Here is a 115343-nt window from a genome sequence, read left to right on the forward strand (position 1 = left end):
GCGAGCGTCCGGTGGCCGAGCTGGTAGCCGGCCGTGGTCAGCACCTCCGCGCCGGCCCGTGCGTAGGCCGTGTGGGCGGCCTCCACCTGGGCGGGCCGCTCGGCGAGCACCCGGCCCGTCCAGAGGCCGCCGGACAGGTCGCAGCCCTGGGCGGCGAGCTGGTTGCTCAGCCCGCCGTCCAGGAGCACGGCCCTGCGGGCCAGGGCCCCGGCGAGTGGGCCGGATGCGCGCGGCATCGTTTCTCCTCCCGCCTCAGCCGAGCTGGGAGAGCACCCGGGCGGAGATCAGCTCCAGGTGGTCCAGGTCGTCGAGGTCGAGCAGCTGGAGGTAGATCCGGGAGGAACCGATGGCGGCGTAGGTCCCGATCTTCTCCACGACCTCGTCGGGGGTGCCGGCGAGGCCGTTGGCCTTGAGCTCCTCCATTTCCCGGCCGATGGCGGCGGCCCGGCGGGCGACCTCGGCGTCATCCTTGCCGACGCAGACCACGAGGGCGTTGGAGTAGACGAGGTCGTCCGCCGTGCGTCCTGCCTCGACGGCGGCCTCCCGGACCCGCGCGAACTGCTTCTGAGTGTCGGTGACGGAGGCGAACGGCATGTTGAACTCGTCCGCGTAGCGTGCGGCGAGCCGCGGGGTGCGGCGCGCGCCGTGGCCGCCGATGAGGACGGGGACCTTGGCCTGGGCGGGCTTGGGCAGCGCCGGGGAGTCCTCCAGCTGGTAGTGGGTGCCCCGGTGGTCGAAGGTGGCGCCGACCTCGGTGGCCCACAGCCCGGTGACCACGGCCAGCTGCTCTTCCAGACGGGCCATGCGGTCCGCCGGGAAGGGGATGCCGTAGGCCTTGTGCTCCTCCTCGAACCAGCCTGCGCCCAGGCCCAGTTCGACGCGGCCGCCGGACATCTGGTCGACCTGGGCCACCTGGATGGCGAGCACACCGGGCAGCCGGAAGGTCCCGGCCGTCATCAGGGTGCCCAGCCGGATCCTGCTGGTCTCGCGAGCCAGGCCCGCGAGGGTGATCCACGCGTCGGTGGGTCCGGGCAGGCCGTCGGCCGAACCCATCTTCAGGTAGTGGTCGGAGCGGAAGAACGCATCGAAGCCCAGGTCCTCGGTGGCCTTGGCGACGGCCAGGAGGGTGTCGTAGCTCGCGCCCTGCTGGGGCTCGGTGAAAACGCGGAGATCCATGTCCCCATCCTGCCCCGCCCTCCCCGGCAGGGTGAATCCCGGTGCGCCGTACGGGCAGCCCCGGGCCCCGCCGGTGACCGGCCCGGCAGGTGATCGTTGGCCCGGACGGAGCCGGACCGCCCGGCCCGCGCACCGGCGGCCCCCAGCTGATGCGTCCACCGCCCCCTTCCGGTCCTTGGAAGGGCCCGGGCCGAGGAGGCCGCCATGTCCCACGAGCCCACGCCGGAGACCGGCCCCCAGAACGCTGGGGCCGGAGGGGCCGAGGCCGGGCAGGCCGGAAGGGCCGGAGGAGCCGGACCGGCTGGCGGGGCCGGACCGGCCGGACAGGCCCCAGGGGCCGGACAGGCCCCAGGGGCCGGACAGGTCAGGCAGGCCGGGGAAGGCGGGCAGGCCAGGCAGGCCGCGAAAGCCGGACAGGTCGCGGAAGCCGGGCAGGCCGGGGAAGCCGGGCACGGAGACGCCCCCCGGGGGCCCGATCCGGCCAACGCAGCCCAGGGCGGCGCGCCGAAGGGCCTGCTCCAGCAGATGGAGGAGCTGATGGCGGCCCTGAACGCCGATCTGTCGCAGCTCGACCCCCACCTCCAGACCTCCTTGGACCGCACGCCCGTCCCGCCCGGCGCCGCCGACTACGGGCCGTCGTCGCCGACGGGCATCCGCCCGCCGGAAACCGAACGGCCGGCCCACCGCCCGTTCTGATCCCGGCGCGCCAAGCGCCCCGGGCAGGGCGCCTGGACCCCGGATCCGCACGAGCCCGGACACGGGGCCCCGAACGCCGCCCGGGCCACACCCCCGCGGCGCCCCCACGCGTGAACGCGACGCCGACCCGGGCGATGCGCTTCAGGCGACCTCCGGGCGCACGCGATGCCGACCTGCCGACCTGGTCACCACCCCGAGGGGCCCCGAGCATGCACCCGCCGGACCGCGCAAACCCCCCGGACGCGCCGCGATGCCGGCCCAGGCAAGATTGCGAAGCGACCCGGGCGCGGGAGCTGGTGCCGCACCACGCAACGCCCCGGCCACCCACGGGCGACACCCCGAGGCGCCCCCACGCGTGCACCCGACGCCTGCTCGGACGACATCCACGGGCGAGCCCCGGGCCCGCGCGACGCCAGCAGGCAACTCGCGCACACGAGCCCGACGCCGGCCCGGGCAAGACCCCCGGGCGACACCCCGAAGCGACCCCGACGCGTGCACCCGACGCCGGGCCGGGCACGGCCCCTGCGCGCGCCCCGCGTGTGAACGCGGGGCCGGACCAAGCGAGACCCGGGGCGGCCCCTCGGCGCGCACGCGGTGGCGGCTCAGGCGACGCCCGAGGCGGATCCTCGCTCGCGGACCGTCATGCGGCGCAGGATCGCCCGGACCCGGTCGCTCGTCTCATCAGCCGCGTCTATCGACTCGATGCACTGCCAGTACAACGTCTCCTCATCCGTCCCGCAGGCCACCCCGACCAGGGCTATGCCCACTTCACCCAGGAGCGCCTGGAGCCCGAGCAGCGCCTGCCTGACATCGGAGACCGCCGTCAACTGGGCCGCCCGCGGCGGACGGTCGGGCGCGCTGCCCTCTCCGCGCAGGGCCGCCCGGTCGAGCACCCCGCAGCCTCTGCCTCCCGCTTCGCCCAGCCCCCGTGCCTCCGCTCTCATTTCGGGCGGTCCGGTGACCGCCAGGTAGCTTCCCACGCCCTGCGCGAGCGCCTGGGCCTGCCAGGCCTCGCCCACGATGTCCCACTCAGCCCCGCTCTGCGCCAGCGCGTGCCGGCCGACCGCGATGAGCCGTACCGCATCCATATGCCGTCCCCCGTCCGCACGACATTCCGTCTACTCTCCACTACCCAGCGTGAGGGCAACCGCCCACTAAAGCCAGGGGTATTCGGAAAATGTGGACACAATCGTGATTGTGGACGAGTCCATCACTCCGAAGAGTGACGATGTGGCGTCTCGGCACCCGCCACCGGGAAGCGGAGTTCGTTCCTCTCGATCTTCGCGGCGAGCGCATCCAGCACATCAACCCCCAGAACCTCACAGAACTGCAGCAGATACGCGAGCACATCGGCCACCTCATCCGCCACCCGGTGCGCGGTGTCCGGCTTCTCCATGACCTTCGCCGACTGCTCCGGGGTCAGCCACTGGAAGATCTCGACCAGTTCGGCCGCCTCCACGCTCAGCGCGACAGCCAGGTTCTTGGGCGTGTGGTACGGCTCCCAGCCGCGCGCCGCCGCGAAGTCGGCCAACCTGCGCTGCAGCCTCTCCAGCCGTTCACCGGAGCCCTGCTCACGGCCGTCCGGCGCGGGGGTCTCGTCCGTCTCGTTCATGGGGTCAGGTCTACCACCGTGACACCGGGGAGGCGGCGGGCGGCGGCCCCGGTCTCCTCCCCCACGGCCGCGACCAGCCGGACGTGGCCGCGCCCGCAGGACAGCAGCGCCAGGCGCAGCAGTTCTTCGATCTGGCGCCGGTCCAGCCCGCGGTCGAAGCCGTCGGCCAGCACCGTCAGGGCCTGGCGCGCGGCGAGCAGCTCGCCGGCGGGGTCCATGGCGAGGACGCCCGGTCCCGTGAGCAGTACCAGCGCCAATGCGAGGAAGCGCAGTTCACCGGCGCCGAGCCGGGCCAGCTCGGTCGGGCGCCGACCGGGCCCCCGCTCCAGCACTCCGGTGACGGGGCCGCCCACGGGAGCCCGTACGTCCAGCCCTGCGACGGGGCCCGCGCAACCGGTGCGGGCCGCCCCGGCCAGCAGCGCGTGCCGGGTGCCGCACTCGTGGCGCGTCCGGCGCAGCACGTCGGCCAGGTTGGCGCAGTCACCGAGCAGCCTGCCCTCCCCCGGCGGCACGGGGGCGCGCATCCGCTCGGACCGCGGGTCGCAGGGGAACACCGAGCGCAGGGCCACCACGACCTGCTCGGCGGCGGCCAGGACCCGTCGCTGCCCTGCGGTGGCGCCGGCCACCCGCAGCGGCAGCAGGGCCGTGCCGAGCCGGTCGTCGGGGAGCGGGGCCCGCGTGACGCCGACGGCGCCGCCGGTCAGCCAGGCGGCCTGCACGGAGGGGCGGCCCGGATCGCGCAGGGCGGTGGTGAGCAGGACCTGCCCGTCCTGCGAGAGCCGTTCGCCGACGATGCGCAGCGTGGGCTCGGCCTGGACGGCGAGGTCCAGCCGGACCGGACCGGCGGGGCCGTCGACCGTGCAGCCGATGCGGAATCCGCGCCGCCGCTCGGCGTCGGGCACGGCCTGGTCCGGGACGCGGGCGGCCGGATCGGCGAAGACCTCTTCCAGGGTGGCTCCGGAGCCCAGCGCGGCGAGTGCTTCGTAGGCCGCCAGGGCCTGGGACTTGCCGCTGCCGCTGGGTCCGGCGAAGAGGGTGACGGGCCCGAGGGGGAAGGTCGTCGCCCGGTGCGACCCGAAGGCGGAGAGCCGTAAGCCGGTCACCACGGGTCGCGGCTCGACACGGCCGGCCTGAGCGGGCACGACGGGCAGGGCGGGTGCGACGGCTGCGGCGGGCAGGGCGGGTGCGACGGCTGCGGCGGGCAGGGCGGGTGCGACGGCTGCGGCGGGCGCGGGAGCAGGCCCGTCCCCGTCCCCGTCCCCGCCCCCGTCCCCGTCCCCACCCCCGTCCAGGGTGACGCCGGCGGCGCCGGCGGTCACGGGGGCGTCCGGGCGGGTGCGGGGCGCGTCAAGGCGGGTGCGGCTGGCGTCCGTGCGGGTGCGGGTGGCTTCCATGCGCCGGACGGTACGGGCCGCCTGACCCCCTGGAAGCCCGGCGAACCGTTCCGCCGCCGCGACCTTCCTACGATCGGGGGACGGCCACGGCAGCGATCCCCTCGACCTCGGTCCCGACGGGTGCCAGCAGGAAGACGTTGCGGTCGACCCTGTGCATCCCGCTGCCGAGCCCGAAGACCACGCCACTGCTGAAGTCCAGGATGCGTTTGGCCACTTCGCTGTCCGCCCCGGTGAGGTCGAGCAACACCGGGATCTGCGCGATCAGGTACTCCGCCACCTCCCGTGCGTCGGCGAAGATCTGGACCCGGAGCACCACGAAGCGCCGCTGCTCCGCCGCCGACGCCTCGGGCGCCGTGGGGATCGTGCGGTGGTCCACCCGGGAGGGCCATTCGTTGCGACTGCGCAGCGGGACGACCTGCGCGAGCCCCTCCCACTGTTCGTCGGTGACGTCGTACCTGCTCACCGGGCCACTCCGGCCGTGCGCTTCATGTGCATCCGCCCATCCTCTCGCGTTTCACCCGTTCAGCCCAACAACGACACGGACAGACGGTGCGCGCCCGCGTCACCTCCAGGGCAGGCCGCTCACCTCGCCGGCCATCCCGGCCACGTGACCCTGGCGGGGAACGGGGAACGGGGAGCGGGAATAGGGAGCGGGGAATAGGGGCGCGCCGGGTTCGGTTGGCGCCCATCATGAAGGCCATCACCTACAGCACTTACGGAACTGTCCCCGATCTCAGCCTCGTTGAGGTGCCGGAGCCCAAGGTCGGGCCCGGCGAGGTGCTCGTCCGCGTCAAGGCCGCCGGCGTCAATCCGGTCGACTGGAAACTGGCCGCCGGATACCTCGATCCGATCCTCGAAGTCCGCTACCCGGTCATACCCGGCTGGGACGTCGCCGGCGTCGTCGAGGCGGTCGGGCCCGACACCTTCGACCACGCCGTCGGCGACGAGGTGTACGGCTACGTCCGCAAGGAGTGGGTCGAGCTCGGCACGTACGCCGAACTGGTCAGCGCCCCCGTCCGCACCCTCGCCCGCAAGCCCCGCGAGCTGACCTTCGAGCAGGCCGCCGGGATCCCGCTGGCCGGCCTGACCGCCTACCAGTCGCTCACCCGCGTCGGCCTGCGGTCCGGGGAGAGCGTCGTCATCCACTCCGCGGCCGGCGGCACCGGCTCCTTCGGCGTGCAGATCGCGGTCGCGCTCGGCCTGCGGGTCATCGGCACGGCCGGCGCCCACAACCACGACTACCTGCGCTCGCTCGGCGCCGAACCGGTCCTGTACGGGGAGGGGATGGCCGAGCGCATCCGCGAGCTGGCACCCGAAGGCGTCGACGCGGCCCTCGACTTCCACGGCGACGGCGTCGTCGAGATCCTCCAGTCGCTCGTCAGGCAGCGCGACCGCGTGGTCTCCATCGCCGACTACGAGGCCGCGGCCAAGGGCGCGCACCAGCTGTGGGTCCGCCCCGACAGTGCCGACCTGGCCTTTCTGACGGAGCTGGCCGACACGGGCAGGCTCACGGTCAACGTCGAGCACGCGCTGCCGCTGCGGGACGCGGCCAAGGCGTGGGAGCTGAGCGCCTCGGGCCGTACCCGAGGCAAGATCGTCCTGACGGTCTGAGTTCACCGCGTACGGAAGTGCCGCCGGGGCACCGGGCTCGGGGGGCGCTGCCCGAGCCCGTACGAAGGTGCCGCCGGAGCACCGGGCTCGGGGGGGCGCCGCCCGAGCACCCGGCCCCGGCGGCGCCCCCGCGGCCTCACGAGGTGATCGGCGGCCCCGCGGGGGCCAGTGACGGCCCGACCGCTCGCAGCGCGCCGGGCGTCCGCCCCTCCCCCCAGCCGATCTCGCGCCGGTAGCTGCCGAGCAGGCCGCGCCCCACCAGCCCGGCCTCGTCCCGCACGGCCGGGTCCTCGGGCAGCGGGCGGGTCAGCGGGGACACGAACAGCGCGTCCGCCGGGCAGTTGGCCTCGCACAGGAAACAGGTCTGGCAGTCTTCCTGCCGGACCAGCAGCGGGATCCCCCCGGGTCCCCGCTCGAACACGTCCGTCGGGCACACCTCGACGCACTTGTCGCAGGCGATGCACCGATCCGCCGACACCAGTTCGATCACGCCGCCACCTCCGTCGGGGCCGGCCCCGACGGCCTGCCGGGAACGGTCCACACCCGGTCCAGGCCGCCCACCGTGATCCGGTGGTGCAGGGCCGGGTCCTGCTCCGGGTGGTCCAGGCGCCTGGCCATTCCCCGGGACTCCGGCCGGGCCAGCGCGGCCGCGTACATCCACCGCGCGTGCGCCGTCATCGCCGCGGCCTGCCGGCTCCGCACCAGATCGGCGCCCTCCCCGTACAGGGAACCGCGCAGTTCGGCCCAGGCGGAGTCCAGGACGTGCAGGGCCTCGTCGAGCACTTCTCCGCGCCGCAGGTAGTTCTTGTCGTACGGAAGGACCTGCGATTGTACGAGCGCCACCGCCTCCCGGTGGCCGCCGGACCCGCCGGCGGCACCGGTGGGCCGCAGCCCGGCGCCGCCGGTCGGGGTGAGGGCCCGGTGCCGGGTCCGGCCGGAGCCCGGCGCGAGTGCGTGCAGGGCCGCGCCCCGGCCCGCCCAGCTGCCCGAGGAGATCGCCCACGCGGCGTTGTGGCTGCCGCCTCCGGTGAAGCCCCCGCAGATCTCCTCGCGGGTGGACGCGTCCCCGGCGGCGTACAGACCGGGCACCTTGGTGGCGCAGTCGTCGCCCGTGATCCGGATGCCTCCGGTCCCGCGGACCGTGCCCTCGGCCAGCAGGGTGACGGAGAAACCGGTCGGTGAAGGGGTCGATGCCGAAGCGGTCGAAGGTCAGGAAGAAGTTGGGCTGCGCCAGGCGCATCGCGGCCCGGGCCTGCTCGTCGGCGCGGTCCAGACGTGCGTACACCCGGGCGCCGGTGAGCAGTTCGCGGGCGATCACCGAGCGGCCGCCCTGGCTGGCCGCCCCCTCGAGGACCTCGCCGTCCTCCCCGTAGAAGGTGGCGAAGGAGTAGAAGGCGGTCTTGGTGACGGAAGTGCCCTCGGGGGCGATCCCGTAGGCGTTGGAGAATTCCATGCCCGACAGGTCCGCCCCGGCCTCGGCTGCGAAGAGGGCGCCGTCGCCGGTGTTGGTGTTGGTGCCGAGCGCCCCGCTGAGGAAGGCGCAGCCTCCGGTGGCCAGCACCACGGCCCCGGCCCGGACCCGGTAGGGCTCGCGGGCCTGGCGGCGGTAGCCGGCTGCCCCGGCGACGGCGCCGTCCGCGTCGGTGAGCAGCTCGGTGACCGGGCTGTGGTCGAGGACGCGGACCCCGGCCCGGCGGATGCGGATGCGCATCCGCCGCATGTACTCCGGGCCTTGCAGGCCGCCGCGCACCTGCCGGCCGTCGGGTCCGGTGGGGAAGGGGTAGCGGCCCTGTGTGGCCAGCTCGTCCATCCGCTCGTACGTCTCGTCGAGGACGCGTGCCATCCAGCGGCGGTCGGCCAGGTAGCCGCCGAGGCCCTCGCGGCTCGCCATGGCGGCCTCGCGGGCGGCGGGTTCGGGCGGCACGTACCAGACGCCGGTGCCGCCGGCGGCCGTGGCGCCGCTCGTACCGCAGTAGCCCTTGTCGGCGAGGACGACCCGGGCCCCGGCCTCGGCGGCCTTCAGCGCGGCCCAGGTGGCCGCCGGTCCGCCCCCGACGACGAGGACGTCGGCGAGGTGATCGGCGCGGTGATCGGCGCGGTGGCCGGCGCGGTGGCCGGCGAGGTGGCCGCTCACGCGCTGTCCCCGGCGCCGGCGTAGCGGTTGGCCGGCCGGGGCAGGCCGTAGTTCTCCCGGAGGGTGCGGCCGGTGTACTCCGTGCGGAAGAGTCCGCGGCGCTGGAGGATCGGCACGACGTGGTCGACGAAGGCGGTCAGTCCGGTGGGCAGGACCGGCGCCATGATGTTGAAGCCGTCGGCGGCGCCCCGGGTGAACCACTCCTCCAGCTGGTCGGCGATCTGCTCGGGGGTGCCGGCGACGACGCGGTGGCCTCGGCCGGCTCCGAGACGGGCGATCAGCTGGCGCAGGGTGAGGCCGTCGCGGCGGGCGAGGTCGGCGACGAGGGTGAAGCGGCTCTTGTTGCCGTTGATGTCGTGTTCCTGCGGCAGGTCGGGCAGCGGACCGTCCAGCGGGAGGCCGGTCAGGTCGGTGCCGAGCATCCCGGAGAGCTGGGCGAGGCCGTATTCCGGCACCTGGAGGTCGGTGAGCTGCTGTTCCAGCGCCTTGGCCTCGGCTTCGGTGGAGCCGATGACGGGGGCGATGCCGGGCAGCACGAGCAGGTCGTCCTCGGCGCGGCCGTAGGTGCCCAGGCGGGACTTGAGGTCCTTGTAGAAGGCCTGGCCGTCGGCCAGGGTCTGCTGGGCGGTGAAGACGGCCTCGGCGTACTGGGCGGCGAACTCCTTGCCGTCCTCGGAGGAGCCGGCCTGCACCAGGAGCGGGTGGCCCTGGGGTGAGCGGGGCACGTTGAGCGGGCCGGCGACGCCGAAGTACTCGCCGCGGTGGGCGGCGGGGTGGAGCTTGTCGGTGTCGGCGTAGATGCCGCGCTCCTTGTCGAGGACGATCGCGTCGTCCTCCCAGCTGTCCCAGAGCTTGGTGGCGACGTCGAGGAACTCGCGGGCCCGGTCGTAGCGCAGGCCGTGCTCCAGGTGCTCGTCCCGGTTGAAGTTGCGGGCCTCGTCGACGGTGCCGGAGGTGACGATGTTCCAGCCGGCCCGGCCGCCGCTGATGTGGTCCAGGGAGGCGAACTTGCGGGCGGTGTGGAAGGGCTCGTTGAAGGTGGTGGAGACGGTGGCGATGAGGCCGATGTGCTCGGTGACGGCGGCGATGGCGGAGAGGAGGGTGAGCGGCTCGAAACCGCCGAGGGCGTTGTAGCGGGCCTTCCCCCAGAGGGCGAGGCCGTCGGCGAAGAAGATCGAGTCGAGCCGCCCGCGCTCGGCGGTACGGGCCAGTTCCTGGAAGTACCGCAGGTCGGTGACGCGTTCGGGACTGCTGTCCGGGTGCCGCCAGGCGGCGTCGTGGTGCCCGGCGTTCATGAGGAAGGCGTTGAGGTGGAGGGTCCGGGGTGCGGTCATGTCTGTGTTCCTTGTGTCCGGATACGGAGCGGGGCGCTTCGTGGGAGATGGGTCACGCCATGTCGGGGACGGGCACGGGACCGGGACCGGACTGGGGATCGAGCCCGGGACCGGGCCGGGTCCAGGTGCGGGCCGAGGGACGACGCGGCAGGGGTCGGGGCTGTGGGCCCGGGCTGTGGGGCCGGGCTGTGGGGCCGAAATCGGGGCCCGGGACCGGGGCGGGTCCAGGTGCGGGCAGAGGGCCGACACGGCATGGGGTCGGGGCCGTGGGCCCGGGATCGGGGCCCGGGGCCCGTCGGGCTCCGGGGGACTGCCGACCTCGCCGGAGGCGTCAGGTGGGGACGCGCCAGACGCTGAGGCGGCGTTCGATCGTGACGAGCAGCTGGTTGAAGGCCACCCCGATGGCCGAGATGGTGACGATGCCCGCGTACATCTGCGGGATCGCGAAGTTGAACTGCGAGGCGTTGATCAGATAGCCGAGGCCCGCCTTCGCGCCGATCATCTCGGCGGCCACGAGGACGAGGATGGAGACGGCCCCCGCGAGGCGGATGCCGGTGAAGATCGCCGGCACCGAGGCCGGGAGGATCACCTTCTGGAACAGCCTCGGTGTGGACAGGTCCATCGAGCGGGCCAGCCTGATCAGGGTGGGATCGGCGTTCCCGACCGCACTGATGGTGTTCAGCAGGATCGGCCACACGCAGGCGTAGACCACGATCGAGACCTTCGAAGTCTCCCCGATGCCGAGCAGCAGCACGAACACCGGCAGCAGGGCGAGCGCCGCCGTGTTGCGGAACACCTCAAGCAGCGGCCCGAGCAACACCGCGACCGGCCGGTACCAGCCGATGAGGAGGCCGAGCGGAACAGCGACCACGACGGCGATCCCGAAGCCGCCGAAGGAGCGGACGAGGCTGGCCCAGGTGTGGGTGCCGAGCTGGCCGTTGCCCAGCAGGTCCCACCAGGCGACGCCGACCTCGCTGACCGGCGGCAGGAAGGTGGAGTCGACCAGGCCCAGCCGGGGCGCCGTCTCCCACACGACGAGCAGGGCCAGGACGGCCGCGGACCGCAGGGCGGCAGAGCGCAGCCAACGCGCCAGTGCCCTCGCGGGCCGCCGCCGGCCCGGGTGCGCGGCCGGACGCACGGTCCCGCCGGCACCGGAAGGCACCACGGCCGCGTCGGCCGCGGCGGTCGCGTCCGTCGCGGCGGCCGCGTCCGTCGCGGCGGCCGCCTCGGCCGCCTCGGATCGGGCCCCGGCTCCGGCTCCGGCCCGGGCCCCCGTGGCTCCCGTCCCGTCCGAGGACGCCGGGGTGGCGCCGCCGGCCACGGCCGGGTCCGCCCCCGGAGCGGCCGCGGGCTCCCGCACCGGGGCGACGGCCCCGCGCCCGGAGCCGCGTACCTCCTCCTTCGGTGCGACCAGGGCGTTCGCGGCGACGGCGACGGCGAGGGGTGTGCTGTTCGTGGTCATACGGTGGCCTCCTCCTTCTCCAGTTGCTGGGCGCGGGCCACCTCGTCGTGGAGCAGGGTCCAGATCTCGTGGCGGTAGCGGGCGAATTCCGGGCTGGAGCGCAGCTCCTCGCCCTGGAGGCCGGCGCCGCGGTCCCCGAAGGTGACGGGGACGACCTCCTTGACGCGCCCGGGGCGGGAGGTCATGACGGCCACCTTCTGCCCGAGGTAGACGGCCTCCTCGATGCCGTGCGTGATGAAGACGACGGTCTTGCCGGTGCGCTGCCAGATGCCGCGCAGCTCGTCCTGGAGGGACTCGCGGGTCTGCGCGTCGAGCGCCGCGAACGGCTCGTCCATCAGCAGCACATCGGGGTCGTACGCCAGCGAGCGGGCGATGGCGACGCGCTGGCGCATCCCGCCGGACAGTTCGTGCGGGTGCCGGTCCTCGAAGCCGGTCAGGCCGACGAGCTCCAGGAACTCCCGCGCCCGCGTGGCCCGTTGGCGTCTGGGCACCCCCGTCGCCTCCAGCCCGAACTCGACGTTCCCGAGCGCGGTGCGCCATGGCAGCAGCGCGTACTGCTGGAAGACGATGCCCCGGTCCAGGCCCGGGCTGGTGACGGGCTCGCCGTCGAGCAGGATCCGTCCGGACGTGGGCCTGGAGAGCCCGCCGAGCAGGTCCAGGAGCGTGGACTTGCCGCAGCCGCTGGGGCCGACGACCACCACGAACTCCCCCGCCCCGATCTCCAGGTCGATGCCGTCGAGCGCGGTGAACTCCTGCGTGCCCCGGCCCTTGTGCTTCGTCCGGAAGGTCTTGGTCACCGCCTCGAACACGATCTTCGCCATGCCGGTCAGCCCTTCCCGTATCCGTTGAACTCGTTGGTGTAGAGGTCGGCCGGCTTGAACCGCCCCGCCTTGATCTCGCCGCGCTCGCCGAGCCAGTCGATCCAGAGCTGGAAGGACGAGTCGGGTATCCGGCCGCCCGTCTCCGCGATCCCGTAGGAGCGCCAGTACTGGAGCGCGGCGGCGTCCTCGTTGCGCCCGCGCTTCTTGACGATCTCCGTCATGCGGGCGACGGCCTCCTCGCGCGGCGTGGTCCGGGCCCACTCGATGGCCTTGGCCACGCCCGTCACGAAGGTCCTGACCGTGTCCGGGTTCTGCTTGATGAACCGCTCGGTCATGATGTAGCTGCCGGCGCTGAACGGACCGAGCAGGTCGACGTCGGTGAACAGCGGGCGGATGCCGCCGTTCGCCAGGGCCTTGTCGCGCAGGATCCCGCTCAGCACGCCGACCTCTATCTGCTTGGCCCGCAGGGCCTGTTCGGTGTTGACGGGCGGCACGACCAGCGCCTCGACCTTGCCCGCGTCCGCCTTGGACAGGCCGTTGCGGCTCAGGTAGAGGTCGAGCAGGGCCTGGTAGTGGGCGCCCAGGGTGTTCATGCCGACCTTCTTGCCGATCAGGTCCCGGGCGGAGCGGATCGGGCTGTCCTCCAGGACGAAGTAGGCGCCGTAGGAGTACTGGTCGGAGCCGTAGGAGGAGATGACGGCCTTGATCGGGGCGTTGCCGGCGGCGAGCTTGATGACCGCCCCGTTGAAGGCGCTGCCGAAGTGGGTCTGGCCGGTGGCGGCGGACTGGATGTCCTGCGGGCCGCTGATGGTGTTGCCGACCCATTCGAGCGTGACGTCCTCGAAATAGCCGAGGTCAAGGGCGAGTTCGGGGATGGTGACCGCCCCGACCGCGCCCTGGTACTTCAGGGTCTTGATCTGGGCGCCGGAGCCGGAACCGCCGGCGGTGGCCGTGCCGCAGCTCACCGCGGCCGCCGAGATGCCGAGCAGGGTCAGGAACTGGCGCCGGGAGGTGGAGGTCGAGGTGAAGGCTGCGGGCATGGCGGGTCCTTGTCGGTGCGGGGTGCGGGGTGGGTCGGTCGCTACGGGGTGGCGGTGAGCGCGATGGGGTTCGCGGGGCTGTCCGCGGTGCGCAGAAGTGCTCCGGCGAACTCGTCGACGGCCTGGAAGAGGTCCAGTTCCGTCTCGGGACGCAGGCGGTCGGGGCCGGCGCCGCGCTCGACGGAGGAGTCCAGGACGAACCGGCCGGCGGTGACGTGCCGGGCGCCGAGGGCGGAGAGCACCGGGCGCAGCGCGTAGTCGATGGTCAGGACGTGGGCCAGGCTGCCGCCGGTGACCAGGGGCAGCACCGTCTTGCCGACGAGGCCGTCCTGCGGGAGCAGGTCGAGGAAGGCTTTGAGCAGGCCGGTGTACGAGGCCTTGTAGACCGGTGTCGCGATGACGACGCCGTCGGCTGCGGCGACGGCCTCCAGCGCCCGGCGGATCTCCGGTTCGCCGCGCCGGGCGGAGAGCAGGTCGGCCGCGGGCAGGTCGCGGACGGCGAGGTGGGCGGTGTCGAAGCCGCTGTGGGAGAGGCGGCGCAGCACGTGGTCGGCCACGACCGCGGTGCGGGAGTGGACGGAGGGGCTGCCGGTGATGGCGAGCAGTTGGGGCACGGGGGCTCCTTGGGTGTCGTACGGGAGCTGGAGGTCGGGCGCAGTCGTCAGGCGCAGTCGTTCAGGCGCGGTCGTTCAGGCGCGGTCGTTCAGGCGGTGCCGGAGGCGGTGGAGGCGGTGCCGGCAGTGGAGGCGCCGGAGGCGATGCCGAAGGCGGGGTCCGGGACGGCCTCCGGGCTGATCAGGCGCGACGGCTCACCGTCGGGGCCGACCGGGACGTCGCCGTCGACGGTGACGCGGCGCAGGGTGCGCTCGTGGTCGTCGGAGTCGTCGACGCCGTAGTGCTGGGTGGCGCGGTTGTCCCAGATCGCGACGTCACCGGACTGCCACTGCCAGCGGACGGTGTTCTCGGGGCTCTCGATGTGGGACTGGAAGAGGTCCTGCAGCACGCGGGAGTCCCGGCCGGTGAGACCGCTGATGCGCTGGACGAAGTTGCCGAGCAGCAGGGTGCGTTCACCGGTCTCGGGGTGGACGCGGACCACCGGGTGCTCGGTGAGGAAGGTGGTGGAGGTGAAGACCTCGCGGTACTGGGCGAGGGCCTCGGGCAGGGCGTCGGGCCGCAGGGCGGCGTAGTCGTACTCGTTGGAGTGGACGGCGCGCAGGCTGTCGGCGAGGGCGCGGAGCGGAGCGGGGAGGTTGCCGTAGGCGGTGGCGGTGTTGGCCCACAGGGTGTTGCCGCCGTACGGGGGGACGGTCACCGCGCGGAGGATGGAGAAGGCGGGGTAGGCGGGGACGAAGGTGACGTCCGTGTGCCACTGGTTGGCGCGGGCTCCGTGGTGGGAGTCGATGCCGAGGGCGTAGCGGCCGTCCGCGGAGGGCACGGTGGGGTGGGCGACGGGGGCGCCGAGCAGCTGGGCGAAAGCCTCGTGCCCGGCCTCGTCGAGGTGGTCCTGACCGCGGAAGAAGACGACCTTGTGGGCGAGCAGCGCGGCCCGGATCTCCGCGACGGCGTCGGCGGACAGGTCCCCGCCGAGGCGTACGCCGCCGATCTCGGCGCCGATGCGGCCGCCGATCTTGTGGACGGTGACGGCGGTGACGGCGGTGGCGGTGGTGGTGACGGTTTCGGTGGTGGTCTCGGGGTGGGTGGCGGTGGCCATGAGGGCTCCCTGATCGAGGCCGCGGGTATTTATTTCCGCAGCGGAAGAAATGGCGGTACGGGTGGGCGCGGCACGGAGGGCGTACGGGTGCACGAGCGGCCGGAGGTGATGTCGCGGAGGGCGCGTTCAGAGCGGGCGGGCCGCGGGACGGCGGGGCCGGAAGGCCGGCGGCGCCGTGGAGCAGCCGGCGCTCAGGCTCGGCGCGGGGCCGGACAGCGGCCCGGACACCCGGCCGGCGCGGTACACGGGCCGGTGGTGTGGAGCCGCGGGGCGAGGAGTGCGTTCGCGGACATGGCTCGGAGCCTGTCAGCGCTCCCGGCGCCGGTCAACCCCCGCCGGCACGGGCCGGGTGAGCAGTGCCGCGAACCGTCCGGATCACGAAAGCTGCAGGTGGCGGCCGGTTCCCGCCCCGGCGGAAGCCCGGCCGGGGCGGCCGGAAACCGTGGCCGGATTTCACGCCCCCGCAACGCGACCGCCACGCCCCCTACGCGCACCCCCTCCCCTCGCGCAAACGGCGACGGGCCCCGGCACCCCACGCTCCGGCGCGGCGGAAACGCGGCCGCCAGGCAAATCGGTCCCCGCCGGGCCGACAGCTACCGCAGCCAAGGCCGCCCCCGCCGGGCCCCCGCACGGCACACGCCGCAGCCACGCCCGGCCGCGCCCTGCCAAGCCGCCCGCGCGGCACACCCCGCAGCTGAACCCGTCCTCACCACGACCACGGCCCGGGCCGACAGCCACCGCAGCCAAGGCCGCCCCCGCACGGCCCGCCCCGGCCACGCCCGGCCCTACCCCGCCTAGCCGCCGGCACGGCGCGTCGGCACAGCCGAGCCCGTCCCCGACCCCGCCAGCCCCCAAGGGCCCCGCCCCAGCCCCCGATCCGCGAAGCCCCCGCGAGGAAACCCGCCGGAACCCGCCCGCACCCGGCACGACCCGCCAGCCCAAGGCCCCACCCCGCCGAGCCCCAGCCCCAGGCCCCACCCCGCCGAGCCCCCCGCAGGGGACCCGGCATGATCGGGGGACACCTTTCACCCCCCGAGGAGCCCCCGTGACACGCATGGCCGGTGACAGCCGGGCCGCCGCCAATGCCGCCACCGTGCTGCGGACGGTGCTGGAGCACGGTCCCGTCGCGCGCAGCGCGATCGCCCGGCTCTGCGGCCTGAGCCCCGCCGCCGTGTCCCGGCAGACCACCGGCCTGCTCCGCTCCGGCCTGCTGCGCGAACTGCCCGGCCCCGCCGACGGGGTGGGCCGGCCGCGGATCCCGCTGGACCTGCACACCGGGCCCGTCGGCGGCCCGGTCGCCGCCGGCCTGCACATCGGCGTGCCCGCCTCGACCTTCAGCCTCGTCGATCTGCGGGGCCGCATCCTCGCCCGGCGGTCCTTCCCGCACCAGGGCCGGCCCCCCGCCGGCCTCTCCGCCGAGATCACCGCCGAACTCGGCCGTTTCCTGGCCGCGTTCGACACCGGTCGCCCGGTCCTCGGGGTCGGCGCCGCCCTCGGCGGCTGGGTCGACCCCGACACGGGAACCGTCGTGCGCCACCCCGCGCTCCGCTGGCAGCGCAAGCCGCTCGGCGCCGAACTCGCCACCGCCCTCGGCCTGCCCGTACGCGTCGACAACCACGCCCGCGCCGTCGCGCGGGCCGAGATCCTCTTCGGCAGGCCGGAGGCCCGCCGAAGCCTGGTGCACCTGTTCATCGGCAACGTCGTCGACGCCGCCTTCGGCATCGAGGGGACCGTGCACCAGGGCCCCGGCTCGGCCGCGGGCGACGTCGCCCACCTGCCGGTGCCCCGGTCGCCGACGCCCTGCCCGTGCGGCCGTACCGGCTGCCTCCAGGCCACGGCCTCCGATGCCGCGCTCGGCGCGGAGGCGGTGCGCCGGGGCATCGTCCCGGACCCGTCCGTCAACCTGCTGGTGGACGCGGCCGCCACCGGCGATCCGCGCGCCGACCGGCTGCTGCGCGAGCGCGCCCGCGCCGTGGGCCGTGCGGCGGCGCTTCTGTTGGATGTCTTCAATCCCGCGGTCATGGTCGTCACCGAGCTGGCGAGCGTGCTGCACGAGGGATACCTGGAGGAGATCCGCGGCGCCGCGGCGGCGTTCTCGCACGTCTGCGACGACCCCGGCCGGATCGTCGGCCCGCACGCCGGGCCGGCCGTGCTCCCGGAGGCGGCGGCAACGGTGCTGCTCAGCCGGGTGTTCCGGGACCCCTTCGGCATCGCGTGAGAGTGCGAGATCACACCCGTCGGTATGGTGCCACCTGAGCGCCCTCCCCTACATTCGAGCCATGACGGTCCTGCCTGACGACGGGCTCTCCCTGGCCGCCGAGTTCCCTGACGCGACGCATGAGCAGTGGCAGCGCCTTGTAGAGGGCGTACTGCGCAAGTCGGGCAAGGAAGCCTCCGGCGAGGCCGCTGAAGACGCGTTGTCCACCCCACTCGAGGACGGGCTCACCACCCGCCCGCTGTACACCGCGCCGCCCGACGGGACGGCTCCCGACACCGGTTTCCCCGGCTTCGCCCCCTTCGTACGGGGCGGCAGGCCGCAGGGCACCACCGCGAACGGCTGGGACGTGCGCCAGCGCCTCGCCGGGACCGATCCGGCCCGCGTGAACGAGGCCGCCCTCGCCGATCTGGAGAACGGGGTCACCTCCCTCTGGCTGACCGTGGGCCCCGCCGGCATCCCGCTCGACGCCCTCCCCCGGGCGCTCGACGGGGTCTACCTGGACCTCGCTCCCGTCTCCCTGGACGCCGGCGCCGCATACGAGGGCGCCGCGCGCGCCCTGCTGGACCTGTACGCGCAGCGCGGCGTCTCCCCCGGGGACGTGCGGGCTGCGCTCGGCGCCGACCCGCTGGGCCACGAGGCCCGGACGGGCGAAGCCCTGGACCAGGCCGCCGCCGTATCCCTGGCCCGCCGGGCCGCCGGGGAGTACCCCGGCGTCCGCGCCCTGACCGTGGACGCCTTGCCCTACCACGAGGCCGGCGGCAGCGCCGCCGAGGAGCTGGGCCTGTCCCTGGCCACCGGCGTGGCCTACCTGCGGGCCCTGACGGGGGCCGGGCTGAGCACCGAAGCCGCCCTCGGGCAGCTGGAGTTCCGCTACGCCGCCACCGCCGACCAGTTCCTCACCATCGCCAAGCTGCGCGCCGCGCGCCGCCTGTGGGCCCGCGTCGCCGAAGCCTCGCGGGCCCCGGAGGCGGGCGCCCAGCTCCAGCACGCCGTGACCTCGCCGGTGATGATGACCCGGCGCGACCCCTGGGTGAACATGCTGCGCACCACCGTGGCCTGCATGGCCGCGGGCGTGGGCGGGGCGGACGCGGTCACCGTGCTCCCCTTCGACCACGAGCTGGGCCTGCCGGACGCCTTCGCGCGCCGCATCGCCCGCAACACCTCCACCGTCCTGCTGGAGGAGTCACACCTGGCCCGGGTCATCGACCCGGCCGGCGGTTCGTACTACGTCGAGCGGCTCACCGACGAACTGGCCCACGCCGCCTGGGAGTTCTTCCGGACCGTGGAGAGGGCCGGCGGCCAGGCCGCCGCCCTGCGCTCCGGCTTCGTCGCCGAGCGGCTGGCCGCCACCTGGGCCGCCCGCTCGAAGAAGCTGGCCACGCGGCGCGAGCCGATCACGGGGGTCAGCGAGTTCCCGCTGCTGTCGGAGAAGCCGGTCGTACGCGAGAGCGCACCGCCGGCGCCCACCGGCGGGCTGCCCCGCGTCCGGCGCGACGAGGCGTACGAGGCGCTGCGCGCCCGCAGCGACGCGCACCTGGAGGCGACCGGCGCCCGCCCGAGGATCTTCCTCGCGGCCCTGGGCCCGGCCGCCGCGCACACCGCGCGGGCCACCTTCGCCTCGAACCTCTTCCAGGCGGGCGGCATCACACCGGTGCACGACCCGGTGTCGGTCGACCCGGCGACGGCCGCGCAGGCGTACGCCGCGAGCGGCGCCGACGGCATGGCCGTGCTGTGCTCCAGCGACGCGCTGTACGCGGAGCAGGCCGAAGCGGTGGCCGCGGCGCTGCGCGAGGCGGGCGCCACGACCGTGTTCCTCGCCGGCAAGCCGGGTACCGCCGGGGCTTCCGTGGACGAGTACGTCTTCGCCGGCTGCGACGCCGTCGCCGTACTGTCCTCCGTACTCGACCGGATGGGAGTGCCGTCATGAGCATCCCCGATTTCTCCGAGCTGGAGCTCGGCCCCACCGCCTCCGCCGGGGTGTCCGAGGACCAGTGGCGCGCCTCGGTGAAGGAGTCCACCGGCACCGCGGCCGCCGATCTGCTGTGGGAGACGCCGGAGGGCATCGCAGTCAAGCCGCTGTACACGGGCCGCGACGTGGAGGGCCTGGACTTCCTCCACACCTACCCGGGCGTGGCTCCGTACCTGCGCGGCCCGTATCCGACGATGTACGTCAACCAGCCCTGGACGATCCGGCAGTACGCCGGCTTCTCCACGGCCGAGGAGTCGAACGCCTTCTACCGGCGCAACCTGGCCTCCGGCCAGAAGGGCCTGTCGGTGGCCTTCGACCTGCCGACGCACCGCGGCTACGACAGCGACCACCCGCGCGTGACCGGCGACGTCGGCATGGCGGGCGTGGCGATCGACTCGATCTACGACATGCGGCAGCTGTTCGACGGGATCCCGCTCGACAAGATGTCGGTGTCGATGACGATGAACGGGGCGGTGCTGCCCGTCCTCGCCTTGTACATCGTGGCGGCGGAGGAGCAGGGCGTCTCCCCCGAGCAGCTGGCCGGGACCATCCAGAACGACATCCTCAAGGAGTTCATGGTCCGCAACACCTACATCTATCCGCCGAAGCCTTCGATGCGGATCATCTCGGACATCTTCTCCTTCACCTCGCAGAAGATGCCGCGGTACAACTCGATCTCCATCTCCGGCTACCACATCCAGGAGGCCGGTGCGACGGCGGACCTGGAGCTGGCCTACACCCTCGCCGACGGCGTGGAGTACCTGCGCGCCGGGCAGGCCGTCGGGCTGAACGTGGACGCGTTCGCGCCGCGCCTGTCGTTCTTCTGGGCGATCGGCATGAACTTCTTCATGGAGGTCGCGAAGCTGCGCGCGGCCCGTCTGCTGTGGGCGCGCCTGGTCAGGCAGTTCGACCCGCAGAACGCCAAGTCGCTTTCGCTGCGCACCCATTCGCAGACTTCCGGCTGGTCCCTGACCGCTCAGGACGTCTTCAACAACGTGACGCGCACCTGCATCGAGGCGATGGCGGCGACCCAGGGCCACACCCAGTCACTGCACACCAACGCCCTCGACGAGGCGCTCGCCCTGCCGACGGACTTCTCGGCGCGCATCGCCCGCAACACGCAGCTGCTGCTCCAGCAGGAGTCGGGGACCTGCCGGTCGATCGACCCGTGGGGCGGCAGTGCGTACGTGGAGAAACTGACCTACGACCTGGCGCGGCGGGCCTGGCAGCACATCGAGGAGGTCGAGGCGGCCGGCGGCATGGCCCAGGCCATCGACGCGGGCATCCCCAAGCTGCGCGTGGAGGAGGCCGCGGCCCGTACGCAGGCGCGGATCGACTCGGGCCGGCAGCCCGTGATCGGCGTCAACAAGTACCGCGTGGCCACGGACGAGCAGATCGACGTGCTGAAGGTCGACAACTCCTCGGTGCGCTCCCAGCAGATCGCCAAGCTGCGGCGGCTGCGGGAGGAGCGCGACGAGGCGGTCACCCAGGACACGCTGCGGGCGCTGACGAACGCGGCGGACCGCGGGGACGGCAACCTGCTGGCCCTGGCGGTGGACGCGGCGCGCGCCAAGGCCACCGTGGGCGAGATCTCGGACGCGCTGGAGAAGGTCTACGGCCGGCACGCGAGCCAGATCCGTACGATCTCGGGTGTGTACCGCACCGAAGCAGGCGAGTCCCCGTCCGTGGAGCGCACCCGCGCCCTGGTCGACCGGTTCGAGGAAGCGGAAGGCCGCCGTCCGCGCATCCTGGTCGCCAAGATGGGCCAGGACGGGCACGACCGCGGCCAGAAGGTGATCGCGACCGCCTTCGCCGACCTGGGCTTCGACGTGGACGTCGGCCCGCTGTTCCAGACCCCGGCGGAGGTGGCCCGTCAGGCCGTCGAGGCGGACGTCCACGTGGTGGGCGTCTCGTCGCTGGCGGCAGGCCACCTGACCCTCGTACCGGCGCTGCGCGAGCAGCTGGCGGAGGAGGGCCGTGAGGACATCATGATCGTGGTGGGCGGGGTCATCCCGCCCGCGGACGTCCCCACGCTCCTGGAGATGGGTGCGACGGCGGTGTTCCCGCCCGGCACGGTCATCCCGGACGCCGCCCACGACCTGGTGACGCGGCTGGCCGCGGACCTGGGCCACGAGCTGTAGGCGGCTGCCGGTGCCGAAGATCGACATCGAGGTCTACGCGAAGGGGGTGCTCGACGGGAAGCGCGCGCACATCGCGCGCGCGATCACGCTCGTCGAGTCCACCCTGCCCGCTCACCGGGCCCTTGCGCAGGCGTTGTTGACGGAGCTCCTCCCGCATGCGGGAAAGGCGCGCCGGATCGGCATCAGCGGGGTGCCGGGGGTGGGCAAGTCCACCTTCATCGACGCGTTCGGCACGATGCTGACGGGGCTGGGCCACAGGGTCGCGGTCCTCGCCGTCGACCCGTCGTCGAAGCGCACGGGCGGCTCCATCCTCGGCGACAAGACGCGGATGGAGCGCCTCGCCGTGGACCCCGCGGCGTTCGTGCGGCCCTCGCCCTCGGCGGGGACGCTGGGCGGCGTCGCGAAGGCCACCCGGGAGTCGATGATCGTGATGGAGGCGGCGGGCTACGACGTGGTCCTCGTCGAAACGGTCGGTGTGGGCCAGTCGGAAACGACGGTCGCCGGGATGGTCGACTCCTTCCTCCTGCTCTCGCTGGCCCGGACGGGCGATCAGCTCCAGGGCATCAAGAAGGGCGTCCTGGAGCTGGCCGACGTCCTGGCGGTGAACAAGGCGGACGGCCCGCACGAACGGGACGCGAAGGCCGCGGCCCGCGAACTGTCGGGCGCGCTACGCCTGATGCACCCGGCGGACGCGGCCTGGACCCCGCCCGTCCTGACGTGCAGCGCACGCGAATCCTCCGGCTTGGAGGAGGTCTGGAACCGCCTCGAACAGCACCGCGCCCTGCTGGAGGCGGGGGGCCGGCTGGCGGCGAAGCGGGCGGCCCAGCAGGTGGAGTGGACGTGGTCGATGGTCCGCGACGAACTCCTGGAACGCCTCCGCGCCAGCCCCGCGGTCCGCGCCCTGACCCCGGCCCTCGAAACGGCGGTCCGCGCAGGCACCACCACGGCCACGGCGGCCGCAGACCAAATCCTGTCAGCCTTCACGACCCCCTGAAGCAACCCCCACTGGGCCCCCTCCACCCCCGCCGACACCGCAGGCACGGGGCACGATCCAGCCCCGCCGCCCATCCAGCCCCGCCGGCGCTTGAGCCGCGGGCCCCCATCCAGCCTCGCCGGCGTTTGAGGCGCGGGCCCCCATCCAGCCCCGCCGCCAATCCAGCCCCGCCGGCGTTTGAGGCGCGGGGTCCGGGGCGGAGCCCCGAAAGCCCCGGCGCAGCCGGACCCCACCTCCCGCCAGGGCTCAGGCGTCGACCAGCACCGACCCACCAGCCCCCAGCACATCCCGCAGGACCCGCACCCGCTCCCCCGCCTCACCGGACGCCAGCAGTGCGGACAGCACGGCGATCCGCGCCTGCCCGGCCCGCAACGTCCCCGTCGGCACGGCGCCGGCCGCCACCAGGTCCACCGCACCCCCGTGCGTGTAGATCTCGGTGACGGGCCCCGCCATCACCCGTGTGGTCAGCGCGACCAGCACGCCGCGGTCCACAGCGGCCCGGACCGCGTCCACGATCTCCGGAGTCGCGTTGCCGGCGCCCGTCCCGACCAGGACGATGCCCCGCGCGCCGGCCTCGACGGCGGCGTTCAGCAGCACCGGATCCCCGTCGGCGTGGTGCACCACGACGTCCACGCGCGGCGGGAGTTCCGGCATCGCGGGCAGCGGCAGCGGCGCGGGGCGTTGCGGCGTGCGCAGGACGGTGACCTTGCCGAAGCCGATCTTCCCGAGCAGTTCTTTGGAGGGGTCGGCGAACGCGTCGAGCGCCACCGCCTGGGTCTTCACCGTTCCCCGGGCGGCGTGCACCCGGCCCGCGAAGGCGACCAGCACGCCCAGCCCACGCGTCGTGGCGGCGGTCAGCAGGGCGTCGTAGAGGTTCCCCGGGCCGTCACCGTCTGCGGTGCCCATCGGCCGCTGCGAGCCGGTGAACACCACGGAACGCGGGTCGTGGTGGTGCAGGTCGACGAGGAACGCCGACTCCTCCAGGGTGTCCGTGCCGTGCGTGACGACGATGCCGTCCACGCCCGGGTCGGCGAGCACCTCGTGCACGGTGCGCAGCAGCGTGAGCTGGTGGTCGGTGGTGAGCCGCGGGCTGTTCACGCTGAACAGGTCCACCAGCTCGACGGTCATCCCCTCGGGCAGCGGCGCGGTGGCCATGACCTCGCTGCCGTCGGCGTCCGCCGCGAAGCCGGAGCCCTGCCAGCGGCTGGCTATCGTCCCGCCGGTGCTGATGACGACGATCCGTCCCATGCCCTGGCCGCCTTTCTCGTACGTATGTGCTGGAAGGAGCAATGATAGTGAGATCTACGCGCAATGCGATTGCCCCTTCCCCCCCTCCCGCAACACTGACTGCGCGATAATTGCGCCATGGATGCGATCGACCGGGATATCTTGCGCGAGCTCCAGGCGGACGGCCGCCTCAGCAACCAGGAGCTCGCCCAGCGCGTGGGACTGACCCCCTCCCCCTGCATGCGCCGCGTGCGCCAGCTGGAACAGGACGGAGTGATCCAGGGCTACCGCGCGGTGATCTCCCCCGAGGCGGTCGGCCGCGGCTTCGAGGTCCTCGTCTCGGTGGAGGTCCGCCGCGACCGCGAGGCGGTCGAAGCCTTCGAGGCGGCCCTCCAGGACATCCCGGACGTCATCGAGGCCTACCGCCTCTTCGGCAGCCCGGGCTGCCTCCTGCGCATCGCGGTGGCGGACCTCCGCGCGTACGAACGCCTCTGGATCGAAAAACTCACGGCCCTCTCGGGAGTCACCGAGGTCAACTCCCAGATCATCATGAAACGCATCAAGGAACCGACGGGCCTCCCAGTAGACCGCTGACCCCACCCCGCGCCCGTCCCCAGCCGGCCCCCTCGCGGGCATGCCGATCTTCCGCCGGGAAGGTGGCCGAGTCGGACAGCTATAGCCGAGAAGTGTCCTGCCCCTCACACTGCGGCCCGGTGTACACCGCCCACACCGTCTTGCCGGGGCCGCCGCAGGGCCGCGGGAACCAACCCCAGCCATCGGCGAGACACTCCACCAGCAGCAGGCCACGCCCTCCGGTGCAGTCGATTCCCGGGGGTTCGGGGGCGGCCACCGGGAACAGCTCGCCGCGGGTGTCGGTCACCTCGATGCGTACGGCCGCGCCGTGGGTGGTGAGCCGTACGTGAAAGTCCCGGCCGGGTACGCGTCCGTGGTGGATGGCGTTCGCGCTCATTTCGGCCACGAGGAGCGTGAGCGTGTCGTGTGCGTCCGTGCCGTACGGGATGCCCCACGCATCGAGCCGCTCCCCGCACAGCCGCCGGGCGAGGCGCGCGCCTCGCGGCGTGGAGCTGAGCCGCATCTCGAAGTGGTGCGTGTGCTCGCCGGGTTGGGTGGCGGGGTCGCCGGGTTGGGTGGTGTCGGCGATGCCTGCGAGGTGACTGGTCATGGCTCCACAGTGACGTCCGGTGGCGTAGCGTGACCAGGCGTGACGCGCAGTCGCGTGCTGCTTGTACGCGGCGGTCCGCGCGGTGTACGTGCGTGGGAGAGGCGAGGCCGATGCAGAACGACGACGGGGCCGTGGCCGGGGCCGAGCGGGAGCCGGAGCGGGCGGGCCAACGCCCGGAGGACGAGCCGAACGCCGGCGTGGTGACCGCGTTCGGCCGCCAGCTGAAGCTGTTACGGCTACGGGCCGGGCTCGACCGGACGGAGTTCGGGAAGCTGGTGGGGTACGCGGCGCAGTCGGTGGCGTCGTTCGAGCAGGGGCGCCGGATTCCGCCTCCGCGATTCATCGATGGGGCGGACGAGGTGCTGGACGCCGGGGGCGTGTTGAAGGCACTGAAGGACGAAGTGGCGCGGGCGCAGTACCCGGCGTTCTTCCGGGATGCGGCGCGGCTGGAGTCAGAGGCTCTGGAGCTGTTCCTGTACGCGGTGCAGGCTGTCCCGGGACTTCTCCAGACCGAGGAGTACACGCGCGCGCTCCTGGCGATGCGGCGCCCCTTGCTGGACACAGACACCATCGAGCAACGAGTGACAGCACGCATCGCCCGCCAGGACATCTTCAACAGGTGGCCCGCGCCGCTGATCAGCTTCGTCATCGAGGAGGCGGTTCTCCGGCGGCCGTTCGGCGGCAGGGCGGTCATGCGTGGGGTGCTCGAACGGATCCTGTTGATCGGCCAGAAGCGCAACGTCGAGATCCAGGCGATGCCAACCGACCGTGAGGACAATGCAGGAGTGGACGGACCCTTCACTCTGATCACACACAAGGGCGGAGACCAGGTCGCATACCTGGAGGTTCAGGGGCGCAGCATCCTGCTCAGCGACCGCGACGACGTGCGCTCTGTCGCGGCGCGCTATGGAATCATCCGATCGCAGGCTCTCACCCCGCGAGAGACCACTGAATTCATCGAGAAGTTGCTGGGAGAGCTATGAAAACCGCACGGACTTCGACGACTGCATCGGAACTCACCTGGCGAAAGAGCACGTACAGCGGGGCGGAGGGCGGCGAGTGCCTGGAGGTCACCACGACACCCGGAGCCATGTACGTCCGGGACTCCAAGCAGTTCGGCGGACCCGTGCTGGCTGTTGGGCCTGAGGCCTGGACCGGGTTCGTCCGGCTGGCGGCCGGGCCGCGGACCTACTGAGCCGCAGCGGATCCCGTTCTGCCCGGACGGGACCCATCGCGCAGACACGGACTCGTGTGAAGCGGCAGGCGCTGCCACTCGGCGGCCAACTGTCCTGGACCCAGGCGAGGTTCGTGCACCCCGCCGTCGTGGGAGCGACGGCGGGGTGCACACGGCTCACGGTCCTGCCGACGAGCGGGCCGCGAGCGGACGAGCAGGCTCAGCCTCGCGTCCCCCCGGTAACGGGCCGCGTGCCCGCTCCCGGCGGGAAGGCCGTCGTCTGTCGGTCACTTGGCCAGGAAGGTGAGGAGGGCCTGGGTGACTTCCTGGGCGTGGGTCCACAGCAGGCCGTGGGGGGCGCCGTCGATGACGACGTAGTCGGCCTGCGGGAGTGCCTGGTGGAAGCGTTCTCCGGTGGCCTCGATGGGCAGGATGCGGTCGGCGGTGCCGTGCAGGATGAGTGCCGGGACGTCGATCTTGGGCAGGTCGGCACGGAAGTCGGTGGACCAGGTGGCCACGCAGGCCAGGGAGGCGTACGAGGAGGCGCCGGCGGCGACGTTCCAGCTGTTGCGGACGGCTTCCTCGCTGATGCGGGTGCCGAGGTTCTCATCGAGGTTGTAGAAGTTCTCGTAGAAGTCGGTGAAGTAGGCGTAGCGGTCGGCGGTGACGGCCTCTTCGATGTCCTTGAAGATGGCGCCGTCGACGCCGCCCGGGTTGTCGTCGGTCTTGAGGAGGAAGGGTTCGAGGGAGGCGAGGAAGGCTGCCTTGGCTATCCGGGCGGAGCCGTAGGTGCCCAGGTAGCGGCCGACCTCGCCGGTACCCATGGAGAAGCCGACCAGGACGACGTCGCTGAGGTCGAGGGTCTCCAGGACCGTGTTCAGGTCGGCGGCGAAAGTGTCGTAGTCGTAGCCGGTGGTGGGCTGACTGGAGCGGCCGAAACCGCGCCGGTCGTACGTGATCACGCGGTAGCCGGTCGTCAGCAGGGCGGCGGACTGCTTCTCCCAGGAGTGGCCGTCGAGCGGGTAGCCGTGGATCAGCACGACCGGCTGCCCGCTGCCGTGGTCCTCGTAGTACAGCTCGATGCTGGTCGAGTTCTCCTGGCCTACGGTGATGAACGCCATGGTGGTTACTGCCTTTCTGTTTGAAACGCGTCTGGTGGTGAAGTGCCCGGGTGGGCATGGCTGTGGGACGTGGGATGACGCGACAGGGCGGCGCTGTCGGTCAGCGGACCGTGCGGGCCGCCTGCTCCACGATGCGGGCGACGGCCTCGGGGCGGGACACGGATACCGCGTGCGACGCGTCGACGACCGTGGTGCGAGCCCCGGCACGGGCCGACATGTAGCGCTGGGCGGCCACGGGGATGTTGAGGTCCTCGGTAGTGACCAGCGACCACGAGGGGATCGTCTTCCAGGCTGCCTTCGTCGACTTCTCCTCCAGCGCGGCGGCGGCGATCGGACGCTGTCCTGCTGCCATCAGCCTGGCCTTGTCCGCCGGCACGTCCGCAGCGAACTGGGCGCGGAACCTTTCCGGCTTGATGTACACGTCTGCGCCCTGACCGCCGTCGGGCAGCGTGTAGTTGACGGGTTCGACCGCCTGGCCGAGGGTGCTGCCGGGGAACTTGTTCGTCAGTCCGAGCGAGCTCTCGCCCGTGTCGGGCAGGAACGCGGCGATGTAGACCAGCGCCTTCACCTTGCCCTCCAGGCCCGCGGCGGCCTGGCTGATGACGGTACCGCCGTAGGAGTGACCGACCAGGACCACAGGCCCGTCGATGTGGTCGACGACGCTGCGCAGGTAAGCGGCATCAGTCGCCGGACCGCGCAGCGGGTTGGCGGCGGACACCACGGGATAGCCCGCCCGCTGCAGCCGAGTGACGACACCGTCCCAGCTCGCGGCGTCGGCGAACGCCCCGTGTTCCAGCACGATCGTCGGACGTATCGGTTGGTGGGGCGCCGCACCGGCTACGCCGGGCAGAGCGACGGCGGCCACGGACAGCCCTACGGCCGCAGTGACGCCGAGAAGGGCGGATCTGCGGCTCGGGCGGGCCAGGCGGGTGATGCGCATGCGTGAATGTCCTTTTCCTTGGTTGTCGGCCCGCACCGGACCGTGCCGGCGAAGCGGGCCGGTGCGTTCGGGGACGAAGCACCGGGTTTCTTTGGGGATGACCGAGTTGTTGTGCGCGCCGTGTGTGCCAGGTGGTCGGCGCGGATCGGATGGGTGCTGGGCGACAGGCGACAGGCGACAGGCGACAGGCGACAGCGGCCCGGAGAGCGGATGCCGGGCTGCCGCCCGGCCTGGCCCTGGAGCATCGCCCGACCCCCCAACTGCCGGGCAGAACGTCTTTCGTCCTGTCCTACGACGGGGAGGCAGGGCCGGTTCACCCCGGGGACGGGCTGTTCGTCCGCGGGCAGCGAACGTGGCTGCGTAGGGCACGGTGGTCCGCTGCGCGCCGACCTCAGCCGGTGGAGTCCAGGACTTCGTAGACATGCCTGAGGTAGCTGTGGGTGCGCTCCGAGCCGAGAATTCCGTCGCCCAGCCGGTTCATCGTGTACGAGAACGTGACGCGCCGGTCGAGGTCCATCATGACGATCGAACCGCCCCGGCCGACCCAGAAGCAGACCCGGCCGGTGGGCATGTGCGGCATCGTCCTCGCATCGGCGAGCGCGAAGCCGATGCCCCAGCGCACGGGAACGCCCAGGAACAGGTCGATCCCGTCGGCCTGTACGTCGAGGACCTTGTCCACCGTGTCCGCGGAGAGGAGCCGGAGGCCGTTCACCTCGCCGCGACGGGAGATCACGGAGAGGGCACGGGCCATGCCTCGTGCGTTGCCGTGTCCGTTGACGGCTCCGAGTTCGGCGCGGCGCCACTGCGGGGTGTCGACGTGCTCGTCCCGGGCGGGGCTTCCCAGCAACGTCTTGGTGAAAATCCCCTCGGGATCGAGACCGGCGGGCATTGTGGGGAGCTGCGAGGGGGCCACCAGCTCGGCGATACGCGGCCAGTCGGCCTGCCGTGCACCGATCTGGACGTCGGCTCGCGACGGCTTGGCGATCTCGGTGTCGACGAACTCGGTCAGGGTACGGCCACTGACCCGCCGGACAAGCTCTCCCACCAGCTGTCCCTGAGTCTGCACGTGGTAGCCCGAGGCACTGCCCGGATCCCACCAGGGCGCCTGCGCGGCCAGCCGGGCGCTCGCGGTCGGCCAGTCGTACAGATCGTCGATGGTGAAGGGCTGTTGCCAGCCGGAGAGCCCTGAGGTGTGTGACAGGACATGCCGCACCTCGATGTCCTGCTTGCCCTGAGCAGCGAATTCGGGCCAGTAGTGCGCGACCGGGCGGTGCAGATCCAGTGCCCCCCGGTCGACGAGGAGGAGGGCCGCCAGACTGCTGAGGGTCTTGGTGGTCGACCACAGGCTGACCAACGTGTCCTGGTGCCACGGAACGGTCCGCGCTTCGTCGGCATGCCCGCCCCACAGATCGACTTCCATGACTCCGTCGACATCGACGGCGATCGACGCCCCCAACTCCTCGCCGGACTCCAGGTGCGCTGCCAGCGCCGTTCGGACCGCTTCGAACCGGGCGGTGCTCGTTCCTTCGACGCTGACCATGTCTCTTCCCCACTCCTGACGACGACCGTTCGACCGCTCAACGGAATGAACCTCACGCCGGTTCACGCTTTGCCGCAGGTAGGGGGCTTCCCGTACGGATGCCTCTCCGGGGGCAGGAGGTCACCCGGAGAGATCGTGCACAGGCGCTCCGGTCTGCCCGTCCCCGCGGCAACGGGCCGCCTGCGAAATCATGCCGCCGGGGTGCGTCCTGCTAATGTCCTGTCCGGTATGCGGGAAGCGGACGACGGGGTCCTCGCCGCTCCGACCACTGCTCCGGCCTCCACCTGGTCCGCGGGTCATGGTCATGTGCGTGCCCCCGGTGGTGGCGCCGTCGAGCGGGATTCTGGGTGGGTACGGTGACAGCTGTGGGGCAGGGCCTCGACTTCGGACTGCTGGGTCCGCTGGTGGTACGGCGGGCGGGCACGGTACTCGATCCGGGTCGGCGCAGGCAGCGGCTGCTGCTGATCCGCCTGCTGCTCGCCGACGGCCGGGCGGTCGCTCCGCAGACGCTGTGCGAGGAACTGTGGCCGCAGCAGCCGGGAGGCGCACCGGGCGCAGCGATGGGCTCCCTGCACGCCCACATCAGCAAGGTACGTGCGGTCCTGGAACCTCGGCACCTGCGCCGACAGGGCACCTTCGACGTACTGGTCACCGAACCCCTGGGCTACGCCCTGCGTGTGCCGCCCGAGAGCCGTGACACCGTGCGTTTCGAGCGGGCCGTTGCCCAGGCACACCGGTTCATGGACCAGGGCCGGCCCGACCGCGTCGTGGAAGAGGCCCGAAGGGGCCTGGAGATGTGGCGCGGCACCGCGTTCGCCGACGCCGCGCACCACCTGTTCGCCACCCACGAGACGGCACGCCTGGAAGAACTGCGGCAGACCACCCGCGAGATCCGCGCCACTGCCCTGCTCCTGCAAGGACGGATCACCGAAGCTCTGGACGCGGCACAGGAGCTGACCACAGAGCATCCCCTGCGGGAAACCGGCTGGGCGTTGCTGCTGCGCGCCCTGTACCTCGGCGGCCGGCACCCTGAAGCGCTTCAGCGCTACACCGACCTGCGCCGGCACCTCGCCGACGAACTCGGCCTCGAACCCGGTCCATCCCTACGCGCCCTGCACCACGGCATCCTTCACCACGACCTGCCGCCCCTTCGCTCAGCCGATGAGTTGCACAGGTACGGCGCGGCATCCGTCCCCGGCGGGGATGCCGGGCACGGCAGCGATCCGGTCGGGTCGCCCATGTCCGGGGCGCCGGGCGGGGGCGGGGCAACCGCGCCCGTCGGCCCGGCCGCCTACGAACCGGCCGCCTGCGAACCGGCCGACGCGGCCGAGCGGTCCGATGCGAGTTGCGACGGGGCCGCGGCCGGAGAGAGAACCACGGCGTCCCTGGCACGTCCGGCACAACTGCCGCGCAGCCTGCCGGTGTTCGCGGGGCGGGCGGCCGAGGGGGCGTGGCTGTCGGCCGTGAGCGGTGCACCGGGCCGGCCCGGACCGACCGCGGCCCCTGTCGTCGTCATCAGCGGCGCTCCCGGTGTCGGCAAGACCACCTTCGCCGTCCACCACGCCCACCGCATCGCCGCCTCCTTCCCCGACGGACAGCTTTTCGTCAACCTGTGCGGATTCCATCCCCACGCACCCGCCGTCGAACCCGGCAACGCCCTGCAGGGCTTCCTCACCGCCCTCGGTGTTCCCGCCCAGCGCATCCCCGAAGACACCCCCGGCCGCAGCACACTCTTCCGCAGCCTCCTCGCCGACCGGCGGATCCTCCTCGTCCTGGACAACGCCCGCGACGAGCAGCAAGTGCGCCCCCTGCTCCCGGCGGGAGCGGGCTGCCTCACCCTGATCACCAGCCGCAACCAACTCCCCGGCCTGATCACGACGGACGGCGCCAAACCCCTCACCCTCCCACTGCCCTCGGAAGCCGAGGCCCACCAAGCCCTCGAACGACGCCTGGGAACCGAACGACTGGTCGCCGAGCCCACCGCCACAGCCGACATCATCCGCCTGTGCGGACGACTTCCCCTGGCCATGGCCGTGGTCGCCGCCCGCGCCGAACTCGATCCGGCCTTCCCCCTCCACGCCATCGCCGACGAGCTGCGACACACCCACGGCGGCCTCGACGCATTCACCGGCTTCGACACCACCACCGACGTACGCGCCGTCTTCTCCTGGTCCTACCAGTCCCTGGACGAGACCGCCGCCCGCCTCTTCCGCCTCCTGGCCCTGCACCCCGGCCCCCACATCACCGCCCCCGCCGCGGCCGGCCTCGCCGGCCTTCCCCTCCCCCGAACCCGCCGCGCCCTCGCCGGCCTGGTCGGTTCCTGCCTCGTGGAACAGCCAGTGCCCGGCCGCTACAGCCTGCACGACCTCCTGCGCGGCTACGGCACCGAGCTCGCCCACACCCACGACACCCCCGAGGAACGCCGCCACGCCACCCTCCGGGTCCTGGACCACTACATGTTCACCGCCTACGAGGCCAACCAGCTTCTGAAACACGACACAACGCCCGAGCTCGACCTCGGTGCACCCGACCCGGGCGCCACCCCGGAGAACCTCACCACCATCAAGCAGGCCACCCGATGGCTCACCGCCGAACACCCTGTGCTGACCGGCCTGCTCCACACCGCCGTCAGCCAGAAGCTGGACCACCACACCACCGGGCTGGCGTGGTCGCTCAAGGACCATCTCCACCGCCAGGAATTCTGGCCCGAAGCCATCACCGCACTGACCCCCGCCCTCGAAGTGGCCCGGCGCCAGAACAACCTCCTCGAAGAGGGCCGTTGCCTACGCCACCTCGGTGGCATCCACGGCTATCTCGGCCATCGGGAACAAGCCCTGCACCACCTGCAACGCGCCACCACGATCTTCGAAGAGCTCGACGCAGTCGGTGAGCAGGCCCGGGCCCACTACGTCACGGCGTGCGCGCTGTTCCTGTTCGGCCGGATCCAGGAGGCCGTGACGTTCTCCGAGCGGGGACTGGAGCTGTCCCGGGAGACAGGTGAAGAGTTGTGGCTGGCCGAGTGCCTCCTCGAGCTCGCCTGGTTCCACTCCAACCTGGGGAACCTGGAGAAGAGCCTTCTGTACAGCGAGGAGGGCATCGCCTTGTTCCAGCGCCTGGACGCGCCGTGGCAGCTGGCCCAGGCCTGGGACATCTTGGGCTACAACCTCCGTCTGCTCGGCCGTTACGAGGACTCGGTGACCACGTACCAGCGGGCGTCGCGGGCGTTCGAGGAACTGGGCGACCACAGGAATGCCATCGGCACACTGATGCGGCTCGGCGATACCCGGCTGGCCTCGGGCGACCGGGAAGGCGCACGAGCGAACTGGGTCCACGCCCTCGAAAGCGCCGACGAGCGAGCCATGTCGCACAGCGCCCAGCAGGTCCGTGACCGGCTCGCCGCCCTGGACGCGGATGCAGACCCCACGCCCACCGTGCCGGAAAGGGCGGTCGGGGGCCATCGGCTCCCGGTTCCGCGGAGTGGTGATCCCGCGCACCAGTAGGCGCTCGGTCTGCTGAACGTGGCACGTGGGTCTCCGGTTCACCCTGCAGGTGGCTGGATGTCCGGGGCCATCGTCCCGCGTCTCGCACGGAGAGCGGCCCGTCCTCCGTGCGGGCGCCTTTGCGCCCAGCGGCGTCCTGCCGATGTCCTGTCCGGTCGACAAGAAGACGACAAGGTTTGGCCAAGGGCTTCCGACGAGTGTTGAGCCGTTCGCCCGCGCATGCGGGAGAGCACGCCACAGAACACTTGAACAGGAATGGGCGCCACCCATGAACGGGATCATGGAAACGGGGACCACCACCCTCGCTCCAGCTCGGGCGCATGCCCGGCACGACGCATCGGACGCCGACTGCGACGCCTTCATCCGGGACATCTACGATCAGTACGGGCCTCTGCTGGTCCGGTACGCCACACGGCTGCTGGACGGCGACTGGCACAAGGCGGAGGACATCCTCCAGGAGACCGCGACCCGTGCCTGGAAGCACGCCCGGTTCCTGGGCACCCGCGCCGACCACATCCGGCCGTGGTTGTACACCGTGGCGAGGAACCTCGTCATCGACCACCATCGAGCCCGGCAGGTCCGCCCCGTGGAGCTCATGGCGGTCGAAGAGCTGAACGCCTCCTGGGACAGCACGGAAGCCACGCTCACCTCCCACGTGGTGCTGAGGGCCCTGCGGGAGCTGAACGAGCAGCACCGAACCGTCATCAGCCTCATGTACTACCTGGAATGCAGCGTGGCCCAGGCAGCCAAGCACCTCGGCATCCCGCCCGGCACCGTCAAGAGCCGCGCCTTCTACGCCGTGCGGGCACTGCGCAAGGCGCTGGAGAGACAAGACGTACTCGGCGAATAGCCATGGCTCGGGCGGTGGGCGCCGCCCTGGTCCTCGACTCCCCCTCCGGAGCCACCCAGCGTGCCGCTCGCCGTGCCGCGCCACCCCGGGGTCATACCGGACAGTTTCGCGGACGGGCAGTGACGTCAGCCCCTCGGCGACGCCGGCAGCAGAGGCGCCGAGGACGACCCTGGCCGGGGCGTTTTACGGTCATAGCGCGGTGACGAAATGTAACTTTTTGCACCAGCGACCATACGTTCAGTCAATTCCCGGATCTCCGCCAGAAGAGCCTCCGGCTGTCGATCCAGGTCGAGGGCGTGCTGGTGGAGGACCGTCCCCGCACGGCGTACTCGGTGACTGGTGTGAGGCGCGCTGCCCCTGGCGTACACCAGATGGCCCTCAGCCAGGCCGAATGCAGTGCAGTAGGCCAGCATCTGATAGAGGTCCTCGTTCGGATAGCCTCGCTGCTTGCCGGCCTTGTACTTGGCATCAGCCACTATGCGCGGCGTCCCCGAGTCCGCGTACCAGACGAAATCCGGCCGGAGCCGGACGGAATCACATTCGTCCAGGTGTACGTCCTTTGCCTGTAGGGCACTCCGGCCTCCGTAGGGACGCATTGCTTCCCGCAACGCTGCGCACACGAAGTCCTCGTACACCCGGTTCATGTCGAAGAGGAACCCATCCATGCGCAGGCCACCGGGCAGGTGCTCTGCCGACGCCCCGTCCAGAACCACCTGAGCGAGGTGGAGGGCCTGGTGATAGCGGGTGTTGAGACGCGTCGGCCGCCAAGCCGGAATCACCTGTCCGCGTACGAGCGGTGTGATGTCTGCCAGCCGGGCACGCTGGCGCATCAGGCGCGTCCGTACCGTCTGGGGCACACCGGGGAGGATCAGAAGGCGGTCGACGGCAGCGCGCAGGATCCGGTTTTCTGCGATGTCGGTGGTGAACTCGTCGTAGGCCACCTCCACCGGCAGGGGCATGCCGAACCGCCGTCTGATCTGCTCGGCCTCCCGAATCCGGCCCCGTACGACGAGAGACGCCTCCTCGACGGTCCGGTAGCCCTGAAGCAGGCCCCGCCGCAGAGCCCGGTCGGTCTGACGCTCGACTGCGTGGGCCAGCGCGGGGAGCAATTCGCTGTGTTCGGCGACATCGACCACGCCGTCCCGCCAGCCGGCCGGGTCATTGCTGTAGCCGAGCAGGAAGAACAGACGCGCGACGGGCACCTTGGGAGTGATCCGTACGGTGACCGTCTCGCCACCCGGGACGGCAACGGCCACCACCCCGACCTTGCTCCCCGCACGCAGGCGCCACACCCCCGGCACACAGGAGTCGGGGGCGGCTTCTTCGAGGATCTTCGAGACTGCCAGTGCGCGGCCGACCGTGTCCGGCATCGGGAAGGCTCGGGCGGGTGCGTGCTCGACGAGGGAAACGACGGCCGTCACTCCGAGTCGTACCCCTCACTCGACTCGTCCTGCCCCGACTGCATCGCCACCGCCCCACGCAGCGCCGACAGCCCGTAACGGCTTTCGATGTCCACGCCTTCGCCGTAGTGGTGCTCCTCCAGCAGCGGCAGGATCTTGGTCCGCCAGGTGCGCTCCAGTCCTCCCTCCCGGAAGACTCCGGACTTCATCAAGTAGGACGGTCCGATCCGGAAGTCGGCGTCGTCGATGCGGGCATTCAACGCGTCCAGCAGATCGGCCGGCTCGGGACCCTTGCCTTCCTCGGCCAGCCATCGGCGCAGAAGTCCGCCGGTCGGCTCGATGCGCGGAGACAGCTCGACGAAGGCGAAGCGCCGGCGCATCGCCGCATCCACGAGAGCGATCGAGCGGTCGGCGGTGTTCATGGTGCCGATGATGAAGAGATTGCGGGGCAGGAAGAAGTCCTCGCCCGAGTAGGTCAGCCGAACCGAGCGGTCGCGGTACTCCAGGAGGAAGTACAGCTCGCCGAAGACCTTGGCCAGGTTGGCCCGGTTGATCTCATCGATGATCAGGAAATGCGGGATGTGCCGGTTTCCCTCGCGGCGGGCGAGCGCCGCGAACTCCCGCAGTGGACCGGCTGTGAGACGGAACGCAACCTCGCGCGTCTTGGGGTCCTCACGAGGGCGGAAGCCTTCGAAGAAGTCCTCGTACGCGTACGAAGGGTGGAACTGGACCACCTTCACCTGCTCGCGTCCCCCGCCTAGGTACTCGGCGAGCTCCTGCGCGAGGAACGTCTTCCCCGTGCCCGGGGGGCCGTAGAAGATCAGCTGCTTCTCATCCTCCAGGAGGTTCCTGACCTCCTGCAACCACTCCACGCTGTGCACGTTGAGTGTCTTCCGCAGCTCCTCGGTGGGTTCGGGCAGTGCCACTTCGCGGCGGGCCGTGACAGCCGCGGGCTCGGCCCCGGACTCAGCCCCGCTGTCCAAGGCCTCTTGCACGAGCTCCTCGTCGCTGACGCCCAGACCGTCGATGATGGCCTTGGAAGTCGTCAGATCGACCACATCGTGCTTCAGCGACAGCTGCAGCCGGAGTTCCTCGGGCAGCTCCGTCAGCAGGAAGCCCTCCCTCCCCCACTCCACGGGGCGGCGCAGGTTGCTGCTGCCGTCTTCGGCGACTCGCTGCTCGACACTTCCGGTGATCTCGCCGATGTAGAGCCGGCCGTCGGAGACGGTACACACCGTGTCTCCCGGCCGCATCCGGGAGAAGAATGAGTGCAGTTCGTCGACGAGCTGCACCTTCTCGTCGTAGGTCGCAGTCGACTCGTAGTCCTCGTCGACGAAGGTACGGAGCTGCTCCTTGCTGACGCCCTGGGCTACGTCCGGCCGCAGCCGGAGGACGGCGAGGGTCACCCGGCCCTCATGAAGCCACACCCTCTGCACGAGGTCGGGGCCCGACGGAAGGACACCCCTCACGAGCCACGCGCGGCTGGGGCCGAACCAAACATGTTCGAGGAAGTCGGCGAGCGGTCGGCCGTCCTCGGTCTTCCACTCGAGCCACCCGTTACAGCTGCGGCCCACGAGGATGTCACCTGCGGCGGACGGCGAATTGCACTCGACGTCCTGGATCACCTCCAGCCACCCGGGCCAGGTGCCGGTCTCGCGTATCGCCCCTTCCTTGATCAGCTTTTCCCGCAGCCTGTGCGAGGAGGGTGTCCTCAACGGAAAGGACGGCACGACGTCCGGACGAGCAGGGGACCCGGCGAGCACGACCATTTTCTGACTGCCGTTGGTACCCATCTCGGAGAGCAGCCGCCCTCGCGCCGTCGGCCCACCGTGCGGCAGGCGCAGCTGGAATTGCGGGTATTCCTCGGCCATCGGTCTCCTCGTCCGGGTTGCTGCAGTCACTCAAATCTTGAACTTGCGAAGGGTACGGGTGCGGAGAGGCCGGTGCAGCGCGGGCGGCGTCGAGCATCGCCACCGGCAGGTCTCGTAGGTGGGCATGGACGCATTGTGGGGCTCAGTGATCCACTGCGATGGGAATACGCGTGTTTTCGGCCAACGACGATGCCCGGATGCCACCGGTTCCAGCCGTGGATTGCCCCGCGCACAAAGAGCCGTCCATGATCTACGACGAGGACACCGTCACGGCAAGGGGGAAACGGTGGGAATCGCAACGCCCAACGGCACGGCCAGGCAGCAGCGCCCCGACGGGTTGGCCGCCGCCGTCTCCATGACGGCCTCACAACTGGCACAGGCAGTAGGCCGGTTCGACGGCGACAAGGCTGCCATGGTGCGCGCGGCCGTACGTACGGCCGAGCGCGCTTTCTCCGAACTCGACGCCTGTGACAACGTCATCGATGAGGCATCGGAGACGGGCCGAAAGATCGCTGAGCGATTGGCTGAGCTACTCGCAGCCGAAGCAGCTGGGGACATCCCCGTACAACTGGACGCGTTGGAAGCCACTTCCGCACTCGTCCGCGACACGGACGCGACACGCACTCTGCTGAACCACCTCCTCGGACGCCAGGAAGAAATCCAGCAAAGGCCGCAGGCTGTCCTCCATCTCTCGTCGGCCGACCTTCCCGGCCTCCCTTCCGCCTACACGGACGAGACCGGCTTTGAGGACCTGATGGCCGTGGCCGCCCGTGGAGAGGAACTGGCACCGCGACTGCGGGACGCCCATGCCGAGCGCCTCGACAAGGTGGCGGACCACGTGGTCCGCGTGGTGCGGGAGGCAGCCGCGGCCGGCTTTGCCGAGCGGGAGTTCGCCGTCGAGTCGGTTCACGAGGCCCGCCAGGCATACGAGCTGTGGCTCCAATGTCTCGCGGAACGCAGGCGGGATCTCGGCTGAAGCGGCCATCAGCTCCCCTGAGCTTCTCCTCCAGCGGGTACGGAACCGTCGTCCAGGTGGATACCGTGTGCGCTATTGCCCAGTCGCACACAACTGTCTGTCCAGATGACATCCCGCCCGAGTGGAAAGGCAACTCGTGCACATCGCACCTCTCAGCCCACACGACCCCACCGAGCTGGGCGGCTACGAGCTGCTCGGTCGGATCGGGCACGGCGGGATGGGGCAGGTGTATCTGGGAGAGTCTCCGGGCGGCGAGCCTGCCGCAGTCAAGGTGATCAAGCCCTCTGTCGTGGACTCCGAGACACGGCAGCGCTTCGCCCAGGAAGTGGAGATCCTCAAGACGATCTGGGGCGCCCGGATCGCAGCGCTCCTGGACGCCGACCCGGAAGCCGACCGACCGTGGCTGGCCACCGAGTACATCGAGGGACTCGACCTGAGCCGGCACGTCGCGAGCCACGGCCCGCTCCCCTCCCTGCTCACGGCCTCGCTCGGGGCGACGCTTGCCGAGGCACTCGCGACCGTGCACAAGCAGGGTCTGCTGCATCGCGACCTCAAGCCCGCCAATGTGCTCCTCGGCCCCAACGGCCCGAAGATCATCGACTTCGGACTCGCGGTCTTCGCCGAGTCGAGCGTGTCCCTGACCGCGCCCAACACCGTCGTCGGCACCCCGTCCTGCATGCCGCCGGAGCAGGCGAACGGCGAGAAGCCGCTGACGCCGGCCGTCGACGTTTACGCGCTCGGCGCCGTGCTGCTGTTCGCTGCCTCCGGCCACCTCCCCTACCAGGCGGCCAACATCCACGTCCTGTTCCACCAGGTCACCGACCCCACGAAAACCCCCGACCTGTCGGGGGTGCCGGACGAGCTCGTGCCCCTGCTGACGGCGATGCTGGCACACCAGGCCCAGGACCGACCCGCCCTCGACGACGTGGTGCAGCAGTGCCGCGCCGTCATCGAGGCGCAGGGCTTCAAGGTCGCTCAGGCCCGTCGCCGGCTGACGAGTCACACGGCTGCGCCCACGCAGATACTGGACAGCCTGCTACCCCCGGCCACGGCGCCGACCGTCCCCGTCTCCCCCACCGGAGAGCCGGCGGCCGGGGCGACCGCGGAACCGCCCGCGTCGACCGGCACCGGCACCGAAACGGCGCACGTACTGCCTCCTACCGGCCCCGACCGGACCCCCACACTCGTCGACCACCCCGAACCCCAGCCCGAGGCCGCCGGCGCATTGGGTCCGGCTCAGAACCCGCCCTCGGCGCCGACCGCCGACACGGGCCGGGCCCTCTCTTCCCTCCCGGCACCGGGCCCCCCGGCCAGGGCCCGTGGTGGACGCCCCCGCCACTCCCCCCAGGCCCGGATCACCGCCCAGCGGCTGCGCCAGGCCTATGCGGCATCCGCGACCTTCTGACGGGCGCGGACCCGCGATACTGGGGGACCTGCCCCATCCGCCACGAAACGCCACAGGAGGCCACGGGTGACCGTCGTCCAGACCAGCTCCGAGCAGAACGGCAACGTGCCGGCCGAGGCAGGGCAGGACCAGTTCCCGGCAGGCGCGCAGGTCCTCGTCCGCGACGAGGTGTGGCTGGTCAAGAGCTCCGTGCTGACCACGGAGGACGGCGCCCGCGTGGAAGTGGTCGGTGTGTCCGACTTCGTACGCGACCAGGAGGCCGTGTTCTTCACGCGTCTGGATACGATCGAGCTGATCGACCCCCGGGACACCCGGCTGATCGCGGACGACTCCCCGAACTACCGGCGGTCCCGTCTGTTCCTGGAAGCCGTCCTGCGCCGGACGGCGCTGCCCCAGTCGGAACGCCGGCTGGCCCTCGCGGACTCCTTCCTGCTGGATCCGCTCCCCTACCAGCGTCGGCCTGCCGAGCTCGCGCTCTCGGGCGCCAATCTGCGCCCGCGCCTGCTCATCGCGGATGTGGTGGGCCTGGGCAAGACCCTGGAGATCGGCCTCACCCTCGCCGAGCTGATCCGCCGCGGCCGCGGGGAGCGGATCCTCGTCGTCACCCCGCAGCACGTGCTGGAGCAGTTCCAGCACGAGCTGTGGACGAGGTTCGCGATTCCGCTGGTGCGGCTGGACTCGGTAGGCATCGAGCGGATCCAGCGGGAGATCCCGGCCGGCCGCAATCCGTTCACCTTCTTCAAGCGCGTGATCGTCTCCATCGACACCCTCAAGAACACCGATCAGTACCGGCACCACTTGGAGCAGATCCGCTGGGACGCGGTCGTCATCGACGAGTCACACAACCTGATCAACCGCGGCTCGCTCCGCAACCAGCTGGCCCAGACCCTGGCCCCTCGCACCGACGCCCTGATCCTCGCCTCGGCCACCCCGCACAACGGCGACGCGAAGTCCTTCGCCGAGCTCATCGGCCTCCTGGACCCCGCGGCGATCCGCGATCCGGAGAACTACCGGGCCGAGGACATCGAGCACCTCTTCATCCGCCGTACGAAGGTCAGCACCGAGGTCCGCGAGCAGATGAAGGGGCAGTGGGCGGACCGCGGCCCGTCCGAGGCGGTGCACTGCCCGGCCACCCCCGCCGAGGAGAAGATCTTCCAGGAGCTGGCGGCGGTCTGGCTGCCGAACGACGGCGGCACTTCCGTGAGCTCGGTACCGCTCTTCCCGTACACGCTCCTGAAGTCGTTCCTTTCCTCCCACGCGGCGTTCAAGGCCACCGTCACCGCCCGCATCAAGACCCTGGAGAAGAAGGACGACCCCCGGGGCACGGCGGCGGAGCTGTCCGCCCTGCACCGCCTGGTGGAGCTGTCCGCGGACATGACCGAGGCGGATTCGGCGAAGTTCGGGGCGCTGGTGCAACAGTTGAAGGCCATCGGTGTCGGCCCCTCCTCCGATACCCGCGTCGTCGTCTTCTCCGAGCGCGTCCAGACCCTGGAATGGCTCGCCACCGTCCTGCCCGCCGCCCTCGGATTCCGGGGCCGTACCGCGCAGGGCTGCACCCAAGTCATGCACGGCGGCCTCTCCGACGAACAGCAGATGGACGTCGTGGAGAAGTTCGGACTCGCCGGCGCTCCGGTGCGCATCCTTCTGACCGGCGATGTGGCCTCCGAGGGCGTCAACCTGCACCGCCAGTGCCACCAGCTCGTCCACTACGACGTTCCGTGGTCGCTGATCCGCATCGAGCAGCGCAACGGCCGCATCGACCGTTACGGGCAGGCACACCAGCCGCAGTTCCGCGCCCTGATCCTGACCAGCGAGGTCGAGGGCGCCAAGGACGACACCCTCGTCTCCGAACGCCTGCTGGAGCGCGAGGACCAGGCGTACCGCGCGCTCGGCACCGCCGAGGCCGTCAGCGGGCTCTACCGGGCGGAGGCCGAGGAGAAGTCCCTGATCCAGGACCTGCTGCGCGGCAAGACCGTGGACGAGTCCCTGGACGCCCGGCCGTCCGGAGCCGACACGGATGCGGCCGTGATGGACGACTTCCTCGCGGACTTCTTCGGCTCGGTCGGCGAACACCCGGCGGAAGCCGCAGACGATGCCGCTGAGGACTCCTCGGTTGCTCCCGCACCGGAAGCGCCGGCAAGCGGCACGGACGTGAGCGGCGCCGTGCTCCCCCGCCTCTTCGACTCCACCGCCCACTTCCTCGACGAGGCGTGGCGCGAGGTGTATCCCGACGCCCGCGACCGGCTCGACCTCGACCGTGACGACCAGTCGGGGCTGCTGTCGTTCAAGCCGCCCGCCGACCTTCTCCACCGGCTCAAGGCCCTGCCCGTGGACTATTTGCGGGAGCAGGGACTGCGCGAGCGGCTGCTCGTCACGTTCAACCGGCGGCTTGCCCAGCATTCGCTTCAGCGTGCCCGCGAGGCGGACTCCACGTCGAGCTGGCCGGAGATCTCGCTGCTGACCGATCTGCACCCGGTGGTCGAGTGGCTCACCGACAAGGTGCTGGTCCGGCTCGGCCGCCAGGAAGCCCCGATGATCACCGCCGGCGTCTCGGAGCCCACGTTCCTCGTGCAGGGCGTGTACTCGAACAGCCTGGGCAGGCCTACCGTCGTGAAGTGGATGGGGGTGACGCGGAGCGGGAGCGTGAACGCGGACATGGTCTCGCTGCTGCGCAGCTCAGGTGTGGGCCCCACGATGGCGAACAAGCTCCGCTACCGCGACCCCGCACCTCTGAAGGCCGCCATCCCCGATGTGCTGACCGCGGCCGAATCCTTCATGGAGGAGCACCGCGACGCCTGGGACCGGCCGCTGCGTGAGTCCATCGCGCTGCACAAGGAGCGGCTCGGCGAATGGGAGCAGCCCACTCTCGCCGGCGAGCACACCAAGAAGCGGCTCACCGACCTCGCCGACGACCTGCTGACCACCGGACAGCGCCCCATGCTGCGCGTCCTCGCGGTCCTGCTTCCCGACCCCGACGCCCCACCCGCCGCGCCCGCGCCCCAGTCCGCCGCGCCCGCCGCACTGTGAGAAGAGCCCTGTCATGACGTACGACTCCCTCGTCAACCGCGGCGACTACTTCTCCGCCCACTACCTCGCCGAGGTACTGCCCAAGGACCTCAAGGCGGGCCTGCTCCAGAGGTGGAAGGAGCGGGAGGAGGCCGCAAAGCCGCCGGCGGACGCGGCACAGGAAACGGCCCCTGACGAACTGGGCGCGGTGCGGGAGCCGAAGAGCGTCGCGCTCCCCGTCACTCCGCGCGCGGGACTGCGCGCGCTGCGCCGCGACTACTTCCGGGCGCGGTCCTTCTTCGCCCTCCCCGAGGACTCCGACGGCAACACCGCCGCGCCCGACACCGAGGACGACTCGGTGACGTACGCCGCCCCCGCCTGGCGGGAGCGGGTGCTGGCCCTGAATTCCGACGTGCTCCGCTCCCTCGGCTACGACGCCAAGCCGCGCACCATCACGGTGGAACGGGCCCGCCAGACCTACGAGATCCCGGTCGCGCACGCCGAGAAGGGCCTGGTCGCGGTGAACTGCGGCTGGGCGGCCGAGCCCGACGCGGCCCTGGACCCCGAAGGCCCGGGCCGGCTCCTGGATCCGGTGACCCTCGACGGCTCGAACACCCTGGCCACCGGTTCGAAGCTGGCCTCCTTCCTGTTCGCCTGCGAGGACGCGCCGCGCTACGTCCTGCTGCTCGTCGGCGGAGTCATCGTCCTGGCCGACCGCGCCGTCTGGGGCGAGGGCCGCTACCTGGCGGTCTCCCTCGACACGGCACTGCAGCGCAACGACACCCGCGCAGGCGGCGAACTCGACACGATCGCCGCCCTGTTCGGCGCGGACTCGCTGCGCACGCCGGAGGAGGGCGGCGAGAACCCCCTCGCCGAGCTCGTCGGCAAGTCCACCAAGCACGCGGTGGGCGTCTCCAGCGAACTCCGCGACGGCCTGCGCACGAGCGTCGAACTGATCGCCAACGAGGTACTGGAGCGCCTGCGCGAGCAGGGCGTACGCCCGGAGGACATCGGCGAACTCCCCGAGCTCGGCAAGCAGCTGACCCGCGAGTCGCTGCGCTACCTGTACCGCATCCTGTTCCTGCTGTACGCGGAGGCCCGCCCGGAGCTGGGCATCCTGCCGTCCGACTATCCCGAGTACCAAATGGGCTACGGCCTCGGGCGGCTCGGTGAACTCGTGGCCGAGCGGGACCTCATCGATGAGAAGTCCCGCAAGGGTTTCTACCTGTACGAGTCCCTGGACCTGCTGTTCCGCAAGGTCCAGGATGGCTACCGGCCGCGTCGCACTCACGGGGCGGCGGCCGAGGCCGAGGCCGTCGAGGCGAAGACCAGCGAGGACCTGGGGCTGCGCTTCGAGCCCCTGCACTCCAAGCTCTTCGAGCGCGGCTCGATCCAGCTGATCGGCGCGGACACCGTCCCCGACCCGCGGCACGACGCGGACGAGGCCCTCGCCCGGGGCGAGTCCGTCCGCTACCTCGACACCCGGCTGCGCAACGCCACGCTGTACGAGGTCCTGCACAAGCTCATGCTCACCAAGGGCAAGAAGGGCGAGCGGGGCGGCTTCATCTCGTATGCCCAGCTGGGCATCAACCAGCTGGGCGCGGTGTACGAGGGCCTGATGTCGTACAGCGGATTCATCGCGGGCGAGGAGCTGTACGAGGTCGCCAAGGGCGGTGACCCCAAGGACGGCTCCTGGCTGGTGCCGAAGTCGAAGACCGAGGAGTACCCGGACTCGGTCTTCGTCAAGCGGCAGCACAAGGACACCGGTGAGGAACTGCGGGTGCGGTACGCCCCGGGTTCCTTCGTGTACCGCCTCTCGGGCCGCGACCGGCAGACCTCGGCGTCCTACTACACCCCGGAATCGCTGACGAAGGTCACCGTCCAACTGGCGCTCCAGCACCGCCTGGACCAGGACGGCACGACCACCGAGGCACGGGAGCTCCTGGACTGGAAGATCTGCGAGCCGGCCCTCGGCTCGGGCGCGTTCCTGAACGAGGCGATCAACCAGGTCGCGGCCGAGTACCTGCGCCGCAGGCAGCAGGAACTCGGCCAGGCCATCGACACGGAGCAGTACGCGGTCGAACTCCAGAAGGCCAAGGCGTACATCGCCCTGCACAACTCGTACGGCGTGGACCTCAACGAGACGGCGGTCGAGCTGGCCGAGGTCTCCCTGTGGCTCAACACCATGCACCCGGGCATGGAGGCCCCCTGGTTCGGCCTCCACCTGCGCCGCGGCAACTCGCTCATCGGCGGCCGGCGTGAGGTGTACCCGGCCGAGCGGCTGAAGAGGGGCGGCTGGCTGGGCACGACCCCGGAGCGCTACCCGCTGGCGGACGCGCAGGCAGGCATCCCGCTGCCGGAGGGCGCGGTGCACCACTTCCTGCTGCCGGCGAAGGAATGGGGCGCGGTCGCCGCCGAGAAGGAGGCGAAGGCACTCGCGCCGGAGGCGACAAAGGCGCTGGCCGCCTGGCGCAAGGCGATCACGAAGTCCCCGAACCCGAAGCAGACTGCCCGCCTCCAGGGCCTGGCCCGGCGGGCTGAGTACCTCTGGGATCTGGTCGTGCAGCGGCTGACGATCTCCGAGCGGGAGATCTCGCGCCGCATCGACGTGTGGGAGGCGGAGGACCATTGGCTGCGCTCCCCGAAGGAAGCGGTCCCGAGGGAGAAGGTCCTGGCGGACCTGCTGGCGGTGGACACCCCGTACTGGCGGCTGAAGCAGGTCATGGACGCGTGGTGCGCGCTGTGGTTCTGGCCGGTTCAGGAGGTGGGGCTCCTTGACGGGTCGGACGGACGTTATGCGCATGTGGAGGACGCCGCCAAGTCGAGTCCCGAGACCACCGACGCCACTGAAGTGATTCGTACTTACGAGGAGATCGACCTCCTCGGCAACGTTACGGTCAAGGAGATCAAGCGCGCCGACATCGACAAACGCAGGAAGGGCGCCCGCAAGGGTGAGCAAGCGTTCGCAGAGCAGCGTCGCAACGTGATCCCTCTCGCGGACCTCGGCGACTGGCTGGACTTCGCGGAGGCGCTGCTCGGCACGCACGAGGTGCCGGCGGAGTCGCTGATCGCGTCGTTCGACTCACTCGACGCGCTGGAGCGGTACGAAGACGAGCTGCCCGACTGGATGGGCATGGACCGCTCGTACTGGCTGGAAAGCCGATTCCCGTGGGTTGCAGTCGCGAGCGATGTGGCGGAGCAGCACGGCTTCTTCCATTGGGAGCTGGAGTTCGCCCAGGTGTTCGGGGGGTTGGGCGGATTTGATCTGCAGGTGGGGAATCCGCCGTGGGTGCGGCCTCGCTGGCAGGAGGATCTGGTTCTGGCCGAGCTGGAGCCCTGGTTCGTTCTTGCAGAGAAGCCCGGCGCGGCGGAGTGGAAGCTCCGAAAAGAGGAGGTTCTAGCCGCAGAGGTGCACGGGCAAGGCTTCCTACTTGGGGAACTAGCCGCCCATGCAGGAGCTGTTGATGTGCTTGCAAGCGCGGCAATGTATCCCCTTCTCGTGGGCACGCAGGGGGATCTCTATCGGGCGTTCATGACGCAGGTGTGGCGACACACTACGCCTCATGGCAGTGCCGGAATGATTCACCCAGATACGCACTTCGGTGGCGTGAAGGAAGGCAGGATTCGCGCCGCGGCCTATGCACACCTACGGGTACATGCACACTTCGTAAACGTGGCCAACTGGGCATTCGAAGATCTCAGCCGAAACACAGAGTTCGGAATTCATGTATACGGAACCCCACAGGAACCCAACTTCATACACCTCAGCGAGCTACGCGGCGCCGAAGTCTTGCCTGACTCGATGACACATGATGGGCGTGGCGAGGCTCCCGGCATCAGGCATGGCGGTTCGTGGGATATTCGGCCACATCGCGAGCGCGTAGTGCACGTAAATAGTGTCTTGCTTGCCAGCTGGCGGGACCTAACTGGCTCAACAGGCGGCGCATCGGAGACGCCCCTACTTTATCCTGTCCTAAGGAGCGAACAGGGCGCTATCGAAGCGCTCGCGGAGTACAAAATCCGCCTAGGCGACTTCCATCCATCCATTACGCGCGGCTACGACGAGGCAAACGCCAAAAAGGATGGTTTGATCCGCTGGGGAAATCGAGCCATCTCAAATCTTTCAGATGCCATCCTGCAAGGGCCTCACTTCGCCGCAGCGCTGCCCTTCTCGAAGCAGCCGCGGATCCCGTGCCTGGGCAACCAGTATTGGGATGCCCTCGTACCGACAGGCTTGCCCAGTCTATTTACCCCTGTGACCAACTATGTTCGGGCCACTGATCAAGCCGGGTATCTAGCGGCGCAGGACACCTGGCACGGGGTGTCGTCCACCTCCTACTTCCGCTTGGCCTGGCGCAAGATGGTCCCCTTCAATACAAGCCGCAGCCTGCACGCCGCCATCATTCCACCTGGTCCCGCTCACATCGATAGCGTGTTTTCTATGGCGCTATCAAATAATCACCTGACAGCTTTGAACGCAGGTTTTTGGGCGTCACTCCCCCTGGACTATCTGCTCCGCACTACTGGCAGGGCAAATCTGCATGCATCTGAGGCTCTCAAGATGCCTGCCCCAGATCCTGAGCACCCCCTCGCTCCTGCCCTCCTTGTCCGTACTCTGCGTCTCAATGCTCTCACCACCCACTTCGCCCCCCTCTGGGAGGAGCTGTTCGACCCCCGCTGGGCGGGCTACGAAGACTGGGCAAACGTCGACTGGCCAAGTCTGAAGTCCCTTACTGCGGGCCTGAAGCCGACCTGGGAGTACACGACCCCGCTCCGCACTGAGCACGAGCGCCGTGCCGCCCTCGTCGAGCTCGACACCCTCGTCGCCGTATGGCTCGGCATGACCGCGGACCAGCTCGTCGCGGTCTTCAAGTCCCGCTACCCACAGCTGTACGACTACGAGGCGGCGACCTACTTCGACGCTGACGGCCGCAAGATCGCCGCGAACTTCAACACATACGGCCACGGCCAGACCAAGCAGGACTGGCTCGACTTCGAAGCCCACCTCAACGACCCGGACAACACCCCGGTCCCAGCCGGCTACACCGCTCCCTTCTATAAAGCCGACCGCGAGGCCGAGATGCGCGCAGCGCATGCGCACTTCCAAGCACGGCTGGATGCAGAGATCGCTGCCGGCCGGTGGGCACCTCCGCCTGCGAAACGCTAGAGGCATGGGCCGGGAGCGAGAGCTGGCGTAGCTCGCAGAGCAGAGGGGCTGCCTCGGACACCGAAGTGTCCGAGGCAGCCCCTCTGCCCCTTGGGTGCGTCCTACCGAGTCGCGAAACCAACGAACGCGGTCCACGCGAACGCGCCGACCATGAGTGCCGGACGGGTCGTGTCTTTGGAGTCACGCACATGGATGGCGTGGGGAAGAGCACCGCCGCCGTCCCCAGCGCTGTGGCTTGACTTCCGCAACGCCACGGCGATCTCGACGCACTCACCACCCTCACCGCTGCTGTAGCTGCTCTTGCACCAAGCAAGTTCGCCACCCTGCTGTGCAGTCTGGTCGGTGTTCATCTCTCCCCCAGCAACTTCTCCACCAAGGTCAGCGACTCCCGCGGAGTAAGTGCCTGCGCCCGCAGGAGTCCGTACTGCTCTTCGAGCTCGCGGACATTACGGCGCTCCGTGTACAGCCGGCCGTCCTTGTGAACTTCCACGTAGGCGATCCTGCGCCCTTCCATGGTTTCGATCAAGGTGAACGGACCACCCAAGGCCGCGTGGTCACTTCGTTCGAGCGGCATGACCTGAACCTCAACGTTACGGCGCTGTCCCATCAACAGGATCTGCTCCAGCTGGCCCCGCATCACTGCATCGCCCCCGAGTGGCCTACGCAGGACGGCCTCCTCAACGACGAAGCTAATCGTTGGCATCGGTAGGCGAGCAATGATCTCCTGCCGGGCTAGCCGCGCGGCGACCCGGTTCAAGATGGTCTCCTCGTCGAGCAGCGGACGCCGCATGCCGAACACCGCCCGCGCATATTCCTCCGTCTGAAGCAGCCCAGGCACGGCCTGCGTGGCGTACACATGCAGCTCTACCGCCTCGGCCTCCAACCGCGCCGCGTCGCGGAAGAACGCCGGGAACTGTGCCCGCTCGACCTCCTCCTTCATCTCCTTCAGGACACCGCCCGCGTCCAGCAGCTCGTCCGCCTGGTCGATGACCTCCGGCGGCGGAACCCTGCGCCCCTGTTCGTACGCGGCGATGGTGGAGACCGAGTAGCCCAGTCGCTCACCGAACTCGGTGCGTTCCAGGCCGGCCCGCACGCGGAAGCGTTTGAGCTGACGGCCGAAGGCCCGTAGCACCCCAACCCCTGAGTTAGGCTCAGGCCCTGGGTCCTCATCAGCCGATTGCGTCGGTTCACTCATGCCCGGCATCACCTCCATCGGCCAACGCCACTCCGCGTCCGCCGTCACGCTCCGCACCGCCTACACGCGCAGACCGATTGCCTACCGCTACCCGCTGTAAGCGCATCGACTCTTTCCACGGTAGGGGCGCGGCGGAAGCGTGGACCCCATGAACAGCGAAACTTCCCCCGCACCAGAAGCCCTTGAGTTCGCGATGCGCTTCACCTCCTCACCCCGCGGTGCCCGCCTCGCCCGTCGGCTCGTGTCCCACCGGCTCGACACCTGGGGGCACCCCTACTCCTCCCCCGCCAACGAGACCCTGACGCTGATCGCCGCCGAGCTCACCGCGAACGCCGTGCGCCACGGCCACGTCGCCGGATGGGACTTCCACCTCCGCCTGACCCGAACCGCCGACACCCTGCGCATCGAAGTCACCGACACCCGCACCGAGCGCCTGCCCCTGCTCACCCACCGCGAGCCGCCCGGTGACTCCGAGTCGGGGCGCGGGCTGTTGGTCGTGGCCCGGCTCGCCAACCGTTGGGCGATCTCGCCGCGTACCGACGCTCCCGGTAAGACCGTATGGGCGGAGCTGCGCGTTTCAAGCCATTGACCAGCGGGTTTCGGCTAAATACGGGATCCGCACGCATCGTCCCGGATAGCCTCGCCTGTCCGTGTGTCCGCCGCACGGGGAACCAAGGGGGACAGTGAACGTGAGCGCCATCCACGCGGGCCCGGCCGGCTACCGCATCTCCATCGTCGACGAGGACCCGCTCCGCGCCCGGCGCGAAGCGCGCGAGCTGCTCGCCGCCATCGCCGACACCGATCCGCAGGCCACCCTCGACACCCCCCGGCAGCAGGCAGCCGACAATGACTCCCTCAAGGGCGGGCCGGTCACCGACCTGATCGGGCTCGTATTCAGCGGCGGCTCCATGGTCGCCGCCGGTGTCCAGATCTGGCTGGCCCGCGTGCCGCAGCGGACCATCGTCGTCACCCGCCCCGACGGAGCGGCGCTGCGCATCTCCGGCAAGGAGGCCCGGGCCGACGACGAGCAGATCGAGCGGTTCCTCAGCGGCGGCTCGGAGGTCGGCCACGAGGACGGACCGGCCGCGGAGTGAGTGACAACGACCGGTACGCCATGCTCATCGGCGTATCCACGTACGACAGCGACCGCTACCACAATCTGCCGCCCGTCCGGGCCGACCTGCACTACATGCAGGCGGTACTGGAGAGCACCGAGATCGGCATGTACAACGACTGCGCGATGGTCCCCGAACCGTCGCGCGCCGAGATGCTGCACGCCATAGAGGAGTTCCTGGAGGCTCGGCAGCCCAGCGAGACAGCCCTGCTCTACTTCAGCGGCCACGGCGAGTTCTGCGAGGCGGACGGCCAGCTGTACTTCCTCACCCGGGATGCCGACCCCGACGATCTGCCGGGTACCGCCGTGCCGGCCGAGTTCCTGGAGCGGATGCTCCAGTCCTGCCGGGCCTCGTCCAAGGTCGTGCTGCTGGACTGCTGCTCCAGCGGCTCGGTCGTCCAGGGCTGGACCGCCAAGGGCGCGGCCGATGCGAACGACCGGCCCGCGCCCAGCACCCTGCTGCGGCCGACCGGGGTGTACTTCATCACCGCGTCCGACGCCCTCCAAACCGCCTCCGCGATGGCACCGGCCGGGTCCACCCTCGGTACCTCCCGGTTCACCGGCGAAATCGTGGAAGGGCTGCGCTCCGGTCGGATCAAGGACAGCGGCTGGATCACTCCGGACGACCTCTTCGAGTACCTGACCTCGCAGATGGTGCGCAACGGCGTGCCCCAGGAGCAGCGGCCGACCAAGTCCACCATCCGGGCGACGAACTCCCTGCCGCTCGCCCGTTCCGTGGCGCGATCCGTGAATCTCCCCGCCCCGCCCCGCGACGCCGCCAGCCAGGCCACCCAAGCCTCCCCCGCACTACTGAAGGCCCGTGCGCTGGCCGCGTCCGATGCCCATGACGGGGTCGACTGGCAGCGGCTGCTGCGCTACTACGTGCACTGCCTGGGCGCGCAGGCGGCGTCGGGCATGCTGCCGGACCGGGACAGCGGGCGGGGCTCCGCGTACTTCCTGCTGGGCCAGGGATCCGAGACGATCCAGTCCGGGCTCGGGGCTGCCCTGCCCGCTCCCTCACAGCTGCCGAAACCGAAGAGCAGGGGAGCCCAGGCGGATGGCGCCGGGCTGCAGGAGTACTGGTACGGCTATCCGGCCATCACCCTCCCCGAGCGCGGCGGGGACAGCCGGCGGCGGACCGCGGTCCAGATCGCGCCGTTGCTGATCCAGTCGATGGAGCTCGCCCCCGACGAGGACGGCCGCGACAGGCTCCGTCCGAGCGGGGTGCCCTCCCTGCACACGGGGCTGATCACGGAACTGCTGGACGACGACGCAGCCGCCGACCTCCTCGCCCGGTGGCAACCGACCTGGCAGGAGGGCAATGGCACGCAGATGGTGAAGGCGGTGCGGGAACTCCTGACGGAGCTCGGCGTTCCGGAGTTGGAGCCCCTCGACCTGTCGGCGCTCAGCGAGCGTTCCGTGATGGACTCGCTGCGGCCCGGTGCGCACAACGCCGCCGTACTCCTCGCACCCTCCGGCGTGGAACGGGTCGCGACGGAGGCCCTCGTGGACAATCTGCTCCAAATGTCCACGCGGACCGGGCAGATTCCCGGCACCGCGCTGGACGCGCTCCTGACGGGCGGCGGCAACGGGGACACGAGCCGCGAAACGCCCTTCGTCGTCGCCCCAGGGCCCTGCAACGAGAGCCAGGAGCTGGTGATCTCGTCGGCGATGACCCGTCCGCTGACCGTCGCCACCGGGCCACCCGGTACCGGAAAGAGCGAGGTCGTGACCGCCGTGGTCACGACCGCACTCGCCGCCGGTCAGTCCGTGCTGGTCGCGTCCACGAACAACGAGGCCGTGAACGTCGTGGCCGAGCGCTGTGACGCGATCTCGCCGGGGCTGCTCATGCGGACCGGCAACGCGGCGGCGCTGGAGCGCGAAGCGGCGAAGCTCGAACGGCTGCTCGCCCAGCCCATCGAGGCCCCCGGGCGGGGTTCGGCGACCGTGGCCGGCGAGCTGCGCAACCGGCACTCCCGGTCGGCCGCGCACCGGACGGAGGCGGCGCGGCTGGTCGGTGACGAGATGCGCCTGCTGGAGCTGCTGGGGCAGCGTGCCCGGCAGGCGGACGAGCTCGGTCTGCCGGTGGAGTTGCTGGCAGCAGCATGGGCCGACAGCGAGGTCACGGCGCTCGCACGTTGGGAGGAGCGGGCCCGGAAGGCCGTCGGCGCCGGATGGCTCACCCTCGGCCGATGGCGCAGAGGGCGGGCTCTCGCCGCGTTCGTCGCGTCGTCCGCCTCCGCTGCCGACGGCGTATGGCCGTCCTGGGCCTCGACGCGGCCGGCTCCGCCCGAGCTCCTCCTCGCCCTGGCCGAAGCTGCGTCCGTGGAAGGCGTGCTACGGGAGCTCGTACCGCAGCTCCTCGGCCGGGACGGGGAAGGGCTGAAGCAAGCGCGACTGGAGAGCGCCGCCGGATTGTCGGAGGCGTCGAGCGAACTCGCCCGGGCCGTGGCGACCGAGGCCATGGTCCGCGGGCGGTCGCTCATGGGCCAGCGGCTCCAGGCACTGCGCCAGCGCTCGGGCTTCCAGAAGAGTCAGCGCAATTTGATGGCGCACCTCAGGGGGTGGGCCATCAGCACCCACTCGGTACGCCAGCTGGAACTCGTCCCCAAACTCTTCGACCTGGTGGTGATCGACGAGGCGAGCCAGTGCTCGATTCCCTCGGTCCTCCCCCTGCTGTTCCGGGCCAAGCGGGCGCTGATCATCGGCGATCCCATGCAGCTTGGGCACATTCCCGGCATCACCGCACAGCAGGAACGGCAGGCGCGCGTGCGGGCCGGGCTGAGCGCAGCGCAACTGGAGGATCACCGGCTCGCCTACCACGTGTATGCCTCGTACCACGCGGCCGCACAGCACGGTGAGGCGGCGCTGCTGCTCGACGAGCACTACCGCTGCCATCCGGCGATCGCAGACATCGTCAACGGCTACTGCTATGCGGGCCAGTTGCAGGTCCTCACCGATGTCCGGAGCCAGGTCCCGGCGGCCGATCCGTTCGGCGCCTCCGATCCTGCGCCGGTGCTGGGCTGGGTGGACGTGCCGCACGGCGAGTCCGCGCGCGGCGGCGGTGGCCAGTCCTGGCGCAACACGGCAGAGGCGGAGCAGGTACGGAACACGGTGGACGAACTGCTCGCGCGGCTGCCCGAGCATGCCACCGTCGGGGTGGTGACACCGTTCCGGTCACAGAAGGAGGTACTGGCCCGGGTCTGGGCGGACGACGACAGGGTCCGGGTGGGCACCGTGCACGCTTTCCAGGGCGGACAGCGCGACGTCATGGTCCTGAGCCCGGTGGCCACCGGCAACACTCCGCCCCGTACGACGCACTGGGTGGCGAGCCAGGTCAACCTGTGGAATGTCGCCGTCACCCGGGCGAAGTCTCAGCTGATCACCGTCGGCAGTCACGCGTTCTGGCAGGGGCAGGCGGGACTCCCCGCGCTGCTCGCGGAGCGGTCGGCGGTACTGCGTGCGGGGTCGTACGCCGACCAGGACGGAGCCGTCAGGGCCGAGGCGGCCTCAGGGTTCCGTGAAGAGCTGGCCGACCGGCTCCAGGAGTACCTGGACACATGCGGCATCACCGACCTGGAGCGCGCGGCCGTGGTCGGCGGGCACACCGTGGACCTGCTGTTCACGGTGGACGGGGCGAACACGGCGGTCCTGATCGATCCCGGCCCCCAGCACGACCAGGATCCGGCGCGCCATCTGCGGCTGCACCACGCGCGCGGCGACCTGCTGACGGGCCTGCCGTCCGGCGGTTCCGGAGCGAAGGCCGGGCCGGTGACACGGACGATCCGGATCCCGGCATGGCGGATTCTGGCCGGCGACTCGGCGCTGGAGCCGCTGTTCGCCTGAGTCACGCCCCCAGGCTCCGGACGACGTACGTCATGTGCTGGACGTTGCCGACACGGAGCCAGACCGCGGCATTCCCGGTGCCGGCCGAGCCGTGGCCGCGCGCGCAGTCCCGCAGCCAGCTCTCACCCGCGCTGGCCGTAGCACCCCGGAAGTCCGGCAGTTCGAGGAGCTGCCGGGCTGCGGCCCGGTTGACGGCGGTCCGGTCCTCGCCTCGGGCCAGCACCTTGGCGAGGACGAAGGACTCCTCGGTGGTGTAGCGAAGCACTCCCCATGCCGGGCCGCCTCGTCCGGACGACGGCTCGCGACCGATCATCCGGGCGGGCTGGATGCCGTAGTCGCCGTAGCTGAGCCAGGGGACGTAGACGCGGTCGCCGGCGGTCAGCTCGCGCCAGACGTGCCAGTCCGCGCGGGGTTCGGGGCGCAGCCCCTGCTCCAGCATGTCTGCGGTCACCTCGGGGAAGCCGCCGCTCAAGGCTGCGGCGGTTCGCCACGGCGCCAGCGGCATCAGGGCGTCGAGCGCGCGCAGCGCTTCCTTCCCGGCGTCGGGCCGGTCCGCGCGGACCGCCCCCAGGTCGAGGAGGAGGTCCGTCTCGACGGCTGGATCGGCGCGGGCGAGCAGGTCCCGAACGGTGTGGGCGGAGTCGTCGTCCCACTCGCCCGCGAGCGTGACGCGTATGCCGACGCCGCTCCCGCTGCGCCGGGCCGTCTCCAGCGCCGCGGTCTGCTGGAACTCGGGGCGACCGGGGCCGGTGACCGGGCGCAGCGGACTCAGTTCACCCAGATCTGACATCACGTCGGCGAGGACGGCCAGTTGTGTCTCGCCGGCGAACGGGGCGTCGAGCCAGCCCGGTCGGTGGCGCTGAACCTTGCTCGCGGCGTGCGCCTCGCGCCGCGTGTGTGCGATGAGCAGCTCCTCGGGCAGTCCCGGTCGCGGAGGGAGGTTCCAGAGCGGCATGACGGCCGCCTGAATGGCTGGGCTCAGCTGCTCGTAAGCCGCAGCGGCGTGTGGGCGGGTCGGCAGGACGGGAACGTACAGCGGTCCGGACATGGCGGCTCCCCCTTGGCTCAGCCCGTGCCCTATCCCTCTCCCTTCAGGGTGTGCCACCTCGCCATTTAGCGGAATGATGCCTTTTCAGCCCCCGTGGCTGGAACTGCCGAAAGCCTGGTAGCGCTGTGACCAGCAAGGTACTGTTCGTGATGCTCGGCAGCCGAACGTTGCACGTGGGGTGTGTGTATGACAGTGCGTCTGCCCGGGGGACGCTTGTCGATACCGGCCGCGCTGCGCTGCGGTCGACCACTGCACGTTGGGGCTGGGTTGAATCACCGGATTCTCGGACTGACAGTGCGGAATTTCCGCACCTTGACCGATGTCAAGCTGCGTCTGGGCTCGCTGACGGTCATGGTCGGCCCGAATGCGGCAGGCAAGTCGAACGTCCTGCACGCCCTGGAGCTCCTGGGTGACGTATCGCGACTGGGGATCGAGCGGGCGCTCGACGCACGCGGTGGGTTCGACGTACTCGCCTTCCGTGGCGGCCAGAGGTCCGTATCCCGCATCGCCATCGGCATCGAGGGCATATGGTCGGAATTCGCCTCCGAGGAGTCTCCGGACCGATACGAGTTGAGCGTGTCTCAGCGAAGGCTGCCTGAGCCTCGTGAACACGATCGAGTCCTCTTCCGGCAGGAGCAGCTCACTCAGCATCCGGGGGCGGGCGCCGCAACCTCTCTCGCTCTGGCAAGCGATCAGCTGACGCTGAGCAGTTCACTGAAGGACGATGGGAAACCGGGTCCCATCGACGTTGAACGCATGGCCTCGGTGCTCAACCAGCCCGTGCCTCTCCCGCGCAGCAGCCCTTCCGCTCATGCTGCGGCAGTGGTGACACGGCATCTTGAACAAGTCCGGGTCTTCGACCCCGATGTTCGTCTTGCGCGGAGGCCGTCGCCTATTACCGGGTCGGGGCAGCGCCTTCACAACGACGCCTCTAATCTAGCTGACTTCCTGAAGAGCCTCTGGGAGCACAGAAGTACGCGCGAGGAGGACAAAGGCCGCCGGTTCGTCTGGGAGGCGCTGCTTAGAGATGTCAGGGCAGTTGTGCCCCAGATTCAAGACATTCACCTAGTGGACGCTCCAGGCCGGCCCGACTATATCTCGGTGGAGCTAGAGGAAACGAGCCTACGCGGACGCACCCGGTTGGAAGATGCATCCTTCGGAACAGTGCGACTTCTTTCCCTCTTGGCCATCTTTCACGACCCTAATCCCCCTCTCCTGACCTGTATCGAGGAGATCGACCATGGCATCCATCCACATGCGTTGGAGCTACTAGCGGGAAGACTGCGCGAAGCCAGCCGTCGGGCTCAGTTCCTTGTGACCACTCATTCACCGGCGTTCGTCAACGAGCTGGAACCCGAGGAGTTCGTCGTTTGTGAGCGTGGCGAAGACGGAGCATCTGTCATCCCCGCCCTCACGGCGGATGAGGTGCGGCAAGTAATCGAAGCGTCCGAGGGCATGCCCATGGGAGACCTCTGGTTCGCCAACACCCTTGGAGGCGGCCTGTGAGGCCCAAGGCAAGGGCAGGCAAGGGCAAGAGCCCAGTCATAGTCGTCGCGGGTGAAGGCAAGAATGACCGGCAGGTCCTTCGGCACCTCATCGCTGCCGTCCACCCGGGTGCGAAGATCGTCAACGTCAACAAGAAGACTGCCCTCAGCCAAGCGGACACGTCGCTCAGCCCCCGCGTGGCTGAGCTTCGCCGACTGTCTCAGGCGGCTTCAGTGGGGGCAGAGCTGGCCGGGGTCGTGGTCCACGTCGACCTCGACGCTGTGGACGACGCAAAATACCTGAGGGTCCGTGAGCGCATCAGTGCCGAGCTGCGCAAGGAGTTCGGCTGCCCGTCGGCGCTAGCACTTGCCGCCTTCGAGATGGAGGCATGGCTGATGCAATTCCCCTCCGCATTCACTAAGGTCAACTCCCGTTGGATCCTCAAGGCAAGGTACAAAGGCTGCGATCTCAGCAGAGTGGATACGCCAAAGGAAAAGCTGAGAGATCACGGTTGGAATCCTCCATACGATGAGTCTTTCGCCCCTGACATCATGGAGCACGTCTTCGCATCGAAGGACGGGCACATGGAACCCGATGGCAAGAACCGCTCCTATGAGGAGTTCATGGCCGAGCTGCGCTCCTGGTAGTCGGTTGTTCTGCCCTTCACACAGTGGCACACCGGCTGGCCTCGGCACCATCGCCCCACTTCGCAGCGCGTATACGGTGGTACCGATCACCAGGGCATCGGCAAGACAAAGGGGACCGTCGTGAAGCCCACCATGGCCGCCGCCCAACTGCGCGGCAGTCTGACGCAGTACCTCACGACGACCTACGCCCTCGCCGACGAGGACACCCGGCGGGCGCTGGAGCGCTTCCTCGGCCACCCCGAGACGGGGATCTTCCGGGGTCCCTACCTCCGGATCAGGACCCCGTTCCACCGCGCCGACGACGGCTGGCAGCGGGAACTCGAGTGCACGGCCGGCTTCCCCGGCTTCGCGCCCTACCGGCACCAGGCCAAGGCCTGGACTCGGCTGTCCACCCTGCACGGTCCCGCCCAGCCGACGCTGGTGACCACCGGCACCGGCTCCGGCAAGACCGAGTCGTTCCTCATCCCCGTCCTCGACCACTGCCGACGTCAGCGGGCCCAGGGCCACCGCGGCATCAAGGCGATCCTGCTCTACCCGATGAACGCCCTCGCCACCGACCAGGCCGGGCGCATCGGCGAGTACCTGAGCCGGCCGGAGCTGGCGCAGGTCACCGCGGGCCTCTACATCGGCGACCGGCCCGACACCGACTTCCGACGGGTGATGACGCGGCGCGAGGAGATGCGCGTATCGCCGCCCGATGTGCTGATCACGAACTACAAGATGCTCGACCTGCTACTCCAGCGCGGTGAGGACCGTTCGCTGTGGGAGGGCGCCGACCTCTCCTACGTCGTACTCGACGAGTTCCACACGTACGACGGGGCCCAGGGCACCGACGTGGCGATGCTGCTGCGCCGCCTGGCCGCCGCAACCGGCGCGTCACGGCCGGGCAAGCCGCTCGGGTCCATCTGCCCGGTGGCGACGTCGGCCACCCTCGGAGAGGGCACTGCGGGAAAGGAAGCCGACGGCATTCTCGATGTCGCCGCGCGCGTCTTCGCAATGCCCTTCCCTGCCGACTCGGTCGTCGGGGAAGAGCGGATGTCGGCCGAGGAGTTCACCGGCGCCGTCGACTACGAGCTGCCGGAGCCGCCGACGCCCCAGGAGGTCATCGCGGTCTCAGGCGGACCCGGCGTGGAGGCGCAGCCCGATCTGCTCGACCTGGACGGCCTGGCCGCCAAGATGCTGGGCCGCTCCGGCCTCGACGCCTTCCGCATCGGGCGGCTGCTCAAGCGGCACGATTTCACGCACGGCGTCCTGTCGCTGCTGGGCGGGGAGCCGTTGGACGAGTGGGCGCTGCGGGACCGGCTGGCCCGGTTCGGATACTCCTGGGGACGTACCGCGCGGGAGAATCCGCACCTCGTTCTTCAGGCCCTGTCCCGGTTCGTCGCCCTGCTCTCGGCTGCCCGAGACCCGGAATCCGATGAGCGCAGCCCTCGCCCCCTCCTGCACATCGAAGCGCACCTGTGGGTCCGGCCCGTCACCCGCGTCCTGCGCGGCGTAGGGCCGTCCCCGGAGTTCCGCTGGTACGAGGACAACCGCACCGCCGCCCGCCGGGCCACCCTCAACGCCGCTCCGCTCGCCGACGAAGATCCTGACGGACCCTCCGGCGGTTGGCCCTCGGCAAGCCGGCCACAGCCGCTGCCCGGCACGGATACGGCCGTGCGCCCGGCCGAGGTTCATCTGCCCGCCGTGTACTGCCGCAACTGTGGGCGCTCCGGCTGGGCAGCCCTGTCTCCCGAGACTGATCCGCAGCGGCTGGTCATGGCGCAGGACCGGATCTGGCGGGCAGCCGTGGGCCGGGACAAGCGGCGCATCCGCTACTTCATCTCCGCCACACAGCGAGAACGGCAGCAGGTCTTCGATGCGCTGACCGGGGCCCGGCCGTCGGACGGCGGAGTCGATCCCCTGTCGGTGGTGGTGCTGGACGGCGGGCAGGGCACCTACCGGCTTCCGGTGGCCGCGGACGCCTCCGAGCTGATCGATGCCTGGTTCGCACTGGCCCTGCTCGACAAGAAGTCCGCCGACCGGGCTGCGAAGGACGACCGCTGCCCCGCCTGCCATACCGACAACAGCATCCGCTTCCTGGGTACCTCGCAGGCAGCCCTCGCTTCGGCGACCGTCACCCAGCTGTTCACGGGTGGCGACATCGCGCTCGTTCCCGAAGAGCGCAAGACGCTGCTCTTCAACGACTCCACCCAGGACGCGGCACACCGGGCCGGATACGTGGCCAATGCGTCATACAAGTTCTCGCTGCGGTCCCTCCTTGCGCACAACCTGGACGAGTCGGGGGCGCCCACCGCACTCAACGACCTCATCGGTCATGTGCTGGAGTCCGTCGACGACCCGGATGCCCTGGCCGCCGTCGTGCCACCCGACCTCCACGACGAGCCGGGGGTCGACCGGCTGCTGTCAGGGCGCGGAACCGGTGACGCCCGCACGTGGAAGCTGATCGGCGAGCGCCTCGCCTTCGCCACCGTGATGGAGTTCGGGCTGCGCAGCAGGATGGGGCGCACCCTTGAGCTGACGCGTACCGCCGCGGTCGAGGTCGTCGTGGACGAGCCCGACCGGGTCACGGACATCGCCCGCGATCTCCATCTTTCCCTGCCGGGGCAGTTCCTGGCCACGGGCGGGCTGCCCACGCCCGAGCGTTACCTCGCCTACGTCCGGGGAATCCTGGAGCGCCTCAGGCTGCGTGGTGCGGTACACCACCGCTGGCTCGACACCTGGATGAGGGAAGCCGGTACCAACCGGTACCTCATCTCCGGCCGCAGGCCCGACGGCATGCCCGCCTTCCCCGAAGGCGTAGCTCCACCGCGTTTCCTGCTGGACGGCCAGAAGGACAAGTCCGAGTTCGACGCCATCACCGGACGCCTGGGCTGGTACCAGGACTGGACGCGCAGGTGCCTGGACCTGGATGCGGTCGGCGCCACGGAGTATCTGCGCAAGCTGCTTCCCGCCCTCACCGACCAACGGGTACTCGCGTCACGCACCACGAAGGACCGGCAGACCAGGATCTACGGGCTGCAGCCCGGTCACATCCACGCGCAGTTGCTCGACGACTCCGTCGTGAACAAGGCATTCGTGGGCTGTGAGGACTGCGGCTGGCAGCAGGTCGTGGCGCCCGAGCGCCTCACCCGGTGGTACGGACACCCCTGTCCCCGCTACCGGTGCAAGGGGCAGCTGACCGCTCCCCAGCCCGGCATGCCGAGAAGCGGATCCAGTTCGTCCGGGTTCGGTGCGTCCGTACGTGAGCGGGACTACACAGGCGACTACTACCGTCGGCTCTACTTGACCGGCGGCACCTTCCGGGTGGTCACGGCAGAGCACACGGGCATGCTGAGCCGGGCCGAACGGGAACGTGTCGAACGCAGTTTCAAGACAGGTACGCACTACACCGACCCCAACGTCCTGTCGTGCACGCCGACCCTGGAACTCGGCATCGACATCGGGGAGCTGTCCGCCGTGCTGCTCGGCTCGCTGCCCGCCGGCCCCGCCAACTACGTACAGCGGGCAGGCCGGGCCGGGCGCCGGACGGGCAACGCGCTCGTGGTCGCCTTCGGCGGGCGCAGGGCCCGCGATCTGTACTACCTGGACGAGCCGAGCGAGATGATCGCGGGGACGATCCTGCCCCCGGGCTGCTACCTGTCCGCTGTGGAGATCCTGAGGCGGCAGTACACGGCACGGCTGCTGGACCTCGCGGCACGTGGCGAACTGCTCACCTCCGATGGCGAAACGCTCGCTCCGGTCCCCCGGCTGTCCTCGGCCCTGTTCGGCACCACGGGCTGGTGCCAGGACCTGGCAGACGCGGCGCAGACCCACGGTGCCGCGCTGGTCGAGGAGTTCCTCAGTCTCTTCCCGGACGGCAGCGGGACCGAAGCCTCCGACGGCGCGGGGGTCTCCGCCTACGCTGCGGAGGAACTGAAGGCCTACGCCACCGACGGGATCGTCAGGGCACTGCAGGAAGCCGAAGAGGACTGGACGGGCCGGCGCGAGGAACTCCGTCGCAGGATCGCTGCGATCGACGAGGCCGCCGGACACCTGGTCCGTACGGACACCGTGCAGGACCGTGAGCGCCGAGAACTGCTCGCGGAGCGGCGCAGCGCCGGGGACCTGCTTCGTGAGTTGAGCCAGTCCAGTGCCCACGGCACCCTGGTGGAACTGGGCCTGCTGCCGAACTACAGCCTCACCGACACCACCACCCAGTTGGAAGCAACCCTGTACTGGACGGAGGCCCGGGATGATGAGGAGGGTGCGCGGGCGGAGAGCCCCGCTGCGGATGCGGCAGGCCGGATCTACCGCAGCGAGACGCGCGACTACGAGCGTTCCCGCAAGCTTGCCCTGACGGAACTCGCCCCCGGCAACAGCTTCTACGTCAACGGCTACCGGCACATCGTGCGCGCGCTCGACGTCGGCACCCCCGACCGCCGGGCCTGGTCGGTGTGGCGGCTCTGCCCGTCGTGCGGGTACGCCCGTACGCACCACAACGCCAAGGAGGACACGAGTCCGTGCTCCCGGTGCGGCGGTCGGGAGATCGCCGATGCGGGATGCGTGCAGTACGTGCTCCAGCCGAGGCGGGTCATCTCTCGTGACAAGCGGGACGACGCCCGGGTGCGAGACGACCGTGACGAGCGGGACCGTCGTCACTATGCGGTGCTGACGACCGTCGACATCGACCCTGAGCGGATCGCCCCGGGTTCCTGGCGACACGAGACAGCGGTGTTCGGGGTCGACTTCACTCGCCAGGCGAAGATCCGGACGTTCAATCTGGGGCTCGACCGCGAGGAAGGCAGTAGCACGACACCGCTCGCAGGTGCGGACGTGCGGCTCAATCCCTTCTATGTCTGCACCAGTTGTGGAGGGGCCACCGCAGAGGGACGTCCTGTAGTGGACGTCCCTCAGCACGCGCTCACCGAGTCGGGGGCAACGAGCACCCCGGCAGCAGCACACCACCTGCTGTGGTGTCCGCGCCGCCGGGGCAAGGGAGCCTCCGCGGGCGACGCAGGTGAGCAACAGGGCAAGGGCAAGGACGTACCGTTGCTCCTGGCCCACGAGCTGAGCACCGAGGCCGTGCGCGTCCTGCTGCCCGCCTCCGTGGCCCGGGCCAAGGAACGTCTGGCCTCCTTCACCGCCGCGTTGTTCGCGGGGATCGCCGCCCAGTACGGGGGCGACCCGGACCACATCGACATCGCCGAGGCGACGATGCCCGATCATGCGGGCGCTGACAGCTCGGACTGGCCGCGGCGATTCCTCGTGGTCTACGACCGCCTGCCCGGAGGCACCGGCTACCTGCACCGGCTGGCGTCGGCCGACGGATTCCGGGACGTGCTGCTGAAGGCGCGCGAGGTCATCGAGAGTTGCGGCTGCCGCGAGAAGGGACTTGACGGCTGCCACCAGTGCCTGCTGCGACGCGTTCCGGCGGCCGACTACGACAAGATCAGCCGCAATGAGGTGCGGCAGATGCTGGACGATCTGCTGGGCGCGGATGGTGAGCGCTGGCAGACCGCACCGGTCGAGACGACCCGGCACATTCCGCTGGAACGGCAGGCGGAGAGCGACCTCGAGATCATGTTCATCGACACGCTCCAGGACTGGGCCAGACTGTCCGAGTCCCAGGCGGCAGCCGACGCATACACGACCTCGGCCGGTACGTATGCCCTGGATCTGCGGCTGACGGCGGCCGACGGCACCACCGTGAGCTGGCGCGTCTCACAGCAGCGCGCTCTGGACGGCACGCGACCCGACATACTCCTGGAACGCCTCGATGCGCCCAGCCCGCGTGTTGCCGTGTACCTGGATGGCTTTGCGTACCACGCCACCCCCGCACACAACCGCCTGGCCGACGACGCCGCCAAACGAACCGGACTGCGCAGCCAAGGACTGCGGGTGTTCCAGTTGACGTACGACGACGTAAAGGATTGGCGCGAGCGCGTGCGCGACACCGGATATGCGGGGACGGGCCCGGTGGACCCGGTCTGGGAACCGTACGGCACGGATGCGCAGAACCGGGCGCGTGACTACTACAGCCGGGTGGGCAAGGGGCTGCCCGGTGAACTGTCCGACTCGGTGTGGGTCAATCCGGCCCGGCTGCTGCTCGCCTATCTGCGGTCGCCGGACGCACTGCGCTGGCAGCGACGGGCGGAGGCTGCTGCAGCCGGTCTGATCGGCTACAGGGCCGTCGGTGGCTGCGCCCTCGAAGCCGACGCTGTTGGGGCGGCTGTTCAGGAAGCGCTGCGAGGCGGGACGGCCACGGGCCCGGGCGGCCCCGTCCGACTCATCCACGGGACGGATGCCTCCGGCTGTCGGCTCGTCCTGGCCGCAGACGGCAGGCGCACCCCGCCAGTGTGGACTGGGATCGCGGTACTGGACGACAGGGCTGCCGCCCTGGCCGACTCACAGGTGCATCGCCGCCGCTGGCGGGGCTGGCTGTACTGGAGCAACGTGTTGCAGTTCCTGGACCATGGCGGCGGTGACAGCGTGCAGCTCGCCAGCAGTCTGCTGGACGGGTTCACCGCCGACGTGCTCACCGTGACCGGCGGTGAAGGATGGCTGCCCTCCACCCGGACCAGGATCCCCGTGGCAGAGCCTGCCGTGGCCGTCACCTCCACGGCACCTGCCGAGGACGTCGACGGTGCCCGGGACACCGAAGCGACAGCTGCTCCAGTCGAGTCGCCCGTGGCGCCGGCAGCAGGAAGAGATCCGGCATGGGACCAGGTGCTGGAGTACCTGGATCCGGACGAGGCCGGCCTCGTGGAACTCTCCCGGGCACTCGCCGTTGCGGGTGTACCCGCCCCCCAGGACGGCTACGAACTGGACGAGCGGGGTTGGCAGGCAGAACTGGCCTGGCCTGCCGTCCGCATCGGAGTGGTCCTGGCCTCCCGCACAGGAGGACCGGGAACTACCGAGGAGCCCGACTACGAATCCGCCGACCGGGACGAGGCATTTGCGGCAGCCGGATGGGACGCACGCACTGCCACGGCCTGGGACGCTGCCGAGCTGATCGCCCGTTTGACCGGGCAGGCCGAGAATCACAACAGCACCGACAACGGGGAGCACAGGCAATGAACACCTCGGGCGTGACGCTGCGCCTGCTCGACAAGGCCGACAAGGAGATCCTCAAGCTCCCCCGCACGGTCAAGGGCGCCTTCTTCGACTTCCAGCACAAGTTCAAGGGCAACCCGCATACGACCGGACTCAAGCTCCAGCAGCTCAAGGGCGACAGCAGGTTGTGGTCGGCGCGCGTCAGCGACGACTACCGTGCCCTGCTGCTCAGACTTGACGATGACGACTGGCTGATCGTCTCCGTCAAGCACCGCAAGGACGTTTACGACCGGCTGTCCTACGCCGTCAACCACGTGACCGGCGGTATCGAGTACGTCGACCTGGAGGTAGTGGAGGAGAGTGTCCTGCGACGCCTTCCTGCGCCGCCCTCGCCCCCTACCGCGACACCCGAACCCGCCGAGCTCCGGAAGCTGTTCGGCGACTGGTCCGACACCCAGTTGTCCGATCTCGGCGTGGCCGAGCCGTTGCTACCGGTCATCCGGACTCTCACCACGGAAGACCAGCTCCTCGGATTGATCGAGTACGCCCCCCAGCTCACGGGTGAGGTGCTGCTCGCACTCTTCGACGGCAAGTCGTTCGACGACGTGCTCGACCAGGTGACGACCCCCGTCGCGGCCGCCGAGCCAGTCGATCCGGAGGACTTCCAGGCCGCCGCCGAGCGTCCGGCCACGGTGGTGACTACGTCCGACGAAACCCTGCGAGAGGCTCTGGAGGGCGGCGACTTCGGCCGGTGGAAGGTCTTCCTACACCCCACGCAGGCCAAACTTGTGGAACGTCGCTACTCGGGCCCCGCCCGGGTAGGGGGCGGCCCGGGCACGGGCAAGACAATCGTCGCCCTCCACCGGGTACGTCATCTCGTACGACAGCTGCCGCCCGGTCGTGACAAGCCGGTCCTCCTGACCACGTACAACAAGAACCTCGCCGCAGATCTCCGTTCGCGTCTTCTGGAACTGGGCGGCGAGGAGCTCGTGGGCCGAGTCGACGTGAGCCATGTCGACCAGCTGGCGCTGCGTATCGTGCGGGAAGCCGAACCCGGCAGCGGCAAACAGGCGATAGACGACAGCCAGGCCGTGCGCGAATGGCGTGCACTCCTGGACGAGCTGGGCGAAGAGGGTTGGGACCCCGAGTTCCTGCACGACGAATGGACCCAGGTAATCCTCGGCCAAGCTGTCGCCACTCGGACCGACTACTTCCGCGCGCGTCGCGCCGGGCGCGGCCGGAACATCACCCGCGGCGAGCGCGCCGAGATCTGGCAACTCGCGGAACGCTTCACCCAGCGCCTCGACCGCCTCGGACGGCAGACCTGGGACCAGGTGGCCGAGCGCGCCGCGCGGCTGGAAATCGGGCGCGAGCAGCGCATCCTCTCGATCGCGCGTCAGCGGGAGGAGGCGGGAGGGCTTGACAATATCCACCTCCAGGATGGTTCAGGGGGCTGGTTGCGCTACCGGTACCGGCACATCATTGTGGACGAGGCACAGGATCTGCGCCCTGCGCACTGGAAGATGCTGCGTGCCATGGCCCCTCGCCAGGCCGACGACTTGTTCCTCGTCGGCGACACCCATCAGCGCATCTACAAGAACCAAGTGACGCTCGGCAGCCTCGGCATCAACATCAGAGGCCGGTCCTCGAAGCTGAGCCTGAGCTACCGCACTACCCGGCAGATCCTCCGCTCAGCCCTCGACGTACTGGGGGAGACCTCGTACGACGACCTCGACGGCGCCGACGAGACGTTGGCCGGATACCGGTCCGTGCTCAGTGGCCGGGTGCCTGCAGGTCACCCGTTCGCCGACTGGGCGGCAGAACGGGAAGGCATCGCGGCTCTCATCAAGCAGTGGGATGAGGACCCGGAGTCGAGGATCCCGCACGAGCAGATCGCGATCTGCGTGCCCACGAACCAGATGGCGACCGAAGTCGCATACACACTGAGTCTGCGCGGAATCCGCCCGGTAGAGATCCGCTCCGACGGCCCGAACGGGAGTGAGGGCGTACACATCGGCACCATGTTCAGATTCAAGGGGCTTGAATACCAGCGGATGATCATTGCGGGCGTGACTGATGGTCTGGTGCCGCGTGAGACCGTAAGTCGTCTTCGTACCACCGATCCGGTGCGCTACCGCCATGAGATGCAGCGCGCCCGTTCCCTGCTGTTCGTCGCGGCAACACGCGCAAGGGACAGCATGGACGTGTTCTGGCACGGAACGCCGAGCCCCTTCCTCGGCCCGGCGTTGACGAGAAGCCGCTAGGGCCTGTGTGAGGTTGTGCTCAGTCGGCGGCTTTCAGGAGGTCGTCGATCCAGATCATTGCTGCGCTCGGCAGGTCCCGGGGCGGACTGACCAGCAAGATTCATCTCGCCTCGGACCGCAGATGCCGTCCGCTCGCGTTCGGTCTGAACACCGGACAGGCCGCGGAGACGGTGGTCCGCGGTCTACGGCTTGCTGAACTTCATCATGACCGGCGTGGGTCCTTGACGCCTTTAGTATGGCGAGGGTGACGGCGAGTATCAGTGACATCGAGAAGGCAGCCGGTGTGCTGCGCGGCGGGGGCTTGGTGGCCCTGCCGACCGAAACCGTTTACGGTCTGGGCGCCAACGCCGAGGATCCCGCCGCCGTCTCGCGGATCTTCCAGGTCAAGGGGCGTCCGCCGTCCCACCCGCTGATCGTCCACATCGCCGGTGCGGAGCAGCTGGAGGAGTGGGTGCAGGACGTGCCGACGGCTGCGCGCATGCTGGCCGAACACTTCTGGCCGGGCCCCCTCACGCTCGTCCTGCGTCGCGGGGCCCGTGTGCCGCTCGAAGCGACCGGTGGCCTGGAGACGGTGGCCGTGCGCGTGCCCGACCACCCCGTCGCTCTGGCGCTGCTGTCGGTCTTCGGTGGCGGAGTCACGGCCCCGTCCGCGAACCGCTTCGGCTCCGTCAGCCCCACCACCGCGAACGATGTGCGTGCCGAGCTGGGCGACGCCGTCGACTTCGTGCTGGAAGGCGGCCCCTGCGAGGTCGGCGTCGAGTCCACCATCGTCGACGTCACCGGCGAGGCACCGGCCATTCTGCGGCCCGGCGGGGTGACCCGCGAGGATCTCGAAGCGGTGCTGGGATACCCGCTCGCGGTGCCCTCGACCAGCCACGTTCGGGTGCCGGGCCAGCACCCGTCCCACTACGCACCGCGGGCGCGCGTCGTCCTCGTCGAGCCCGAGAAGGTCATCGCCGAAGCGGAACTCGCTTCCGGGCTGGGCCATCGCGTGGGCGTCTTCCTGCCTGCTTCCTCCGCCGACGCTCCGGTCAAGGCGCACGCCGTGGTAGCGGTCCCCGCCTCGCCGGCCGCCTACGCGCGCGGGCTGTACGGGTTCCTGCGCGAGCTCGATCAGCGGGGATGTGACCTCATCGTCGCGTCGCTGCCGGCGGAGGAGGGGCTGGGGCTTGCGATCGCCAACCGGCTCCGCCGAGCCGCGGGGCCCCGCCCCACCGTGTGATCCGCTGCGACGCCTCGCCCGAGACCTCGGGCGCGGCGCCGGGCGGGCTCGCACGACTGAGCGGACCGCCGCTGCGGCCGACGGGCACGGCTCGCGCCGACGGCCCGCGCCAGGTCCACGGCGGGGTGGGCGGTCCGCCCGGGTGAGCGCGGCAGTCAGGACGCGGTGGGAGCCACTGCGTCAAGGCCGCGGGTGGCGACGAGCTGTGCGCTGCCGTCGGCCAGGCGATAGGAGAGCCCCACCACGCCAAGGCGGCCGTCGGCCACCCGGTCCGCCAGGACGCGGGAGCGTTCCAGCAGCAGGTCCACGGTGTGCTCGATGTGTTCGGCCAGTATCTCCTCGGCGCTCTCGCGTCCGGCGGCGCGGGCCGCCAGCACGCTCGGCGTCACCCGCTCGACGACGTCGCGGACGAAACCGCCCGGCGTCTGCCCGTCCTTCAGAGCGGAGCACGCCGCGGCGACGGCGCCGCACGAGTCGTGGCCGAGGACGACGACCAAGGGCGCGTTGAGGACTGCCGCGCCGAATTCGATGGAACCGAGTACTTCCGTCCCGGCGACGTGTCCGGCGGTGCGCACCACGAAGAGGTCGCCCAAGCCGCGGTCGAAGATGATTTCGGCGGCCAGCCGGGAGTCGGAGCAGCCGAACAGCACGGCGAAGGGCTGCTGGGACGGTGCGGTCTCGGTGCGGCGGGCGGCGTCCTGATTGGGGTGCTCGGGGGTGCCGGAGACGAAGCGCTGGTTGCCGGCCATGAGCAGGTCGAAGGCATCGCGGGGCGTCGGCGGCAGAATCTCAGTCATGCCCGAAGGCTACGGCCGGTCTCGCCCAGGCGCTTGGCCGGGGCCCACGCGTCGCGTGAAGTGTCCCGGGTCCCGGCCCTCGCGAAGGATGGCTTCCAGGCGCTCGTCCCAGCCGTCCAGGAGCTCGGTGAGGTGGGGAGGTGCCGGTAGCGCCCGGGGCCTGACTCAGGTGGAGACGACGTCGCGGGACAGTGCGGTGTGCAGGGCGAAAGCACCGAGCAGTCCGCCTGCCGTGAAGCGTTGGGCGGTCAGGATGCGGGGCCGGGTGGCCAGGAACTTCGACATGCGTGCTGCGCCCAGCATGATCAGGGCGTTCACGGAGATGCCCACGACGATCTGCACCGCACCGAGCTGAAGCAGCTGCCCCCAGGCCGGGCCGGCCTGCGGGTCCAAGAACTGGGGCAGCAGTGCGGCGTACATCAGGGCGATCTTGGGGTTCAGCAGGTTGGTCAGCAGCCCCATCGAGAACAGGCGGGCGCCGGAGACCGGAGGCAGGCCCTGGGCCGGAGCGAAGGGCGAACGGCCGCCGGGCCTCAGCATGTCCCAGGCGAGGTACGCCAGGTAGGCGGCCCCGGCGAGCTTGACCACCGTGAAGGTCACCGGCACGGCGGCGAACATCGCGGACAGGCCCGCAGCTGCGGCCAGCAGGTAGCACACGAATCCCACGGCCGTCCCACTGAGGCTCACCAGGCCCGCCCTGCGCCCTTGGGTGATGGCCCGGGAGGCGAGATGAATCATGTTCGGTCCGGGAGTCAACGCCATACCCAACTCGACTAGGGCCACTCCTGCGACTGCGGTCAGGGCTATCACCGGTCAACTCCCGTTGTTCGTCGGGAGCCCCGTACGGGGGGCACCCGGTTGCAGACGGCGGGGGTAGCGCACGAGCTGCGCCCGCCTCGCCCGGCTCAGCATATGACTTCGCCGCTCGGTATGGTTATGCGCCCTGTTCCTGGCCCGACATCAGGTGCCGGTCCCCCACCTGCAAGAAGGTTGAGGCGAATGGCTCATCCGTGGGCACCTCCGCAGTGAGATGCGCCCAGCCAGGCAAGGGGAGCTCTGCGCAGGCCATTGGTTCCCTCGGCCGTGCCAGGTTGCCCGGCACGGCTTCGCTCTCTTCGCTGCAGGCCGTAAGTTGCTCGGGCACCGCAACAACTCGCCGAGCACAACCCATGGGGACCAGCCGCCGTGTCGTGGCGTGGCGGTCACTCCGTGTGCAGAACTGTGGCGGGCCACCATTCCCGCTCCGCCGAGCTGTTCTACCTGCTGGACGGCGCCCAGTTGCTGGCCGGCGACCAGATCGTCACCGCCGAACGCGGCGACCCGGTCATCGACGGACTGTTCCACCTGTCCGGGAGCAGGCTGTTCAGCTCCGGACAGGAGGAGCAAGCCGAACGGCGACGTTCTGGGCAGCCCGGTTGAAGGCGTGGATCTCAGGTGCGGTGCTGGTGACGAGCCACGTGGGCACCCAATCCAGGGGCGCTGCATCGCTCAGCGGCAGATAGGTGACGCCGGGGCGCGCGTAGAACCGTGACACCTGCGCGCCCATCACGAAGGCGCCTTCGTCGGCGTCGATCAGCGCCAGGGCCTCCTGGAGCGTTTCGAACTGGGGGCCCGTAGCGATAGGGCGGCCCGCGGGCGTCAGGCGGGGTGTGCGGTCTGCGCGCCAGTAATCGGGGAAGGCTTCGGCCACCTGCAGCATCTTGACCTCAGCCAGGTCTTCCAGCGAAACGCTGTCACGGCGGGCGAGCGGGTGGCCGGACGACACCCCCAGCACCCGCGGTTCGGAGAACAGGACCGGCCCGGTGACCATGTCGGGTTCGTGGTGCGGCAGGCTCACGACCAGAAGGTCGACATCGCCTGCCCGCAACCGCCGCAGGCCGTCGCCGATTTGCATCTCCCTCAGCCGCGCCCGCCAGCCCGGGTGACCCTGGTCGAAAAGCCGAGCGGCCTGTGCCATGAGCTGTCCTGCGGCGGCGCCGAGGAACCCGACCCGGAGAAGGCGATCGATGCCCCGCGCGGCATTGATCGCCTTCTCCACCCCGGCCTCGATCTGGTCGTAGGCCGGGCGCACGTCCTCGCGCAACTGTCGCCCGGCCTCGGTGAGGCAGACATGACGGCTGTTGCGTTCGAACAGCGGTGTGCCGATATGACGTTCCAGCCTCTTGATGGTCTGGCTGATCCGGGCGGTGCTCACGTGCAGGCGCTCGGCCGTGCGGCCGAAGTGCAACTCCTCGGCCAGCGTCAGGAACGCTTCCAGCTCAAGCCGCTCCAGCACTCGTTCCTCCGGACGTTAAATCCACCTTAACGACCGTTGCACTATGCCAGCTTGTTGGCGCATCGGACCCATAGGAGTCTGAAAGGGCCTCCCTCACACGGCACCTTTACCCCTCGCCCGAGACTCCCGCCCCGTCCCTACGACCCGGCGGCCCCTCCCGAACGCGAGACCCCCGCTCTTTCCGCCCGCACAGCCGGACCACCACGGTCGGCGTGCCGGACACAAAAGGAACCTCACTCCGCTCCACCTTCATGATCACCGAAGCCGACCAGGCAGGGTTGAAGGAGATCGCCTCCCTCGCCGCGTCCCACCGACTGCGGGTGCGCATCGACACGGTCCTGCCGCTCGAACAGGCGACCAAGGCCCACGAGATCGGCGAGACGGGCCGTACCGCCTGAAAGATCGCACTCACCGTCTCCGGCTGACCCTCCGCCGGCCACCCGGGACACACCGTCCCGAAGTCCCTTGCCCCCGAACCCTCGTCACGAGAGCAGGACCATGCGTTTGTTCCTTTCCTCCTGGAAGCTGGGAGACTCCCCCGAACTGCTGGACGACCTCGCCGACGGTGCCAGAACCGCAGCCGTCATCGGCAACGCGCTGGACGCCCTACCCGCCCCGCAGCGGCAGCAGGCCACCGGCCGGGAGATCGCGATGCTGCGCGAGCGCGGCTACCTGGCGACCGAGGTGGACCTGCGGGACCACTTCGGTGACGCGAGCGCGCTCGCCGAGCGGCTGTCCGGCTTCGGCGTCGTCTGGGTCCACGGCGGCAATCCGTTCGTCCTACGGCTGGCAATGGCCCTCAGCGGCGCGGACGAGATCCTGACCGACCTGCTGCACCGCGACGTCCTCGTCTACGCCGGCTGGAGTGCCGGCGCCTGCGTCCTGTCGCCCAGCCTGCGCGGCCTCGAACTCGTGGACGACCCCGCCGACACCGTCACCGCCTACGACCGGCCGGTGCTCTGGGAGGGTCTCGGCCTCCTTGACTACGCCTTCGTTCCCCACTACCGCTCACCGACCCCCGACAGCGAATCGATCGAGCGCGTCGTGGAGCGCTACGACCGCGAAGGAGTGCTCTACCGCGTCTTCCGCGACGGCGAGGTCACCCTCGTCTCCTGACCGCCACACCTGCGAGCCGATCACTCCTCGAAGGAGAATTCCGTGACGTCCGTACGACTGCCGGTTGACGAACTGGCCCCGCACATCAACCGCGCCCTCAATGCGCTCGACGCCGCCTCCCGGAAGGTCAGCCTGGAGCCCGCGCTGCTGGAGCTGGTGCGGGCCCGTGTCTCCCAGCTCAACGGCTGCGCCTACTGCGTCGATCTGCACACCCGGGACGCACGTACGGGAGGCGAGAGCGAGCAGCGCCTTTACGCACTGCCCGTGTGGCGTGAGACGCCCTTCTTCACCGACCGCGAGCGGGCCGCCCTGGAGCTGGCCGAGGCGGCGACCCGTCTGACCGACGGCCCCGTGAGCGACGAGGTGTACGGCCGGGCGGCCGCCGAGTTCAACGAGGTCGAACTGGCCGAGCTGATCTGGACCATCACCGTGATCAACGCCTGGAACAGGCTCGGCGCCACTGCCCGGCCCTGGGCGCTCGACTGACCGACCACACAATCGGGCCCACGGGCAACCTGCGCCGACCCCCCACCGGTCCACCTGCCCGCGGGGCGTCCCCGCCGGTGCCGACCCCGGCCGATCGCAATCCGGGGCAGCCGTGGCGGCCCGGCATCCCCGTGCCCGCGCCCACCGCCCCGGACACCCCGAACGCGGACCTCCGCAACGGGCACGCCCGCTGCATGCACCCGCCTCACGCTCAGATATCGTCCGCAACACCCACGACGCGCATCATGCGCATCGGTAAACCCGCAGGTCAGGCGCCCTTCGCCACCGGCTCCAGGATCGCCACGCACTCCACGTGGTGCGTCATCGGGAACAGGTCGAAGACGCGCAGCGTGCGGACCTTGTAGCCGTTCTCCGCGAAGTACGCCAGGTCGCGGGCCAGGGCCGCCGGGTCGCAGGCCACGTAGGCGATGCGGCGCGGGGTGAGGCCGGCAACCTGGCGGACCGTCTGCTTGCCCGCGCCCGCGCGGGGCGGGTCCAGGACGACCAGGTCGCACTCCGTGATGCCGGTCTTCGGGAGGATCTGCTCGACCTTCCCCTGCTCGATCCGGACCCGGGGGAATTCCGTCAGGTTGTGCCGGGCGTCCTCGACCGCGCGCTTCGTCGACTCGATGCCGAGCACCGCGCCCGTCTCGCCCAGGCGTTCGGCCAGCGCGCCCGCGAAGATGCCGACGCCGCAGTAGAGGTCCAGGGCCATCTCGCCCTTGCGCGGCATCAGGCCCTGCATGACGGCCTTGATCAGGGTGTCGGCGGCCTGCGGGTGGACCTGCCAGAAGCCGCCCATGCCGACGCGGTAGGTGCGGCCGTCCGCGCGCTCGCGGACGAAGGGGCGGCCGTGGACGCGGTGGACTCCGCCGTCCTTCTCCTCGACGCGCAGGACCGAGACCGGCTTGTCCAGCTCGACCAGCGGGAGGCGACCGCCGGGCCGCGGGGTGAGGACGACCTGGCGGTCGCCGGAGCCGGAGGCGGCGATGGCCTCGACGGTCGCCATCTGCGGCCAGTCCTGCTGCTCGATGCCCAGCTCGCTGACGCCGCGGGCGGCGATCATGCAGTGGTCGATCGGCTGGATGTCGTGCGAGCGGTGCTTGCGCAGCCCCACGCGCCCGTCCTCGTCGATCGCGTACTGGACCCGGGTCCGCCACTGCGGGACCTCCCCGGCCGGCAGCTTGTCGCCCTCGGCCGGCATGACGGTGCCGTCCCAGCCCGCCTCCTCGGGAGTGAGCCCGGCCAGCCGCTTCAGCTGCTCGGCGACGACCTCGCCCTTGAGCCTGCGCTGGGCACCCGGCTTGGCGTGCTGCCAGTCGCAGCCGCCGCACTTGCCGGGGCCGGCGTACGGACAGGGCGCCTCGACGCGGTCCTTGGAGGCGTCCAGCACGGTGATCGCGTCGGCCCGCAGGTAGCGGGAGTCGGCGTCGCCCTCGGTGACCTTCGCGACGACCTTCTCACCGGGCAGGGTGTGGCGGACGAACAGGACACGCCCGTCAGCGGTCCGGGCGATGCAGTGACCGCCGTGTGCGACGGGACCGACCTCGACCTCGTACTCCTCCCCGACCAGTGACTTCTTCTCGATCTGCTCGGTCATGGTGGGGAGACTCCAAAGTCATGGAAAAGAGGAACGGCCGGACGACCGACCCACCAGTTTACGTGGATCTCGTCCGGCCGTTCGCCACCCTCATGCCGTTTTACTTGACCTGCCGTGCTACTTGGCCGCCGGGTCCTTCGGCGGACGCGGGCTGCTGCGCGGGGGGTCCACCGGCCCGCGGCGCACCGCACCCGGGGCGTTCCACTCCTGGCGCTTCTTCGCCCGCCTCTTGGCGAGCTCCGAGGACTCCAGCTGGTAGGGCACCGAGGTGACCATCACACCGGGGGTGAACAGCAGCCGGCCCTTGAGCCGCAGCGCGCTCTGGTTGTGCAGCAGGTGCTCGTACCAGCGGCCGACGACGTACTCCGGGATGTACACGCTGACGGCGTCGCGCGGGTTCTCGCTGCGCAGGCCCTTCACGTACTCCACCACCGGGCGGGTGATCTCGCGGTACGGGGAGTCGAGGATCTTGAGCGGGACGTTGATGCCGCGCCGCTCCCACTCGGCCTTCAGCGCCTTGGTCTCGGCCGGGTCGACGCTGATGCTGAGCGCCTCCAGCGTGTCGGAGCGGGTCAGCTTGGCGAAGGCCAGGGCGCGCAGGGTGGGCTTGTGGACCTTGGAGACCAGGACGATGGAGTGGACCCGGGAGGGCCGCACGCTGTCGTCGCTGGGGCCCTCGGCGGCGGCGATCTCGGCAGCGACCCGGTCGTAGTGCTTGCGGATCGCCGTCATCGTGCCGTAGAAGATCACCATTCCGAGCAGGGCGACCCAGGCCCCGTGGGTGAACTTGGTGGCGAGGACGACGACCAGGACCAGCCCGGTGAAGGCGGCGCCGAAGGTGTTGATGGCCCGCGAGCGGTGCATGCGGCGGCGGGCGGCCTGGTCGCGCTCCGACTTCAGGTGCCGGTTCCAGTGCCGGACCATGCCGATCTGGCTGAGCGTGAAGGAGACGAAGACGCCGACGATGTAGAGCTGGATCAGCTTGGTCGAGTCGGCGTCGTAGACCCACACGAGCAGCATGGCGGCGCCCGCGAGGAGCACGATGCCGTTGGAGAAGGCGAGCCGGTCGCCGCGGGTGTGCAGCTGGCGCGGCAGGTAGCGGTCCTGGGCGAGGATCGAGCCGAGAAGCGGGAAGCCGTTGTACGCGGTGTTGGCGGCCAGGAACAGGACGAGCGCGGTGGCGGCGGCCAGCACGATGAACAGGAAGCTGCCGTTGCCGAAGACGGCCTCGGCCACCTGGGAGATCACCGGGTGCTGGACGTAGTCGGCGCCGACCGGGGTCCCGTCCTTCAGCAGGTCCTCGGCGGGGTTCTCCGACATCCGCACGTTGGTGACCATGGCGAGGCCGATGATCCCGCAGAACATGGTGACGGCCAGGCCGCCCATGAGGGCCAGCGTGGTGGCCGCGTTCTTGCTCTTGGGCTTGCGGAAGGCGGGGACGCCGTTGCTGATGGCCTCGACGCCCGTCAGGGCCGCACAGCCGGAGGAGAAGGCCCTCAGCAGCAGGAAGATCAGCGCGAAGCCGGCCAGCCCCTCGTGTTCGGCCTTGATCTCCAGATCCGCGGTGGGGGCCTCCATGGTGTGGCCGAGGACGATGCCCCGCCACGCGCCCCAAGCGATCATGACGAATACGGCGCCGACGAAGATGTAGGTCGGGATCGCGAAGAGATTTCCGGATTCCTTGACACCGCGCAGATTCATCAGCGTGAGCAGCAGAATCATGATCATCGCCGAGAGCACTTTGTGCTCGATGACGAAATCGACGGCGGATCCGAGATTCTCGACTCCGGAGGAGATCGAGACGGCGACGGTCAGGACGTAGTCGACGAGCAGGGCGCTCGCGACGGTGAGGCCGGCTTTGGGACCGAGATTGGTGTTCGCGACCTCGTAGTCACCGCCGCCGCTCGGGTAGGCGTGGACGTTCTGCCGGTAGGAGGCGACCACGGTGAACATCAGCACCACGACCGCGAGGGCGATCCACGGGCTGAAGTGGTACGCCGACACACCCGCGATCGACAGGACCAGCAGGACCTCGCCGGGGGCGTAGGCCACCGAGGAGAGCGGGTCGGAAGCGAAGACAGGTAGGGCGATCCGCTTGGGGAGGAGCGTTTCCCCGAGGCGGTCGCTGCGTAGCGCCCTGCCGATCAGGATCCGTTTGGGCACGTCGGTCAGTTTGGACACGCAGAGGATCGTAAGCGTTCGATATGGAGCTGACGAAACCCCCACCCCTTCACCACGCAATCCCGCCGCAATTCCTCCCCGAGTGCACACGGACCTCGCCCCGGCCACCCTCCGGTCCCGTCCCCGCCCTGCCCCGGCCGGCGCCGCTCCCGTCCCCGGTCGACTGCTCTCCCGTCCCCGGCCGCTCCCCGTCGGCTCCCCGTCCGCGCCCGTCTGCCCCGCAAGAGGCCACACTGGTGACCGCCCGTGTGTAGCTTGGGCCGTGGTCTGAGACCCTTTTATGCCAGAGCATGCAATGAGGCTGGGAACCAGCGAGCCGCTGACAGCCGGAAGGACGGCCGTGCACATCGTCATCATGGGCTGCGGAAGAGTGGGCTCCGCCCTCGCGCAGACCCTGGAACAGCAGGGGCATACGGTCGCCGTCGTCGACCAGGACCCCACCGCATTCCGCCGGCTGGGAGCCGGATTCGGCGGCCGCCGCGTCACCGGGGTCGGCTTCGACCAGGACACCCTGCGGGAGGCGGGCATCGAGGACGCGGGCGCCTTCGCCGCCGTCAGCAGCGGTGACAATTCCAACATCATCGCCGCCCGGGTGGCGCGCGAGATGTTCGGAGTCGAGAACGTCGCCGCCCGCATCTACGATCCCAAGCGCGCCGAGGTCTACCAGCGCCTCGGCATTCCCACCGTCGCCACCGTGCGGTGGACCGCCGACCAGATGCTGCGCCGGCTGCTGCCCTCGGGCGCGGAGCCGCTGTGGCGCGACCCGAGCGGCGGCGTGCAGCTCGCCGAGGTGCACACCTCCGCCGCGTGGGTCGGGCACAAGGTCAGCAAGCTCCAGGACGAGACGGGCGTGCGCGTGGCCTTCCTCACCCGCTTGGGCGAGGCCATGCTGCCGACGTCGGCGACGGTCCTCCAGGAGGGCGACCTCGTCCACGTGATGATGCGCACGGACGAGATCGACAAGGTCGAAGCGGCCTTCGCCGAGGGGCCTGAGGAGGCACACGCATGAGGGTCGCGATCGCCGGGGCAGGCGCGGTGGGTCGCTCCATCGCGGGCGAACTGCTCGAGAACGGCCACGAGGTGCTCCTGGTCGACAAGGCCCCGACCGCCATCTCGGTGGAACGGGTTCCGCAGGCGGAGTGGCTGCTGGCCGACGCCTGCGAGATCACCTCGCTGGACGAGGCCGCGCTCCAGCGCTGCAACGTGGTCATCGCGGCGACCGGAGACGACAAGGTCAACCTCGTCGTCTCGCTGCTCGCCAAGACCGAGTACGGGGTCCCGCGCGTGGTGGCCCGCGTCAACAACCCGAAGAACGAGTGGCTCTTCAACGAGTCCTGGGGCGTCGACGTCGCGGTCTCCACGCCGCGCCTGATGTCGGCCCTGGTCGAGGAGGCCGTCAGCGTCGGCGACCTGGTGCGGCTGCTGCGCTTCAGCCACGGCGACGCCAACCTCGTCGAGCTGACCCTCCCTCCGGACTCCTCCGTCGCCGGCACCCAGATCAGCGAGATCACCTGGCCCGAGGACACCTCGCTGGTCACCATCATCCGCGGCAACCGGGTGCTGACCCCGCACGCGGAGGAGACCCTGGAGCCCGGCGACGAGCTCCTCTTCGTGGCCGCCCAGGCCCGTGAGGAGCAGCTGGAGGTCCTCCTCCAGGCCCGCCGCTAGCTCCCTCGCCCGCCCGGCACTCCCCGCGGCGCTCCCGCCCGCCGAAGCCCCGGCACACCCTGCGGGGCGCGCGCACGACGAAGGGGGCGGGCAGCCGATCGGCTGCCCGCCCCCTTCTCGCATCCGCGCAGGCCCTCCAGGGCCGCCGGTGCCGCCGGGGTCAGAGACCCGGCTCCTTCGTGGCGGCCCTGGCCGCCTTCGCGGCCTTCTCGGCCGCCTCCTGCGCCTCGTACTCGGCGATCACGTCGATCGGCGGCGGCGCCTTCGCCAGGAACACCCAGGTGAAGTACACCGCGAGCACCATCGGCGGCAGCTTCAGCGCGATCAGCACCCAGCCCAGCTGAGTGGCGTCACCCCACCAGTACAGCGGGAAGAGGATCGCGTACTTGGCGAGGAAGATCAGGCCCCAGGCCAGACTGGCCTTGGTGTACGCCTTCTTGCGGCCGGGGTTGCGGGTCCGCCAGGAGAGGTTCTCCTTGAACACCGGGCCGAGGATCACGCCCAGCAGCGGGAAGCCCACCAGGGCCGACACCGTGAAGGCCACGCCGAGCCCGACGCCGTAGATCATGCCGGGCAGGTAGAAGCCCTTCGCGCTGCCCGTGAACAGGGCGAAGGCCACGCCCACGCCGACGCCGAAGACCCCGCTGAAGGCGTGCTTGACCGTGTCCTTGCGCAGCAGCCGCACGATCACCAGCAGGACGGCCACGGCGCCCGCCGCGATGGCGGACAGCTTCACGTCCTTGTTGATCGTGTAGATCATGACGAAGAGCAGCCCCGGGAGCATCGTCTCCACGGTGCCCCGGATACCTCCGAAGGCGTCGAAGAGCGCCGCCTGCGTCACCGCCTTCTGGTCCTCGGTGGGGCCGGAGCCGGGGTCTGGGGTGGTCGGTTTGTCGAATGACGTCACCGGTCAGTGCTCCTGTCCGAGCGGTCGGAGTTCGTACTTGGGGTTGAAGAGCACCCGGCGGCCGTGGGTCATGGAGATGCGCCCGGAGGCGATCATGCGGCGGCCGGGCTCGATTCCCACGATCGAGCGACGCCCGAGCCACACCACGTCCAGCGCGGCCGAGCCGTCGAAGAGTTCCGCCTCCAGGGCGGGCACCCCCGCCCGCGGCCGCAGGGTGACGGTACGCAGCGTCCCGGCCACCTTGACTATCTGGCGGTCGTCGCAGTCGCAGATCCGCAGGCACCCGGCGGCTTCTGCGTCCTCCTGCAGCTCCGCCGAGTGCAGCTCCTCCTGCGAGGTGGAAAGCCGCTCTATCATCCGGCGGAACCGGCCCGCCGGCCTGGCCGGCTTCGCGGGCTTCTCGGGACGCGGTTCAGCACTCATACAGGAAGCGTACCGGCGCCCCGGCTACCTCTCGAAGCGGTATCCCATGCCCGGTTCGGTGATGAAGTGCCGCGGGTGCGAGGGGTCCGCCTCCAGCTTGCGGCGCAGCTGCGCCATGTAGACCCGCAGGTAGTTGGTCTCCGTGCCGTAGGACGGCCCCCAGACCTCCTGGAGCAGCTGCCGCTGGCTGACGAGCCTGCCGCCGCCTCGGACCAGGACCTCCAGCAGGTGCCACTCGGTGGGGGTCAGCCGGACATCGCGCCCCTCGCGCACGGCCTTCTTGGCGGCCAGGTCCACCGTGAAGCCCTCGGTCTCCACCACCACCTCACCGTCGGCGAAGCCGGGTGCGGGCTCCGCCCGGCGGACGGCGGCGCGCAGCCGGGCCAGCAGCTCGTCCATCCCGAAGGGCTTGGTGACGTAGTCGTCGGCGCCCGCGTCCAGCGCCTCGACCTTCTCGTCGGAGCTGTGCCGGGCGGAGAGGACCAGGATCGGCACCCGGGTCCAGCCGCGCAGGCCCTTGATCACTTCGACGCCGTCCATGTCCGGCAGCCCCAGGTCGAGGACGACCACGTCGGGGTGGCGGGCGGCCGCCATGGCCAGCGCGGCCGCTCCGTCGCAGGCCGCGTCGACCTCGTACCTGCGTGCCTTCAGATTGATCACGAGGGCTCGGACGATCTGCGGCTCGTCTTCCACCACGAGCACCCGGGTCATCGGGGTCCTGCCTTCTGTCGCATCGGGTCGGGGTAGGGATGGGGGTCGGGTTCGCGGTCGGGTTCTGGGTCGGGTTCACGGGGACGGTCCCGATCCCGGTCGCGGTCACCGTCCGGTCCGGGGTCGGCGCCGCCGCCGGGACGGCGTTGCGGGCCGGGGCCGGGGCCCAGCCCGGCAGCCGAATCCGCGGGGCCGGCCTCCTCCCCCGGGCCGGCCCCGGGAGCCTCCGCCCGGGGCACCGCGCGCAGGGTCAGCACCATGGTCAGGCCGCCGCCGGGGGTGTCCTCGGCCGCGAGCGTGCCGTCCATGGCCTCGGCGAAGCCCCGGGCGACCGCGAGCCCGAGGCCGACCCCGGCGCCGCGCGGCGCGTCCCCGTACCGCTGGAAGGGGGCGAAGATCCTGTCCTTGGCGTCGTCGGGCACCCCGGGTCCGCGGTCGACGACCCGCACCTCGACCCGGTCTCCGAGGAAACTGGCGGCCACCAGCACCCGCTCGCCGGCCGGGCTGTACTTGACGGCGTTCTCCACCACGTTGGCCACGGCCCGCTCCAGCAGCCCCGGATCCACCGACACCATCGGCAGCGTCTCGGGAACGTCCATCACCACGCTGCCCTCGGGTACGCCGCCCAGCGCCATCGGAACGACCTCGTCGAGGTCGACCTCCCGGATCAGCGGGGTGACGGTGCCGGTCTGCAGCCGGGACATGTCCAGCAGGTTGCCCACCAGTTGGCCGAGGCGGTCGGCGCCGGCCTCGATGCCCTCCAGCAGCTCCGCCCGGTCCTCCTGCGACCATTCCACGTCGTCGGAGCGCAGCGAGCTGACGGAGGCCTTGATGGAGGCCAGGGGCGTACGCAGGTCATGGCTGACCGCGGCCAGCAGCGCGGTCCGGATGCGGTTGCCCTCGGCCAGCCGGCGGGCCTCGCCGGCCTCCCCGACCAGCCGCTGCCGGTCCAGGACCACGGCCGCCTGTGCGGCGAAGGCGCCGAGCACCCTGCGGTCCTCGGCGGGCAGCACCCGCCCCGACAGGGCCAGGGCCATGTGGTCCCCGATGGGCATTTCCACGTCCCCGTCCTCGGGCCGGGCCGCGGGGCGCGGGCCGACACTGCCGGCGGGCTTCCACGGTTCGAGGTCGCCCGCCCGTTCCAGCAGGGCCACGGACTCCATGGCGAAGGTCTCGCGGACCCGCTCCAGCAGCGCGTCCAGGGTGTGCTCCCCGCGCAGGACGCTGCCGGCCAGGAAGGAGAGGATCTCGGACTCGGCTCGCAGCCGGGCCGCCTGGTGGGTGCGGCGGGCGGCCAGGTCCACGACGGAGGCCACGGAGACGGCGACCCCGAAGAAGACGGCGATGGCGACGATGTTGCGGGGGTCGGAGACGGTGAACCGGTGCAGCGGCGGGGCGAAGAAGTAGTTGAGCAGCAGCGAGCCGAAGGCGGCGGAGGCCAGGGCGGGCCACAGTCCGCCCAGCAGTGCGGCGGCCACCGTCAGGGCCAGGAAGAGCAGCATGTCGTTGGCGAGGCCGGGATCCGCCTCCACGTGCGTGAGCAGCAGGCAGAGCAGCACCGGGAAGACCACGCCGACCACCCAGCCGGCGACGATCCGGGGCCGCCCGAGGCGGGCCGCGGAGCGGACCACGGGCAGGCCGCGCCCCTTGGCGACCTCCTCGTGGGTGACGATGTGGACGTCGAGGTCGGGCCCCGAGTCGCGGGCGACGCTCGCGCCGACGCCGGGGCCGAAGACGTACTGCCAGGAGCGGCGGCGGCTGGAGCCGAGCACGATCTGGGTGGCGTTGACCCCGCGGGCGAAGGCCAGCAGCGCGTCGGGGACGTCGTCGCCGATGACGTGGTGGAAAGTGCCGCCCAGGTCTTCGACCAGGGTCCGCTGGACCGCGAGTTCCTTCGGCGAGGCCGCGGTCAGGCCGTCGCTGCGGGCGATGTAGACGGCCAGGATCTCGCTGCCCGAGCCCTTGGCGGCCATCCGGGCCGCGCGCCGGATGAGCGTGGCGCCTTCCGGTCCGCCGGTCAGCCCGACGACGATCCGCTCGCGCGCCTGCCAGGTGGAGCGGATGTCGTGCTCGCCCCGGTACTGCTGGAGGTACTCGTCGGCCCGGTCGGCCACCCACAGCAGCGCCAGCTCGCGCAGGGCGGTGAGGTTGCCCGGGCGGAAGTAGTTGGACAGCGCCGCGTCGACCTTCTCGGGCTGGTATATGTTCCCGTGCGCCATGCGCCGGCGCAGCGCCTGCGGCGACATGTCGACGAGCTCGATCTGGTCGGCCCGCCGCACCACCTCGTCCGGCACGGTCTCCCGCTGGCGCACCCCGGTGATCGACTCGACGACGTCCCCGAGGGACTCCAGGTGCTGGATGTTGACGGTGGAGACCACGTCGATGCCGGCCCGCAGCAGTTCCTCGACGTCCTGCCAGCGCTTGGCGTTGCGCGAGCCGGGCACGTTGGTGTGCGCGAGCTCGTCCACGAGCGCCACGGCGGGCCGCCGGGCCAGGAGCGCGTCCACGTCCATCTCGGTGAAGGGCGCGCCGCGGTGGGTCAGCTCCCGGCGCTCCACCTGTTCCAGTCCGTGCAGCACGGCCTCGGTGCGCGGCCGTCCGTGGTGCTCGACGAAGCCCACGACGCAGTCGGCCCCCCGCTCCACCCTGCGGTGGCCCTCGCAGAGCATCGCGTAGGTCTTGCCCACACCCGGCGCCGCGCCGAGATAGATCCTTAGCCTGCCGCGTCCCATGGGCTCATTGTCGGGGACGTCCCCGTGCCGCACGCACCGATGGGGGTCCCGGTGCCCATCCCTGACGGATCCCTGACGCGGTCGCCGGGTGCCGGGTGTCGCTCGCGGGAAAGCCGGTGGGCCCCGCCCCCGAAGAGGTGGGGCCCACCGGCCGTGAACACGCGTCTTCCCCCGCGCGGGGGTGGGGCCGGAGCCGGCGGTCAGCGGACCTCGGTGATCTCCGGCCCGCGCTCCAGCTGGCCCATGCCGCCGCCGAAGCGGGAGCCTTCCTGGTCCTCCGTCTGCACCCCGTCCGGCACCATCTGGGCGTCGTTGGGCAGCTTCAGGACGATCGGGTCGCGGGGGGCCATCGGGCCGTCGCCGCGCAGCACGACGGTGTCGCGGAAGATCTGCTCCAGGACGCCCGCCGACTCGGGGCGCACGGCGCCCTGGCCGGAGATGACGCCGCGCAGGAACCAGCGCGGGCCGTCGACACCCACGAAGCGGACCAGCTGTGCGCCGGTCTGCCCGTCCGGGAGCGCTACGGGGACCTGGGCGCGCAGCTCCCAGCCCAGCGGTCCCTCGACCTCGTCGATGATGCCGCCCTGCTGGGTGATGCCCGAGGCGATCTCCTCGCGGACCTCGCCCCAGATGCCTTCCTTGCGCGGAGCGGCGAAGGCCTGGAGCTGTACGGCGCTGTCGCCCAGGACGACGGTGGCGGCGACGATCGCGTCACCGGCGACCTCGACGCGCAGCTCCATGCCCTCGACACCGGGTACGAGGATGCCGCCCAGGTCGACCCGGCCGTCGGCCGGGTTGCCGGGTACTTCGGAGATGTCCCAGGGGCCGTCGGGCCGGGGGGCCGGCGGCAGGTTCACGCGGCGCGGGGCGGCCGCGCCGGTGTTCTCGGCGCCGTCCTGCTCGTCGGCGTCCAGGCCGGACACGCGGTCGTCGACCTGCTCGGCCGCGCCGCCGCCCTTGGCGGAGTCGTTCTTCTTGCGACGTCCGAACACGTCACTGTCCTTCCCGGTCGGTTACGACCGAAGCGTAGCCATTCCCACCCTGCTGACCAGCTCCGGATCCGGCCACGGCCGCATGACCGCCGGTGGAGCCGAAGCCCCCCTCGGCCCGGGCCGAGCCGGGAAGCTGTGCCACCTCGTGGAAGCGCACCTTCTCGACCCGCTGGACAACCAGCTGGGCAATGCGGTCGAAACGCTCGAACCGGACGCTCTCGCGCGGGTCGAGATTGACCACGATCACCTTGATCTCCCCACGGTACCCGGCATCCACCGTCCCCGGGGCATTCACGAGCGCGAGGCCGCAGCGGGCGGCCAGTCCCGAGCGGGGGTGCACGAATGCGGCGTACCCGTCGGGCAGGGCGATGGACACCCCGGTGGGCAGCACGGCCCGCTCACCGGGCTCCAGCTCGGCGGCCCGTGTGGTCACCAGGTCCATGCCGGCGTCACCGGGGTGGCCGTAGGCGGGCAGGGGCACCTCGGGGTCGACGCGGCGGATCAGCACGTCGACCGGGTGGCGGGAGTCGTGGGTGTTCTGGGACATCAGGGGTTCACCTCGAAGGCGCGTGCGCGCCTGGCCTGGTCCGGGTCGGCCATCGCCGCCCGGATCTCCTCGGGCCGTCCGTTGTCGATGAAGTGGTCGACCTTCACCTCGATGAAGAGGGCGTCCGCGCGCACGGCGACGGGGCCCTGCGGACCGCCCGTCCGGCCGATGGCGGTGGAGTAGATCTTCCGTCCGGCGACGGCGGTGACCTCGGCCTCCAGGTGCAGGACGGTGCCCACCGGCACGGGCCGCACGAAGTCGGTCTCCAGCCGTCCCGTCACGGCTATGACGCGCAGCAGCCAGTTCAGCGAGCCCAGCGTCTCGTCGAGCGCGGTGGCCAGTACGCCGCCGTGGGCGAGGCCGGGGGCGCCCTGGTGCGCGGGCTTGACGGTGAACTCCGCGGTGACGCTCACACCCTCGCCCGCCCGTGCCTCCAGGTGGAGCCCGTGGGGCTGGCCCTCGCCGCAGCCGAAACAGTGCCCGTAGTGCGCGCCGAGGAGCTCGCCGGGTGCCGGGGCATCGGGGTGCCGGACCGGCGCGGTGGCATCGGCCGGGGGCGTCAACGCTGTGTTTGGTCCACTCACAGCCGCAGACCTTACCCGCGCGGCTACCCGGCGGTCGCCCCGTGGCAGGCTTGACGGCATGCAGCTCTCCCCCGCGCACCACGACGAACGTCTGACCGCCCCCCGCGCCTGGTGGGTCATCGCCGTACTCATCGGGATCGCGTGCGCGCTGATGCTGCTGCCGCTGGGCACGCTGCCGCTGCTGGCCGGGCTGGTCGGGGGCACCGCGCTGGCCGGTCTGGCGGTGAGCTCGTACGGGTCCGCGCGCGTGCGCGTGATCAACGGGGCGCTGGCCGCCGGGGACGCCCGGATCCCGGTGACGGCGCTGGGCGAGCCCGAAGTGCTGGATGCCGAGGAGTCGCGCGCCTGGCGCACCTACAAGGCCGACACCCGCGCCTTCATGCTGCTGCGCAGCTACGTGCCGACGGCGGTGCGCGTGGAGGTCACCGACCCGGCCGATCCGACCCCGTACGTGTACGTCTCCACGCGGGAGCCGCAGGCGCTGGCCGCGGCGATCCGGGCGGCGCGGGGCTGACCGCGCGGGGCTGGCCGCGCGGGCTTTTCAGTCCCGGTCCTGCGGCTGACCGGCTTCGAGTGCGGCCCTGGTGGCCTCGGGAAGGGGCTGGAGGGGCTGCTCCAGGGGCGGGAGCGGGGGAAGCGCGTCCCAGGGCACGGCCCGGCTCCGCAGGTCCCCACGGACCTTCTCGGCGACTTTGCGCGTGTCACGGCGGTTCATGACCGCTCCGACGGCGGCTCCCACCATGAAGGGCATGAGGTTCGGCAGGTTGCGGAACATCCGCTTCATGATCTGCTGGCGCAGTTCGCGCTTCATCTGGCCGCCGAGCGCCGCGTTGAGCGTGGTCGGCTTGGTCAGGTCGACGCCGCGCTCCTCGGTCCAGGAGGTGAGGTAGGCGACGCTGCGGGCCTTCAGGGAACCGGGCGGGCGCTGGCCGTAGACCTCGTGGAGCTCGGCGATGAGCTTGATCTCGATGGCGGCGACGCCGGTGATCTCGGCGGCCAGTTCGGCCGGCATGGCGGGCGGGACGGGCAGCATGGCCGCCGCTCCGATCCCGGCTCCGACGGCGGAGGTGCCGTTCGCGGCGCCGGAGATGAGCTTGTCGGCCAGCTGATCGGGGCCGAGGCCCGGGAACTGCGCGCGCAGGGTCGCGAGGTCCCGAACCGGGACGCGGGGAGCGTTCTCGATGATCCGGTCGGTGATGTACAGGACGGCGCCCCTGACACTTTCGCCGCCCCTGCGTACACCGTTCCTGACGGATCGCAGCCGACGAGCCCCGGACCTGTGCCGGGCTGCCTCGTCGGTCTCGGGCTCCGACGGCACCGCCGGGGCGGTGTCGGCGGGTTCGGCTGTCGCCTCAAGGGCGGAGCCGCCGGGGGCCCCGGTACCCGTTGCCGGGTCCGTGTTCCCCACCTGCGTCTCCGCCGGATCACCGGATTTCCGCAAGCGACGCTTCCGGAAGGGTGTGGAGCCAGCCACGGCCAACGCCTCTCAGTCGCAGTCGCGACAGATCGGCTGACCGTTCTTCTCACGCGCCAGCTGGCTGCGGTGGTGCACCAGGAAGCAGCTCATGCAGGTGAACTCGTCGGCCTGCTTGGGCAGGACCCGGACGGCCAGCTCCTCGTTGGAGAGGTCCGCGCCGGGAAGCTCCAGGCTCTCGGCCGAGTCGAACTCGTCCATGTCGACGGACGAGGACGACTTCTCGTTACGTCGGGCCTTCAGCTCTTCAATGCTGTCGTTGTCGACGTCGTCATCGGTCTTGCGTGGGGTGTCGTAGTCCGTTGCCATTAGTTCGCTCTCCCCCTCTGGGTGTTAGCGGTGTCTCAGCGCACGTAACGCGCGAGAGGCCGGACTTGTGCCCGACCTGAGGCGGAGATTTTGCCTCACATCAAGGTCTGTTACTCAATCGACACCCAGCCGCACTCCGGAAGCGGTGAGTGGCTGGGATGACGACCGGGACCGTACACGGTCCGGGGGCCGTCTTGCACAAACGCCACCCCGTGTATTTCCCGCCATCAGGGGGGCCGGAAACCCGGACTTCCCGGGCGTTCCGGCTGTCACGGGGTCACTGAACGCACATGGGCCGACACCGGGCAATGTGATCGATCACACAGAACTGATCGTTTTCACAGGACAGGCATTCAGCCAAAAGCGAACACAGGGCGAGGGTCTCACAGGGGAAGCGTGACACGCATCACGAGGCCACCGCCTTCCCGGGGGATGGCATGGATCCGTCCGCCGTGTGCGCGGGCCACGGAGCGCGCGATGGAGAGGCCGAGGCCGACACCCTTGTCGCTGCCCGTACGCTCCGTACGCAGCCGCCTGAAGGGCTCGAAGAGGTTGTCCACCTCGTACGCGGGAACGACGGGACCCGTGTTCGACACGACGAGGACCGCCTGGCCCGGCTGGGCTTCCGTGGTGACCTCGACCCAGCCGCCCTCCGGGACGTTGTACCGGACGGAGTTCTGCACCAGGTTGAGGGCGATCCGCTCCAGCAGCACGCCGTTGCCCTGGACGACGGCCGGCGCCCGCTCGCCGCGGATCTCCACGCCCTTCGCCTCGGCCTCCCCGCGCGCCTGGTCCAGGGCGCGCGAGGCGACCTCCGCCAGGTCGACGGGCTTGCGGTCGACGATCTGGTTCTCGCTGCGGGCGAGCAGCAGCAGGCCCTCGACGAGCTGCTCGCTGCGCTCGTTGGTGGCGAGCAGGGTCTTGCCGAGCTGCTGGAGCTCGACCGGGGCCCCGGGGTCGGAGAGGTGGACCTCCAGCAGGGTCCGGTTGATCGCCAGCGGGGTCCGCAGCTCGTGCGAGGCGTTCGCGACGAACCGCTGCTGCGCGGTGAAGGCCCGCTCCAGCCGGTCGAGCATCTCGTCGAAGGTGTCGGCGAGCTCCTTGAGCTCGTCGTCCGGCCCGTCCAGCTCGATCCGCCGGGTCAGGTCGGAGCCGACCACCCGCCGGGCGGTCCGGGTGATCTTGCCGAGCGGCGAGAGCACCCGGCCGGCCATCGCGTAGCCGAAGGCGAAGGCGATGATGCTCAGACCCAGCAGGGCCATCAGCGACCGGCTCAGCAGGTCGTCCAGCGCGTGCTTGCGCTGGTCGAGCGCGCACTGGTTCATCGCCGCGTTGAACCGCTCGAGCTCGCCGGTCGGGAACACGCCCGGGCACGAAGGACTGGTGACCTTGATGCCCTGTCCGGCGACGATCTCGTACTGGAGGGAATTGCCCTCGCGCAGCGCCTGCGCCGCCAGCAGGTAGATGATCGACAGCAGCAGGATGCCCGCGATCAGGAACATCCCGCCGTACAGCAGCGTGAGACGTATCCGGATCGTCGGGCGCAGCCAAGGGAAGGGACCCTCGGGCTGGCCGGGGTCCCAGGTCGGTTTCGGTGGCGCCGCCGGTGGCGCCGGGGTGGCGGCCGCGCCCATCAGATCCGGTACCCGGAACCGGGCACGGTCACGATGACCGGCGGTTCACCCAGCTTGCGGCGCAGGGTCATCACGGTCACCCGTACGACGTTGGTGAAGGGATCGGTGTTCTCGTCCCAGGCTTTTTCGAGCAGCTGTTCCGCGGAGACGACGGTCCCCTCGCTGCGCATCAGGACCTCCAGCACCGCGAACTCCTTGGGCGCCAGCTGCACCTCCCTGCCCTCGCGGAACACCTCGCGCCGGTTGGGGTCCAGCTTGATGCCGGCCCGCTCCAGCACGGGCGGCAGCGCGACGGTGGTGCGCCGCCCGAGCGCCCGCACGCGCGCGGTCAGCTCGGTGAAGGCGAAGGGCTTGGGCAGGTAGTCGTCCGCCCCGAGCTCCAGCCCCTCCACGCGGTCGCTGACGTCACCGGAGGCGGTCAGCATCAGCACGCGGGTGGGCATCCCGAGCTCGACGATCTTCCGGCAGACGTCGTCCCCGTGCACGAGCGGGAGGTCCCGGTCGAGCACGACCACGTCGTAGTCGTTGACCCCGACACGTTCCAGGGCGGCGGAGCCGTCGTACACGACGTCCACGGCCATGGCCTCCCGGCGCAGTCCGGTGGCCACCGCATCGGCGAGCAGCTGCTCGTCCTCGACGACGAGTACGCGCACGTCGTTTCCTTCCTCCGAGCCCAGAAGGGCACACGTGTGTTGCGTCGCCCATCCTGCACGTTTCGGCCGTAAACCGGCTGTAAGGCGCTGCTCACCGGGGCGGAAGCGGTGGCGGTGGGGATTACCTCGCCTCACGAGGTTTCTGGGCCGGGGGCGCAGGGGATGACGTCTGCACACCCCAGCCACTCCCTGACGGCGGATCGCCACGTGCCGCCGCCGACCCACGAAGAGGGGGCGAACCCACCATGGACGCATTCACCGCGGGTCTCCTGCAGCGCATCACGGCCACGCAGTCCGACCTCATGCACGCCCGCGAGTCGGGCGACGACTTCCTCGCGGAAGTGGAACAGGCGGAGCTGGAGGACCTCCACCGCCTCGCCGCCGAATACGGGGTACCCGTGTCCGTCAGCGCCTGCTGACGTCCGCGCCCCGCCCCGGGCTCCTGACCTTGCACACCGAACCCCGGCCGCTCCTCGGGCGGCCGGGGTTCCGTCATGTCGCGGGGCGGCTGCCGCGGGCCGCGGCGCCCGCCGCCCGGCCGGGCCCGCCGTCAGTCGTGCCAGGCCCCCGCCCGCTCCAGCAGCGGCTGCAGGGAGGCGAAGACCGCCGGGGTGGCCGCCAGGGCGAGCTCGCCCGAGGCGGCCTCCCCCGGCCGTCCGCCGGTCAGCGCGCCGGCCTCCCGGGCGATCAGGTCGCCCGCCGCCAGGTCCCAGGGGTTCAGCCCGCGCTCGTAGTACCCGTCCAGCCGTCCGGCGGCCACGTCGCACAGGTCCAGCGCCGCCGAGCCGCCCCGCCGGATGTCGCGCACCAGCGGGATGATCCGCGCCACGACCTCGGCCTGGCGGGCCCGCCGGGTCTGGACGTACGCGAAGCCCGTCCCGACCAGCGCCTGTTCCAGCGGCGCCGCAGGCCGGCAGGCGAGACGGGCCGTGCCCGACCACGCCCCGCCGCCGAGGACCGCGTGGTAGGTCTCCCCGCGCATCGGCGCCCCGACCACGCCCACCACGGTCTCGCCCCCGTACTCCGCCGCGATGGAGACGCCCCAGCTCGGCAGGCCGTACAGGTAGTTGACGGTGCCGTCCAGCGGGTCCACGACCCACCGCACCCCGCTCGTCCCGGGGACGGCGGCGCCCTCCTCCCCCAGCAGCCCGTCGTCGGGTCGCCGTTCGGCGAGGATGCCGGTGATCAGCTTCTCCGCGGCGATGTCCATCTCCGTCACGACGTCGACGGCGCTGCTCTTCGTGGCCGCCACCGCCAGGTCGGCGGGCCTGCCGTCGCGCAGCAGAGCCCCGGCCTGCCGGGCGGCTTCCAGACCCACGTCCAGCAGTTCGGCCTTCAGCTCTTCAGAGATCACGGTCCCTCTCCCTACGCGTACGGACTGTCCGCGCCCGCGGCCGCCGGCCGGGGCGCGCGCGCCGGGCAGCAGCCCACGGCGCACAGGTCGTGGCTGGGGCCCAGCAGCCCCAGCGCGCACCGCTCGACGGGCTCGCCGCGCTCGGCGGCGGCCCGCTCCAGCACGAGCTCGCGGACCGCCGCGGCGAAGCGCGGGTCCGCCCCGACCGTCGCCGACCGGGCGATCGGCAGTCCCAGCTCCGCCGCCTTCGCCGTCGCCTCCGTGTCGAGGTCGTAGAGGACCTCCATGTGGTCCGAGACGAAGCCGATGGGCACCATCACCGCCGCGGGCGCGCCGGCCCCGTGCAGGGCCTCCAGGTGGTCGCAGACGTCCGGCTCCAGCCAGGGGATGTGCGGGGCGCCGCTGCGCGACTGGTAGACGAGCTCCCAGGGCAGTTCGGTGCCCGTCCGGGCCCGCACCGCGTCCGCGACCACCTTCGCCACGTCCAGGTGCTGCTTGACGTACGCGCCGCCCTCGCCGTCCGCGGTGTGCTCCGCGACCGGCCCCGAGGTGTCGGCCGCGGCGGTCGGGATGGAGTGCGTGGTGAAGACCAGGTGCGCTCCGCCCCGGACCTCCTGCGGCAGTGATTCCAGCGAGGCGAGCACGCCGTCGACCATCGGCCGCACGAAGCCGGGGTGGTTGAAGTAGTGCCGCAGCTTGTCGACCTTCGGCAGCTCGGCGACGCCCTCCTCGGCGAGCGCGGCCAGCGCGTCGGCGAGGTTCTCCCGGTACTGCCGGCAGCCCGAGTACGAGGCGTACGCGCTGGTCGCGAGGACGGCGATGCGGCGGCGGCCGTCGGCGGCCATCTCGCGCAGCACGTCGGTCAGGTACGGGGCCCAGTTGCGGTTGCCCCAGTAGAGCGGCAGGTCCAGCCCGTGCTCGGCGAAGTCCTTGCGCAGCGCGTCCAGCAGCTCGCGGTTCTGCGCGTTGATCGGGCTGACGCCGCCGAAGCCGAAGTAGTGCGCTCCGACCTCCTTGAGCCGCTCGCGCGGGATACCGCGGCCACGGGTGACGTTCTCCAGGAACGGCACGACGTCGTCGGGTCCTTCGGGGCCGCCGAAGGACAGCAGCAGCAGGGCGTCGTACGGGGCGGCGGGCCCGCCGGCGGGCGGGAGGAGCTCGTCTGACATGCGTCGAATCCTGCCACCCGGGCTCCGCGAGCGGGAACCGGCCCGGCCGGGACCTGCCCCGCGTCCCAGGTAAGGTGAGCCTAACTCCCATGTCCGGAATTTCCCCGTGCGGGCGCCTCAGCGGCAGTCATAACCTGTAGGGGCCGAAGACGTCCCCCAACGGAGGGCCCCTTGCCCAGTCCCTACCGCGCCATCTTCGCGGCCCCCGGTACCAAGGGGTTCAGCGCGGCCGGTCTCGTCGGCCGCCTGCCCATCTCCATGGTCGGCGTCGGCATCCTCACGATGATCTCCGAGATCACCGGCCGCTACGCCCTCGCGAGCGCGCTGACCGGCACCCTCGCCCTCGCCGCCGCGTTCATCGGCCCCCAGGTGTCGCGCCTGGTGGACCAGTACGGCCAGCGGCGGATCCTGCGCCCCGCGACCCTCGTCTCCGTGGCGTCGGTGGCCGGCCTGCTGGTCGCCGCCGCGAACGGCTGGCCCGACTGGACCCTCTTCGTGTTCGCGGGGATCGCCGGCTGCGTACCGAGCGTCGGCTCGATGGTCCGCGCCCGGTGGACCGTCATCTACCGCGACTCCGCGCGCGAACTGCACACCGCGTACTCCTTCGAGTCCGTGGTGGACGAGGTCTGCTTCATCTTCGGCCCGATCATCGCCATCGGCCTGTCCACCACCTGGTTCCCCGAGGCCGGCCCGCTGATCGCCGCCGTGTGCCTGCTGGTCGGCGTCTGGCTGCTGACCGCGCAGCGCGCCACCGAGCCCGCCCCGCACCCGCGCGGCGAGCACACGGACCGCACGACGGCGCTGCGCTCCCCCGGCCTCCAGGTCCTGACGGCGACCTTCGTGGCGACGGGCGCCATCTTCGGCTCCATCGACGTCGCCACCCTGGCCTTCGCCGAGGAGCGGGGCCAGAAGTCCTCCGCCAGCCTCATCCTGGCCGTCTGGGCCCTGGGGTCCTGCATCGCCGGAATCGTCTTCGGCCTGCTCCATCTCAAGGGCCGGACGGAACGCAGGTGGGTACTGGGCGTATGTGCGATGGCCGTGAGTATGATCCCCCTCCTACTGGCCGGGAACCTTCCGTTTCTGGCCGTGGCGCTCTTCGTCTCGGGCCTCGCCATCGCTCCCACGATGATCACCACGATGGCCCTGATCGAGGCGCACGTACCACGCGCGAAGCTGACCGAGGGCATGACCTGGATCAGTACCGGCCTCGCGGTCGGCGTCGCGATCGGCTCCTCGGTGACCGGCCTGGTCATCGACGCGGCCGGCGCGCAGCGCGGGTACGTCGTCTCCATCTCGGCGGGGACGGCCGCGGCGGCGGTGGCGTTCGCGGGATACCGCCGGCTGACGAGGCCGGCGCAAGGGGAGGAGCCAGCTAGCGATGGGGACGGCGACAGCAGGGAAGAACGGCGCGGCGACCGCGTGGCGTAACTGGGCGGGCAACGTCACGGCGACGCCCGTGCGCACGGTGACCCCGGCCTCGGTCGGGGAGCTCCAGGAGGCGGTCCGCCGGGCCGCCGAGCAGGGGCTGCGGGTGAAGGCGGTCGGCACCGGCCACTCCTTCACCGCGGCGGCCGCCACGGACGGGGTGCTCCTGCGCCCGCAGGCACTGGCGGGGATCCGGTCCCTCGACCGCACCGCCGGCACCGTCACGGTGGGGGCGGGCACGGTCCTGAGGGACCTGAACGTGGCCCTGGCCCGCGAGGGGCTCTCCCTCACCAACATGGGCGACATCATGGAGCAGACGGTCTCCGGCGCCGTCAGTACGGGCACCCACGGCACGGGCCGCGACTCGGCCTCCATCGCCGCCCAGATCCGCGGCCTGGAACTGGTCACCGCCGACGGGCGCCTGCTCACGTGTTCCGAGAAGGAGAATCCCGAGGTCTTCGCGGCGGCCCGGATCGGCATCGGCGCGCTGGGCGTCGTCACCGCGCTGACCTTCGCCGTGGAGCCCGTCTTCTTCCTGAGGGCCCGTGAGGAGCCCATGGGCTTCGACCGGGTGACGGCCGAGTTCGAGCAGCACTTCGCGGAGAACGAGCACTTCGAGTTCTACTGGTTCCCGCACACCGGCAACTGCAACACCAAGCGGAACAACCGCAGCCAGGGCCCCGCCGCCCCGCCCGGAGCGGTGAGCGCCTGGATCGAGGACGAGCTGCTGTCCAACGGCCTCTTCCAGGCGGTCAATTCGCTGGGCCGCGCGGTCCCGGCCACCATCCCGTCCATCGCCCGCGTCGCGAGCCGCGCCCTGTCGGCCCGCACCTACACGGACATCCCCTACAAGGTGTTCACCAGTCCGCGCCGGGTGCGGTTCGTGGAGATGGAGTACGCACTGCCGCGCGAGCAGGTGGTCGACGCGCTGCGCGAGCTGCGCGCGGTGGTCGACCGGTCGGGGCTGCGGATCAGCTTCCCGGTGGAGGTGCGGACGGCGCCGGCGGACGACATCGCGCTGTCGACCGCGTCGGGCCGCGACACGGCGTACATCGCGGTGCACATGTACCGGGGCACCCCGTACCGGGCCTACTTCACGGCGGCCGAGCGGATCTTCACCGCGCACGGCGGCCGTCCGCACTGGGGCAAGGTGCACACCCGCGACGCGAAGTACCTCGCCGGGGTCTACCCGCGCTTCGCCGAGTTCACGGCGCTGCGCGACCGGCTGGACCCGGACCGGGTGTTCGGCAACGACTACCTGCGGCGGGTCCTGGGCGACTGAGCCCGCCGGCTCACGGCTCCTCAGGAGAGCGGCCGGGACCGGTCGCACTCCGTCCGGGGCCTTCAGGAACCGCTCGGCTGCCCGGCGTCGCCCCGGGGCGCCGGGGCGGACGGGGCGGCGGGGTGCGACGGGCCGCCGCTCGGGGTGGGCGGCGGGCTCGGGGGCACCGCGGACGGCGTCGGACCCACCGGCGGGCTCGGGGTCCCGGAGGGCCCGGTGCCCGGGCCGCCGCCCGGGGTCCGGCCGCCGCCGCTCGGCGAAGGCGAGGGGGAGGGAGAGGGCGGGGAAGGGGAAGGCGAGCTGCCCGGCCCGGGGCTGCTCCCGTCCTTGCCGTCCTTGCCGTCCCTGCCGCCCTTGCCCCCGGCGTCCTCGTCCCCGCCCGGCGGGGTCTCCCGATGGTCCGCGGCCTTGCGGGTGCCTGCCGAGAAGAGGGTGTCGCCGCCCTTGCTGACCGAGGTGCCGGCCATGGCCTCGTAGGTGCCGAGGGCGCCCAGGGAAAGGGCGAAGGCGGCGCCGGCGGCGACCGCCGTTCGCTTCCAGCCCCGTACGCGGGTGCCGTGCAGGGTGGCCACGCCGAACTCCCCGTCGGAGGCGTCCTGCGGGGGACGCACGTGCGACCCGCCGGTGCCGTCGGCGCCCGGCTCCGGCTGTGGCTCCTGTGGCAGGAGCGCCCGGCGGGGCCGCAGGCGGGTGGTCTCGCGCAACTGGTCGCCGGTGCGACGGAAGACGTGCTGGATGACGGGACCGCCCGCCGTGGCGACGACACTGACCACGCCGGCGCCCAGGATGGTCCCGTAGACCCCCAACTGCGAAGCGAGGAGCGCCGCGGCGACGGTCGCCAGCGAGCTGCCGGCCACCTGGGCCGCGCTCAGGTCGAGCTTCTTCTTCTCCGGTTCGGCATCCTGCGTCGCCTTCTGACCCATCGCCATCCCCTGTGTGTCCTGCCTCTCCCGCGCCGGAACCTTCCAGGAGTTACTGACACCCGAGCGAAGCGGAAAGTTCCATTTCGGGCGATTCTGTGAAGCAGGACACCCGCAAACGCACACGGGCCCAGGTGGGGCCTGGCAGAGGGCATGCCAACTCCCGCCGTCCGGGAGAACTCCGGCGGCGCGGCGGTCCACCCAGGTGGCCCGAATGGAGTACTGTGGCGAGCCCTGGGGCCGTCCTTCCTTTCGGATGTCCGGGCTCGGGAGAGGGGGCCGGCGGATGGAAAACGGCACTCGAAGACCGGTGATGCCGCGGTATTGCACGGGCGCCTGCTGCGCACAGTAATCATTCGGTCACTGTGCGTGCCCAACAGGTAACCGTGCCATGACGGCGATCAAGGGCGCATGCCCGACACGCCGGTTTAACTCGGCAAGGTTGTGGCAGGCTGCACCCGGGCAGGCCACACTCGACTAGCGGAAGCAGCGACGCACGTGACGTCGGCAGGCACCACCCGGGAGGTCCCCATGCCCGAACTGCGTGTCGTGGCCGTCTCAAATGACGGCACACGACTGGTGCTCAAGGCTGGGGACAGCACGGAGTACACGCTTCCGATCGACGAACGGCTGCGGGCTGCCGTGCGCAACGACCGCGCGCGCCTGAACCAGATCGAGATCGAGGTGGAGAGCCACCTCCGCCCCCGCGACATCCAGGCCCGCATACGGGCCGGTGCCTCCGCGGAGGAGGTCGCTCAGCTCGCCGGCATCCCCGTCGACCGTGTGCGCCGCTTCGAGGGCCCCGTCCTCGCCGAGCGCGCGTTCATGGCCGAACGGGCCCGCAAGACCCCCGTGCGCCGCCCCGGCGAGAACACCGGACCCCAGCTCGGCGAGGCCGTCCAGGAACGGCTGGCCCTGCGCGGCGCCGACAAGGATTCGGTGCAGTGGGACTCCTGGCGGCGCGACGACGGCACCTGGGAGGTCCTGCTCGTCTACCGTGTCGCGGCCGAACCGCATGCGGCGAGCTGGACCTACGACCCGCCGCGCCGGCTGGTCGTCGCCGTGGACGACGAGGCCCGCGCGCTGATCGGCGAGTCGGACGACCTGCCCGCCACGCCGGAGCCGAGCTTCCCCTTCGTGCCGAGGATCGCGCGGCTGCCGCGCGACCGGCCGCTCGACCGCGCCCTCGACCGCCAGCTGGAGCGGGCGGCCGGCCTCGCGGCCCCCGGGCCGGCGCCGGATCCGGAGGAGGAGCGGGACACGCTGACCAGCCTGCTGGAGGCGGTGCCGAGTTTCCGCGGCGACCTGGTGGTCCCGGACCGGAACGAACCGCCGACGGAGGAACCCGAAGCGGAGGAGCCGCCCGCCCCGGCCGCCTCCGCAGGGGCCGGTTCCGCGTACGCCGACGTCCTGATGCCCCGTACGGTGGCCGGCCACCGCGACCGGCTGACGGGCACCACCGACCGCCAGGCCGAGGCCGACGGGGTCCGCCCCGGGCGCCGTGCGGCAGTGCCCAGCTGGGACGAGATCGTCTTCGGTACCCGCCGCAAGAAGCAGGAGTAACCCCACCGCCCGGGGCCCCTTCCGGTCGCCCGCCCGCTACAGAGGCAGCGGCCCGGTGGCCACCGGGCGGTCCGGGTCCGCGGACCACTGCGACCAGCTGCCCGCGTACAGCCCCGCCGCGATGCCCGCCACCTCCAGTGCGAGCACCTCGTGCGCGCCGGAGACCCCCGATCCGCAATAGACCCCGACCTGCGTGCCGTCCGAGGCGCCCAGGGCGTCGAAGCGTGCCCGCAGGGCTTCGGCCGGCAGGAAGCGGCCGTCCGGACCGACGTTCTCCGTCGTCGGGGCGGAGACCGCGCCCGGGATGTGGCCGCCGACCGGGTCGATCGGCTCGACCTCGCCGCGGTAGCGCTCCCCGGCCCGCGCGTCCAGCAGGATCCCGGCCCGCGCCCGCGCGGCCGCCCCGTCCGCGTCCAGCAGCTCGACGCAACCCGGAGTTGGCTTGAAATCGCCCTCCTCCGGAGGCACCCGGTCGGCCGTCACGTCACCTCCGGCTGACGTCCACCCGGTGAGGCCGCCGTCCAGCACCCGCACGTCCGGGTGACCCGTCCAGCGCAACAGCCACCACGCCCGGGCGGCCGCCCAGCCCTGACCGCCGTCGTACACGACCACCGGCACGTCCGCCGAGACACCGGCCCGCCGCATCACGGCCCCGAAGGCTTCCGGGTCCGGCAGCGGGTGGCGGCCGCCCGACCCGGCCGGACCTGCCAGTTCGCGGTCGAGGTCGACGTACACCGCGCCCGGCAGGTGGCCGGCCTCGTACGCCGGGCGCTGGTCGGGGCCGCCCAGCTGCCAGCGGACGTCCAGCAGTACGGGAGGCCGGGAACCAGCCAGCTCGCTCTTCAGTTCGTCAGCGCAGACGATCGCAGTTTTCGCAGTCATGCGAGTCATCTTCCACCCCGCCCGGCGCCCGTGTGACAAGGCCGTCCTGCACCGGGCACACCGATCCGGTCATCTCCTCCCGGGCCCCGGCGGTGCGGCCGGTCGGGGCGCGCCGAGGCCGCCGGGGTGGAAGCATCAGGACCGGTAAGCGGCACAACGGAGGAGACGGCTGACATGACCGAGGCAGCGGAAGCGACACGGCGACGCACGCCCGGCACTCCCTGCTGGGTGAGCCTCATGGTGCACGGCCTCGGGACCACCGAGGACTTCTACGCGGACCTGTTCGGCTGGGAGTACGCGGTGGGCCCCGAGCAGCTCGGCCCGTACGTGCGCGCCCTGCTGGACGGCCGCGAGGTGGCCGGCATCGGCGAGATGCCTCCGGACCGGCATCTTCCGGTCGCCTGGACCACGTACCTGGCCACGGATGACGCCGATGCCACGGCGGAGGCGATCCGGGCGTGCGGCGGCACGGTGGCGGTGGGCCCGCTGGACGCCGGCATCGCGGGGCGGGTGGCGATCTGCTCCGACCCGCTGGGCGCGATCTTCGGCCTGTGGCAGGCGCAGACCCACATGGGCACCCGGCTGCACGGCGCTGCGGGCACCCCGGTCTGGAACGAGCTGGTCACCCAGGACACCTCGGCGGTCGGCAAGTTCTACCAGCACGTCTTCGGGCACGAGGCGGAGACCCATGCCACGGCATCCGACGACTTCGACTACCTGACCCTGCAACTGGAGGGCCGCCCGGTGGCCGCCGTCCACGGCGTCGGCCGCTCGCTGCCGCACGACCGCGGGCCGCACTGGGTGACGTACTTCGAGGTGGCGGACACCGATGAGGCCGCGGCCAAGGTCGTGGACCTGGGCGGCCGGATCGTGGAACCGCCGCACGAGGGGGTCGGCGGCCGGGTGGCCACGGTCGCGGACCCGGAGGGCGCGGTCTTCGCGATCGTCCGGTCCCGCCCCAGGGACTAGCGCGACCTGGGAGCGGGGCCGGCCTCGCGTGCGCAGGCGAGCGGAACGGCCTGCCAGTGGCCCGTGACCGGCAGCGGCAGCGGCAGCGGCAGCGGCAGCGGCGAGGCTGTGCGTGCGCGGCCAGGCCCGCGGGGCGACGGGTAACGCCTCCTGCTTGCGATTCCTAGGACCCCTAGGTTAAAACTAGGGGTCCTAGGATCATGAGGAGGGTGCATGGCGCGGGCCGGGCTGACGGCGGAGCGGGTGACGATCGCGGGCGCCGAGCTGGCGGACGAGGTCGGGCTCGATCAGGTGACCATGTCGCAGGTGGCGCGGCGACTCGGTGTGAAGGACGCGAGCCTCTACACGCATGTCCGCAGCCTGCAGGATCTGCGCGGACGGATCGCGCTGCTGGCGGCGGACGAGAAGACCCTCCGCATCGCGGAGGCCACCGCCGGGCGGGCAGGCAAGGACGCGCTGGTGGCGTTCGCCAACGCCTGGCGGGAGTACGCCCACACGCATCCGGGCCGCTACACCGCGACCCAGACCCCGCTCCCGATCGACCCGGAACTGGCCGCAGGGGCGCCCGGACCGCGGCGCGCCGTCGAGCTGACCTACGGCATGCTGCGCGGCTACGGACTGGCCGAGCCCGACCTGACCGACGCGGTCCGGTTGCTGCGCAGCACGTTCCACGGCTTCGTGGCCTTGGAGGCTGCGGGCGGGTTCGCGCACCGGCGTTCGCCACAGCAGTCCTGGGTCCGCGCCCTCGACGCCCTTCACACCCTCCTGGAGCACTGGCCCCCGTCCCAAGAAGGAGTCTCCGCATGACCGACCCGACCATCGGCAGCCTGCGCGTGGACGGCGCAACCTTGCATTACGAAGTGCGCGGCCAGGGCCCGCTCCTGCTGCTGATCCCCGGAGGGACGGGCGGCGCGGCCTCCTTCGACGGCATCGCCGACGACCTGGCCGCCGAATACACCGTCGCGACCTACGACCCGCGCGGCATGTCCCGCAGCACGCTGGACGACCCCGAAGCCGAGCAGAGCGTGGCCGAACACGCCGACGACGCCCTGCGGATACTGGAACTGCTGTCGCCCGATGAGCCCGCCCGGGTGTTCGGCTCCAGCTCGGGCGCGATCGCCGCCCTGCACCTGCTCACCGACCATCCCCGACGCATCGAGCGCCTCGTGGCACACGAGCCGCCGGTAGTGGAGGTCCTGCCGGACGCTCCCGAACCTCGCGCGTTCCTCGCACGCGTACAGGCGACGCTCCACGCGGAGGGGCTCATGCCGGCGATGGCCGTGTTCGCCGCAGGTCTGAAGAAGGACAGCGACGCCTCCGATCCGAAGGTCGAGATCAAGCTTCCACCGCAGGCAGCGGCGCGGGTTGAGCGGACGATGACCAACCTGCCCTACTTCGTCGGGCGCATCGTGCCGAGCTTCATGTCCTACGCCCCGGACATGAACGGGCTGGAGGCACTGTCGAACCGGCTCGTGCTCGCTTGCGGCCAGGACTCACGCGGCGAGCTGCCCTATCGTCCGGCCGCCTTCCTGGCCGAGCGTCTCCGCACCGAACTCCAGCACTTCCCAGGCGGACAAACACCGGCCTGACCACACACCCTGCCGAGTTCGGCGAGCTCCTCCGGAAGGCATTCCGAGCCTGAACCCGAAGCAGCCTCACCCGGCCCGGCGCCCACCCGAAGGTGGTCACTGCACGTCACATCCGCAACTGGCCGTACGTGGCGAGATCCTCGCGGCCCCTGTCACCGGTCCAGCACCTTGGCGTTGGCTCACCGCCTCGCACCCTCACGCCGTCTGGCGACGGGCGCTGGTGTGGGTACGCCGCCAGGACGAACGCGGCCGCGAATCCACCGGCCTGCTCCTCACGGGGCTGCACACTCACGCCGGACATGTGGGCCTCGTCGACGGCTCTGCCGAGGAGTTGCGAAGCCTGGACACGTTCGGGGAGTGCGGGGTGCGCGTGATCCGCTATCGCTGAGGCCGGGAAGAGCACACCGCGCTCACCACGCCGGGACCCGGGACGGACCGTAGGGTCTCAGGCGTGGTTGACCGGGAGGACGTCCGGGGAGAGGGCGCCCGCGTGGGCCGCGGCCGAGGTCATGCGCTTGCGGTGGTGGCGGCGGCAGAGGACCTCGTAGCCGATCTCGCCCGCCGGGCGGTTCACGTCGCCGACCACCACCTGGGCGCCTTCCACGACCATCTCGCCCCCCACCGTGCGGGCATTGTGCGTGGCGCGGGCGCCGCACCAGCACAGGGCCTCGACCTGGAGCTGCTCGATCCGGTCCGCCAGCTCGATCAGCCGCTGCGAGCCCGGGAAGAGCTTCGTGCGGAAGTCCGTCGTGATGCCGAAGGCGAAGACGTCCATGTCCAGGTCGTCCACGATCCGGGCCAGCTGGTCGATCTGTTCCGGCGCGAGGAACTGGGCCTCGTCCACGATCACGTAGTCCGCCTTGCCGCCCTTGGAAAGCTGGGCGACCAGGTAGGCGTACAGGTCCATGTCCTCCGGCGCCTCGACCGCCTCCGTCACCAGGCCGAGGCGGGACGAGAGCTTGCCCTCACCCGCCCGGTCATCACGAGTGAAGATCACGCCCTGCAGTCCGCGCGCGTCACGGTTGTGGGCGATCTGGAGCGCCAGAGTGCTCTTTCCGCAGTCCATCGTTCCGGAGAAGAACACCAGCTCGGGCATGGGAAGTACGGGACCTTTCGGGTCGTGGTCGGCAGGTGGGCCGGGCGCGGGACCAAGGGGGTGCGGACTGGGGCGGGGCTGGGAGGTGGGGCTGGGGGCTGGGCTGGGGGCGGCAGGTCAGGAGCGGATTTCGAGCAGGGGCACGAGCTGCTCGGCGGCGGTCATCGAGCCGTGCATGCCGACGAGTGCGGACTCGTTGGGCTCGTTGCGCGAGGCGGTGATGGCGACATCGGCCTGGGCGGCGGCGACGACGTCGCCGATCCGGCCCCGCACGCGCTCGTCGCACTCCCCCGGGGGCCCGAACCAGCCCAGTTCCAGGGCCTCTTCGCGGCTCGCGATCCAGAAGCGGTCGCCGAGGACCTCGCGCCACACCGTCAGGACGTCCGCCTCGGCGCCAGGCACGGCGTACACGTGCCGGGCCCGGCCCTCGCCGCCGAGCAGGGCCACGCCCGCGCCCAGCTCCCAGTCCTCGTCGAAGTCGATCCGGGAATCCTCGTCGAAGGGGATGTCCACCATGCCGTGGTCCGCGGTCACGTACAGGGCCGTGCGCGGCGGCAGTTGCTCGGCGAGGCGCTGCACCAGGCGGTCGACGTACATCAGCTGGCCCCGCCAGGCGTCGGAGTCCACGCCGTGACGGTGACCGGCACCGTCGAGTTCGCTGTAGTACGTGTAGACGAGCGAGCGGTCGCCCGCCGCGAGGCGTTCCGCGGCGAGGTCCATCCGTTCCTCGCCGGTCATCCGGCCGAGGAAGGTGCCGCCGCTCAGCGCGACCTTGGTGAGCGGGGTGGTCTGGAAGGCGGGCGAGGACACCTGGGCGGTCGCCACACCCGCCTTGTCGGCCAGCTGGAAGACGGTCGGGTACGGCTGCCACGCCTTGGGGGCGGTCCACGGGTGCCAGCGGAGCTGGTTCATCAGCTCGCCGGTGGCGGGGTTGCGGACGGCGTAGCCGGGCAGGCCGTGGCGGGCCGGCGGCAGGCCGGTGCCGACGGAGGCCAGCGAGGTGGCGGTGGTCGCGGGGAAGCCCGCGGTGATGGGGCGCCCGGTGCCGCCGCGCGAGCCGGCGAGGAGCGAGGTGAGGTAGGGGGCCTCGTCCGGGTGGCTGCGGATCTGTTCCCAGCCCATGCCGTCGACCAGGAAGACGCAGTTGCGGTCCGCCGGGGTCAGCTCCGCGATCGAGGCGGTGAAGCCGGGGACGCCCTGGCCGGCCACGAGGGTGGGCAGCAGGTCGGCGAGGGAGCCGGCGCCGTAGGCGGGGACGGGTGCGGCCGCGAGGTCCAGCAGCTCCGGCTCGTCCGCCCAGTTGTGCGCCGCGGGGTACGCCATCAGCGGGCGGGGGTGGAGGTGGCCGCCGTCGCCTCGGACAGGGCCTGCGCGAAGACGAGGGTCTGGCGCACCGCCTCGGGGCCGTCGCCCGCCTCGCTGACCCGCAGGCTGAGGTCGTCGGCGGTGGAGTTGCCGGTGTAGCCGTGGTCGGAGTCGCAGTTCGGGTCGCCGCAGGCGGCCGGCTCCAGGTCGATCCGGGAGACCGCACCCCAGCCGATGGTCAGGACGACCTCGCGGGGCAGGGTGCCGGGGGTGTAGGACTCCGGGTTGGCGACGACGCGGCTGAGCACCACCGAGGAGATGCTGGACAGCTTGACCGATTCGGTGGAGGTGGTCGCATACGGGGAGGGGGACCCGGCGTCGGCGGCCTGCTCGTCGGTGTGGCTGACGATGAAGCGGTTGCCGGTGAGGACCAGCACGGTGACGTGGCGGCGCACCTCGTTGGAGTCGAAGGTCGTCTCCTGGTGGACCAGGTACGACGAGATCGGCTCGCCGCCGACCGCGGCCTCCACGGCCTCGGCCACGAGGGCGGGGTAGTAGCCGCTGCGCTCGATCGCCGTGCGCAGCCCCTGGGTCGTCGTACCGGATTTCGCCATGAGGTCCATCCTAAGGCCCGTACGGGGCGCCCCGGCCTACGCCGGACCCGCTCAGTAGCTGGGGAGGGTGCGGGGCCCGAGGTCGCCGCGGGCGGGTGGGTGGGCGATCCGGACGGTGGCGCTCAGCACGGAGAGGCCCTCGGTGGCGACCACCACGGGCTCCAGGTCGACTCCGATCACCTCGGGGTGGTCGTCCACGAGCCGCGACAGGCGCAGGAGCAGCTCTTCCAGGGCGGCGGTGTCCACGGGATCGCTGCCGCGCCAGCCGAAGAGGAGGGGTGCGGTCCGGATGGACCGGATCAACCCGGCGGCGTCCCGGTCGGTGGCCGGGACCAGGCGGTGGGCGGTGTCCCCGAGCAGCTCGGAGGCGACGCCGGCGAGCCCGAAGGACAGCACGGCGCCCGCGGCCGGGTCGATGACGGAGCGGACGACGGTGTCGACGCCGCGCCGCACCATGGCCTGGACCACCGGCTGGAGCTCGGCGGGCTTGCCGAGTGCTTCGGTGAGGTCCTGGTACGAGCGCCTCAGCTCGGCCTCGTCCCGGAGGTCGAGGCGTACGCCGCCCAGGTCCGCGCGGTGGCGCAGGTGCGGGGCGGTGGTCTTGAGGGCGACCGGGTAGCCGAGGATCCGGGCGGCCCGGGCGGCGGCGTCGGGGCTGGGCGCGGGCAGGGCGGGCAGGACGCGGATGCCGTAGCGCCCGAGCAGCTCGCGGGCGTCCCCGTCGGGCAGGGTCAGCATCTCCCCCGCGCCGAGGCCGGCGAGCAGTCCGGTCAGCTGGCCGGCGGCGCCCGCCTCGTCGATGTCCTCGTAGGCGGGGACGTGCCCGGCCTCGGCGGCGGCCCGGCGCCACTGGCCGTACCGGACGGCCTCGGCGAGGGCCCGTACGGCGCGCTCGGCGGCGGGGTAGCTCGGGATCCGGACCGCGCCCGTGCCGCCCGCCGCATCCCCTCCTGCTCCCCCGCCCGCCGCATCCGCTCCCCCTGCCCCGCCCCCGCCCGCGCCCGCAGCGCCGGCGGGGGGCCGACGGGCGGCGTCGGTCCCGGAAAGGGCCGGGGCGGATGCGGACGCGGAATCGGGGCCCGGGGCGGACGCGGAAGCCGGGGCCGGGGTGGAGGCCGCCGCGGCGGACGCGGCGCGGGCGCGGGCGCCGGCCGGGCCGCGCGCGGCGGACAGGGCGTCGACCAGTGCGCCGAGCTCCACGTGCACGACGGCGACGGGCTTGCCCGGCACCTCGGCGACGGCCTCCCGCAGGGAATCGGCCAGGTCGTCGGCGAGGGCGTGCTCGCTCACCCAGGGGATGGCGGTGACCACCACGGCGTCGCAGTCGTCGGAGGCGAGCGCGGCGGCCAGGGCCGTGCGGAAGTCCTCCGGGGAGGCCGCCGTCGTGAGGTCGAGCGGGGGCAGCGGGCGCAGGCCCTGGGTCAGGCAGGCGTCGTAGGTCAGGACGCCGAGGGACTCGGAGTTGCCGAGGATCGCGACGCGCGGTCCGGCGGGCAGTGGCTGCGCGGCCAGCAGCAGGCCGACATCGACCAGCTCCGTCACCGTGTCCACCCGGATGACGCCCGCCTGCCGCAGCAGGGCGGAGACGGTGGCCTCGGGCAGGCGGGTGCCGGGTACGACGTGCCCGGCCGGGGTGTGGCGGCCGCCCTTGGCGACGACGACGGGCTTGAGGGCCGCGGTCCGGCGGGCGAGGCGGGTGAACTTCCGCGGATTGCCCAGGGTTTCCAGGTACATCAGGCCGACGTCCGTCGCCTCGTCCTCGTACCAGTACTGCAGGATGTCGTTGCCGGAGACGTCGGCCCGGTTCCCCGCGGAGACGAAGGAGGACAGGCCCTCCCCGCGCCGCAGCAGGGCGGACAGCAGGGCGATGCCGATCGCCCCGGACTGCGTGAACAGGCCGGTCCGGCCGCGCATGGGCATCGGCGCGGGTGTCAGGGAGGCGTTGAGTTCGACATCCGGCGCGGTGTTGATCACGCCGAAGGCGTTGGGCCCGATCAGGCGCATCCCGTACGAGCGCACCTGGCGGACGAGTTCGCGCTGGCGGGCGAGTCCGGCCGGGCCGCTCTCCCCGTATCCGGCCGAGAGCACGACGAGGCCCTGCACCCCGTGCTCACCGCAGGCGGCCACTGCCTCGGGGACGCGGTCGGCCGGGACCGCGATCACCGCGAGGTCGACGGGGGCGGCGACGGCGGCGATCGTGCGGTAGGCCCGTACGCCGTCGAGGAGGTCGTGGGTGACCGCTTCGTTGACCGCGTAGAGGTGGCCGTGGAAACCGCTGTCGCGCAGGTTGCGCAGGGCCGCGGCGCCCACGCCGCCGCCGGATCGGCTGACCCCGATCACCGCGACCGAGCCGGGGGCCAGCAGCCGCTGCACCGAGCGGGCCTCGGCGCGCTGTTCGCGGGCGCGCTGCACGGCGAGGGACTCGGCGGTGGGTTCGAGGTCGAGGGTGAGGTGGACGGAGCCGTCCTCGAAGCTGCGCTTCTGCTGGTAGCCGGCGTCCGTGAACACCTTGATCATCTTGGTGTTGGCGGGCAGCACCTCGGCGGCGAACCGGCGGATGCGGCGCTCGCGGGCCACGGCGCCGATGTGTTCGAGGAGCGCGGAGGCCACACCGCGGCCCTGATGGGCGTCCTGGACGAGGAAGGCGACCTCGGCCTCGTCGGAGGGGCCGGTGGCGGCGCGGCCGTCGGCGCCGATGCGGTCGTAGCGGACGGTGCCGATGAACTCCTCCCCGATGGTCGCGGCGAGGCCGACGCGGTCCACGTAGTCGTGGTGCGTGAACCGGTGCACGTCCCGGTCGGAGAGCCGGGGGTAGGGGGCGAAGAAGCGGTAGTACTTCGACTCGTCGGAGACCTGCTCGTAGAAGCTGACCAGCCGGCCCGCGTCGGAGGGGGTGATGGGCCGGATCCGGGCGGTGCCGCCGTCGCGCAGTACGACGTCCGCTTCCCAGTGGGCCGGGTACGAGGGGTCCGACGCGGTGGTCATGGGCCTACCTTACGGCCGGGAACCACCGGCCGGCGTGCGCGCGGCGCATGCGGCAACCCGGGGCGGAACCATGCAAGCTGGGGAGGGCCGAACGGCGGCAGATCCGGGCCGGAGGCCGGTCGGAGCATTCCGGGCGTCGTGAGAGACTGGTCTAGACAACCGTAAGAACCTGAAGGGCATCACCATGGCAGAGCGCCGCGTCAACGTCGGCTGGGCCGAGGGCCTGCACGCTCGTCCCGCCTCGATCTTCGTCCGTGCGACGACCGCTTCCGGCGTCCCGGTGACCATCGCGAAGGCGGGCGGCGACCCCGTCAACGCCGCTTCCATGCTGGCTGTCCTGGGCCTGGGCGCCCAGGGCGGCGAGGAGATCGTCCTCGCCTCGGAGGCCGAGGGCGCGGAGGCCGCGCTGGACCGCCTCGCGAAGCTGGTCGCCGAGGGTCTCGACGAGCTCCCCGAGACCGTCTGACCCTTCCGGTTCGCCCCACGGCCCGCCCGCCGGAGCCGCGACCCCCCGTGCCGGGGCCGCGGCTCCGGCGTTTGCGCGTGGGGGCGCGGGAGCGACAGGGCCGCGCGCGCCGGCCTGGAGCGGCAGCCTCCCGGCGACGGCGCGAGCCGGAGACCGGAGACCGGAGACCGGAATTCAACCCCCTCGAATTCAGCCCCATCGAATTCAGGGCCCTCGGATTCAGGCCTCGGATTCGGGCCCGCGGATTCGCGCCCGCCGGAATGGAGCGCGCGGTGAATTCACACGCTCCCTGAATTACGATCCGACGGCCGCCCACCGGCACCTGCCTTTGTATACGGCGCCTGTTAATGACGGCTGCCCGTCATGTTGACGCCAGGTTGCGAAGTGCTCACCGCCGGACGGACCCGCGGCCGGTGCGCCCCCGCCGCCCGGTCGGCGTGGAGCGCCATCAGCATCCGGGCCCGTTCCGCGTCACCCCGCGCCACCGCGTCGACGATCGCCCCGTGCTCCGCCCAGGACTCCACCGGCCGGGCCGGCGCCTGAACCACGTACATCCACGCCACCTTGCGCCGCATCTGCGTCAGCAGCGCGATCAGCCCGGGGCTGCCGGACGCCTGCGCGAGGGTCTCGTGGAACCAGCCGCCCAGGGACCGCAGGTCCTCGCCCTGGCCGCGCCTGGCCCGCTCCTGGCCCAGCCGGACCAGACCGCGCAACACCTTGAGGTGGGCCTCCGTACGCCGCCGGGCCGCTCTGGCGGCCGCCAGGGGCTCCAGCAGGACCCGCAGTTCCAGGAGGTCCGCGGCCTCCTGTTCGGTCGGCTCCGCCACACAGGCGCCCGCGTGGCGCCGCGTGGTCACGAACCCCTCGGACTCCAGGGTCCGCAGCGCCTCGCGCACCGGGACGCGCGAGACGCCGTAGCGGCGGGCCAGGACCTCCTCGGTCAGCCTGCCGCCCGGTTCGAAGACCCCGGAGACGATGTCGTCGCGGATTGCCGTGCATACCGCGTGTGCAGGAATACGCAAGACCGGACCTCCGCCTATTTCCGACTGCCGCGCGCTCGGAAAGGCATGCGCGTAACTCGACTCTATTGCAACACGCGACAATTTCCGAGAGCGGCCGGAAAGGACCAGCATTCACCCGGTGCGGCAGCAGCACGGCAGCAGCACGAAGGCCCCGGCTCGGTGAGCCGGGGCCTTCGGTGGAGTGCGGGGGTGCGGGTCAGACGCTGACGCCGTGCGAGCGCAGGTACGCGAGCGGGTCGATGTCCGAGCCGTACTGCGAGCCGGTACGGGCCTCGAAGTGCAGGTGCGGGCCGCTGGAGTTGCCGGTGGAACCCGACAGGCCGATCTGCTGGCCCGGGGTGACCTGGTCGCCGACGGAGACGTTCAGCGAGTTCATGTGGCCGTACTGCGTGTAGGTGCCGTCGTTGTGCTTGATGACGACGTTGTTGCCGTACGCGCCGCCCCAGCCGGCCTCGACGACGGTACCGGCGCCCACGGCGTGGACGGTGGTGCCGGAGGCGGCGTGGAAGTCGATGCCCGTGTGGCTGCCGGAGGACCACATGCCGCCGCCCGCGTGGTACTGCGTGCTGACGTAGGAGCCGTCGACCGGGGCCACGAAGGTGTTGAGGCGCTTGCGCTCCTCCTCGCGGGCCGCCCGCTCGGCGGCTTCGCGCTCCGCCTTCGCCTGGGCCTCCGCGGCGCGCTTGGCCTCGGCGGCCCGCTGCTTCGCGTCGGCCTCGGCCTGCGCCTTGGCGGCGGCGTGCTCGGCGGCGCGCTGCTGGGAGTCGGCCTGGTCCTGGAGGTCGCCCGCGAGGTCCTCGGCGACGACGACGGCGCCGAGCGCGTTGTCCTGGGCTGAGTTGCTGATGCCGTTGTCCGCGGCGAAGGCCGGGGCGGCGAGGGAGCCGACGACACCCGTGGTGGCGAGGGCCGCGATGCCGGCGTAACCGGCGGTCTTGCGGCTCAGACGACTGGAGCCACGGTGCTTACCGGCGGCACGACTGCCAAGGGCCATGAAGGGGCTGATCCTTTCCTTCCCTCTCGCCTACCGGGTTAGCTGACGGGTTCGGAGCAGGAAGGTCTCCTACGGGCCTCCTCTTGCGAGGCGGTCCGATTCACCCCAGGGACGCTTGTGGGTCCCCGGCTCCCCAGGCTCGCGCCTGACGGGGACTCGGCGATCGCTGCCCGGTGCCGCGGATGCGGCGGATAGAACTGACGGACAGCACGTGTGACGCTAGGCGGATCATCAGCCAATCGCCAAACAGACGCGCCTTTTTGTTGCGTACGCCACATCACATACGAGCAACCTCACCACTAAACGGACACAAGGGGCTCCGGCGGGCAAAGCCGCCAGAACCCCTTGGTGCCGACCGTCAGCGGAGGTCAGTTGGTGACGACGCTGACCTCACCGATGCCCAGCGCCCGCACCGGCGCCTCGATCTGCGCCGCGTCGCCCACCAGGACGGTGACCAGACGGTCCGCCGGGAAGGCGCTGACGACCGCCGAAGTCGCCTCCACCGTCCCGGTCTCGGCGAGCCGCGCGTACAACTGCGCCTGGTAGTCGTCCGGCAGCTCCTGCTCGACCTGGTCGGCCAGGGTCCCGGCGACCGAGGCGGCGGTCTCGAACTTCAGCGGGGCCACGCCCACCAAGTTCTGCACCGCCACGTCCCGTTCGGCGTCGGTCAGGCCGCCCTCCGCGAGGGTGCGCAGCACCTTCCAGAGGTCCTCGAGCGCCGGTCCGGTGTTCGGGGTGTCGACCGAGCCGCTGATGGCGAGCATGGAGGCGCCCTTGCCGTCGGCGGTCGAGCGGAGCACCTGGCCGAAGGCGCGCACCCCGTAGGTGTAGCCCTTCTCCTCGCGCAGCACCTTGTCCAGACGGGAGGTCAGGGTGCCTCCCAGGCAGTACGTGCCGAGCACCTGGGCCGCCCAGACCCGGTCGTGCCGGTCGGGCCCGATCCGGCCGATCAGCAGCTGCGTCTGGACCGCGCCGGGCCGGTCGACGATGACCACGCGGCCGGTGTCGTCGGCGGTCACCGGCGGTACCGGAAGGGGCTCGGCCCCATTGCCCGTCCAGCTGCCCAGGGTGTCGGCCAGGACGGCGTCCAGGTCGATGCCGGTCAGGTCGCCGACCACCACCGCGGTGGCCGTGGCGGGGCGTACGTGGGCCTCGTAGAAGGCGCGCACGGCCGCGGCGTCGATCCGGGCGACCGTCTCCTCGGTGCCCTGGCGCGGGCGGGACATCCGCAGGGTTGCCGGGAAGAGCTCCTTGGAGAGCTGTTTGGCGGCGCGGCGCTGCGGATTGGCCAGCTCGTGCGGGATCTCGTCGAGCCGGTTGCGCACCAGGCGGTCGACCTCGGCGTCGGCGAAGGCCGGCGCGCGCAGGGCCTCGGCGAGCAGGCCGAGCGCCTTGGGCAGGCGGGACGCCGGGACCTCCAGGGAGACCCGCAGGCCGGGGTGGTCGGCGTGCGCGTCGAGGGTGGCGCCGCAGCGCTCCAGCTCGGCCGCGAACTCCTCGGCGGAGTGCTTGTCGGTGCCCTCCGAGAGGGCGCGCACCATGATGGTGGCCACGCCGTCCAGGCCCTCGGGCTCGGCGTCCAGAGGGGCGGCGAGGTTGATCTCGACTGCGATCACCTGCTGGCCCGGGCGGTGGCAGCGCAGCAGGGTCAGGCCGTTGGGGAGCTGCCCGCGCTCGGGGGCCGGGAAGGCCCACGGCTGCGGTTCCCCGGCCTGCGGCTGCGGATGGAAGGTCATCGTGACGGCTGCGGTGTCGCTCACTGCTCCGCCCCTTCGTTCTCGTCGGTCGCCTCGGTCGCGTCGGTCGCCTCGGACCCGTCCGAACCGGCCAGCGGCTCGTAGACGAGCACCGCGCGGTTGTCCGGGCGCAGCCGGGCCGCGGCCACGGCCTGCACCTCTTCGGCGGTGACGGACAGGACCCGCTGGACGGCGGTGAGGGCCAGCTGCGGGTCGCCGAAGAGCACCGCGAAGCGGCACAGTTCGTCAGCGCGGCCCGCGACCGTGCTCAGCCGGTCCAGCCATTCCCGTTCCAGCTGGGCCTGGGCGCGCTCCATCTCCTCGGCCGTCGGGCCCTCGGCGGCGAACCGCGCGAGCTCCTCGTCCACGGCCGCCTCGATGGCGGGCACCTCGACGCCGCCGGAGGTCTTGACGTCCAGCCAGCCCAGGGAGGGGGCGCCGGCCAGGCGCAGCATGCCGAAGCCGGCCGCGACGGCCGTCTGGTCGCGGCGCACCAGGCGGTTGTGGAGCCGCGAGGACTCGCCGCCGCCCAGGACGGTCAGCGCCACGTCGGCGGCGTCGCACTCGCGGGTGCCGTCGTGCGGGAGCCGGTAGGCGGCCATCAGCGCACGCGCCGGGACCTCCTCGGTGATCTCCTCGCGCAGCTCCCGGCCGATGACCTCGGGCAGCGAGCCGTCGCGGGGCGGCTGCTTGCCGTCGTGCGACGGGATGGAGCCGAAGTACTTCTCGACCCACGCGAGCGTCTGCTCCGGGTCGATGTCGCCGACGACCGACAGCACCGCGTTGTTGGGCGCGTAGTACGTGCGGAAGAAGGTGCGGGCGTCCTCCAGGGAGGCCGCGTCCAGGTCGGCCATGGAGCCGATCGGGGTGTGGTGGTACGGGTGCCCCTCGGGGTACGCCAGCGCGGTCAGCTTCTCGAACGCCGTGCCGTAGGGGACGTTGTCGTACCGCTGGCGGCGCTCGTTCTTGACGACGTCGCGCTGGTTCTCCATGGACTCCTCGTCCAGGGCGGCCAGCAGCGATCCCATCCGGTCCGCCTCCAGCCACAGCGCGAGCTCCAGCTGGTGCGTCGGCATCGTCTCGAAGTAGTTGGTGCGCTCGAAGCTGGTGGTGCCGTTCAGCGAACCGCCGGCACCCTGGACCAGCTCGAAGTGGCCGTTGCCCGGTACGCTCGCCGAGCCCTGGAACATCAGGTGCTCGAAGAGGTGAGCCAGACCGGTGCGGCCCTTGACTTCGTGGCGCGAGCCGACGTCGTACCAGAGGCAGACCGCGGCGACCGGGGTCAGGTGGTCCTCGGAGAGCACCACGCGCAGGCCGTTGGCCAGCCGGTGCTCGGTCGCTGTCAGGCCGCCGGAGCCGGCCTCGGCTGTGGCCGTGTGACCCATGGGCATGTGATCCCTTCGATCGCGATGCAGAGATTTCTGTCAGACCTGCCACTGTATGCAAGCGCGTCGGCCGCCGGATAAGTTCCCGGGTCACACCTGGGTCGGAGTCGGCGCTGTCGGTGCCTCGGGCCACAATGGTCCGCGTCAGACCCCCAGCACACTTCATTCTTGGTTAAGGAGCCGCGCAGCGATGGCCCGCCGCAGCACGAAGACCCCGCCGCCGGAGGATTTCGAGGAGCGGATCCTCGACATCGACGTCGTCGACGAAATGCAGGGCTCCTTCCTCGAGTACGCGTACTCGGTGATCTACTCCCGTGCCCTGCCCGACGCCCGGGACGGCCTGAAGCCGGTGCACCGGCGCATCGTCTACCAGATGAACGAGATGGGTCTGCGCCCCGACCGCGGCTACGTGAAGTGCGCCCGTGTCGTCGGCGAGGTCATGGGCAAGCTCCACCCGCACGGCGACGCGTCCATCTACGACGCCCTCGTGCGCATGGCCCAGCCCTTCTCGATGCGGCTGCCGCTGGTCGACGGCCACGGCAACTTCGGTTCGCTCGGCAACGACGACCCGCCGGCCGCGATGCGCTACACCGAGTGCAAGATGGCCGACGCCACGTCACTGATGACGGAGTCGATCGACGAGGACACCGTCGACTTCGCCGCCAACTACGACGGCCAGGAGCGCGAACCGGTCGCGCTGCCCGCCGCATATCCGAACCTGCTGGTCAACGGGGCTTCCGGGATCGCCGTCGGCATGGCCACCAACATGCCCCCGCACAACCTCGGCGAGGTCATCGCTGCCGCCCGCCACCTGATCCGCCACCCGGCGGCGGACCTGGAGGCGCTGATGCGCTTCGTCCCGGGTCCCGACCTGCCCACGGGCGGCCGGATCGTCGGGCTCGCGGGGATCAAGGACGCCTACGAGAAGGGCCGCGGCACCTTCCGGATCCGTGCGACGGTGGCAGTGGAGAACGTGACGGCACGCCGCAAGGGCCTGGTCGTCACGGAACTGCCCTTCACGGTCGGCCCCGAGAAGGTCATCGCGAAGATCAAGGACCTGGTGGGCTCCAAGAAGCTCCAGGGCATCGCGGACGTCAAGGACCTCACCGACCGTTCGCACGGTCTGCGCCTGGTCATCGAGATCAAGAACGGCTTCCACCCCGAGGCCGTGCTGGAGCAGCTGTACAAGCTGACGCCGATGGAGGAGTCCTTCGGCATCAACAACGTGGCGCTGGTGGACGGCCAGCCGCTGACGCTGGGCCTCAAGGAGCTGCTGGAGGTCTACCTCGACCACCGCTTCGAGGTCGTGCGCCGGCGCAGCGAGTTCCGCCGCAACAAGCGCCGCGACCGCCTGCACCTGGTCGAGGGTCTGCTGGTGGCGCTCATCGACATCGACGAGGTCATCCGGCTCATCCGGGACAGCGAGAACTCCGCGCAGGCCAAGGCCCGGCTGATGGAGCGGTTCTCGCTGAGCGAGATCCAGACCCAGTACATCCTGGACACTCCGCTGCGCCGGCTCACCAAGTTCGACCGGATCGAGCTGGAGTCCGAGCGCGACCGGCTGACGGGCGAGATCGACGAGCTGACGGGCATCCTGGAGTCCGACTCCGAGCTGCGCAAGCTGGTCTCGGCGGAACTGGCCGCGGTCGCGAAGAAGTTCGCCACCGAGCGGCGCACGGTCCTGCTGGAGTCGGCGGGCACCTCGGTGGCCGCGGTGCCTCTGGAGGTCGCGGACGACCCCTGCCGCGTCCTGCTGTCCTCCACGGGCCTGCTGGCCCGGACGGTGACGGGCGAACCGCTGGCCGAGGCCGACGGCAAGCGGGCCAAGCACGACCTGATCATCTCGCAGGTACAGGCGACGGCGCGGGCGGAGGTCGGCGTGGTGACGTCCGCCGGGCGGCTGCTGCGCCTGTCGGTGATCGACCTGCCGCAGCTGCCGGACACGGCCTCCGCGCCGACTCTGGCGGGCGGGGCCCCGGTCTCGGAGTTCCTCTCGACGCTGGAGCCGGACGAGAAGGTGATCTGCCTGATCTCGCTGGACGAGTCCTCGCAGGGCCTGGCCCTGGGCACCGAACAGGGCGTGGTCAAGCGCGTCGTGCCGGACTACCCGGCCAACAAGGACGAGCTGGAGGTCATCACCCTCAAGGAGGGCGACCGGATCGTCGGCGCCGTGGAGCTGCGCACGGGCGAGGAGGACCTGGTCTTCCTCACCGACGACGCCCAGCTGCTGCGCTACCCGGCGGCGCAGGTGCGCCCACAGGGCCGCCCGGCGGGCGGTATGGCGGGCATCAAGCTCGCGGACAGCGCCAAGGTGATCCACTTCTCGGCGGTGGACCCGGCCCGGGACGCCATGGTGTTCACGGTGGCGGGCTCGCACGGGACGCTGGACGACTCGGTGGTGTCCGGGAAGCTGACCCCCCTCGACCAGTACCCGCGCAAGGGCCGGGCCACGGGTGGCGTGCGCTGCCAGCGGTTCCTGAAGGGCGAGGACGTACTGGTGCTGGCCTGGGCGGGGAACGCCCCGGTCCGCGCGGCCGCGGTGAACGGCACCCCGGCCGAACTGCCGGGCATCGACCCGCGCCGGGACGGCTCGGGGACCGCGCTGCCCGCGGTGGTCGCGGCGCTGGCGGGCGCGGCGCTGTAGGACGGACGACTGCGTTCAGGTGGTACGCCCAAGGGGGGACGTACCACCTGAATGGCGACTAGTGTTTTCCCCGTATACGCGGTGGGGGGAGACACAGCTGATGAGCCGTCGGTCGAGCAGCGGTCTGATCGGGAACTGGGCGGAGACACAGCGCCGGCAGCAGCAGACGCAGCAGATCCAGCAGCGTGAGGCCGAACGCCGGCAGCGGGCCTACGAGCGGGACGCGGCCCGCGGCCACCGGCAGCAGCGCGAGGCCGACGCACGACGGCGTACCGCGCAGCTCGATGCCGAGGTCGCCGCATTGCAGGACCTCCTGGTCACGGGCTGCCGGGCGCCCGCGTTCCGGATGGCCGCGCTGGTCCGGTCAGAGCAGGTGGAACCGTTCGAGCCCGGGAACCTGGCACAGCCGGTGCCTATGCCGCGCATCGAGCAGTTCCAGCAGCAGAGCAGCGGCTGGACCCTCGGTTCGAACCACCGGGCGCGGGCCGAGCAGGAGGCGCATGCCCGGTACACCGAGGCGTGGCGGGCCGCGCACGCCGCCGAGGAGCGGCGTCAGCGGGAACTGGCCTCGTATCGCCGCCAGTACGACCGTTGGGCGGCCGACCAGCTCGCCGGGGTGCGGGCGCACAACAGCGGGCTCGCCGAGCTGGCCGAAGCCCTGCGCGCCGGTGATCCGGAGGCGGTGGTGGAGTACTTCACGGCCGCCCTGTACGCCTCCACGGCCTGGCCCGAGGCGCTCCCGAGGCAGGTGGCGGCGGCCTACGACCCGGTCAAGCGCCAGCTGGTGCTGGACTGGGAACTGCCCGCGTATTCGGTGGTGCCGGAGGCGAGGGCGGTGCAGTACCTGCCCAGCACCGGCCAGGACAAGGTGAAGCCCCGATCGGCCACGGAGCGGCGGGCCCTGTACCGGGACCTGCTGGCGCAGTGCATGCTGCTGGTGATGCGCGAGCTGTACGCGGCGGACGAGTTCGGCGTCCTGGACTCGGTCGTGGTCAACGGCTTCGTGGACTGCCCGGATCCGGTGACGGGGCACGAGACCCGCTTCGTACTGGCCACGGCGTCCGCGGCGCGCACCGCCTTTTCGGGGCTGCGACTCGAACAGGTCAGCGCCGTGGACTGCCTGGTCGACGGGTTGCGCGGGGCGTTGTCCGCGCGGCCCGACCAGCTGACCGCGGTCCGGCCCGGGCGCAGGCCCGAGGAGGTCGGAGGAGGAGTCGTCAGCCACGGCGGGCAGGGCGGCGGCGGGGAGGAGGAGGAGCCGGACCTCTTCGCGATGGACCCGATCGCCTTCGAGAACCTGGTGGCGGAGCTGTTCCGGGCCATGG

90 protein-coding genes, 4 pseudogenes and 1 riboswitch (2 of these 95 only partly in view) are annotated in these 115343 nt (G+C 71.2%); of the genes and pseudogenes, 41 read left to right on the forward strand and 53 right to left on the reverse strand.

Annotated features, from left to right (window positions below; translation table 11 throughout):
• Positions 1–236 carry the beginning of a homocysteine S-methyltransferase gene (gene mmuM, locus AMK16_RS06565; RefSeq protein ID WP_073909653.1) on the reverse strand. The gene continues 688 nt to the left of window position 1, outside the view, so the window shows 236 of its 924 coding nt (coding positions 1–236); the start codon lies at positions 234–236; its stop codon lies beyond the left edge, outside the window.
• A gap of 16 nt (positions 237–252) precedes the next feature.
• Positions 253–1176 carry an LLM class F420-dependent oxidoreductase gene (locus AMK16_RS06570; protein WP_073909655.1) on the reverse strand — a complete coding sequence of 308 codons (924 nt, stop codon included), beginning with the start codon at positions 1174–1176 and terminating at the stop codon, positions 253–255.
• Between the two features lie 204 nt (positions 1177–1380).
• On the opposite strand from AMK16_RS06570, the gene AMK16_RS36565 reads away from it, so the two are divergent.
• A complete protein-coding gene (locus AMK16_RS36565; RefSeq protein WP_199885382.1) occupies positions 1381–1872 on the forward strand; it encodes a hypothetical protein in 492 nt (163 codons plus the stop codon).
• Between the two features lie 602 nt (positions 1873–2474).
• Here the strand turns inward: AMK16_RS36565 and AMK16_RS06580 are convergent.
• The 4 genes from AMK16_RS06580 to AMK16_RS06595 all read right to left on the reverse strand — a co-directional run bounded on the left by AMK16_RS06580 (position 2475) and on the right by AMK16_RS06595 (position 5341).
• Complete coding sequence (locus AMK16_RS06580; protein WP_073909657.1) at positions 2475–2960, reverse strand: DUF6099 family protein; 486 nt, start codon at positions 2958–2960, stop codon at positions 2475–2477.
• A 122-nt stretch (positions 2961–3082) separates the two neighbouring features.
• On the reverse strand, positions 3083–3484 hold the full coding sequence (locus tag AMK16_RS06585; RefSeq protein WP_079191347.1) for a nucleotide pyrophosphohydrolase: 402 nt from the start codon (positions 3482–3484) through the stop codon (positions 3083–3085).
• Positions 3481–4878 carry an ATP-binding protein gene (locus AMK16_RS06590; RefSeq protein ID WP_242438613.1) on the reverse strand — a complete coding sequence of 466 codons (1398 nt, stop codon included), beginning with the start codon at positions 4876–4878 and terminating at the stop codon, positions 3481–3483. The genes AMK16_RS06585 and AMK16_RS06590 overlap by 4 nt, the downstream gene beginning before the upstream one ends.
• Before the next feature lie 67 nt (positions 4879–4945).
• Complete coding sequence (locus AMK16_RS06595; RefSeq protein ID WP_073909659.1) at positions 4946–5341, reverse strand: cell division protein SepF; 396 nt, start codon at positions 5339–5341, stop codon at positions 4946–4948.
• A gap of 227 nt (positions 5342–5568) precedes the next feature.
• Here AMK16_RS06595 and AMK16_RS06600 point away from each other — a divergent pair, with 227 nt between their 5' ends.
• The gene (locus AMK16_RS06600; RefSeq protein WP_073910683.1) at positions 5569–6489 is read left to right on the forward strand and encodes an NADP-dependent oxidoreductase; all 921 of its coding nucleotides are present in this window, start codon (positions 5569–5571) and stop codon (positions 6487–6489) included.
• Between the two features lie 136 nt (positions 6490–6625).
• On the opposite strand, the gene AMK16_RS37045 is transcribed toward AMK16_RS06600, so the two are convergent.
• The 9 genes and pseudogenes from AMK16_RS37045 to AMK16_RS06640 all read right to left on the reverse strand — a co-directional run bounded on the left by AMK16_RS37045 (position 6626) and on the right by AMK16_RS06640 (position 14991).
• Positions 6626–6979 carry a 4Fe-4S dicluster domain-containing protein gene (locus tag AMK16_RS37045; protein ID WP_158071211.1) on the reverse strand — a complete coding sequence of 118 codons (354 nt, stop codon included), beginning with the start codon at positions 6977–6979 and terminating at the stop codon, positions 6626–6628.
• A complete protein-coding gene (locus AMK16_RS37050; protein ID WP_242438655.1) occupies positions 6976–7578 on the reverse strand; it encodes an FAD-binding protein in 603 nt (200 codons plus the stop codon). The genes AMK16_RS37045 and AMK16_RS37050 overlap by 4 nt, the downstream gene beginning before the upstream one ends.
• A gap of 415 nt (positions 7579–7993) precedes the next feature.
• Positions 7994–8623: pseudogene (locus AMK16_RS37055) on the reverse strand (FAD-dependent oxidoreductase); the annotation flags it as partial.
• On the reverse strand, positions 8620–9957 hold the full coding sequence (locus AMK16_RS06615) for an LLM class flavin-dependent oxidoreductase (RefSeq protein ID WP_073909662.1): 1338 nt from the start codon (positions 9955–9957) through the stop codon (positions 8620–8622). The pseudogene AMK16_RS37055 and the gene AMK16_RS06615, both read right to left, overlap by 4 nt.
• 331 nt (positions 9958–10288) lie before the next feature.
• A complete protein-coding gene (locus tag AMK16_RS06620) occupies positions 10289–11095 on the reverse strand; it encodes an ABC transporter permease (RefSeq protein ID WP_073910686.1) in 807 nt (268 codons plus the stop codon).
• 320 nt (positions 11096–11415) lie between these two features.
• The gene (locus AMK16_RS06625) at positions 11416–12240 is read right to left on the reverse strand and encodes an ABC transporter ATP-binding protein (protein ID WP_073909664.1); all 825 of its coding nucleotides are present in this window, start codon (positions 12238–12240) and stop codon (positions 11416–11418) included.
• 5 nt (positions 12241–12245) lie between these two features.
• On the reverse strand, positions 12246–13280 hold the full coding sequence (locus AMK16_RS06630; protein WP_073909665.1) for an ABC transporter substrate-binding protein: 1035 nt from the start codon (positions 13278–13280) through the stop codon (positions 12246–12248).
• A gap of 41 nt (positions 13281–13321) precedes the next feature.
• A complete protein-coding gene (gene ssuE, locus AMK16_RS06635; RefSeq protein WP_073909667.1) occupies positions 13322–13894 on the reverse strand; it encodes an NADPH-dependent FMN reductase in 573 nt (190 codons plus the stop codon).
• Positions 13895–13983: 89 nt separating this feature from the next.
• Positions 13984–14991, reverse strand: a complete 1008-nt coding sequence (locus AMK16_RS06640) for a TauD/TfdA dioxygenase family protein (RefSeq protein WP_073909669.1) — start codon at positions 14989–14991, stop codon at positions 13984–13986.
• Positions 14992–16045: 1054 nt separating this feature from the next.
• Between AMK16_RS06640 and AMK16_RS06650 the strand changes: the two genes are divergently transcribed.
• The 4 genes from AMK16_RS06650 (at position 16046) to meaB (ending at position 22313) form a co-directional block, all read left to right on the forward strand.
• Positions 16046–17209, forward strand: coding sequence for an ROK family transcriptional regulator (locus AMK16_RS06650; RefSeq protein ID WP_073909670.1), 1164 nt, complete (start codon positions 16046–16048; stop codon positions 17207–17209).
• A gap of 61 nt (positions 17210–17270) precedes the next feature.
• Positions 17271–19136, forward strand: coding sequence for a methylmalonyl-CoA mutase family protein (locus AMK16_RS06655; RefSeq protein ID WP_073909672.1), 1866 nt, complete (start codon positions 17271–17273; stop codon positions 19134–19136).
• A complete protein-coding gene (scpA, locus tag AMK16_RS06660; RefSeq protein WP_073909673.1) occupies positions 19133–21319 on the forward strand; it encodes a methylmalonyl-CoA mutase in 2187 nt (728 codons plus the stop codon). The genes AMK16_RS06655 and scpA overlap by 4 nt, the downstream gene beginning before the upstream one ends.
• Before the next feature lie 10 nt (positions 21320–21329).
• Positions 21330–22313, forward strand: a complete 984-nt coding sequence (meaB, locus tag AMK16_RS06665) for a methylmalonyl Co-A mutase-associated GTPase MeaB (RefSeq protein ID WP_073909675.1) — start codon at positions 21330–21332, stop codon at positions 22311–22313.
• Positions 22314–22559: 246 nt separating this feature from the next.
• Here the strand turns inward: meaB and AMK16_RS06670 are convergent, their stop codons facing one another.
• Positions 22560–23561: an asparaginase gene (locus tag AMK16_RS06670; protein ID WP_073909677.1), complete on the reverse strand. Its 1002-nt coding sequence runs from the start codon at positions 23559–23561 to the stop codon at positions 22560–22562.
• Between the two features lie 117 nt (positions 23562–23678).
• On the opposite strand from AMK16_RS06670, the gene AMK16_RS06675 reads away from it, so the two are divergent.
• On the forward strand, positions 23679–24134 hold the full coding sequence (locus tag AMK16_RS06675; protein ID WP_073909678.1) for an Lrp/AsnC family transcriptional regulator: 456 nt from the start codon (positions 23679–23681) through the stop codon (positions 24132–24134).
• A gap of 79 nt (positions 24135–24213) precedes the next feature.
• On the opposite strand, the gene AMK16_RS06680 is transcribed toward AMK16_RS06675, so the two are convergent.
• On the reverse strand, positions 24214–24723 hold the full coding sequence (locus AMK16_RS06680; protein WP_107417056.1) for an ATP-binding protein: 510 nt from the start codon (positions 24721–24723) through the stop codon (positions 24214–24216).
• Between the two features lie 110 nt (positions 24724–24833).
• On the opposite strand from AMK16_RS06680, the gene AMK16_RS06685 reads away from it, so the two are divergent.
• Positions 24834–25706 carry a helix-turn-helix domain-containing protein gene (locus AMK16_RS06685; protein ID WP_073909680.1) on the forward strand — a complete coding sequence of 291 codons (873 nt, stop codon included), beginning with the start codon at positions 24834–24836 and terminating at the stop codon, positions 25704–25706.
• Positions 25703–25918, forward strand: a complete 216-nt coding sequence (locus AMK16_RS06690) for a DUF397 domain-containing protein (RefSeq protein ID WP_073909681.1) — start codon at positions 25703–25705, stop codon at positions 25916–25918. Before AMK16_RS06685 ends, AMK16_RS06690 begins: the two co-directional genes overlap by 4 nt.
• Positions 25919–26184: 266 nt before the next feature.
• Here AMK16_RS06690 and AMK16_RS06695 read toward each other — a convergent pair whose 3' ends face one another.
• The 3 genes from AMK16_RS06695 to AMK16_RS06705 form a co-directional block, all read right to left on the reverse strand.
• On the reverse strand, positions 26185–27018 hold the full coding sequence (locus AMK16_RS06695) for an alpha/beta fold hydrolase (protein WP_073909683.1): 834 nt from the start codon (positions 27016–27018) through the stop codon (positions 26185–26187).
• 100 nt (positions 27019–27118) lie between these two features.
• Complete coding sequence (locus tag AMK16_RS06700; RefSeq protein WP_073909684.1) at positions 27119–27958, reverse strand: alpha/beta fold hydrolase; 840 nt, start codon at positions 27956–27958, stop codon at positions 27119–27121.
• A gap of 391 nt (positions 27959–28349) precedes the next feature.
• Positions 28350–29498, reverse strand: coding sequence for a serine hydrolase domain-containing protein (locus AMK16_RS06705; protein WP_073909686.1), 1149 nt, complete (start codon positions 29496–29498; stop codon positions 28350–28352).
• Positions 29499–29854: 356 nt separating this feature from the next.
• Here AMK16_RS06705 and AMK16_RS06710 point away from each other — a divergent pair, with 356 nt between their 5' ends.
• Both AMK16_RS06710 and AMK16_RS06715 read left to right on the forward strand, forming a co-directional pair.
• Positions 29855–32998 (forward strand): AfsR/SARP family transcriptional regulator, encoded by a 3144-nt coding sequence (locus AMK16_RS06710; RefSeq protein WP_242438614.1) that lies wholly within the window; start codon positions 29855–29857, stop codon positions 32996–32998.
• 268 nt (positions 32999–33266) lie between these two features.
• Complete coding sequence (locus tag AMK16_RS06715) at positions 33267–33848, forward strand: sigma-70 family RNA polymerase sigma factor (RefSeq protein WP_073909691.1); 582 nt, start codon at positions 33267–33269, stop codon at positions 33846–33848.
• 125 nt (positions 33849–33973) lie between these two features.
• Here AMK16_RS06715 and AMK16_RS06720 read toward each other — a convergent pair whose 3' ends face one another.
• On the reverse strand, positions 33974–35269 hold the full coding sequence (locus tag AMK16_RS06720; protein ID WP_242438616.1) for an McrC family protein: 1296 nt from the start codon (positions 35267–35269) through the stop codon (positions 33974–33976).
• A complete protein-coding gene (locus tag AMK16_RS06725; protein ID WP_073909693.1) occupies positions 35266–37119 on the reverse strand; it encodes a DUF4357 domain-containing protein in 1854 nt (617 codons plus the stop codon). Before AMK16_RS06725 ends, AMK16_RS06720 begins: the two co-directional genes overlap by 4 nt.
• Positions 37120–37405: 286 nt before the next feature.
• On the opposite strand from AMK16_RS06725, the gene AMK16_RS06730 reads away from it, so the two are divergent.
• The 4 genes from AMK16_RS06730 to AMK16_RS06745 all read left to right on the forward strand — a co-directional run bounded on the left by AMK16_RS06730 (position 37406) and on the right by AMK16_RS06745 (position 47673).
• Positions 37406–38095, forward strand: coding sequence for a hypothetical protein (locus tag AMK16_RS06730; RefSeq protein ID WP_073909695.1), 690 nt, complete (start codon positions 37406–37408; stop codon positions 38093–38095).
• 136 nt (positions 38096–38231) lie between these two features.
• Positions 38232–39500: a serine/threonine-protein kinase gene (locus tag AMK16_RS06735; RefSeq protein ID WP_073909698.1), complete on the forward strand. Its 1269-nt coding sequence runs from the start codon at positions 38232–38234 to the stop codon at positions 39498–39500.
• A gap of 66 nt (positions 39501–39566) precedes the next feature.
• The gene (locus AMK16_RS06740; protein WP_073909699.1) at positions 39567–42527 is read left to right on the forward strand and encodes a DEAD/DEAH box helicase; all 2961 of its coding nucleotides are present in this window, start codon (positions 39567–39569) and stop codon (positions 42525–42527) included.
• 13 nt (positions 42528–42540) lie between these two features.
• A complete protein-coding gene (locus AMK16_RS06745; RefSeq protein WP_073909702.1) occupies positions 42541–47673 on the forward strand; it encodes a restriction endonuclease in 5133 nt (1710 codons plus the stop codon).
• Positions 47674–47774: 101 nt separating this feature from the next.
• Here the strand turns inward: AMK16_RS06745 and AMK16_RS06750 are convergent, their stop codons facing one another.
• Together AMK16_RS06750 and AMK16_RS06755 are read right to left on the reverse strand one after the other, a co-directional pair.
• A complete protein-coding gene (locus tag AMK16_RS06750; RefSeq protein WP_073909703.1) occupies positions 47775–48023 on the reverse strand; it encodes a DUF397 domain-containing protein in 249 nt (82 codons plus the stop codon).
• Positions 48020–48868 carry a helix-turn-helix domain-containing protein gene (locus tag AMK16_RS06755; RefSeq protein ID WP_073910691.1) on the reverse strand — a complete coding sequence of 283 codons (849 nt, stop codon included), beginning with the start codon at positions 48866–48868 and terminating at the stop codon, positions 48020–48022. Before AMK16_RS06755 ends, AMK16_RS06750 begins: the two co-directional genes overlap by 4 nt.
• Before the next feature lie 148 nt (positions 48869–49016).
• Between AMK16_RS06755 and AMK16_RS06760 the strand changes: the two genes are divergently transcribed.
• The 3 genes from AMK16_RS06760 (at position 49017) to AMK16_RS06770 (ending at position 53828) form a co-directional block, all read left to right on the forward strand.
• Positions 49017–49457: an ATP-binding protein gene (locus AMK16_RS06760; protein WP_242438617.1), complete on the forward strand. Its 441-nt coding sequence runs from the start codon at positions 49017–49019 to the stop codon at positions 49455–49457.
• 100 nt (positions 49458–49557) lie between these two features.
• Positions 49558–49962, forward strand: coding sequence for an effector-associated constant component EACC1 (locus AMK16_RS06765; protein WP_073910694.1), 405 nt, complete (start codon positions 49558–49560; stop codon positions 49960–49962).
• Positions 49959–53828 carry a caspase, EACC1-associated type gene (locus AMK16_RS06770; protein ID WP_073909708.1) on the forward strand — a complete coding sequence of 1290 codons (3870 nt, stop codon included), beginning with the start codon at positions 49959–49961 and terminating at the stop codon, positions 53826–53828. The genes AMK16_RS06765 and AMK16_RS06770 overlap by 4 nt, the downstream gene beginning before the upstream one ends.
• A 1-nt stretch (position 53829) precedes the next feature.
• On the opposite strand, the gene AMK16_RS06775 is transcribed toward AMK16_RS06770, so the two are convergent.
• Positions 53830–54876: a beta family protein gene (locus AMK16_RS06775; protein WP_073909710.1), complete on the reverse strand. Its 1047-nt coding sequence runs from the start codon at positions 54874–54876 to the stop codon at positions 53830–53832.
• 267 nt (positions 54877–55143) lie between these two features.
• On the opposite strand from AMK16_RS06775, the gene AMK16_RS06780 reads away from it, so the two are divergent.
• The 6 genes and pseudogenes from AMK16_RS06780 (at position 55144) to AMK16_RS06805 (ending at position 67529) form a co-directional block, all read left to right on the forward strand.
• Complete coding sequence (locus AMK16_RS06780) at positions 55144–56382, forward strand: AAA family ATPase (protein WP_073909713.1); 1239 nt, start codon at positions 55144–55146, stop codon at positions 56380–56382.
• Entirely contained in the window at positions 56379–57008 is a 630-nt protein-coding gene (locus AMK16_RS06785; protein WP_073909715.1) for a hypothetical protein, read from the forward strand. The genes AMK16_RS06780 and AMK16_RS06785 overlap by 4 nt, the downstream gene beginning before the upstream one ends.
• A 120-nt stretch (positions 57009–57128) precedes the next feature.
• Positions 57129–64067 (forward strand): DEAD/DEAH box helicase, encoded by a 6939-nt coding sequence (locus AMK16_RS06790; protein WP_073909717.1) that lies wholly within the window; start codon positions 57129–57131, stop codon positions 64065–64067.
• Entirely contained in the window at positions 64064–66307 is a 2244-nt protein-coding gene (locus AMK16_RS06795) for a UvrD-helicase domain-containing protein (RefSeq protein WP_073909719.1), read from the forward strand. The genes AMK16_RS06790 and AMK16_RS06795 overlap by 4 nt, the downstream gene beginning before the upstream one ends.
• A 62-nt stretch (positions 66308–66369) precedes the next feature.
• Positions 66370–66474: pseudogene (locus AMK16_RS34900) on the forward strand (IS5/IS1182 family transposase); the annotation flags it as partial.
• Positions 66475–66542: 68 nt separating this feature from the next.
• On the forward strand, positions 66543–67529 hold the full coding sequence (locus AMK16_RS06805) for an L-threonylcarbamoyladenylate synthase (RefSeq protein ID WP_073909721.1): 987 nt from the start codon (positions 66543–66545) through the stop codon (positions 67527–67529).
• Positions 67530–67684: 155 nt separating this feature from the next.
• Here the strand turns inward: AMK16_RS06805 and AMK16_RS06810 are convergent, their stop codons facing one another.
• Together AMK16_RS06810 and AMK16_RS06815 are read right to left on the reverse strand one after the other, a co-directional pair.
• Positions 67685–68326 carry a carbonic anhydrase gene (locus tag AMK16_RS06810; protein WP_073909724.1) on the reverse strand — a complete coding sequence of 214 codons (642 nt, stop codon included), beginning with the start codon at positions 68324–68326 and terminating at the stop codon, positions 67685–67687.
• 165 nt (positions 68327–68491) lie between these two features.
• A complete protein-coding gene (locus AMK16_RS06815; protein WP_073909726.1) occupies positions 68492–69136 on the reverse strand; it encodes a LysE family translocator in 645 nt (214 codons plus the stop codon).
• A gap of 420 nt (positions 69137–69556) precedes the next feature.
• Between AMK16_RS06815 and AMK16_RS38495 the strand changes: the two are divergent.
• Positions 69557–69655: pseudogene (locus AMK16_RS38495) on the forward strand (cupin domain-containing protein); the annotation flags it as partial.
• A 34-nt stretch (positions 69656–69689) separates the two neighbouring features.
• Here AMK16_RS38495 and AMK16_RS06825 read toward each other — a convergent pair.
• On the reverse strand, positions 69690–70601 hold the full coding sequence (locus AMK16_RS06825) for a LysR family transcriptional regulator (protein ID WP_073909729.1): 912 nt from the start codon (positions 70599–70601) through the stop codon (positions 69690–69692).
• Between the two features lie 212 nt (positions 70602–70813).
• Between AMK16_RS06825 and AMK16_RS06830 the strand changes: the two genes are divergently transcribed.
• The 3 genes from AMK16_RS06830 to AMK16_RS06840 all read left to right on the forward strand — a co-directional run bounded on the left by AMK16_RS06830 (position 70814) and on the right by AMK16_RS06840 (position 72203).
• Positions 70814–70999 (forward strand): zinc-binding dehydrogenase, encoded by a 186-nt coding sequence (locus AMK16_RS06830; RefSeq protein ID WP_274535336.1) that lies wholly within the window; start codon positions 70814–70816, stop codon positions 70997–70999.
• A 100-nt stretch (positions 71000–71099) separates the two neighbouring features.
• A complete protein-coding gene (locus AMK16_RS06835; protein WP_073909732.1) occupies positions 71100–71717 on the forward strand; it encodes a Type 1 glutamine amidotransferase-like domain-containing protein in 618 nt (205 codons plus the stop codon).
• A 42-nt stretch (positions 71718–71759) separates the two neighbouring features.
• On the forward strand, positions 71760–72203 hold the full coding sequence (locus AMK16_RS06840; RefSeq protein WP_079191349.1) for a carboxymuconolactone decarboxylase family protein: 444 nt from the start codon (positions 71760–71762) through the stop codon (positions 72201–72203).
• Between the two features lie 268 nt (positions 72204–72471).
• On the opposite strand, the gene AMK16_RS06850 is transcribed toward AMK16_RS06840, so the two are convergent.
• Together AMK16_RS06850 and AMK16_RS06855 are read right to left on the reverse strand one after the other, a co-directional pair.
• Positions 72472–73803 (reverse strand): class I SAM-dependent RNA methyltransferase, encoded by a 1332-nt coding sequence (locus tag AMK16_RS06850; protein WP_073909741.1) that lies wholly within the window; start codon positions 73801–73803, stop codon positions 72472–72474.
• A 117-nt stretch (positions 73804–73920) separates the two neighbouring features.
• Complete coding sequence (locus tag AMK16_RS06855) at positions 73921–75984, reverse strand: APC family permease (RefSeq protein ID WP_073909744.1); 2064 nt, start codon at positions 75982–75984, stop codon at positions 73921–73923.
• 340 nt (positions 75985–76324) lie between these two features.
• Here AMK16_RS06855 and AMK16_RS06860 point away from each other — a divergent pair, with 340 nt between their 5' ends.
• Complete coding sequence (locus AMK16_RS06860) at positions 76325–76993, forward strand: potassium channel family protein (protein ID WP_073909747.1); 669 nt, start codon at positions 76325–76327, stop codon at positions 76991–76993.
• Positions 76990–77652 carry a potassium channel family protein gene (locus tag AMK16_RS06865; RefSeq protein WP_073909750.1) on the forward strand — a complete coding sequence of 221 codons (663 nt, stop codon included), beginning with the start codon at positions 76990–76992 and terminating at the stop codon, positions 77650–77652. The genes AMK16_RS06860 and AMK16_RS06865 overlap by 4 nt, the downstream gene beginning before the upstream one ends.
• 160 nt (positions 77653–77812) lie before the next feature.
• On the opposite strand, the gene AMK16_RS06870 is transcribed toward AMK16_RS06865, so the two are convergent.
• The 7 genes from AMK16_RS06870 to AMK16_RS06900 all read right to left on the reverse strand — a co-directional run bounded on the left by AMK16_RS06870 (position 77813) and on the right by AMK16_RS06900 (position 84548).
• Complete coding sequence (locus tag AMK16_RS06870) at positions 77813–78559, reverse strand: DUF3159 domain-containing protein (protein WP_073909753.1); 747 nt, start codon at positions 78557–78559, stop codon at positions 77813–77815.
• Between the two features lie 3 nt (positions 78560–78562).
• A complete protein-coding gene (locus AMK16_RS06875; RefSeq protein ID WP_073909756.1) occupies positions 78563–78982 on the reverse strand; it encodes an OB-fold nucleic acid binding domain-containing protein in 420 nt (139 codons plus the stop codon).
• A gap of 24 nt (positions 78983–79006) precedes the next feature.
• Positions 79007–79693, reverse strand: coding sequence for a response regulator (locus AMK16_RS06880; RefSeq protein WP_073909759.1), 687 nt, complete (start codon positions 79691–79693; stop codon positions 79007–79009).
• Entirely contained in the window at positions 79690–82425 is a 2736-nt protein-coding gene (locus AMK16_RS06885; protein WP_079191350.1) for a sensor histidine kinase, read from the reverse strand. Before AMK16_RS06885 ends, AMK16_RS06880 begins: the two co-directional genes overlap by 4 nt.
• Before the next feature lie 200 nt (positions 82426–82625).
• Positions 82626–83417 carry a DUF3710 domain-containing protein gene (locus AMK16_RS06890; protein ID WP_073909761.1) on the reverse strand — a complete coding sequence of 264 codons (792 nt, stop codon included), beginning with the start codon at positions 83415–83417 and terminating at the stop codon, positions 82626–82628.
• 1 nt (position 83418) lies between these two features.
• Positions 83419–83964: a dUTP diphosphatase gene (gene dut, locus AMK16_RS06895; protein ID WP_073909764.1), complete on the reverse strand. Its 546-nt coding sequence runs from the start codon at positions 83962–83964 to the stop codon at positions 83419–83421.
• Positions 83964–84548 carry a PaaI family thioesterase gene (locus AMK16_RS06900; RefSeq protein WP_073909767.1) on the reverse strand — a complete coding sequence of 195 codons (585 nt, stop codon included), beginning with the start codon at positions 84546–84548 and terminating at the stop codon, positions 83964–83966. Before AMK16_RS06900 ends, dut begins: the two co-directional genes overlap by 1 nt.
• Positions 84549–84606: 58 nt before the next feature.
• On the opposite strand from AMK16_RS06900, the gene AMK16_RS06905 reads away from it, so the two are divergent.
• Positions 84607–85062: a DUF3093 domain-containing protein gene (locus AMK16_RS06905; RefSeq protein WP_073909770.1), complete on the forward strand. Its 456-nt coding sequence runs from the start codon at positions 84607–84609 to the stop codon at positions 85060–85062.
• Between the two features lie 27 nt (positions 85063–85089).
• Here AMK16_RS06905 and AMK16_RS06910 read toward each other — a convergent pair whose 3' ends face one another.
• The 4 genes from AMK16_RS06910 to AMK16_RS06925 all read right to left on the reverse strand — a co-directional run bounded on the left by AMK16_RS06910 (position 85090) and on the right by AMK16_RS06925 (position 88618).
• Entirely contained in the window at positions 85090–86022 is a 933-nt protein-coding gene (locus tag AMK16_RS06910; RefSeq protein WP_073910697.1) for a hypothetical protein, read from the reverse strand.
• 12 nt (positions 86023–86034) lie between these two features.
• Positions 86035–86331: a DUF4193 domain-containing protein gene (locus AMK16_RS06915; protein ID WP_030036261.1), complete on the reverse strand. Its 297-nt coding sequence runs from the start codon at positions 86329–86331 to the stop codon at positions 86035–86037.
• Positions 86332–86714: 383 nt separating this feature from the next.
• Positions 86715–87965 carry a sensor histidine kinase gene (locus AMK16_RS06920; RefSeq protein ID WP_073909773.1) on the reverse strand — a complete coding sequence of 417 codons (1251 nt, stop codon included), beginning with the start codon at positions 87963–87965 and terminating at the stop codon, positions 86715–86717.
• Positions 87965–88618 carry a response regulator transcription factor gene (locus AMK16_RS06925; protein WP_073909776.1) on the reverse strand — a complete coding sequence of 218 codons (654 nt, stop codon included), beginning with the start codon at positions 88616–88618 and terminating at the stop codon, positions 87965–87967. Before AMK16_RS06925 ends, AMK16_RS06920 begins: the two co-directional genes overlap by 1 nt.
• A 245-nt stretch (positions 88619–88863) precedes the next feature.
• Between AMK16_RS06925 and AMK16_RS36570 the strand changes: the two genes are divergently transcribed.
• Positions 88864–89037 (forward strand): hypothetical protein, encoded by a 174-nt coding sequence (locus AMK16_RS36570; RefSeq protein WP_199885354.1) that lies wholly within the window; start codon positions 88864–88866, stop codon positions 89035–89037.
• Positions 89038–89168: 131 nt separating this feature from the next.
• Here the strand turns inward: AMK16_RS36570 and AMK16_RS06930 are convergent, their stop codons facing one another.
• Both AMK16_RS06930 and AMK16_RS06935 read right to left on the reverse strand, forming a co-directional pair.
• Positions 89169–89972, reverse strand: coding sequence for an inositol monophosphatase family protein (locus AMK16_RS06930; RefSeq protein WP_443333533.1), 804 nt, complete (start codon positions 89970–89972; stop codon positions 89169–89171).
• An 11-nt stretch (positions 89973–89983) separates the two neighbouring features.
• Positions 89984–91141 carry a ferrochelatase gene (locus AMK16_RS06935; protein WP_073909779.1) on the reverse strand — a complete coding sequence of 386 codons (1158 nt, stop codon included), beginning with the start codon at positions 91139–91141 and terminating at the stop codon, positions 89984–89986.
• 171 nt (positions 91142–91312) lie between these two features.
• On the opposite strand from AMK16_RS06935, the gene AMK16_RS06940 reads away from it, so the two are divergent.
• Positions 91313–92569 carry an MFS transporter gene (locus AMK16_RS06940; protein WP_073909782.1) on the forward strand — a complete coding sequence of 419 codons (1257 nt, stop codon included), beginning with the start codon at positions 91313–91315 and terminating at the stop codon, positions 92567–92569.
• Positions 92520–93848, forward strand: a complete 1329-nt coding sequence (locus AMK16_RS06945; protein ID WP_073909785.1) for a D-arabinono-1,4-lactone oxidase — start codon at positions 92520–92522, stop codon at positions 93846–93848. The genes AMK16_RS06940 and AMK16_RS06945 overlap by 50 nt, the downstream gene beginning before the upstream one ends.
• Positions 93849–93910: 62 nt before the next feature.
• Here the strand turns inward: AMK16_RS06945 and AMK16_RS06950 are convergent, their stop codons facing one another.
• Positions 93911–94771, reverse strand: coding sequence for a hypothetical protein (locus tag AMK16_RS06950; protein ID WP_073910702.1), 861 nt, complete (start codon positions 94769–94771; stop codon positions 93911–93913).
• A gap of 495 nt (positions 94772–95266) precedes the next feature.
• Between AMK16_RS06950 and sepH the strand changes: the two genes are divergently transcribed.
• Entirely contained in the window at positions 95267–96331 is a 1065-nt protein-coding gene (sepH, locus tag AMK16_RS06955; RefSeq protein ID WP_073909788.1) for a septation protein SepH, read from the forward strand.
• 36 nt (positions 96332–96367) lie between these two features.
• Here sepH and AMK16_RS06960 read toward each other — a convergent pair whose 3' ends face one another.
• Positions 96368–97213 carry a sulfurtransferase gene (locus AMK16_RS06960; RefSeq protein ID WP_073909791.1) on the reverse strand — a complete coding sequence of 282 codons (846 nt, stop codon included), beginning with the start codon at positions 97211–97213 and terminating at the stop codon, positions 96368–96370.
• 174 nt (positions 97214–97387) lie between these two features.
• On the opposite strand from AMK16_RS06960, the gene AMK16_RS06965 reads away from it, so the two are divergent.
• From AMK16_RS06965 to AMK16_RS06975, 3 genes and pseudogenes are all read left to right on the forward strand, one after another.
• Positions 97388–98182 (forward strand): VOC family protein, encoded by a 795-nt coding sequence (locus tag AMK16_RS06965; protein WP_073909793.1) that lies wholly within the window; start codon positions 97388–97390, stop codon positions 98180–98182.
• 213 nt (positions 98183–98395) lie between these two features.
• The gene (locus tag AMK16_RS06970) at positions 98396–98989 is read left to right on the forward strand and encodes a TetR/AcrR family transcriptional regulator (RefSeq protein ID WP_073909795.1); all 594 of its coding nucleotides are present in this window, start codon (positions 98396–98398) and stop codon (positions 98987–98989) included.
• Positions 98986–99824: pseudogene (locus AMK16_RS06975) on the forward strand (alpha/beta fold hydrolase). Before AMK16_RS06970 ends, AMK16_RS06975 begins: the two are co-directional and overlap by 4 nt.
• A gap of 392 nt (positions 99825–100216) precedes the next feature.
• Here AMK16_RS06975 and AMK16_RS06980 read toward each other — a convergent pair.
• The 4 genes from AMK16_RS06980 to AMK16_RS06995 form a co-directional block, all read right to left on the reverse strand.
• Positions 100217–100867, reverse strand: a complete 651-nt coding sequence (locus AMK16_RS06980; RefSeq protein ID WP_073909798.1) for a thymidine kinase — start codon at positions 100865–100867, stop codon at positions 100217–100219.
• A gap of 117 nt (positions 100868–100984) precedes the next feature.
• Positions 100985–102190: an alkaline phosphatase family protein gene (locus tag AMK16_RS06985; RefSeq protein WP_073909801.1), complete on the reverse strand. Its 1206-nt coding sequence runs from the start codon at positions 102188–102190 to the stop codon at positions 100985–100987.
• Positions 102190–102786 carry a DUF5998 family protein gene (locus tag AMK16_RS06990; protein WP_073909804.1) on the reverse strand — a complete coding sequence of 199 codons (597 nt, stop codon included), beginning with the start codon at positions 102784–102786 and terminating at the stop codon, positions 102190–102192. The genes AMK16_RS06985 and AMK16_RS06990 overlap by 1 nt, the downstream gene beginning before the upstream one ends.
• 51 nt (positions 102787–102837) lie before the next feature.
• On the reverse strand, positions 102838–105771 hold the full coding sequence (locus tag AMK16_RS06995; protein ID WP_073909807.1) for a bifunctional acetate--CoA ligase family protein/GNAT family N-acetyltransferase: 2934 nt from the start codon (positions 105769–105771) through the stop codon (positions 102838–102840).
• 184 nt (positions 105772–105955) lie between these two features.
• Here AMK16_RS06995 and AMK16_RS07000 point away from each other — a divergent pair, with 184 nt between their 5' ends.
• On the forward strand, positions 105956–106237 hold the full coding sequence (locus AMK16_RS07000) for an HPr family phosphocarrier protein (protein WP_073909810.1): 282 nt from the start codon (positions 105956–105958) through the stop codon (positions 106235–106237).
• 344 nt (positions 106238–106581) lie between these two features.
• Here AMK16_RS07000 and AMK16_RS07005 read toward each other — a convergent pair whose 3' ends face one another.
• The 4 genes from AMK16_RS07005 to AMK16_RS07020 all read right to left on the reverse strand — a co-directional run bounded on the left by AMK16_RS07005 (position 106582) and on the right by AMK16_RS07020 (position 111380).
• Entirely contained in the window at positions 106582–107259 is a 678-nt protein-coding gene (locus tag AMK16_RS07005; protein WP_073909813.1) for a GntR family transcriptional regulator, read from the reverse strand.
• Between the two features lie 196 nt (positions 107260–107455).
• Entirely contained in the window at positions 107456–108253 is a 798-nt protein-coding gene (locus AMK16_RS07010) for a M23 family metallopeptidase (protein ID WP_073909816.1), read from the reverse strand.
• Between the two features lie 12 nt (positions 108254–108265).
• A riboswitch (cyclic di-AMP (ydaO/yuaA leader) is annotated at positions 108266–108425 on the reverse strand.
• Between the two features lie 196 nt (positions 108426–108621).
• Positions 108622–109989, reverse strand: coding sequence for a M16 family metallopeptidase (locus AMK16_RS07015; RefSeq protein WP_073910705.1), 1368 nt, complete (start codon positions 109987–109989; stop codon positions 108622–108624).
• A gap of 20 nt (positions 109990–110009) precedes the next feature.
• The gene (locus AMK16_RS07020; RefSeq protein ID WP_073909819.1) at positions 110010–111380 is read right to left on the reverse strand and encodes a M16 family metallopeptidase; all 1371 of its coding nucleotides are present in this window, start codon (positions 111378–111380) and stop codon (positions 110010–110012) included.
• A 184-nt stretch (positions 111381–111564) separates the two neighbouring features.
• Between AMK16_RS07020 and AMK16_RS07025 the strand changes: the two genes are divergently transcribed.
• Both AMK16_RS07025 and AMK16_RS07030 read left to right on the forward strand, forming a co-directional pair.
• A complete protein-coding gene (locus tag AMK16_RS07025; RefSeq protein WP_073909822.1) occupies positions 111565–114018 on the forward strand; it encodes a DNA gyrase/topoisomerase IV subunit A in 2454 nt (817 codons plus the stop codon).
• Positions 114019–114118: 100 nt separating this feature from the next.
• Positions 114119–115343, forward strand: the 5' portion of a protein-coding gene (locus AMK16_RS07030) for a restriction endonuclease (protein WP_199885355.1). The gene runs 863 nt beyond the window's last position; 1225 of the gene's 2088 nt are visible here — the first part of the coding sequence; the start codon lies at positions 114119–114121; its stop codon lies off the right edge, out of view.

Origin of the sequence: Streptomyces sp. CB00455, assembly GCF_001905445.1 — a bacterium.
In the GTDB taxonomy this organism is placed as follows: domain Bacteria; phylum Actinomycetota; class Actinomycetes; order Streptomycetales; family Streptomycetaceae; genus Streptomyces.

What these genes read in the sequence shown, in the direction of transcription:
- AMK16_RS07025 (WP_073909822.1), top strand. Translation starts at nt 111,565, where the DNA reads ATGGCCCGCCGCAGCACGAAGACCCCGCCGCCGGAGGATTTCGAGGAG.
- AMK16_RS06755 (WP_073910691.1), bottom strand. Translation starts at nt 48,868, where the DNA reads ATGAGTGAACCGACGCAATCGGCTGATGAGGACCCAGGGCCTGAGCCT.
- AMK16_RS06725 (WP_073909693.1), bottom strand. Translation starts at nt 37,119, where the DNA reads ATGGCCGAGGAATACCCGCAATTCCAGCTGCGCCTGCCGCACGGTGGG.
- dut (WP_073909764.1), bottom strand. Translation starts at nt 83,964, where the DNA reads ATGTCCCAGAACACCCACGACTCCCGCCACCCGGTCGACGTGCTGATC.
- AMK16_RS06875 (WP_073909756.1), bottom strand. Translation starts at nt 78,982, where the DNA reads ATGAGTGCTGAACCGCGTCCCGAGAAGCCCGCGAAGCCGGCCAGGCCG.
- AMK16_RS06945 (WP_073909785.1), top strand. Translation starts at nt 92,520, where the DNA reads ATGGGGACGGCGACAGCAGGGAAGAACGGCGCGGCGACCGCGTGGCGT.
- AMK16_RS06685 (WP_073909680.1), top strand. Translation starts at nt 24,834, where the DNA reads ATGCAGAACGACGACGGGGCCGTGGCCGGGGCCGAGCGGGAGCCGGAG.
- AMK16_RS06675 (WP_073909678.1), top strand. Translation starts at nt 23,679, where the DNA reads ATGGATGCGATCGACCGGGATATCTTGCGCGAGCTCCAGGCGGACGGC.
- AMK16_RS06590 (WP_242438613.1), bottom strand. Translation starts at nt 4,878, where the DNA reads ATGGAAGCCACCCGCACCCGCACGGACGCCAGCCGCACCCGCCTTGAC.
- AMK16_RS06580 (WP_073909657.1), bottom strand. Translation starts at nt 2,960, where the DNA reads ATGGATGCGGTACGGCTCATCGCGGTCGGCCGGCACGCGCTGGCGCAG.
- AMK16_RS06920 (WP_073909773.1), bottom strand. Translation starts at nt 87,965, where the DNA reads ATGGGCGCGGCCGCCACCCCGGCGCCACCGGCGGCGCCACCGAAACCG.
- AMK16_RS06695 (WP_073909683.1), bottom strand. Translation starts at nt 27,018, where the DNA reads ATGGCGTTCATCACCGTAGGCCAGGAGAACTCGACCAGCATCGAGCTG.
- AMK16_RS06585 (WP_079191347.1), bottom strand. Translation starts at nt 3,484, where the DNA reads ATGAACGAGACGGACGAGACCCCCGCGCCGGACGGCCGTGAGCAGGGC.
- AMK16_RS06915 (WP_030036261.1), bottom strand. Translation starts at nt 86,331, where the DNA reads ATGGCAACGGACTACGACACCCCACGCAAGACCGATGACGACGTCGAC.
- AMK16_RS06960 (WP_073909791.1), bottom strand. Translation starts at nt 97,213, where the DNA reads ATGACTGCGAAAACTGCGATCGTCTGCGCTGACGAACTGAAGAGCGAG.
- AMK16_RS06805 (WP_073909721.1), top strand. Translation starts at nt 66,543, where the DNA reads ATGGCGAGGGTGACGGCGAGTATCAGTGACATCGAGAAGGCAGCCGGT.
- AMK16_RS06745 (WP_073909702.1), top strand. Translation starts at nt 42,541, where the DNA reads ATGACGTACGACTCCCTCGTCAACCGCGGCGACTACTTCTCCGCCCAC.
- AMK16_RS06885 (WP_079191350.1), bottom strand. Translation starts at nt 82,425, where the DNA reads ATGGGACGCGGCAGGCTAAGGATCTATCTCGGCGCGGCGCCGGGTGTG.
- AMK16_RS06990 (WP_073909804.1), bottom strand. Translation starts at nt 102,786, where the DNA reads ATGGCGAAATCCGGTACGACGACCCAGGGGCTGCGCACGGCGATCGAG.
- AMK16_RS06795 (WP_073909719.1), top strand. Translation starts at nt 64,064, where the DNA reads ATGAACACCTCGGGCGTGACGCTGCGCCTGCTCGACAAGGCCGACAAG.
- AMK16_RS06850 (WP_073909741.1), bottom strand. Translation starts at nt 73,803, where the DNA reads ATGACCGAGCAGATCGAGAAGAAGTCACTGGTCGGGGAGGAGTACGAG.
- AMK16_RS06865 (WP_073909750.1), top strand. Translation starts at nt 76,990, where the DNA reads ATGAGGGTCGCGATCGCCGGGGCAGGCGCGGTGGGTCGCTCCATCGCG.
- AMK16_RS07010 (WP_073909816.1), bottom strand. Translation starts at nt 108,253, where the DNA reads ATGGCCCTTGGCAGTCGTGCCGCCGGTAAGCACCGTGGCTCCAGTCGT.
- AMK16_RS06705 (WP_073909686.1), bottom strand. Translation starts at nt 29,498, where the DNA reads ATGGTCAGCGTCGAAGGAACGAGCACCGCCCGGTTCGAAGCGGTCCGA.
- AMK16_RS06995 (WP_073909807.1), bottom strand. Translation starts at nt 105,771, where the DNA reads ATGACCACCGCGTCGGACCCCTCGTACCCGGCCCACTGGGAAGCGGAC.
- AMK16_RS06650 (WP_073909670.1), top strand. Translation starts at nt 16,046, where the DNA reads ATGGCCGGTGACAGCCGGGCCGCCGCCAATGCCGCCACCGTGCTGCGG.
- AMK16_RS06625 (WP_073909664.1), bottom strand. Translation starts at nt 12,240, where the DNA reads ATGGCGAAGATCGTGTTCGAGGCGGTGACCAAGACCTTCCGGACGAAG.
- AMK16_RS06750 (WP_073909703.1), bottom strand. Translation starts at nt 48,023, where the DNA reads ATGAACACCGACCAGACTGCACAGCAGGGTGGCGAACTTGCTTGGTGC.
- AMK16_RS06970 (WP_073909795.1), top strand. Translation starts at nt 98,396, where the DNA reads ATGGCGCGGGCCGGGCTGACGGCGGAGCGGGTGACGATCGCGGGCGCC.
- AMK16_RS36565 (WP_199885382.1), top strand. Translation starts at nt 1,381, where the DNA reads ATGTCCCACGAGCCCACGCCGGAGACCGGCCCCCAGAACGCTGGGGCC.
- AMK16_RS06600 (WP_073910683.1), top strand. Translation starts at nt 5,569, where the DNA reads ATGAAGGCCATCACCTACAGCACTTACGGAACTGTCCCCGATCTCAGC.
- AMK16_RS06690 (WP_073909681.1), top strand. Translation starts at nt 25,703, where the DNA reads ATGAAAACCGCACGGACTTCGACGACTGCATCGGAACTCACCTGGCGA.
- AMK16_RS06640 (WP_073909669.1), bottom strand. Translation starts at nt 14,991, where the DNA reads ATGGCCACCGCCACCCACCCCGAGACCACCACCGAAACCGTCACCACC.
- AMK16_RS06700 (WP_073909684.1), bottom strand. Translation starts at nt 27,958, where the DNA reads ATGCGCATCACCCGCCTGGCCCGCCCGAGCCGCAGATCCGCCCTTCTC.
- AMK16_RS06835 (WP_073909732.1), top strand. Translation starts at nt 71,100, where the DNA reads ATGCGTTTGTTCCTTTCCTCCTGGAAGCTGGGAGACTCCCCCGAACTG.
- AMK16_RS07015 (WP_073910705.1), bottom strand. Translation starts at nt 109,989, where the DNA reads ATGACCTTCCATCCGCAGCCGCAGGCCGGGGAACCGCAGCCGTGGGCC.
- AMK16_RS06680 (WP_107417056.1), bottom strand. Translation starts at nt 24,723, where the DNA reads ATGACCAGTCACCTCGCAGGCATCGCCGACACCACCCAACCCGGCGAC.
- AMK16_RS06980 (WP_073909798.1), bottom strand. Translation starts at nt 100,867, where the DNA reads ATGCCCGAGCTGGTGTTCTTCTCCGGAACGATGGACTGCGGAAAGAGC.
- AMK16_RS06880 (WP_073909759.1), bottom strand. Translation starts at nt 79,693, where the DNA reads ATGACCCGGGTGCTCGTGGTGGAAGACGAGCCGCAGATCGTCCGAGCC.
- AMK16_RS06615 (WP_073909662.1), bottom strand. Translation starts at nt 9,957, where the DNA reads ATGACCGCACCCCGGACCCTCCACCTCAACGCCTTCCTCATGAACGCC.
- AMK16_RS06775 (WP_073909710.1), bottom strand. Translation starts at nt 54,876, where the DNA reads ATGTCCGGACCGCTGTACGTTCCCGTCCTGCCGACCCGCCCACACGCC.
- AMK16_RS06630 (WP_073909665.1), bottom strand. Translation starts at nt 13,280, where the DNA reads ATGCCCGCAGCCTTCACCTCGACCTCCACCTCCCGGCGCCAGTTCCTG.
- scpA (WP_073909673.1), top strand. Translation starts at nt 19,133, where the DNA reads ATGAGCATCCCCGATTTCTCCGAGCTGGAGCTCGGCCCCACCGCCTCC.
- AMK16_RS06670 (WP_073909677.1), bottom strand. Translation starts at nt 23,561, where the DNA reads ATGGGACGGATCGTCGTCATCAGCACCGGCGGGACGATAGCCAGCCGC.
- AMK16_RS06905 (WP_073909770.1), top strand. Translation starts at nt 84,607, where the DNA reads ATGCAGCTCTCCCCCGCGCACCACGACGAACGTCTGACCGCCCCCCGC.
- AMK16_RS36570 (WP_199885354.1), top strand. Translation starts at nt 88,864, where the DNA reads ATGGACGCATTCACCGCGGGTCTCCTGCAGCGCATCACGGCCACGCAG.
- AMK16_RS07000 (WP_073909810.1), top strand. Translation starts at nt 105,956, where the DNA reads ATGGCAGAGCGCCGCGTCAACGTCGGCTGGGCCGAGGGCCTGCACGCT.
- AMK16_RS06760 (WP_242438617.1), top strand. Translation starts at nt 49,017, where the DNA reads ATGAACAGCGAAACTTCCCCCGCACCAGAAGCCCTTGAGTTCGCGATG.
- AMK16_RS07020 (WP_073909819.1), bottom strand. Translation starts at nt 111,380, where the DNA reads ATGCCCATGGGTCACACGGCCACAGCCGAGGCCGGCTCCGGCGGCCTG.
- AMK16_RS06950 (WP_073910702.1), bottom strand. Translation starts at nt 94,771, where the DNA reads ATGGGTCAGAAGGCGACGCAGGATGCCGAACCGGAGAAGAAGAAGCTC.
- AMK16_RS06570 (WP_073909655.1), bottom strand. Translation starts at nt 1,176, where the DNA reads ATGGATCTCCGCGTTTTCACCGAGCCCCAGCAGGGCGCGAGCTACGAC.
- AMK16_RS06935 (WP_073909779.1), bottom strand. Translation starts at nt 91,141, where the DNA reads ATGTCAGACGAGCTCCTCCCGCCCGCCGGCGGGCCCGCCGCCCCGTAC.
- AMK16_RS06965 (WP_073909793.1), top strand. Translation starts at nt 97,388, where the DNA reads ATGACCGAGGCAGCGGAAGCGACACGGCGACGCACGCCCGGCACTCCC.
- AMK16_RS06985 (WP_073909801.1), bottom strand. Translation starts at nt 102,190, where the DNA reads ATGGCGTACCCCGCGGCGCACAACTGGGCGGACGAGCCGGAGCTGCTG.
- AMK16_RS06715 (WP_073909691.1), top strand. Translation starts at nt 33,267, where the DNA reads ATGAACGGGATCATGGAAACGGGGACCACCACCCTCGCTCCAGCTCGG.
- AMK16_RS06655 (WP_073909672.1), top strand. Translation starts at nt 17,271, where the DNA reads ATGACGGTCCTGCCTGACGACGGGCTCTCCCTGGCCGCCGAGTTCCCT.
- AMK16_RS06810 (WP_073909724.1), bottom strand. Translation starts at nt 68,326, where the DNA reads ATGACTGAGATTCTGCCGCCGACGCCCCGCGATGCCTTCGACCTGCTC.